At 40.6% G+C, this 115,343-nt stretch carries 105 protein-coding genes, 3 tRNA genes, 1 other RNA gene, 1 pseudogene, 4 riboswitches and 1 other annotated feature; of the genes and pseudogenes, 16 read left to right on the plus strand and 94 right to left on the minus strand.

What is annotated here, in order from left to right; genetic code table 11:
- Positions 1-523: 523 nt before the first annotated feature.
- From lysS to spoIIE, 19 genes are all read right to left on the minus strand, one after another.
- Complete coding sequence (gene lysS, locus GHD25_RS06425; RefSeq protein ID WP_164215564.1) at positions 524-2,005, minus strand: lysine--tRNA ligase; 1,482 nt, start codon at positions 2,003-2,005, stop codon at positions 524-526.
- Positions 2,006-2,168: 163 nt separating this feature from the next.
- Positions 2,169-2,321, minus strand: a complete 153-nt coding sequence (locus GHD25_RS06430) for a hypothetical protein (RefSeq protein WP_164215565.1) — start codon at positions 2,319-2,321, stop codon at positions 2,169-2,171.
- Positions 2,322-2,548: 227 nt separating this feature from the next.
- Complete coding sequence (locus tag GHD25_RS06435) at positions 2,549-2,818, minus strand: helix-turn-helix domain-containing protein (RefSeq protein WP_164215566.1); 270 nt, start codon at positions 2,816-2,818, stop codon at positions 2,549-2,551.
- Complete coding sequence (folK, locus tag GHD25_RS06440) at positions 2,788-3,297, minus strand: 2-amino-4-hydroxy-6-hydroxymethyldihydropteridine diphosphokinase (protein WP_164215567.1); 510 nt, start codon at positions 3,295-3,297, stop codon at positions 2,788-2,790. The genes GHD25_RS06435 and folK overlap by 31 nt, the downstream gene beginning before the upstream one ends.
- Complete coding sequence (folB, locus tag GHD25_RS06445) at positions 3,294-3,659, minus strand: dihydroneopterin aldolase (RefSeq protein WP_164215568.1); 366 nt, start codon at positions 3,657-3,659, stop codon at positions 3,294-3,296. Before folB ends, folK begins: the two co-directional genes overlap by 4 nt.
- A 3-nt stretch (positions 3,660-3,662) precedes the next feature.
- A complete protein-coding gene (gene folP, locus GHD25_RS06450) occupies positions 3,663-4,487 on the minus strand; it encodes a dihydropteroate synthase (protein ID WP_164215569.1) in 825 nt (274 codons plus the stop codon).
- Between the two features lie 278 nt (positions 4,488-4,765).
- Complete coding sequence (locus GHD25_RS06455) at positions 4,766-5,809, minus strand: ribonucleotide-diphosphate reductase subunit beta (RefSeq protein ID WP_164215570.1); 1,044 nt, start codon at positions 5,807-5,809, stop codon at positions 4,766-4,768.
- Positions 5,790-6,167, minus strand: coding sequence for a flavodoxin (locus tag GHD25_RS06460; protein WP_240452268.1), 378 nt, complete (start codon positions 6,165-6,167; stop codon positions 5,790-5,792). Before GHD25_RS06460 ends, GHD25_RS06455 begins: the two co-directional genes overlap by 20 nt.
- Positions 6,168-6,220: 53 nt before the next feature.
- Entirely contained in the window at positions 6,221-8,425 is a 2,205-nt protein-coding gene (locus GHD25_RS06465) for a ribonucleoside-diphosphate reductase subunit alpha (RefSeq protein ID WP_462943520.1), read from the minus strand.
- Between the two features lie 130 nt (positions 8,426-8,555).
- Positions 8,556-8,748, minus strand: a riboswitch (cobalamin riboswitch).
- Between the two features lie 352 nt (positions 8,749-9,100).
- Entirely contained in the window at positions 9,101-10,027 is a 927-nt protein-coding gene (gene cysK, locus GHD25_RS06470) for a cysteine synthase A (protein WP_164215573.1), read from the minus strand.
- A gap of 87 nt (positions 10,028-10,114) precedes the next feature.
- On the minus strand, positions 10,115-11,014 hold the full coding sequence (locus GHD25_RS06475; RefSeq protein WP_164215574.1) for a peptidylprolyl isomerase: 900 nt from the start codon (positions 11,012-11,014) through the stop codon (positions 10,115-10,117).
- A 39-nt stretch (positions 11,015-11,053) separates the two neighbouring features.
- Positions 11,054-11,923, minus strand: coding sequence for an Hsp33 family molecular chaperone HslO (hslO, locus tag GHD25_RS06480; protein ID WP_164215575.1), 870 nt, complete (start codon positions 11,921-11,923; stop codon positions 11,054-11,056).
- Between the two features lie 57 nt (positions 11,924-11,980).
- Positions 11,981-12,757 carry a type III pantothenate kinase gene (locus GHD25_RS06485; RefSeq protein ID WP_164215576.1) on the minus strand — a complete coding sequence of 259 codons (777 nt, stop codon included), beginning with the start codon at positions 12,755-12,757 and terminating at the stop codon, positions 11,981-11,983.
- A gap of 360 nt (positions 12,758-13,117) precedes the next feature.
- Positions 13,118-15,163: an ATP-dependent zinc metalloprotease FtsH gene (gene ftsH / locus GHD25_RS06490; RefSeq protein ID WP_164215577.1), complete on the minus strand. Its 2,046-nt coding sequence runs from the start codon at positions 15,161-15,163 to the stop codon at positions 13,118-13,120.
- Between the two features lie 241 nt (positions 15,164-15,404).
- Positions 15,405-15,947 (minus strand): hypoxanthine phosphoribosyltransferase, encoded by a 543-nt coding sequence (hpt, locus tag GHD25_RS06495; RefSeq protein WP_164215578.1) that lies wholly within the window; start codon positions 15,945-15,947, stop codon positions 15,405-15,407.
- A gap of 1 nt (position 15,948) precedes the next feature.
- Positions 15,949-17,352 carry a tRNA lysidine(34) synthetase TilS gene (gene tilS, locus GHD25_RS06500; protein ID WP_164215579.1) on the minus strand — a complete coding sequence of 468 codons (1,404 nt, stop codon included), beginning with the start codon at positions 17,350-17,352 and terminating at the stop codon, positions 15,949-15,951.
- A 49-nt stretch (positions 17,353-17,401) separates the two neighbouring features.
- On the minus strand, positions 17,402-18,337 hold the full coding sequence (locus GHD25_RS06505) for a protein kinase domain-containing protein (RefSeq protein ID WP_164215580.1): 936 nt from the start codon (positions 18,335-18,337) through the stop codon (positions 17,402-17,404).
- Positions 18,303-19,046 carry a vWA domain-containing protein gene (locus tag GHD25_RS06510; RefSeq protein ID WP_276207805.1) on the minus strand — a complete coding sequence of 248 codons (744 nt, stop codon included), beginning with the start codon at positions 19,044-19,046 and terminating at the stop codon, positions 18,303-18,305. The genes GHD25_RS06505 and GHD25_RS06510 overlap by 35 nt, the downstream gene beginning before the upstream one ends.
- A gap of 421 nt (positions 19,047-19,467) precedes the next feature.
- The gene (gene spoIIE, locus GHD25_RS06515) at positions 19,468-21,921 is read right to left on the minus strand and encodes a stage II sporulation protein E (protein WP_164215582.1); all 2,454 of its coding nucleotides are present in this window, start codon (positions 21,919-21,921) and stop codon (positions 19,468-19,470) included.
- A 419-nt stretch (positions 21,922-22,340) separates the two neighbouring features.
- On the opposite strand from spoIIE, the gene GHD25_RS06520 reads away from it, so the two are divergent.
- The 3 genes from GHD25_RS06520 (at position 22,341) to GHD25_RS06530 (ending at position 24,569) form a co-directional block, all read left to right on the plus strand.
- Positions 22,341-22,793, plus strand: coding sequence for a MarR family winged helix-turn-helix transcriptional regulator (locus tag GHD25_RS06520; RefSeq protein WP_164215583.1), 453 nt, complete (start codon positions 22,341-22,343; stop codon positions 22,791-22,793).
- Positions 22,774-24,318 (plus strand): DHA2 family efflux MFS transporter permease subunit, encoded by a 1,545-nt coding sequence (locus tag GHD25_RS06525; RefSeq protein WP_164215584.1) that lies wholly within the window; start codon positions 22,774-22,776, stop codon positions 24,316-24,318. Before GHD25_RS06520 ends, GHD25_RS06525 begins: the two co-directional genes overlap by 20 nt.
- 177 nt (positions 24,319-24,495) lie before the next feature.
- Positions 24,496-24,569: transfer RNA gene (locus GHD25_RS06530), tRNA-Met, on the plus strand.
- 98 nt (positions 24,570-24,667) lie between these two features.
- On the opposite strand, the gene GHD25_RS06535 is transcribed toward GHD25_RS06530, so the two are convergent.
- The 5 genes from GHD25_RS06535 to GHD25_RS06555 all read right to left on the minus strand — a co-directional run bounded on the left by GHD25_RS06535 (position 24,668) and on the right by GHD25_RS06555 (position 26,965).
- Positions 24,668-25,051, minus strand: a complete 384-nt coding sequence (locus GHD25_RS06535; RefSeq protein WP_164215585.1) for a S1 domain-containing RNA-binding protein — start codon at positions 25,049-25,051, stop codon at positions 24,668-24,670.
- A gap of 70 nt (positions 25,052-25,121) precedes the next feature.
- Positions 25,122-25,502: an FtsB family cell division protein gene (locus GHD25_RS06540; protein ID WP_164215586.1), complete on the minus strand. Its 381-nt coding sequence runs from the start codon at positions 25,500-25,502 to the stop codon at positions 25,122-25,124.
- Between the two features lie 5 nt (positions 25,503-25,507).
- Positions 25,508-26,107: a spore cortex biosynthesis protein YabQ gene (gene yabQ, locus GHD25_RS06545; RefSeq protein WP_164215587.1), complete on the minus strand. Its 600-nt coding sequence runs from the start codon at positions 26,105-26,107 to the stop codon at positions 25,508-25,510.
- Complete coding sequence (yabP, locus tag GHD25_RS06550; protein ID WP_164215588.1) at positions 26,104-26,406, minus strand: sporulation protein YabP; 303 nt, start codon at positions 26,404-26,406, stop codon at positions 26,104-26,106. The genes yabQ and yabP overlap by 4 nt, the downstream gene beginning before the upstream one ends.
- A 268-nt stretch (positions 26,407-26,674) precedes the next feature.
- Positions 26,675-26,965, minus strand: coding sequence for a hypothetical protein (locus GHD25_RS06555; RefSeq protein ID WP_164215589.1), 291 nt, complete (start codon positions 26,963-26,965; stop codon positions 26,675-26,677).
- Between the two features lie 185 nt (positions 26,966-27,150).
- On the opposite strand from GHD25_RS06555, the gene GHD25_RS06560 reads away from it, so the two are divergent.
- Positions 27,151-28,557 carry a sodium/glutamate symporter gene (locus GHD25_RS06560; protein ID WP_164215590.1) on the plus strand — a complete coding sequence of 469 codons (1,407 nt, stop codon included), beginning with the start codon at positions 27,151-27,153 and terminating at the stop codon, positions 28,555-28,557.
- A gap of 167 nt (positions 28,558-28,724) precedes the next feature.
- On the opposite strand, the gene GHD25_RS06565 is transcribed toward GHD25_RS06560, so the two are convergent.
- The 24 genes from GHD25_RS06565 to metG form a co-directional block, all read right to left on the minus strand.
- The gene (locus GHD25_RS06565; protein WP_164215591.1) at positions 28,725-28,982 is read right to left on the minus strand and encodes an RNA-binding S4 domain-containing protein; all 258 of its coding nucleotides are present in this window, start codon (positions 28,980-28,982) and stop codon (positions 28,725-28,727) included.
- Positions 28,983-28,987: 5 nt separating this feature from the next.
- The gene (gene yabN / locus GHD25_RS06570; RefSeq protein ID WP_164215592.1) at positions 28,988-30,433 is read right to left on the minus strand and encodes a bifunctional methyltransferase/pyrophosphohydrolase YabN; all 1,446 of its coding nucleotides are present in this window, start codon (positions 30,431-30,433) and stop codon (positions 28,988-28,990) included.
- Entirely contained in the window at positions 30,420-32,036 is a 1,617-nt protein-coding gene (locus GHD25_RS06575; protein WP_164215593.1) for a putative polysaccharide biosynthesis protein, read from the minus strand. Before GHD25_RS06575 ends, yabN begins: the two co-directional genes overlap by 14 nt.
- A gap of 640 nt (positions 32,037-32,676) precedes the next feature.
- Positions 32,677-33,213 carry a stage V sporulation protein T gene (spoVT, locus tag GHD25_RS06580; protein ID WP_164215594.1) on the minus strand — a complete coding sequence of 179 codons (537 nt, stop codon included), beginning with the start codon at positions 33,211-33,213 and terminating at the stop codon, positions 32,677-32,679.
- Positions 33,214-33,446: 233 nt separating this feature from the next.
- Positions 33,447-36,968: a transcription-repair coupling factor gene (gene mfd, locus GHD25_RS06585; protein WP_164215595.1), complete on the minus strand. Its 3,522-nt coding sequence runs from the start codon at positions 36,966-36,968 to the stop codon at positions 33,447-33,449.
- 80 nt (positions 36,969-37,048) lie between these two features.
- Positions 37,049-37,279 (minus strand): anti-sigma-F factor Fin family protein, encoded by a 231-nt coding sequence (locus GHD25_RS06590; RefSeq protein WP_164215596.1) that lies wholly within the window; start codon positions 37,277-37,279, stop codon positions 37,049-37,051.
- 291 nt (positions 37,280-37,570) lie between these two features.
- A complete protein-coding gene (gene pth, locus GHD25_RS06595) occupies positions 37,571-38,131 on the minus strand; it encodes an aminoacyl-tRNA hydrolase (RefSeq protein ID WP_164215597.1) in 561 nt (186 codons plus the stop codon).
- Positions 38,132-38,212: 81 nt separating this feature from the next.
- Positions 38,213-38,851: a 50S ribosomal protein L25/general stress protein Ctc gene (locus GHD25_RS06600; protein WP_164215598.1), complete on the minus strand. Its 639-nt coding sequence runs from the start codon at positions 38,849-38,851 to the stop codon at positions 38,213-38,215.
- 112 nt (positions 38,852-38,963) lie between these two features.
- Positions 38,964-39,917, minus strand: coding sequence for a ribose-phosphate diphosphokinase (locus tag GHD25_RS06605; RefSeq protein WP_164215599.1), 954 nt, complete (start codon positions 39,915-39,917; stop codon positions 38,964-38,966).
- Between the two features lie 15 nt (positions 39,918-39,932).
- Positions 39,933-41,312 (minus strand): bifunctional UDP-N-acetylglucosamine diphosphorylase/glucosamine-1-phosphate N-acetyltransferase GlmU, encoded by a 1,380-nt coding sequence (glmU, locus tag GHD25_RS06610; protein ID WP_164215600.1) that lies wholly within the window; start codon positions 41,310-41,312, stop codon positions 39,933-39,935.
- Positions 41,313-41,844: 532 nt separating this feature from the next.
- Positions 41,845-42,132, minus strand: coding sequence for a septation regulator SpoVG (gene spoVG / locus GHD25_RS06615; protein WP_164215601.1), 288 nt, complete (start codon positions 42,130-42,132; stop codon positions 41,845-41,847).
- A gap of 170 nt (positions 42,133-42,302) precedes the next feature.
- Positions 42,303-43,127 (minus strand): pur operon repressor, encoded by an 825-nt coding sequence (purR, locus tag GHD25_RS06620; protein ID WP_164215602.1) that lies wholly within the window; start codon positions 43,125-43,127, stop codon positions 42,303-42,305.
- A gap of 65 nt (positions 43,128-43,192) precedes the next feature.
- Positions 43,193-44,044, minus strand: a complete 852-nt coding sequence (gene ispE / locus GHD25_RS06625) for a 4-(cytidine 5'-diphospho)-2-C-methyl-D-erythritol kinase (RefSeq protein ID WP_164215751.1) — start codon at positions 44,042-44,044, stop codon at positions 43,193-43,195.
- 227 nt (positions 44,045-44,271) lie between these two features.
- The gene (locus tag GHD25_RS06630) at positions 44,272-44,454 is read right to left on the minus strand and encodes a small, acid-soluble spore protein, alpha/beta type (RefSeq protein WP_164215603.1); all 183 of its coding nucleotides are present in this window, start codon (positions 44,452-44,454) and stop codon (positions 44,272-44,274) included.
- 95 nt (positions 44,455-44,549) lie between these two features.
- A complete protein-coding gene (locus GHD25_RS06635; RefSeq protein ID WP_164215604.1) occupies positions 44,550-44,897 on the minus strand; it encodes an SCP2 sterol-binding domain-containing protein in 348 nt (115 codons plus the stop codon).
- A 100-nt stretch (positions 44,898-44,997) separates the two neighbouring features.
- Positions 44,998-45,264 carry a biofilm formation stimulator Veg gene (gene veg, locus GHD25_RS06640; RefSeq protein WP_164215605.1) on the minus strand — a complete coding sequence of 89 codons (267 nt, stop codon included), beginning with the start codon at positions 45,262-45,264 and terminating at the stop codon, positions 44,998-45,000.
- A gap of 234 nt (positions 45,265-45,498) precedes the next feature.
- Complete coding sequence (gene yabG, locus GHD25_RS06645; protein ID WP_164215606.1) at positions 45,499-46,374, minus strand: sporulation peptidase YabG; 876 nt, start codon at positions 46,372-46,374, stop codon at positions 45,499-45,501.
- A gap of 213 nt (positions 46,375-46,587) precedes the next feature.
- A complete protein-coding gene (locus GHD25_RS06650; protein WP_164215607.1) occupies positions 46,588-47,907 on the minus strand; it encodes a hemolysin family protein in 1,320 nt (439 codons plus the stop codon).
- A 102-nt stretch (positions 47,908-48,009) separates the two neighbouring features.
- Complete coding sequence (locus GHD25_RS06655) at positions 48,010-50,652, minus strand: cation-translocating P-type ATPase (protein ID WP_164215608.1); 2,643 nt, start codon at positions 50,650-50,652, stop codon at positions 48,010-48,012.
- A gap of 233 nt (positions 50,653-50,885) precedes the next feature.
- Positions 50,886-50,992, minus strand: a riboswitch (yybP-ykoY riboswitch).
- 183 nt (positions 50,993-51,175) lie between these two features.
- Complete coding sequence (gene rsmA, locus GHD25_RS06660; protein ID WP_164215609.1) at positions 51,176-52,057, minus strand: 16S rRNA (adenine(1518)-N(6)/adenine(1519)-N(6))-dimethyltransferase RsmA; 882 nt, start codon at positions 52,055-52,057, stop codon at positions 51,176-51,178.
- Entirely contained in the window at positions 52,047-52,616 is a 570-nt protein-coding gene (gene rnmV / locus GHD25_RS06665; RefSeq protein WP_164215752.1) for a ribonuclease M5, read from the minus strand. Before rnmV ends, rsmA begins: the two co-directional genes overlap by 11 nt.
- A gap of 262 nt (positions 52,617-52,878) precedes the next feature.
- Positions 52,879-54,147 (minus strand): G5 and 3D domain-containing protein, encoded by a 1,269-nt coding sequence (locus GHD25_RS06670; protein WP_164215610.1) that lies wholly within the window; start codon positions 54,145-54,147, stop codon positions 52,879-52,881.
- A gap of 297 nt (positions 54,148-54,444) precedes the next feature.
- Positions 54,445-55,209: a TatD family hydrolase gene (locus tag GHD25_RS06675; RefSeq protein WP_164215611.1), complete on the minus strand. Its 765-nt coding sequence runs from the start codon at positions 55,207-55,209 to the stop codon at positions 54,445-54,447.
- A gap of 99 nt (positions 55,210-55,308) precedes the next feature.
- On the minus strand, positions 55,309-57,261 hold the full coding sequence (gene metG / locus GHD25_RS06680; protein WP_164215612.1) for a methionine--tRNA ligase: 1,953 nt from the start codon (positions 57,259-57,261) through the stop codon (positions 55,309-55,311).
- Positions 57,262-57,722: 461 nt separating this feature from the next.
- Between metG and GHD25_RS06685 the strand changes: the two genes are divergently transcribed.
- On the plus strand, positions 57,723-58,001 hold the full coding sequence (locus tag GHD25_RS06685) for an AbrB/MazE/SpoVT family DNA-binding domain-containing protein (protein WP_164215613.1): 279 nt from the start codon (positions 57,723-57,725) through the stop codon (positions 57,999-58,001).
- Positions 58,002-58,456: 455 nt separating this feature from the next.
- A complete protein-coding gene (locus tag GHD25_RS06690; RefSeq protein WP_164215614.1) occupies positions 58,457-59,752 on the plus strand; it encodes an aminotransferase class V-fold PLP-dependent enzyme in 1,296 nt (431 codons plus the stop codon).
- A 203-nt stretch (positions 59,753-59,955) separates the two neighbouring features.
- On the opposite strand, the gene GHD25_RS06695 is transcribed toward GHD25_RS06690, so the two are convergent.
- Positions 59,956-60,912 carry a LysR family transcriptional regulator gene (locus tag GHD25_RS06695; RefSeq protein WP_164215615.1) on the minus strand — a complete coding sequence of 319 codons (957 nt, stop codon included), beginning with the start codon at positions 60,910-60,912 and terminating at the stop codon, positions 59,956-59,958.
- Between the two features lie 221 nt (positions 60,913-61,133).
- On the opposite strand from GHD25_RS06695, the gene GHD25_RS06700 reads away from it, so the two are divergent.
- Positions 61,134-62,348 carry a pyridoxal phosphate-dependent aminotransferase gene (locus GHD25_RS06700; protein ID WP_164215616.1) on the plus strand — a complete coding sequence of 405 codons (1,215 nt, stop codon included), beginning with the start codon at positions 61,134-61,136 and terminating at the stop codon, positions 62,346-62,348.
- Positions 62,345-62,782, plus strand: coding sequence for a RidA family protein (locus GHD25_RS06705; protein WP_164215617.1), 438 nt, complete (start codon positions 62,345-62,347; stop codon positions 62,780-62,782). Before GHD25_RS06700 ends, GHD25_RS06705 begins: the two co-directional genes overlap by 4 nt.
- 182 nt (positions 62,783-62,964) lie before the next feature.
- On the opposite strand, the gene rsmI is transcribed toward GHD25_RS06705, so the two are convergent.
- The 13 genes from rsmI to GHD25_RS06770 all read right to left on the minus strand — a co-directional run bounded on the left by rsmI (position 62,965) and on the right by GHD25_RS06770 (position 71,981).
- Positions 62,965-63,846 (minus strand): 16S rRNA (cytidine(1402)-2'-O)-methyltransferase, encoded by an 882-nt coding sequence (gene rsmI, locus GHD25_RS06710; RefSeq protein ID WP_164215618.1) that lies wholly within the window; start codon positions 63,844-63,846, stop codon positions 62,965-62,967.
- A complete protein-coding gene (locus GHD25_RS06715; protein ID WP_164215619.1) occupies positions 63,824-64,117 on the minus strand; it encodes a GIY-YIG nuclease family protein in 294 nt (97 codons plus the stop codon). Before GHD25_RS06715 ends, rsmI begins: the two co-directional genes overlap by 23 nt.
- Positions 64,104-64,850, minus strand: coding sequence for a tRNA1(Val) (adenine(37)-N6)-methyltransferase (locus GHD25_RS06720; RefSeq protein ID WP_164215620.1), 747 nt, complete (start codon positions 64,848-64,850; stop codon positions 64,104-64,106). Before GHD25_RS06720 ends, GHD25_RS06715 begins: the two co-directional genes overlap by 14 nt.
- Before the next feature lie 72 nt (positions 64,851-64,922).
- Positions 64,923-65,231, minus strand: coding sequence for a DNA replication initiation control protein YabA (locus GHD25_RS06725; protein WP_164215753.1), 309 nt, complete (start codon positions 65,229-65,231; stop codon positions 64,923-64,925).
- Positions 65,232-65,287: 56 nt separating this feature from the next.
- Positions 65,288-66,115 (minus strand): PSP1 domain-containing protein, encoded by an 828-nt coding sequence (locus tag GHD25_RS06730; protein WP_164215621.1) that lies wholly within the window; start codon positions 66,113-66,115, stop codon positions 65,288-65,290.
- A gap of 7 nt (positions 66,116-66,122) precedes the next feature.
- On the minus strand, positions 66,123-67,112 hold the full coding sequence (holB, locus tag GHD25_RS06735) for a DNA polymerase III subunit delta' (RefSeq protein WP_164215622.1): 990 nt from the start codon (positions 67,110-67,112) through the stop codon (positions 66,123-66,125).
- 35 nt (positions 67,113-67,147) lie between these two features.
- A complete protein-coding gene (locus GHD25_RS06740) occupies positions 67,148-67,582 on the minus strand; it encodes a YaaR family protein (RefSeq protein ID WP_164215623.1) in 435 nt (144 codons plus the stop codon).
- 108 nt (positions 67,583-67,690) lie between these two features.
- Complete coding sequence (locus GHD25_RS06745; protein ID WP_164215624.1) at positions 67,691-68,020, minus strand: cyclic-di-AMP receptor; 330 nt, start codon at positions 68,018-68,020, stop codon at positions 67,691-67,693.
- A gap of 13 nt (positions 68,021-68,033) precedes the next feature.
- The gene (gene tmk, locus GHD25_RS06750) at positions 68,034-68,663 is read right to left on the minus strand and encodes a dTMP kinase (RefSeq protein WP_164215625.1); all 630 of its coding nucleotides are present in this window, start codon (positions 68,661-68,663) and stop codon (positions 68,034-68,036) included.
- An 18-nt stretch (positions 68,664-68,681) separates the two neighbouring features.
- Entirely contained in the window at positions 68,682-70,088 is a 1,407-nt protein-coding gene (locus tag GHD25_RS06755) for an aminotransferase class I/II-fold pyridoxal phosphate-dependent enzyme (RefSeq protein ID WP_164215626.1), read from the minus strand.
- Between the two features lie 138 nt (positions 70,089-70,226).
- Complete coding sequence (locus tag GHD25_RS06760; protein WP_164215627.1) at positions 70,227-70,907, minus strand: hypothetical protein; 681 nt, start codon at positions 70,905-70,907, stop codon at positions 70,227-70,229.
- 536 nt (positions 70,908-71,443) lie between these two features.
- Entirely contained in the window at positions 71,444-71,629 is a 186-nt protein-coding gene (locus tag GHD25_RS06765; RefSeq protein WP_164215628.1) for a sigma factor G inhibitor Gin, read from the minus strand.
- Between the two features lie 85 nt (positions 71,630-71,714).
- Positions 71,715-71,981 carry a pro-sigmaK processing inhibitor BofA family protein gene (locus tag GHD25_RS06770; protein WP_164215629.1) on the minus strand — a complete coding sequence of 89 codons (267 nt, stop codon included), beginning with the start codon at positions 71,979-71,981 and terminating at the stop codon, positions 71,715-71,717.
- Between the two features lie 253 nt (positions 71,982-72,234).
- Here GHD25_RS06770 and GHD25_RS06775 point away from each other — a divergent pair, with 253 nt between their 5' ends.
- A complete protein-coding gene (locus GHD25_RS06775) occupies positions 72,235-72,723 on the plus strand; it encodes an ArsR/SmtB family transcription factor (protein WP_164215630.1) in 489 nt (162 codons plus the stop codon).
- A 255-nt stretch (positions 72,724-72,978) separates the two neighbouring features.
- On the opposite strand, the gene GHD25_RS06780 is transcribed toward GHD25_RS06775, so the two are convergent.
- The 7 genes from GHD25_RS06780 to tadA form a co-directional block, all read right to left on the minus strand.
- The gene (locus GHD25_RS06780) at positions 72,979-73,197 is read right to left on the minus strand and encodes a YaaL family protein (RefSeq protein WP_164215631.1); all 219 of its coding nucleotides are present in this window, start codon (positions 73,195-73,197) and stop codon (positions 72,979-72,981) included.
- A 15-nt stretch (positions 73,198-73,212) separates the two neighbouring features.
- On the minus strand, positions 73,213-73,809 hold the full coding sequence (gene recR / locus GHD25_RS06785) for a recombination mediator RecR (RefSeq protein WP_164215632.1): 597 nt from the start codon (positions 73,807-73,809) through the stop codon (positions 73,213-73,215).
- 143 nt (positions 73,810-73,952) lie between these two features.
- Positions 73,953-74,276, minus strand: coding sequence for a YbaB/EbfC family nucleoid-associated protein (locus tag GHD25_RS06790; RefSeq protein ID WP_164215633.1), 324 nt, complete (start codon positions 74,274-74,276; stop codon positions 73,953-73,955).
- Positions 74,277-74,362: 86 nt separating this feature from the next.
- Complete coding sequence (dnaX, locus tag GHD25_RS06795; RefSeq protein WP_164215634.1) at positions 74,363-76,054, minus strand: DNA polymerase III subunit gamma/tau; 1,692 nt, start codon at positions 76,052-76,054, stop codon at positions 74,363-74,365.
- 192 nt (positions 76,055-76,246) lie between these two features.
- Positions 76,247-76,435: an aspartyl-phosphate phosphatase Spo0E family protein gene (locus tag GHD25_RS06800; RefSeq protein WP_164215635.1), complete on the minus strand. Its 189-nt coding sequence runs from the start codon at positions 76,433-76,435 to the stop codon at positions 76,247-76,249.
- A 265-nt stretch (positions 76,436-76,700) separates the two neighbouring features.
- Positions 76,701-76,966, minus strand: an RNA gene (ffs, locus tag GHD25_RS06805) — signal recognition particle sRNA large type.
- A 192-nt stretch (positions 76,967-77,158) separates the two neighbouring features.
- Positions 77,159-77,626, minus strand: coding sequence for a tRNA adenosine(34) deaminase TadA (gene tadA, locus GHD25_RS06810; protein ID WP_164215636.1), 468 nt, complete (start codon positions 77,624-77,626; stop codon positions 77,159-77,161).
- Between the two features lie 117 nt (positions 77,627-77,743).
- Between tadA and GHD25_RS06815 the strand changes: the two genes are divergently transcribed.
- Together GHD25_RS06815 and GHD25_RS06820 are read left to right on the plus strand one after the other, a co-directional pair.
- Positions 77,744-78,277 (plus strand): cysteine hydrolase family protein, encoded by a 534-nt coding sequence (locus GHD25_RS06815; RefSeq protein ID WP_164215637.1) that lies wholly within the window; start codon positions 77,744-77,746, stop codon positions 78,275-78,277.
- A gap of 67 nt (positions 78,278-78,344) precedes the next feature.
- Entirely contained in the window at positions 78,345-79,634 is a 1,290-nt protein-coding gene (locus GHD25_RS06820) for a glycoside hydrolase family 18 protein (RefSeq protein WP_164215638.1), read from the plus strand.
- Positions 79,635-79,835: 201 nt separating this feature from the next.
- Here the strand turns inward: GHD25_RS06820 and GHD25_RS06825 are convergent, their stop codons facing one another.
- From GHD25_RS06825 to acsA, 5 genes are all read right to left on the minus strand, one after another.
- Positions 79,836-81,695 (minus strand): OmpA family protein, encoded by a 1,860-nt coding sequence (locus tag GHD25_RS06825; RefSeq protein WP_164215639.1) that lies wholly within the window; start codon positions 81,693-81,695, stop codon positions 79,836-79,838.
- Between the two features lie 291 nt (positions 81,696-81,986).
- Positions 81,987-82,502, minus strand: a complete 516-nt coding sequence (locus GHD25_RS06830) for a type 1 glutamine amidotransferase domain-containing protein (protein WP_164215640.1) — start codon at positions 82,500-82,502, stop codon at positions 81,987-81,989.
- 84 nt (positions 82,503-82,586) lie between these two features.
- A complete protein-coding gene (locus tag GHD25_RS06835; RefSeq protein WP_164215641.1) occupies positions 82,587-83,354 on the minus strand; it encodes a MerR family transcriptional regulator in 768 nt (255 codons plus the stop codon).
- 149 nt (positions 83,355-83,503) lie between these two features.
- Positions 83,504-84,013: a YfiT family bacillithiol transferase gene (locus GHD25_RS06840; protein ID WP_164215642.1), complete on the minus strand. Its 510-nt coding sequence runs from the start codon at positions 84,011-84,013 to the stop codon at positions 83,504-83,506.
- A 152-nt stretch (positions 84,014-84,165) separates the two neighbouring features.
- The gene (acsA, locus tag GHD25_RS06845) at positions 84,166-85,881 is read right to left on the minus strand and encodes an acetate--CoA ligase (RefSeq protein WP_164215643.1); all 1,716 of its coding nucleotides are present in this window, start codon (positions 85,879-85,881) and stop codon (positions 84,166-84,168) included.
- Positions 85,882-86,302: 421 nt separating this feature from the next.
- On the opposite strand from acsA, the gene GHD25_RS06850 reads away from it, so the two are divergent.
- Positions 86,303-86,737, plus strand: coding sequence for a PH domain-containing protein (locus tag GHD25_RS06850; RefSeq protein WP_164215644.1), 435 nt, complete (start codon positions 86,303-86,305; stop codon positions 86,735-86,737).
- 724 nt (positions 86,738-87,461) lie between these two features.
- On the opposite strand, the gene GHD25_RS06855 is transcribed toward GHD25_RS06850, so the two are convergent.
- A complete protein-coding gene (locus GHD25_RS06855; RefSeq protein WP_164215645.1) occupies positions 87,462-87,605 on the minus strand; it encodes a hypothetical protein in 144 nt (47 codons plus the stop codon).
- Positions 87,606-87,703: 98 nt separating this feature from the next.
- Here GHD25_RS06855 and GHD25_RS06860 point away from each other — a divergent pair, with 98 nt between their 5' ends.
- Entirely contained in the window at positions 87,704-88,945 is a 1,242-nt protein-coding gene (locus GHD25_RS06860; RefSeq protein ID WP_164215646.1) for a helix-turn-helix domain-containing protein, read from the plus strand.
- A 160-nt stretch (positions 88,946-89,105) separates the two neighbouring features.
- Here GHD25_RS06860 and GHD25_RS06865 read toward each other — a convergent pair whose 3' ends face one another.
- The 7 genes from GHD25_RS06865 to GHD25_RS06895 all read right to left on the minus strand — a co-directional run bounded on the left by GHD25_RS06865 (position 89,106) and on the right by GHD25_RS06895 (position 99,451).
- Positions 89,106-89,837, minus strand: coding sequence for an ABC transporter permease (locus GHD25_RS06865; RefSeq protein ID WP_346426775.1), 732 nt, complete (start codon positions 89,835-89,837; stop codon positions 89,106-89,108).
- On the minus strand, positions 89,830-90,750 hold the full coding sequence (locus GHD25_RS06870) for an ABC transporter ATP-binding protein (RefSeq protein ID WP_164215648.1): 921 nt from the start codon (positions 90,748-90,750) through the stop codon (positions 89,830-89,832). The genes GHD25_RS06865 and GHD25_RS06870 overlap by 8 nt, the downstream gene beginning before the upstream one ends.
- Positions 90,751-90,964: 214 nt before the next feature.
- Entirely contained in the window at positions 90,965-91,702 is a 738-nt protein-coding gene (locus tag GHD25_RS06875) for a sensor histidine kinase (protein WP_164215649.1), read from the minus strand.
- Positions 91,703-91,884: 182 nt separating this feature from the next.
- Positions 91,885-92,589 (minus strand): response regulator transcription factor, encoded by a 705-nt coding sequence (locus GHD25_RS06880; RefSeq protein WP_164215650.1) that lies wholly within the window; start codon positions 92,587-92,589, stop codon positions 91,885-91,887.
- A gap of 1,135 nt (positions 92,590-93,724) precedes the next feature.
- Positions 93,725-95,890 carry a peptidase domain-containing ABC transporter gene (locus GHD25_RS06885; RefSeq protein ID WP_164215651.1) on the minus strand — a complete coding sequence of 722 codons (2,166 nt, stop codon included), beginning with the start codon at positions 95,888-95,890 and terminating at the stop codon, positions 93,725-93,727.
- A 51-nt stretch (positions 95,891-95,941) separates the two neighbouring features.
- Positions 95,942-99,118: a type 2 lanthipeptide synthetase LanM family protein gene (locus GHD25_RS06890; protein WP_164215652.1), complete on the minus strand. Its 3,177-nt coding sequence runs from the start codon at positions 99,116-99,118 to the stop codon at positions 95,942-95,944.
- A gap of 72 nt (positions 99,119-99,190) precedes the next feature.
- The gene (locus GHD25_RS06895; RefSeq protein WP_164215653.1) at positions 99,191-99,451 is read right to left on the minus strand and encodes a plantaricin C family lantibiotic; all 261 of its coding nucleotides are present in this window, start codon (positions 99,449-99,451) and stop codon (positions 99,191-99,193) included.
- Positions 99,452-100,108: 657 nt separating this feature from the next.
- Between GHD25_RS06895 and GHD25_RS06900 the strand changes: the two genes are divergently transcribed.
- From GHD25_RS06900 to GHD25_RS06910, 3 genes are all read left to right on the plus strand, one after another.
- A complete protein-coding gene (locus GHD25_RS06900) occupies positions 100,109-100,309 on the plus strand; it encodes a class II lanthipeptide, LchA2/BrtA2 family (RefSeq protein WP_164215654.1) in 201 nt (66 codons plus the stop codon).
- A gap of 57 nt (positions 100,310-100,366) precedes the next feature.
- The gene (locus tag GHD25_RS06905; RefSeq protein WP_164215655.1) at positions 100,367-103,417 is read left to right on the plus strand and encodes a type 2 lanthipeptide synthetase LanM family protein; all 3,051 of its coding nucleotides are present in this window, start codon (positions 100,367-100,369) and stop codon (positions 103,415-103,417) included.
- 140 nt (positions 103,418-103,557) lie between these two features.
- Positions 103,558-104,328, plus strand: coding sequence for a DUF2599 domain-containing protein (locus tag GHD25_RS06910; RefSeq protein WP_164215656.1), 771 nt, complete (start codon positions 103,558-103,560; stop codon positions 104,326-104,328).
- Between the two features lie 79 nt (positions 104,329-104,407).
- Here GHD25_RS06910 and GHD25_RS06915 read toward each other — a convergent pair whose 3' ends face one another.
- The 12 genes and pseudogenes from GHD25_RS06915 to GHD25_RS06965 form a co-directional block, all read right to left on the minus strand.
- On the minus strand, positions 104,408-105,076 hold the full coding sequence (locus GHD25_RS06915; RefSeq protein WP_164215657.1) for a hypothetical protein: 669 nt from the start codon (positions 105,074-105,076) through the stop codon (positions 104,408-104,410).
- A 108-nt stretch (positions 105,077-105,184) separates the two neighbouring features.
- On the minus strand, positions 105,185-105,850 hold the full coding sequence (locus GHD25_RS06920) for a hypothetical protein (RefSeq protein ID WP_164215658.1): 666 nt from the start codon (positions 105,848-105,850) through the stop codon (positions 105,185-105,187).
- A 56-nt stretch (positions 105,851-105,906) separates the two neighbouring features.
- Positions 105,907-107,145: a diaminopropionate ammonia-lyase gene (gene dpaL, locus GHD25_RS06925; RefSeq protein ID WP_205601339.1), complete on the minus strand. Its 1,239-nt coding sequence runs from the start codon at positions 107,143-107,145 to the stop codon at positions 105,907-105,909.
- Between the two features lie 223 nt (positions 107,146-107,368).
- The gene (locus GHD25_RS19795) at positions 107,369-107,563 is read right to left on the minus strand and encodes a hypothetical protein (RefSeq protein ID WP_240452261.1); all 195 of its coding nucleotides are present in this window, start codon (positions 107,561-107,563) and stop codon (positions 107,369-107,371) included.
- Positions 107,564-107,611: 48 nt separating this feature from the next.
- A pseudogene (locus GHD25_RS19800) lies at positions 107,612-108,069 on the minus strand (Fic family protein); the annotation flags it as partial.
- A 378-nt stretch (positions 108,070-108,447) separates the two neighbouring features.
- Positions 108,448-108,519: transfer RNA gene (locus GHD25_RS06935), tRNA-Arg, on the minus strand.
- 162 nt (positions 108,520-108,681) lie between these two features.
- Positions 108,682-109,503 (minus strand): pyrroline-5-carboxylate reductase, encoded by an 822-nt coding sequence (gene proC, locus GHD25_RS06940; RefSeq protein WP_164215659.1) that lies wholly within the window; start codon positions 109,501-109,503, stop codon positions 108,682-108,684.
- Positions 109,504-109,554: 51 nt separating this feature from the next.
- Positions 109,555-109,765: a binding site (T-box leader), on the minus strand.
- Between the two features lie 198 nt (positions 109,766-109,963).
- A tRNA-Ser gene (locus tag GHD25_RS06945) sits at positions 109,964-110,056 on the minus strand.
- 589 nt (positions 110,057-110,645) lie between these two features.
- A complete protein-coding gene (locus tag GHD25_RS06950) occupies positions 110,646-111,848 on the minus strand; it encodes a M20 family metallopeptidase (protein ID WP_164215660.1) in 1,203 nt (400 codons plus the stop codon).
- A gap of 153 nt (positions 111,849-112,001) precedes the next feature.
- Positions 112,002-112,820 (minus strand): MetQ/NlpA family ABC transporter substrate-binding protein, encoded by an 819-nt coding sequence (locus tag GHD25_RS06955; protein ID WP_164215661.1) that lies wholly within the window; start codon positions 112,818-112,820, stop codon positions 112,002-112,004.
- A 26-nt stretch (positions 112,821-112,846) separates the two neighbouring features.
- Positions 112,847-113,497, minus strand: a complete 651-nt coding sequence (locus tag GHD25_RS06960) for a methionine ABC transporter permease (protein WP_164215662.1) — start codon at positions 113,495-113,497, stop codon at positions 112,847-112,849.
- Positions 113,487-114,518: a methionine ABC transporter ATP-binding protein gene (locus GHD25_RS06965; RefSeq protein WP_164215663.1), complete on the minus strand. Its 1,032-nt coding sequence runs from the start codon at positions 114,516-114,518 to the stop codon at positions 113,487-113,489. Before GHD25_RS06965 ends, GHD25_RS06960 begins: the two co-directional genes overlap by 11 nt.
- A gap of 75 nt (positions 114,519-114,593) precedes the next feature.
- A riboswitch (SAM riboswitch) is annotated at positions 114,594-114,696 on the minus strand.
- Positions 114,697-114,782: 86 nt separating this feature from the next.
- Positions 114,783-114,887, minus strand: a riboswitch (SAM riboswitch).
- Positions 114,888-115,343 lie beyond the last annotated feature (456 nt).

Below are 115,343 nucleotides of genomic sequence, written 5' to 3' on the forward strand. Positions count from 1 at the left end.
GCTTCCAACTTCTCACCTTGACATCTGTTTACATACTGGTTGTTTTGTTCAGTTTTCAAAGAGCAAATGTATCATGCCGCTTTGTTTTGCGACAAGATTATATTATATCACCTTAAGCAGATTATGTCAACGTGTTTTTTGCCTTTATTTTCTCCTGCTCAAATTGGCGACTTTTTTAATATAACACATTAAGAAAACAAAGTCAATTGTTTAATGTTATTTTTTGCAGCCAAATTTATCCTTCCATTGCCTCGAGCCAAAAATTGCAGACAATGTGTCATTGCTTATTCACTTGGCTTTTTTGAAGCAACGATATTTAATTTACCATGTTTACTTTATAAAATCAAGCTAAATTTGAAAGAAAGAAATGGGATTCTTTAACTTTCCTCATAAAAACTTATTTCATTTAAATTTTCCGGGCAACTGATAATTGTAGTAACATCACTTTACCCGAAATCCACTATGATGAAACTAAAAATACCAGCCTGCTGAAAATTAGTCAGCGGGCTGGTATTTGCAATGGTTATCGGCTTCTCATTTGCGGAAATAACAATACATCACGGATCGATGGTGAATTTGTTAACAGCATTACAAGGCGGTCGATGCCTATTCCCAGTCCGCCGGTTGGCGGCATTCCGTATTCCAGTGCTTCCAGGAAATCTTCATCCATAAGGTGTGCTTCGTCATTCCCTTCAGCGCGTTCTTTCACCTGTGCTTCGAAACGCTCACGCTGATCTATCGGATCATTTAACTCACTGAAAGCATTGGCATGCTCACGGCCGACTATAAACAGCTCGAAACGATCTGTAAAACGTTCATCTTCTTTATTCTTTTTTGCAAGAGGAGAAATCTCTACAGGGTGACCATATATAAATGTCGGCTGAATAAGCGTTTCTTCCACTTTTTGTTCAAAGAATTCATTTACGATATGGCCAAATGTCATGCTATCCTGTACAGCAACGTCGTGTTCTTTGGCAAAGCTGTGTGCTTCCTCGTCACTCATATGCTTCCAAAAATCCACGCCGGTTTCTTTTTTAATGGCGTCTACTATATGAAGCCTGGTCCATTTTGGCTCAAGATCAATTTCCTGATTGTCATACGTGATTTTTGTAGTGCCATGTACTTCTTTGGCAATATGAGCAATAAGATTTTCCGTTAATGCCATAATGTCTTCGTAATCTGCGTAAGCTTCATACAACTCGATCATGGTAAATTCAGGGTTATGTCTTGTGGACACTCCTTCATTTCGGAATACACGTCCAATTTCATATACTTTTTCAAGGCCACCGACGATAAGCCGTTTTAAATGAAGTTCAATCGCAATCCGCATATACAACTGAATATCCAGTGCGTTATGATGGGTTTCAAATGGACGGGCAGCAGCACCTCCCGGAATGCTGTGCATCATTGGTGTTTCCACTTCCAAAAAGCCTTGTCCATCCAGATAACGGCGCATCGACTGCAGAATTTTGCTTCGTAATACGAAGGTATCCTTGCTGTCCATATTTGTTATCAAGTCCAAATACCGCTGGCGGTAACGCTGTTCAATGTCTTTCAAGCCATGGTATTTTTCCGGAAGCGGGCGGAGTGCTTTTGTCAACAGCTGAATATCTGTTGCCTTTACGGATAATTCCCCGACATTTGTTTTAAACATCACACCAGTAACGCCAACAATATCACCCAGGTCCATGGATTGGAAAATCTCATACTTGTCCTCCCCGACAGTATCTTTCCGCACGTAAAGCTGAATTTGTCCGCTTAGATCCTGGATATGGGCAAAACCCGCCTTTCCTTTTCCGCGTTTGGTCATCATTCTGCCTGCAATGGTTACCTGCTCCTGCTTTTCCTCCAGTTCTTCTTTGGAAAATTGGTTATAAGCATCCTTTAAGTCCTCCGCCAAATTGGTTCGCTCAAATTTGCCGCCAAATGGATCCATCCCCTGTTCGCGGAGCATTTGCATTTTTTCCCGCCGCACCTGCATATGTTCATTTAACTCTTCTGACACGTTTGATCACTCCAGTCAATAATAGGTATAGAAGCCTTTGATTTAATACGAAAGACTTACGAACCTTCTTCTATTAGTAAGTATATCGGAAAACAGTAATATCTTCATGTGTATTAACTTAAGTAAACCTGTGGTGGAACTTCCATACATTATAGAGATATTTTCACCTTCCCGTCAATGCTTGCAAAAATGACTCTTCCTGCATGAAAAAATCTGCCGGGATTGGACGGCAGATTTTTTCATGCAAGGCTATACTGCCAGATCCCAATTCATCGGCATAAGCAGATAACATATACAGCAGTTTTTGCCGCTTCATTAATATGGTGCTTATTTCTCTTCTGCCAAAAAGCCTTTAAGATACCAGCGGATGTCTGCACAGTAATAATGAAAAGTTCCATATACATGTAATATCTCTTTTTATTGCGCAGGTTTATCAAAATGTTTATCTGTTTACATATACCTCTGTCCGCTGGGTTAAAATCCTGTTACATCCAGCAGAAAGCCAGGTCGGCAGGATACAATTTGACGCCATGTTGTTATATATCACGAATTGAAAACATCGGGTTTTTCCGCTTGAACATTTTCTTCTATTACAGGATGGTCTTGACCTTCTTCCAACAATAATTCTTCTTTGGATATAGATAATAGAGACGAAATTTGATTCAGTAATTTTTCCGAAGCCTCTTTTGTACCGCGTTCAACTGCACCGATGAAAGAAAGAGAGACGTCCAGTTCTTTTGCGAAATTCGCCTGTGTATAACCCTTTAATTTTCGAAACGCCTTTATTCTTCTGCCGATTCGTTTAGTTTCCATATAATTACATCCTTTATGTCCGATCTTGGTAGCTCACTCATCAGCTCCTCTACACTTTTTCCCTGTTCCGGTATAATATAATCCGGAGAAATTTCGTGTAATGGAACAAGTACAAAAGCTCGTTCATGCATTCTTGGATGCGGGATTACCAATCTCTCCCCGTGTATATTTTCATTATTATAGAGTAAAATGTCAAGATCGATTGTACGCGGGCCAAAACGGATCACGCGTTTTCTTCCCAGTTTCCTTTCCAAATTTTGACAGAAGTCCAGCAGCTGAACAGGAGAAAATTCTGTTTGTATTTTAACTGCCATATTTAAAAAATCTGACTGATCTGTATAGCCTACGGGGGCAGTTTCATAAATGGAAGATTGCTGAAGGATAGTTATATGTTCGTTTTGCAAATAACCCAGTGCCTGATTTAAATGATCCTCTCTCGGTTCAATATTGGTTCCCAGAGCAAGGTATACAGTGTTCATACACTTTTCTCCCTATATATTTCCACGGCAACAGATTGGTAATTTCCTGCTATGGGGGGATCTGGTTTGGTCACTTTTACTTTACAGGCAGTCAGCAGGGAAAAATGGCTTAAAAGCCTTTCTGCAATGGTCTCAGCGACAGCTTCTATCAGGTTTTTTGCCTCCCCTGTCACTACTTCTTCAATAATATCGTAAGCCGCGCCGTAATGAATCGAATCATTCATGTCATCTGTTCTGCCTGCTTTTCTCAGCTCGGCATAAAGTTCGGCATCTACATAAAAACGCTGGCCCAGCTTCTTTTCTTCAGGAAGTAATCCGTGGTATCCATAGAACTCTAGTTTATTCAGTAGTATCTTGTCCATCTGCTACCCTCTTTCCGCCCGCAGCATAGTATCCATCATTTTTGTAAGCTGTACAGTCATTTCTACATTATGCACCCGTACAATTTGAACTCCTTTGGTTATGCCCAGACAAGTTGTTGCTCCCGTGCCAACATCCCTATCCTTTGGTATGCTAATATCCAGGGTACTTCCAATAAACCTTTTGCGGGACGTACCGAGCAGCAGCGGAAGTTCAAATGCATGAAAAAGTTCCAGATGATTCATTGCAGCGAGGTTATGTTCTTTCGTTTTTGCAAAACCAATCCCCGGATCCAATATAATATTTTCCCGGGGGACACCGGCAGAAACGGCAATATCTATACTTTCCTGCAGATCATCTTTCATATCTACTACTAAATCGGTATAATCCATGTTTGTCCGATTATGCATTAAAATAATTGGTGCGTCATATGCTGCGGCAACTTGGGCTATTTCCGGTTCGCGCTTTGCTCCCCAGACGTCATTAATCATATCAGCACCCGCTTCCAGCGCCTGTTTTGCTGTTTCTGCTTTGTACGTATCAATCGAAATTGGTATGTTTACCTCTTTCTTAACCGCTTCAATTATCGGAACCACCCGATTGATTTCTTCCTGTTCAGAAACAGGGGCATGGTCCGGCCGGGTTGATTCCCCGCCAATATCAATGAAATCAGCACCTTGTTCTTCCAGCTTTTTTGCATGAGCAACAGCCTTTTTGAGAGAATCATAGCTTCCCCCATCTGAGAATGAGTCGGGGGTTACATTCAGGATGCCCATTATATGTGTACGATCCGTTAAATCATAGTTCTTTTTCTTCGTAGTTAATTTCATTTTCGGTTACCTTCCCTCTAACAAACGGTAATGTCTTTAGCTTAACACAGCATATTCAAAAGTGGCAATTGCCGGGGATACCTGCAGAAAGCTAGTAAAACGTGGAAATAAAATCACCGGTGCAACCATTGGAGACTGCGCACCGGTTTTATGTTATATTCAGGCTAAATCGCACATCAATAAACAAATTTCAGTGCATGTTCTGCTGAAATCACTCCTTATAGTCTGACTGGGAAATCTGACCACAATGTTAAGCGATCTGCCAAATGCCGGCCTTCCTACAAATCATCAAAGCCATTCAGATCACTGGTTTTTGTATACTGCCTTGATTTTTGCTCGAAAAAATCTGTCTTTGTTCCATCAAAATTATCGGCATACGCCCGAATCCACTTCATCTGGTTGTCTGTATGTTCGGGATACGTCTCGCTTAACCCCATCATACGGAGCATCTTATTGGCGCGATATTTGATATACCCGGCCATTTCTTCAAGATCAATACCTTGAATTCCGGACAGGACATATCTTGACCATTCGATTTCCAGATCAGCCGATTCTCTGAACCGGCTGTAGACCCAATCAGTAAAGCTTGCCGTGTTCTGTTCCGGATTTTCATGTAATACAGCCCGGAATAATTCAGATATAAACCTGCCATGCTCCAGCTCATCCCGGTTGATATAGCTGATCATCGTGGAAGTGCCTACCATCTTATTTTGTCTGGCAAGGTGATAAAAGAAGGCAAATCCCGAATAGAAGAACATTCCTTCCAGAAGTGCGGTATATACACAGGTTTTAAGAATGTTTTCGACAGTCGGTTCCTCAACAAACTGATTGTACTGGTTCATGATTGTTTCATTTCGTTTTAATAATACCGGATCGGTCCGTCCGAGCTGAAATGCTTCGTTTTGTTCATCCAGGGATACTACAGATGACAATACATAGGAATAGCTTTCATTGTGCACAGCCTCCTGCTGGGCAATCACTGCCATGATCGACTGGACAGACGGATCGGTTGCATAAAGCGACAGCAAAAGTGCGGTTCTCGTTTGCGGTGCGTCCAATGTTGATAACAGACCGATAATCTTTAAATAGGTATCCCGCTCTTCTTTGGTCAGTGTGGCAAACTGGCGTAAATCATCGGACATATTGATTTCATCCGCCTGCCAATAGTTTCCGATGAGCCGCTTGTACATTTTATACCAGTGCGGGTAGGCGATATCATTCCAATTCAGTATGCCGCTGGATTTCCCGCCAAAAAGTGCGGTTGATTTGTTGGGATTCATCGGTTCCAGTGTTTTTGCCTTTTCAAGTAATACTTTTGACATCATGCAGCACTCCTTCCAGCCAGTTTTTCACTTTGGGCTCCTGGGATCCCCGTGGTGACTGTTCTATTTTCAGGCCGTTCCATTTGCTTCTGTAAAAGGCTTCCAGCTTATTTACAGCGCAGCAATAAAGATCATCCCCGCCAAATTGGGTATCACCGGTGCCGAATACAGCTACATTTTCCGGTTTATAGCCTATTTCCAGCACAAAATCTTTTACCTCTTCAGGAGTGGCACCCATCTCCCATGTAAATGTCCCGATAAAAATGAGGCCGTAGCGGGAAGCATCCACCGGAGGATCAATCCCTATCCGGTGCATCTCAACAGCCGACCCGTCCGCTATTAATCCTTTTTCAATCATCTCCGCTGTTTCCTTTGTATTTCCGCTGTATGATAAATAAGCGATTAAACTCCTCAACTTTCACACCACTCACATTCTTCGACATCATTGGCTGTGGAACGGACATAATACGTTGTTTTCAATCCATCCCTCCATGCCTGGAGATGCAAAGCCAGAAGCACTGATGCTTTAATCGTGTTCGGCACATATATATTAAATGAAATGCTTTGATCCACATGCTTTTGCCTGGCTGCGTTCTGTTTCACTGACCAGCGCTGATCCAGAATATAAGCGGATCTGCGGTAAACATCATACGTGTTATAGTCCAGTTCCGGTGCAGTTACGGCAATCTTAAAATCCTTCTTTTCTTCAAAATAGAATGGTTTGAAGACCGGATCAATACTGGCAGTGGATCCGGCGATCATGGATGTGGATGAATTTGGCGCCACAGCCATCAGATAGCCATTGCGGATACCGTGAACTGCCACATCCTCTTTTAATTTATGCCATTTCTCATCACGGTAGCCTTTGTCAGTAAAATAACGGCCAGTCTGCCATTTACTTCCCGCAAATGCCGGATAGCTTCCTTTTTCTCTGCTAAGCTCCATGCTCGCCTTAATCGTCAAGTAAGCAACTTTTTCATACAGTTGATCCGCATAGTCGACAGCTTCGTTCGATTCCCAGCGGATGTTTTTCTTTGCCAGCAAATGATGCCAGCCGAATGTCCCCAATCCAATCGCACGGTATTTTCGGTTTGTCAGTTGTGTCTGCTTCAGCGGCAATGTATTAATATCAATGACATTATCCAGCATTCGCACCTGAATGGGGATCAGCCTTTCCAGGACATTCTCCGGTTCTGCACGGCCCAGATTAATAGAGCTGAGGTTGCATACAACATAATCTCCCGGCTTATATTTTTTCACGATGGTTCCGTCGGCTTCGGAAAATTCCTCCAAAAACTCGGTAGGTGACTGGTTCTGCGTAATTTCCGTACATAAATTGGAACAGTAAATCATGCCCTGATGTGAGTTATTATTCTGCCGGTTTACCTCATCCCGGTAAAACATAAAAGGCGTGCCTGATTCAAGCTGCGACTTCATGATCCGTTTCATAATATCAATCGCCGGCACAACACGTTTCGTCAGCGCATCAGATGCCACACACTCCAGATACCGCTTTCGCCAAGAGCCTGCCCCTCTTTCTTCATCGAAATAGTCTTCCAGAGAATAGCCCATAACTTGCCGAACTTCATGGGGGTCAAATAAATACCAGTCACCACGCTTTTCCACCTGCTCCATAAAATAATCCGGCAAGCTGACACCGGTAAAAATATCATGAGCCCGCTGTCGTTCATCTCCATTGTTGAGCTTCAAATCAAGAAAAGCCTCGATATCGCTGTGCCATACATCCAAATAAACGGCAATGGCCCCTTTTCTTGTGCCAAGCTGATCTACACTGACTGCTGTATTGTTCAGCTGCTTGATCCAGGGCACAACCCCGCTGGACATATTTTTATAGCCTTTGATGGAGCTGCCCCGGCCGCGGATTTTTCCCATGTATACGCCAATTCCTCCGCCGTTTTTGGAAAGCTTTGCAATATCGGTGTTGCTGTCATAGATCGATTGCAGGCTGTCATCCACCGTGTCTATGAAACAGCTGGAAAGCTGGCCATGAGTTTTTCCGGCATTTGTCAGGGTAGGTGTTGCCACTGTCATGTATAAATTGCTTAACGCCCAATAAGCTTCCGCCACATAATCACGCCGCCGGTTAACGTCTTCATCCTGCATGAGGTGCATGGCAATAATCATCCAGCGTTCCTGTGGCAGTTCATACATATTTTTCTCATGGTCGGTGGCAAGATACCTGGTAGCCAGCGTGTACAGACCAAGATAATTAAATAGCAGATCCCGTTCAGGTTCAATGATGGACCCAAAATAGTCTATTTCCTGCAGGGTATATTTTTCCAGCAGCTGATCGGTATAAATTCCTTTTTCCGTAAGTATTTTCATTAATTGATAGAAATCCCCGTAACGGCAGCCGGGTTCATAGCCCCTGTTTGCCGCAGCCCGTTCATATAAGGTATTTAAATATAGACGGCTTGCGACAAATGTCCAATCGGGGCTTGCCTCATCAATATTTTCCAGTGCCCTTTTGATTAATTGATCGCTGTTATATGTTGCTCCATAGGACTTTTCCAAAAAGCTTCTTTTGTCTACATTCAGTCCCGCTGCAGCCTCATCAATTACTTGTTTCAGATTGTCTTCCGCTGTTACGTTCATCATTCCGCCTCCTTATAATACTGTTCTTTGTCCAAACAAAAAACCGCTCACCCCGGAGGTAAACGGCTGTAAAACGACAGAAAATAAAAAACATGTTCCATCGTTTCATCATCGCTTGCCCCGAGGATACGAAACTACTAGAGCTTAGGCAGGTCTCCTGACTTGTGCTTTAAACCTACTGGGGCCCTTCCCGTAACGCTGCCGTGAAGCCAGCTGATACAGTGGATTACCCGTTCGTCACACTTACAGTTGCGGGGACAGTTCCGGATTTTCACCGGATTCCCTTTTAAGACTAAGATGTCACCTTAGCTCCCGAACACTATATATAGTGTTTTATTAAATTTTTATTAATATATATTGTATTTACAGACTATCATAGTAGATTTCTTTATGCAATGAATTTGGGGCGTTTTTATGTTTAAAATACGTGAAAATTTGTTTTTTGGGGAGAAATTTCCATTAAAGTATTTTCAGTTAGCGTAAATATCCGAAGCCTTTACACATCCTAATTTATATTCCTCAATAAATGCAGACAGCTCACTCTCCACGCGTATGGCCGTAACTCATAACACTGGTTGGATGCCTGTTGTTTGAGTAACAAAAAAGGTATACGAACGCAAGGCAAACAAGCATCCGTATACCAATATATATTTGAAATTTATATTCGACTAAATTCTATTCTTCCTCAAATTGATAAAGCGGTGTAGATAAATATCTTTCCCCATTATCAGGAATAATGGCAAGCACTTTTTTGCCTTTTCCAAGATCCCTGGCAACTCTTTGGGCTGCAGCGACTGCTGCTCCTGCGGAAATTCCGCCCAGAATACCATTCGTTGTGGCTACTTTACGAGATGCCTCAAATGCTTCCTCGTTTTTAATTTGAATAACACCATCGTATAGATCTGTATCTAGTACATCCGGTACAAACCCTGCACCGATTCCCTGGATTTTATGCGGTCCCGGTGAGCCGCCTGACAAAACCGGTGAGTCTACCGGCTCCACAGCATAAAGCTTCACATCATCGAAATGATCCTTAAGTACTCTTCCTGCACCTGTAATAGTTCCGCCGGTTCCAATACCGGAAATAAAGGCATCCACACCCTCACTCATTTGTTTGACAATCTCGTTTCCTGTCGTCCGGGCATGTACTTCAGGATTTGCTTCATTGCTGAATTGCTGCGGCATAAAATAACCATGTTCTTTTTTTAGTTCTTCCGCTTTTTTAATAGCGCCCTTCATTGCCTCTGCTCCCGGTGTTAAGACAAGCTTCGCACCATATGCACGCAATAAATTACGGCGCTCCTGGCTCATTGTATCCGGCATGACCAATACTGTTTTATATCCTTTGGCAGCAGCTACCATTGCCAGTCCGATTCCAGTGTTTCCGCTCGTCGGCTCGATGATAGTATCTCCCGGTTTTAAAGCTCCTTCTTTTTCGGCAGCTTCCACCATGGCAAGTGCAATACGATCCTTCACAGAACTGGCGGGGTTCATAAATTCCAGTTTTAAATAAATATCCGCGCTATCTTCATCTGTCATTCTGTTCAGCTTTACAATGGGTGTTTCCCCAATAAGGCCGGTAATATTATCAGCAACTCTCATGTACGTTCCTCCTAATTCCTATAAACTTTGTAGGATTTAGTATTACTGTATGCTTTTCAAGCTAAAATGTCAATAAATTAATTTCCATTACTTTTCATATACCCAGTCTATCTCCATTTCATTCCATAAAGGATCTGCAGAGAGAGATTGATCCAATTCATGCAATCCCAATTCGCTTTCTACATAAGGCTCTATCTCCTCATATGTAAATTCAATAGATGGAAGGGCGCGATGAAGATAAATGATTGCCACACCTTGTCCGGCAGCAAAAGGTTCACTATAAGTGTTTTCTTCCATTTCCGCCGCGGCCTCCACATACCCATCCGGCATAAATTGGCTTGTTGTATAAATAAAACCAAGATAGCCGCCATCTGTATTTGTCTCCTCATCAATAGAATATTCCCGGGCAAGCAAATCAAAGGACGCCCCATACTCGAGTTCTTCAATTATTTTCTCAGCTGTGTCCGTATCCTCTACCACAATATGGGAAAGCTGCAGGGATGAAGTAAAATCATACTGATCCTGGTAAATAGTATAATGCTGTTCTATATCCTCCTCAGGTATATCTGTATCTTCTGTCAACAGGAACTCCAATTGATACCGGTGTATAATATCATCCCGCCAGCTCTCTCTTTCGGCTTCATATTCCTCTTCTGTCATAATACCCTGCATTGCGGCAATCATCGATATTTCCCGTTCAACTACTTTTTCATTTATTTCAATACCTTTCTCGTCTGCCAGCTGCCTGACTACTTCCCGGTCAATCATCGTTTTTAATTCTTTTTCTCCATGTTTGTTTCTAAGCTTAGCCATCCAGTCCTGATAGGAAATCTCTTCCCCATTTACGGAAGCCATTGCCTCTTTGGTATTGATTGTCTGTTCATCAGACAGCACCGTTTCATTATCTCCACTGTTCCAAAAAAACAGTGAAGCAATATTTGTTATTAACAATACGATGATGATACCCAGCAGCAGTTTTTTGGACATTGTTCATGCTCCCCCTGTTTTTGTTCATGTCTCCTTTTGCTATTGTTTTAAAGCTTCCAGCTCTTTTTCACTGAAGTGATATATTTGATTACAAAAATGACAGGTAGCTTCTGCACCGTGATCTTCATCGATCATCTGCTGGATCTCCTCATTTCCCAGTCCGGCAATTGCCCGCTCAAGGCGTTCTCTGGAGCATTTGCAGCGAAATTCCACAGGTAAGGTTTCCAGTACCTTCACTTCTTCCTCTCCAAATAAAGTCTCCAGTATTTGCTGTGGTGTTTTCCCTTCCCGAATCAATGAGGAAATAGCGGGAAATGACTGAATCTGTTCCTCCAGCCGTGTAATCATATCTTCCTCTGCCCCCGGCATTACTTGAACAATAAATCCTCCTGCTGCAAGGATCGAGTGATCAGGATTAACTAAAACACCTGCTGCTACTGCAGAAGGAATCTGCTCAGAGTTTGCAAAGTAATACGTAAAATCTTCGCTAATTTCCCCGGAAATAATCGGAACTTCTCCAGTGAAAAAATCCTTTAATCCGACATCCTTCGTAATACTTAAGGTTCCTTCATTCCCGACAGCGCGAGCCACATCCAGCTTGCCATTTTTGTTTAACTCAAAATCAACATGAGGGTTCTTTACATACCCGCGGGTTTCCCCACTTGCATTTCCATCCACTATAATGGCGCCTATGGGGCCACCGCCTTCTATTTTTACAGTTAGGGTATCGTCACCTTTCATCATAGCGCCCATCATTGTTGTAATGGTCATCGTTCTTCCCAATGCTGCAGAAGCAGTTGCCCATGTATCATGCCTTTCTTGTGCTTCTTTCACCATTCCAGTAGAAGAAATAGCATATGCCCGTACCTTTCCATGATAAGCTGTTGCTTTAACCAGATAATCCTTCAATCAAATCGCTCCTTTGTCTTGTTTGTCTCAACTTTAATCACTAATATAAGCAGCCTTTTAATTTCCTTTTTTGTTTTTTTGGTAGATCAAATGTAATCCCTTTAGTGTTAAATCAGGATCCACATGTTGAATAGTTTCTGATTCATCTGCAATTAATGGCGCAAGTCCCCCTGTTGCGATAACTGTTGCTTCTTTACTGACTGCACGCTGGATACGCCTTACAATACCGTCTACTTGGGCCACATACCCATAAAAAACGCCTGACTCCATCGCCCCCACAGTAGATGTGCCGATGACATGATCAGGTGCTTGGATTTCTATTTTTGGCAGTTTGGATGCCTTACTGTACAAAGCCTCCATGGAAATATTAATTCCCGGGGAAATAACCCCGCCCACATATTCTTTTTCATCATTAATATAACAAAAAGTAGTAGCCGTACCAAAATCAATAATAATAAGCGGTGTATCGTATTCATTAATTGCCCCGACGGCATTTACAATTCGGTCTGCCCCAATTTCCTTCGGGTTGGGATACCGCATCTTTAGTGCTGAACGAACCGAGTCATTACCAATGACCATGGGCTCTACATTAAAGTAGTCTCTGCTCATTTTTTCCATTGAATACATAATAGGAGGCACCACGGAAGAAATAATGACTCCATCAATATCCGATAATGAAATGCCTTTATGTTCAAACAATGACTTGATTAATATGCCAAATTCATCTTCCGTTTTATGACGGTCAGTTTTAATACGCCAGTCATGCTTTAATTCATCGTTCTCAAAAACCCCTAAAACAGTATTCGTATTCCCCACATCCAAAACAAATAACATATATTAACGCACCTTTCCATGCCTGGTATAACTTGTACTTTCTCTTTCAGCTTCATGTATGTGGCCATTCAACCGCTCCTTGAAGCAAGCTTTTATTTTTTAAATATACCACACTTTCATAGAGATGAGAAAGAATAGAAATCCCCTGTGTTAGTATCACCAGAACTAACCTTCCAATTAAAAAATTGCGTCACAATCCATGTTCTTTTGTTCCTTCATAGAAAAACTCCGGCCTGGGAAATAAGTTTCCCCAAATCCACTTTCCGGCCGAAATGTTATACCCTAATTAACACGCAAAAAAAAATCAGTACCCCGTTAAAACGAAGGGGTACTGATCCATCATCTCTCTGAAAACAACGTTTAATCCTTTTTGTTTTCATCGTCTTCTGAAGGTTTATTGTCTGTCATAATCGCATCTTCTTCCGATTTCTTTATGTCCTCGGAAATATCTTCAGAATCCGTTTTATCTGTTCTTTTTTCTTCTTCTTTTTCTTTTGCCTCTTCATATGATTCAGGCTCTGTTTCCTCTTTTGATTGGATGTTTACTTTCACATCCTCTTTATCTGTATCGTCCTCTTCAGGTTCAGGAAGAATGCCATCTTCAAACAATCCTTTAATTTGTTTCGCATCCAGGGTTTCTACTTCAAGGAGCGTTTTAGCTACAAGCTCAAGCTTGTCTTTATTCTCTGTAAGGATCGTTTTGGCACGGTCATAACAATAGTTAATAAAGTTTTGCATCTCCTGGTCAATTTCATGGGCAATGGCATCACTGTAGCTTTGCTCATTGCCTATATCCCGGCCAAGGAATACTTCACCGCCGCCGCTTGTAAATTGCAGCGGGCCGATTTTATCACTCATTCCATATTCAGTAATCATTTTACGTGCAATGCTTGTGGCACGCTGGAAGTCGTTATGTGCCCCTGTACTTACTTCTCCGAAGATAATTTCTTCTGCAACACGGCCGCCCAGCAGCCCGGTAATTTTATCAAACAACTCCGGTTTTGTCATAAAGTAACGGTCTTCTCTTGGCAGCATGACAGCATAGCCTCCTGCCTGCCCCCTTGGAACAATAGTTACCTTATGCACCATATCAGCATCATCCAGCACCATACCAATAATCGTGTGTCCACTTTCATGATATGCGACAATGTTGCGCTCTTTCTCGGATATTACCCTGCTCTTCTTCGCCGGTCCCGCAATTACCCTGTCAATGGCTTCATCCACATCCACCATTGATATGGAACTCCGGTCAGACCTGGCGGCAACAAGTGCTGCTTCGTTCAGGAGATTTTCCAAATCAGCGCCGGAAAAGCCCGGTGTCCGCATGGCAATCACTTTTAAATCCACATTTTCATCAAGCGGCTTGTTTCTCGCATGCACCTTCAGTACTTCCTGACGTCCTTTTACATCCGGACGGTCGACCATAATTTGACGGTCAAAACGTCCAGGACGGAGAAGTGCAGGGTCGAGGATATCCGCACGGTTTGTCGCAGCGATAATAATAATACCTTCATTTGCTCCAAAACCATCCATTTCAACAAGCAGCTGGTTCAATGTCTGTTCACGTTCATCGTGGCCGCCTCCAAGTCCGGCACCACGCTGTCTTCCTACAGCATCAATTTCATCTATGAATATAATACACGGTGCATTTTTCTTCGCATTTTCAAATAAGTCTCTCACCCGTGAAGCACCAACCCCGACGAACATTTCCACAAAGTCAGAACCACTGATGGAGAAAAATGGTGTGCCTGCTTCACCTGCAACGGCACGGGCAAGCAACGTTTTACCTGTTCCCGGAGGCCCTACAAGAAGAACCCCTTTTGGAATTCGCGCACCAACTGCGGAGAATTTGCGCGGGTCTTTCAAAAAGTCAACAACTTCTACAAGCTCCTGCTTCTCTTCATCTGCCCCCGCTACATCCTTGAAGCGTACTTTCTTCTTATCTTCGGTATACATTTTTGCTTTACTTTTACCAAAGTTCATGACACGGCCGCCGCCGCCCCCGCCTTGAGCCTGGCTGAGAATAAACAAGAAGAATAGCGCGATGATCAGAAATGGAATCATCGTAGTTAAAAAGGTAACCCAAGCACTTGGCTGTTCCTCTTCTTCTACAAATAGCACGCTTTGTTCATTTGCTTGTTCTGTAATGTCATGAATAATATCAGTATTATCCGGAACCTGGGCTACAAATTGTGTACCGTCTGCCAAGTTACCGGTATAACGCATAATACCATTTGCCGGCTGCATCGTCATTTCATCGATATTGCCTGCATTTAATTCAGTCATAAATTCCTGTACATTTAATTGTTCCTGTTGTTCATTCTGTCCGGTAAATACTCCCATAACGCCAATTATGACAAAAAATATGAGTACCCAGAATAACACGTTCCGAAATATCCGGCTCATTACTTACCTCCTCCCAAACTGGGGAAAAACTACATAATATCGTATCATATGAAAAAGTTAGAATACAACTATTTACACCTTATAAACAGGACATATTTTCCAGCTGTAAAAAGCAAAAAAATCGAACTGGAAATTTCCCCGAATACGGGGAGTTTTTGCAGCAGATGCAGGAAAGTGTAGCAGCTGTTTATCTGCATTTCAGCACTGCTTTCTGTCAGGGCATTGTCACAGCAAGGAAATTTTATTCCCCGCTGTAAATTTCCGGTTTCAGTACCCCAATAAATGGAAGGTTACGGTATTTTTCCTGGTAATCCAGCCCATAACCGACAACAAATTCATTCGGCACTTCAAATCCGATCATATCCGCCTTGATGGCAGCAGATCTGCCAGAAGGCTTATCCAGCAATGTCACAATCTTAATCGACTTGGCTTTTCGATATTTAAACAAATCAACAAGATAACTTAATGTCAGCCCGCTGTCGATAATATCTTCAATAATCAGAAGATCCCGGCCCTCTACTTTTGTGTCAAGGTCCTTTACTATTTTAACTTCCCCTGAAGAACGGGTACTATCCCCATAGCTTGAGACATCCATAAAATCCATTTCGAGGGGAATCTCGGTATAACGCAAAACATCTGACATGAAAGGCATGGCGCCTTTTAACACCCCGATAGCAAGCGGAAATCTCCCATCATACTCCTGTGTCAGCTGGCGGCCCAGCTCTTTGCATTTGTTTGCAATTTCCTCTTCTGATATTAATATTTCTTTAATATCGTTTTGCATATTAAACCTCCTGTGCATTTCCGTTTTCATAATGTATTTTAATATAAGGAGCGCTAGCTGTTCCGCCGGGGGGTTGTCCTTTTTTTAAGCCGATCACCCATAAAATTTTTCCATCATCATCCGTGATCAGCGGCCAAGTATCCCGTTCCCCAACCGGAATTTTTGCATCAATAAAAATATCCTTCAGCTTTTTACTACCATTTAATCCTTTCCATGTCATCCTGTCCCCGGCCTTTCGTGTACGAATATGTAATGGCAGTTTAATCCGGGCAGCAGAACAAATAAAGATATTTTTCTTTATATCCTTATGTTGATCAACCAGTTCGGTACGGATTACTGTGCCATCCGGCAAGGAAACACTCCCGGGAATCTCCAATTTGCGGTGATATGACCTATCTTGAGGAAAGGCAAGCGGAAAATAAAACATAAGCTTGTCATACGATTTTTCCAGCTTCAGCTGTGAAGGAAAATCAATCCGGATATTGCTTTTTTCGCTGTGCAGCAGCATAAAAAAATACTCCTCATGTATGTAAGACAAATCTTTGGGTAATTGTACATACAGATAGTTCAATATTAGATGATAGGCTCTTCTTTGTAAAGCATATGGATGTGTTTTAAACTCATTTACGGAAATCGAAATTTTTTTCCCTTCCTTATCATAGTTTACGACGTTTTTTGCCATCTCAGCCGCTTGTTTTTGCAAATACCTTTCGTCTGCCTGAAGCGTATTGCTCAAATGCTGTACTGTAGTATGTATATTAGGGTTTTTTTCTTTTATTAACGGCATTATGTATTTTCTTAAGTAATTTCTCGTATAAACTGCTTCTTCATTGGATGGATCAAATCTTGGATCAATATTTTCCTCTTTACAGTAGGCGAGGATTTCTTCCCTGTTTACAGCAAGAAGCGGGCGAATAATCAAACCTCCGGCAAATTTTCTCTTAACTGGAATACCCTTTAAAGCAGCAGAGTCTGCAGCACGCATCATTTCCATCAGCATCGTTTCTACCTGGTCATCGCCATGATGGCCAAGCGCAAGAAAATCTGCTTCATATGCTTTCATCTGTTCCCGGAAAAATTCGTAGCGCATTTCCCTCGCTGCGAGTTGGGTACCAAGCTGATTCTTTTCTTTATAAGCCGGAACATTTAAGGAAGTGCTCACAGATGGGATTCCCCATTCTTTACACTTTTTCTCCACGTAAAGTACATCTTCTTGCGATTCTCCCTGCCGAAGCCGATGATCAATAGTGACAGCAATCACCTCGAGCTTCCATTCCTCCCTGATGGATGCCAAAAAGTGGAGCAGCGCAAGCGAATCGGGTCCGCCGGAAACACCCGCTAAAACAGTGCTTTGCTCTCTTAATAATTGGTTTTTTTCTATAAATGCCAAAAGCTTCCTTTTCATCCGGCTGCCATCCCCAATACCATATGATTATCTTCCATTTTACCAAATGTCATAAAAGAAGGGAAAATAAGTAGTACCCGATAGCGATTACCGTAATTCCAATAACTTCTGTAAAAAAGTGAGGCATTGACTCTTTTCTCCGGTTTTTCCTTAGATTGGTACGTTTTTGGGCTTGATAAAAAATGAGCATTAATTCCTTCTTCATCTCTGCACTTGAAGCATATTTTCCCTGCAATGCTTTTTTTAGCGGCACAATGTATGGCCGCAAAGGTTTCACGTCATGCAATCTTTTTAACAAGGTTTTTTCCGGCTCTAACCCTTTGTCAAACCGCTTTGGGTAATAAATGTTTAAAAAAATCATCACAAACGCAAACAGATCGTAGCTTGGCTCCGCTTTTCTCGAACCCATTTTCCAATAGCCGCGATCATAAAATTCCGTGTATTCTTTGATTGCCCTTCCGATTTGAGTCGTTCCGCCGACATCTATCCACCTTACTCTTGGCGGTGCATGCAGTACGAGCAGGTTTTCCGTTTTTAAATCCCCAAACACCCAGCCCGAAGCATGCAAACGTTCCAGGTCATCCAAGAGCTGAAGCATAAAAACGCCGAGCCATTCACTGCCATTCCGCTGGATAAATGAAGACAATGGCTCTCCTTTCAGATATTCCATGACATAAAAAGTATAAGCCGTGCCAAACGGGGAAATCCAATCATCCACATCCAATAAAGAAGGTCCAAGACGATTCCCCTGGACCTTACCGAGTGACTTTAATACATTTACCTCCACTGTCATCGAGGTGCGGTTATCACTGATCTTTAATGCTTTTTCTCTGCCATTCACCTCACATAAGTAGACACTGCCTATAGCTCCTTCCCCCAGCTTCTTCTTAATAACATAGCGTTTGCCATGCCACTTCCCTGTGATGGTTGTCCCCGGCCTTATTTCTGCATTATGCTTCTTCTTCCATGCCTCGTTCATTCTCATGCCTCAAGCTCCTCATTAAGCTCTTCCTGCCAAATTGATAGATTGCTTCCCTGATGGCCGGCCCTGTAGGCGTGATACCACCACTCGTCAGTCCCGGGAAAATAGTAGAAATATCATCCAGTCTGGGTGACCAGTCAAACACTTTTTCCATATCCTGCTGTTTCCCCGGGAAACGAAAAATGGAAAAACGGTTTCTTCCTATCCTTGCATTTAAACTGATGGATAAATCGATTAATGCCTCTTTCACTGTTGGAAGTTTATCTGTCATGCTGGCACTTGTATCAATCAGTACAAGCACCTCCAAATCACATGTTTCTCCCATATCTTCCACTACTTCCATAATCTCGCCGCGCTTTTCAGGTTCCATTTCTTCCAATGACTTTTCCGGTCCCAGAATCTGCTTCAGCTCTTTATTTACAAAACCCTGCAGCGTCTGAGTCATCGCCTGTTTTGTAACCATTTGGACGGTTTGGGACAGGGCTTTTTTATATACGAGCTGGCTGACTCCCCCGCCGGATAATGCAATGTCTTCTACTTCCTGCAGGCCATCCGGCTGTTGTGAAGCATCATCCTCCAAAATTCCAATCACATTGACTGTAATTCCCTGTTCATATGCCAAACCTGCTGTGGCAGAAGGATCTTCCCCTTTATTGGAGCATCCGTCTGTAATCAGCAGAATCTGTTTTAATGTGCCTTTCTTCAACCCGATCTGCCTCCTCCTGAGAATTTTATTAACAGCATCGCCGAAAATAATTGGATGTATACATGAAGGCAGTTTGGGTACTTTTATTTTTAGTTGAATTTATTTTTAATGCGCATTTTTTATAAAGTAATGCAGCAATATTTTTATATTCTTATACAGATGGTTGACCTTTGACTTGGCGGATTCTCTCTAATACATGCACGGGAACTTTGACGACTGCCCTTGTACTTAAGACGTTCCCTCTGATACACAATCGAGGCTTTTGACGCCCATCCGTGCACTTGAGACGCCTCCCCTAATACATGCCACGCATCTTTCACGTGCATTCATATACCTGAGATATTCCCTGGGGGATTTAATAGGCTCTATACTTCTTTCAGCAACCATGCTTGTCCATTCACTTCAAAATATACTCCTGCCCAATCATCTACTGTGCCTGCTCCTGCTGCATGGGAATAGGTGCCCACTCTGGTGTGTTTTTCTTTATTTTGGTAACTACCACGGTCATGTCGTCTTCGATTTCTCCGGAACGTGTCCGGATTACCTCCTCAAGCAACAGATCTGCTATTTCCTGCGGGTCGTCTGTTTCCATTTCCCGTATTTTCCGCTTCAGCCATATATCCGTATTTTCCACATGCTTTGGTCCTTCAAAAATGCCGTCACTCATCATAATTAATACGTCTTCTGACATGAGCTGTTCACTGACAATTTCCACATCGAACTCCTGAATAATCCCCATCGGCAGATTGCTTGCTTCAATCGGCAGCAGCTGATTCCCCCTTTTTATAAAGCTCGGGGTGGATCCGATCTTCAAAAACCGTACAAATGCATTGTTTAAGTCAATTACAGCAAGATCAAGCGTGGCAAACATTTCATCTGTCGTCCGTAATGCAAGGATGGAATTAATTGACTTGATAGCCACCTTTTCAGGGATTCCCGTCTGCAAAATCTGCTGCAGGAGCCGCAATGTTTCCATACTCTCCTCTTTTGCCCTTTTTCCATTTCCCATGCCATCACTGATGGCCATGGCAAACTTGCCTGCCCCAAGTTCAATTGTCGTATAACTGTCCCCGGAAATTAACCCCCCGCCTTTGGCTGCATTGGCAGCTCCCGTTTCCACAATAAACTCTTTCGCTGATCCAAATGCCAAATAACTGAATCCGTTCGGAAACGGTGATACTTCCTCATGCTTAACCACCACCATTTCCTGTAAAATATCCGACAGGACCGGAGCGATCAGCTTTGGCCCCTCCCCATGATAAGCATAGACAGAGATCGTCATTTCGATGTCGACATTGCCTTTTTCCAAGCTGAAAATATCGAGCTTTTCCAAGTCCAGCCCAAGGTTTTTTAATGCATGCATGATTTCCATCTCTTGCTTTTCATGATGCTGCCGCTCCTTTAATATCTCCCTCGCAAAATCATCCATCACCTCTGAAATGCCGCTCAGCTGTTCCGCAACCAGCCGCTTGCTTTCCGCCACCTGCTTTTTCAGCTTGCGGTTTGCTTCAAATATTGTCATTTCCTCTTTCATTGCTTCCATGACTTTTTTCGGTTTTACACAATAGTTTTCAAACTCCCTGATTGTTTTCCTATTTACCTTTTTTCCATCGTTTAAATCCGTCTTCATTTCTTCCATTAGATGATACGTTTTATCAAATTCTTTCTGCCAGCATCTTTCTTTCATAAAGCAGCTCTGGCATGTCCTTTCTGTCACCTGGCTTAAAAAATAGTCCGTCTCCCTTCTTTCTTCCTGTTCGTCAACAGAGGGACCATCCTCTGCGGAAAAGCTTTTTGACAGGGCAGCAAATACATCCGAAAATTGCTCCACCCGTTTTGCAGTTACATTCCTTACCTTCTGCAAATATTGATTCTGTTCATTTGTATATTCTTCTGTTCCCGGTATATAACGAGAAAGCCTTTTAAACCAGCCTGCCGGCGTCATGATAAATAAAGCAATGGCGATTAGCGATTCCAGCATTGAAGGAAAAAGTGCCTCCGCATTTCCATATATGCCGATTAAAAATGTACCTGCCAATAAACCTATCGCCACCCCGGGCTTTTTACCCTCTTTTAATAATCCCCCCAACAAACCTGAAAATGCCAAAAGGCTCATCTGATACAGGTTCGCAACATTTGCTAAGGAAAGGATTAAGCCTGCAACCACCCCAACGGTTGATCCAATGGCCGCTCCACCAACAAATGCCAATACAAGTACAAAGTAGCGTGAAAAAACCTGTTCTATGGATGCATTATAGATTTCCCAGCCGATCATTCCTGTTAAAATAGAGGCAATAAGAATAATCATGCAAACAATTTCTTCATTTTTTAATGAAGGTTTATATCTTTTTGGTGCTATTAGCGGAACGCTTTGCATAAAGATTAGTAAAAGCACGGTTCCCAGCACCCCTTCCACAACGAGGAGCATCCATTCATAGGAGGATAATTGACCATAGATGGAATATAAAAATATACGCGGTACTGCAGTCGATAGAAAGACAAATACAGGGATAAGAATCTCCTGATTTTTGACCTGTTTAAAAATGCCTGCCAGGAAAATAAATAAAAGCATCGCAATGAATATAAAAATACTATGTGTGATGGAAAAAGTCAGTGCCCCAGCTAACACAGCGAGCATTGACCCTGCTGCTTTTTCCCTATGCAAGAACCACATGGTAGCCAAAAAAGCAACAGCAAATGGGGAAACCTCCTCCAGAATAACCGCCCTGCCCAATAAAAAACCTACAGCGTAAAATAAGACCCCTTTCTTCAGTAATATCGCTTTCATTTTAGCGGTAAATTTAGATTGAAACCTCCTTATATGGCTTGTCCCTTCCTTTCCAAGTGTATTTGGTTCTGCCCTTGTGATTGAATTTATCATACTTTTTGCCCTCCTCCTGTGGGTAACATTAAAACATAGGTTGTATTGTTTTTTTGTCAAAACAAGAGAGCTGATCCAATAAATCGTTCGACGGCATTCTATACGAACGGCACAATTCAACACGAACAGGCGTATGGAAAATAATAGAATTTGCACTGCCATCCTGTATGGCTTTTTTTTATTTAAAAAGAAAGTTTGCCGAATAACATGTTGTTCTGCCGAAACACGGTGACAATAAAATGATTTATAAGAAAATCAGCAGGAAAGGAATAAACCCTGTATCTGCCAAAACAGGGTAAAACCGCCAGCAGCAGACTTTTCGAATCAGACACTTGCCAATTACTTCATCATCCTTTATAATATATTTCTGTTGTCGAATTGTTCGTGTGCGAACTATTTTTTGAATAAGGAGAATAATAGTGGATCAAAGTGAAAAAATCAGTAACATTCTTAGTTCCTTTCGAAAAGTAAATAAATACTTTTATAGACAAATGTGGCACCATGCCGATGAACTGGGTATTACCGTCGTGCAGCTGAGATTTCTTAAAACTATATCGGAATTCCCGGATATCAGCCTGCTTGAACTTACTGATAAAATGGAAATGAGTAAAAGCACTGCCAGCAGCGTAGTGGAACGGCTGGTGAAAGCAAGACTCGTAAAAAGGGAAAAATCAAAAACCGACAGAAGGGCTGTGGTGCTTCAACTGACAGCGCTGGGTGAGGAAAAAGAAAAGGAAGGTCATGCTATGTTTCATAAACGCATGGAACCCCTCCTTGAATTAAGTGAAGAGGATGTTCAAAACTTGCTTCATCTTCATGATCAGATAGCCGAAAAGATTACACTGGATGGAGATGACGAAATTGAAGGATAGAAGTGCAGTTATTGATACTAGCAAAATACCAAGAGTACCTATCATCTTTGTGATGGTTATGGGGGCTTTTGTTGCTATATTAAACCAGACATTATTAAATATAGCTTTGCCGGTAATGATTGTAGACTTGGGTATGTCAGCCAATGCAGCACAATCGTTAACAACTATTTTTATGCTGGTTAATGGAATTTTAATCCCAATAACCGCTTTTTTAATGGAAAAGTTTACAACAAGACAGCTATTTTTGACAGCCATGTCCCTGTTTGCATTAGGAACACTCATTTGCGGGATTTCTTTTTCTTTTCCTTTGCTTCTTACCGGAAGGATTGTGCAGGCAGCAGGTGCAGGAATAATGATGCCATTATTAATGAACGTCATATTAAGTTTATTCCCGATTGAAAAACGGGGAACTGCCATGGGATGGATCGGGCTGGCAATGATGTTTGCTCCTGCCATTGGTCCAACCCTTTCAGGGATTATTGTCCAATCTTTTTCATGGCGGGTACTGTTTTTTATCGTACTTCCCATCGCGATTATAGATATTATACTTGCCTATTTTCTGCTGCGCAATGTGACAAGACTGTCCAAGCCGAAAGTAGATTATCTATCTATCGTACTTTCTTCTTTGGCTTTTGGAGGATTGCTTTATGGTTTCAGCAGTGCCGGGGAAATGGGATGGAGTTCTCCATTAGTCCTTATTCCATTAGGTATTGGCGGCATTGTGATGGTTTTCTTTGTCAGACGTCAGCTTCGCTTGAAAACACCAATGCTGGAGTTTCGGGTTTTCAAGTATAACATGTTTACATTAACAACGATCATCAGTGTAATAGTGACAATGGCCATGTTTGCAGCGATGATTTTAATTCCTATCTATCTGCAAAATGTGCGAGGATTCTCCCCGCTGGAATCTGGTTTGCTGTTACTGCCGGGTGCCATTTTATCTGCGCTGATGTCACCCATAACCGGAAGACTGTTTGACCATATTGGCGCCCGTCCGCTTGCACTGGTCGGTTTAGGCATTACAGCTGTAACGACGTATATGTTTGCTGGGTTGACAGATGACACCGGCTATTACTATATGATGATTGCTTATAGCTTGCGAATGGTCGGAATTTCCATGATCATGATGCCTATTATGACAGCAGGATTAAATCAGCTGCCTAAACGGTTATATTCCCATGGTACAGCCATGGCCAACACGTTAAGACAAATGTCCGGCTCCATCGGCACAGCCTTTTTAGTAACCGTAATGAGTGCCCAGGCAGCAAAGTATACCGCGGAGTTAATGCCATCAGGCGGGAACGTATCCAATGAGCAGCTGACCATTATTGAGAACCTGGCAACCATTGAAGGAATTAATGACGCATTTTTGGTATCCACTTTACTCGCTGTCCTGGCCTTTGTGCTGTCCTTCTTTATCAAGCAGGTCAGACCGCCTGAAAAAGAGGAAGAAGATATGGTAAGAGGGCATTATCCTACTCCCCGCGGCAAGTTAAGGGGACAGAAAAGTGCACCGGATTATTAAACAATGAGCTTGGCTTCTCTCCCTTAAGAAATTTGATGCAGAAGCCAAGCTTTTCATATTGACAAAAAAGCAACCTCTGTTGTATGATATCTCTTGTGCGTAACATGGGACGGTTTCCCGAAAACGTGCTAAATGCTCGTCCCAACGTCATGAAAATGGCAAAAAAATTATCCATATGGCGGTGTAGCTCAGCTGGCGAGAGCGTACGGTTCATACCCGTAAGGTCGGGGGTTCGATCCCCTCCGCCGCTATTCCATGTTTTTTATACAAACACAAAAAAGCAGGTGTCTCCAACGCGGGGACACCTGCTTTTTATATGAATAGAGCATTATCTATAGACAGCAAACTGCTATCCTCTTTTAGCACCTCGACCTCCGCGCTTGGATTCCGTATGCTTTTTCAAAGAGGCTAGACGTTCATCAGAATCTTTCAGAAAACGGTTCATTTTCGCTTCAAATGATTCTGTACGCTCACGATGATCTCTTTGTCGCTTCGGTCTATCCTTTGCTTTTTTAATGGACAATCCGATTTTACCATCTTTTTCAACATTAATGACCTTCACTGTCACTTCATCACCAACAGTCAGATGATCATTAATGTCTTTTACATAGTTGTCGGCAACTTCACTAATATGCACGAGGCCGGTCTTTCCTTCCTCAAGCTCCACAAAAGCTCCAAAATTAGTGATACCCGTTACCTTTCCCTGCAGCTTGCTGCCTACTTCGATTGACATAAAAAAAATGCTCCTCCTTAAAGTTTTAAATACATTTCTATTATATTATAGCTAAGCAATCAAAAGTGTGTCAATAAGACGGGTCTTCTTCAGGTAGCTTAAATATTAATTCACCCTCTTTGGAGAAAAAATAATTTGTTCTTGCAATCTCCAATACATAGTCTTCATTTTTCAGCAAATTAATCTCTTCCTTCATATTGTCCTCTTCTTTTTGCAAAACTGCAAGCTCTTCCTGAAGCTGTTCATACTGTTCTTCTTTCTCCGTATGTAACGCACGCTGTTTCATATGGTAGGAAGCCATACTCCCGATGGTAATGACTGCAATAATAGAAAATAAAACAAGCCGGCGAACCAGCCGCTGCTTTTTCCGTTTTTGTCTTTCTACGTGTGCATCATACTGTTTCATGTAGTTTGAGTCCAGTTTCGTTACTGTTTTTTTTCTCTCAGACACAGCTTCTACCTCCTCCAGGACTTCACATATTTCCATACCTTAATACATATATTCTTCATTGTACTATAAAATCCTGCAATTTTGTGTAAAAATATTTTAAAACGCGTTGGAAGCAGATGATAGAAGCCCTGGAAAACCCATTTTATCGGAGCAGCAATAATGCGAAAAAGAAATAGAAGAACCGAAATAATGACCTTAAAAAAACCTGTAATAATAGAAATGATAAGCAGAAGGAGCCATTTTACCGGATTGATGACAATGAAGTGAACAACCCGCTTCATAAATCGATATACCGCTTTTATTATTAAAATCATTCTATCCAGCAAACTTTTATACAGTCTGGCAGCAAAGACCTGATAGATAGAAAATCCAAGCAGACAGGCCAAGAAAATATATAACCTCAGTTCTCCCCCATTCACCCGGAAAAGAACGTAAAATAAAATGGTAACCTGTGTCAGCCAAAAGCTTGTCTCCATGACATAGGAAAGGATGATCCTATTCTTCCAGCTTGAGGCAAACCGCCGGAAGGTATCAAGCACCATGCCCAAATAAAAACCGCCTGATGTCATAGCAATCATCGTAATAAACTGCGTACTCAATGTCATCTGAATAGCTTGCTAAAGAATCCTTTAGCTTTCTCCTGCTGATGTTCATCCACATAGGAAAGCTCGTAAATTTTTCCTTTAATGACTACATTTCCTTCACCGACATCCAGATTTTTAAGCTGCAGATTTTGACCTCTGACAATTAAATAACCCATCACCGTTTCCAGTAGGAATTCCTCATTATCAAAGCTGTCTACTTCTTTGACCCCGCTGATTTCAAGATTTTTCCGATTATTGATTTTCACGTAATGATCTGTTTGCACACGATTTATACTTTCACGATTTTCATAATAATTCATGGAAAAGCCCTCCTTATCATTATTACTTTATGAAAGGAGGGACAAGGTTAGAACTTTTTTGATAGGAAAATGAGGAAAACCGGAAGAGGAAAAATAGAGTAGTTCCAGCACCGGGAAAAGAATAAGAAAATGAAGTTTACTCAGCAATTCCCTCCCTGTTGTTCACGCTATTCCTGCCGGGGTACATGAGTATTCAGCACTTGGAGCAGATCATTACGTTGGGAGGGCACTCAGGTGCAGTCCGTGGACAGCCTTCCCTCTGTTTCAGTTAAAGCAGGACAAAGACAATCCAGAACAGCGTCATGCCGCCGAGGATGAAAGTAGCTACAAAGAAAAAGGCAAACTGTTTTTCGCTGATCTTTTGCTGGTTGACATAATAGAGACTTAATCCCAAAGCAACTACAAAGAACGAGACACATATAACAGCCATGATGTTTACAAAGAAAATAAATCCACCGTCAAATAAACCATGCAATAATCTGGATAGCGGTTCGCCGGCTATTCCTGCTATTGCGGCTGATACCACTAACAGCCAAATAATTTTCAACTGTTTTGACAATGTTTATTTCCTCCTTTAAATTCAAAACTTACAGTCATTCTAGCACAGAATTAGGCAAAGTCCAGAAAAATATAAAAATATAGTTATACATTTCATTTAAGTTAAATTGCCTGGTTTGGAATAAAAGGAACAAGGGAACAATTCATCTGAGTATTTACTGTAATAAAGGAGGGGGCTTTCACATCATGACGCCAGATCAGATTGGTTTTGCATTATTATACTTAGGTCTGTTTTTATTTATCAGTAAATGGATTCGTATCCGTGTAAAATGGCTCCAATCCTTATTTATTCCTTCGTCTGTTATCGCCGGATTTTTAGCCTTGCTCCTTGGCCCGCAAGTATTAGGAAATATCCTGGGGCAGTTTGTCAGCGAGGAATCCTTTTGGACAAATGGGCTCTTGCCGGAGGCGACCGTTAATGTATGGGCAGAACTGCCCGGATTGATGATTAATGTTGTTTTTGCCACTTTATTTTTAGGGGTTGCCGTTCCGGGACTCAAACGTTTATGGAATATTGGCGGCCCGCAATTTGCGTTTGGCTGGACAATTGGCTGGGGGCAATATGTTATTGGTATCATTCTAGCTATTCTGGTCCTGGGTCCAGTATTTGGCATGCCGCCGGTTGCCGGGACATTAATTGAAATTGCCTTTGAAGGCGGGCATGGTACTGCTGCAGGACTTCAGGGCTCTTTTGAGGAAATTGGCTTCCCCGAAGGCTATGACCTTTCCATCGGCCTGGCAACAATCGGAATTCTTACCGGGGTTATTACTGGTATTATTTTAATTAACTGGGCCGTTAGAAGGGGTAAAACGAAAGTAATCAAGGACACAAAAGGTTTCAGCTCCCTGCGCAGACAGGGGATTGTCGAATTTGAAAATCGGGAGCCTGCAGCAAAAATGACTGTTCGGCCTGAATCGATCGAACCGCTATCATTTCATTTTGCCATCGTCGGCATTGCCATTCTCATCGGTTTTGTTATTTTGGAAACGTTGATTTGGCTTGAAAGCGTACTGATTGCCGGTTCTGATTTTATGACATATATACCGCTCTTTCCACTTGCCATGATTGGCGGGATTATTTTGCAATTGTTCTTCAGCAAGGTAGATAAACAGGAGATTGTTGACCGAAACATGATGAACCGGATTCAGGGCTTTGCACTCGATATTTTAATACTCAGTGCGATCGGGACGGTTTCTGTCGATGTAATCGGTGAAAACCTTGTCCCGTTCTTATTGCTGGCGGCTGCCGGCATTACCTGGAATATCCTGGGCTTTCTCATCTTTGCCCCCCGTTTCATTCCGTCTTACTGGTTTGAACGCGGCATCGGAGATTTCGGACAGTCTATGGGTGTGACGGCAACCGGGCTGTTATTAATGCGTGCTGCCGATCCGGATAATACATCGCCTGCTTTTGAAGCATTTGGCTATAAGCAATTGGCGTATGAGCCATTTCTCGGCGGGGGACTCGTCACTGCGCTGTCGATCCCGCTCATTTTCCAATTTGGAGCCATACCATTTCTAATTTTCTCGGTCATTATGTGTTTAATTGGTTTGTTCACCGGGCTGTTTTACTTTGGCAGGAAAAAAGTGTGAGTGGCATAGTGGGAGGAATTGACCGGCCTTATTAAATGAAACAGTAAAACACCTCTAATTGGCATACTCAAAAAAATAGCATTCATTCAGAGGCGTTTTTACTGGCAGCGTGAAAACTGCAGCAGCTGATAATACTATACAAAACACTTTTGCAACGGGAGAACGTCCTATGTTGCCTTTTCCTCTTTTAACACGGTATACAGTGATTGTGCCTCGTCCTTTTTTACATTTTCTCTGAGATCATTCACCCGGAGTGTAACGAGTTTTTGACCAAACTTAATGACGAGCTCATCGCCAGGGGTAACAGCAGATGACGCCTTTGCCTTATTGCCGTTTATCGTAATTCTTCCCTGATCGGCTACTTCTTTGGCCAAAGTCCGCCGTTTAATTAACCGGGATATTTTTAAAAATTTATCCAGACGCATAGTTATTACTCCTTTCCCTTTGCCTGATCCCACAAATTATCCATTTCTTCCAGTGATGTCTGATTTATATCTTTTTGCTGTTTTTTCAGCTGTTCCTCAATATAGGTAAACCTTGACAGGAATTTCCTGTTTGACCGGTTCAGTGCCATTTCCGGATTGACTTTATAATACCTTGCCAGGTTCGCAATCACAAATAGGACATCCCCCAGTTCCTTCTCGATTTCCTGAGAATCTTCTGTTTCAATTGCTTCCTTTACTTCAAGCAGTTCTTCATCCAGCTTGTCCCAGACACCGCTGACATCCTCCCATTGAAAACCGACTTTGGCCGCTTTATGCTGCAGCTTATATGCTTTGGCGAGGGATGGAAGTTCTCCTGGAATGCCATCCAGCACAGAAGCCGGCTGCTTTCCCTTTTCCTCTTTCTTTAACTCATCCCAGTTTTTATATACTTCCTCAACAGTTTCCGCCTCTTGATTGCCAAAAACATGGGGGTGGCGATGGATCATTTTGTCTGTAATGGAACGGATAACATCATCCACCTGAAAATACCCATTGTCTTCGCCAATTTGACTGTGCAGCATAACCTGCAGAAGGACATCTCCCAGCTCTTCAATGATATTCTCATCGTCCTGCTGATCGATGGCATCAATCAGCTCATATACCTCTTCAATCGCGTAAGGTCTCAGTGATTCATGGGTTTGTTTCCGATCCCATGGACAGCCATTTGGCCCCCTTAATACGGCGATAATTTCCCTTAGCCTGTGAAAGGTATGGTTTAGCATGGATGCAGGTGCAGGTGGAACATATACACTGGTTAAATTACTCATTTCCAAACTGCGGTCCAATTCCTCCAATGGCACTTGTCTAAGGGACTCTCCATGGCCTCCTGCCGATTCCACTACTGTTACTGCATAATCCGGAGGCAAATCCTCCAAAAGCGCCAGTTTCACCTCAGATGCGATAAACCGGTCGTATACCTGGCAGAAAATAAGGTGCTGTCTGTAGTTCAGCTGGCTGCGGTCAAAAGAGGTACCATCCACAAACTGAAAGCCGTCAATCGGATCTATTTTTAATGCTGCAAATAAATCATCCAGATAGCTTCGCCCGCCGGCAATCTCTACTTTTGCTTCCTTTTGCTCCAGTAATAATTGGACTGTTTTTTCGGCGAGCATCGGATGTCCCGGGACTGTGTAAATAATGGATTCCTTTTCCGCTTTTTCAAGCAAAGCTTTTACAATACGTTTATAGACTTGATCAAATTCTTTTTCTTCTTCATAAAAACTGTCAAATGCCTCAAACGCGACCGATTCTTCCTGCAGAGATTGTATGACAGGATGCTCCATAGTCCTTGTATAAATGTTGTTTTCGGATTTTGTTAACTTTTTATATAACCCAAGCGGCAATTGATCCAGATCCCCTGCCCCAAGGCCGATAACTTCAATTTTTCCCATTCGGCCACCTCCTGTGGTAAATTTTTAAAAATAAAGAGCTCATCGGCAGCATGCGAAGCTCTTCTTCTTGAAAAGCCTGCCATCTTACTAACAAATAGATATAAAGGATTCCGCCTATACCGGAAACAAACACACAATAGAATAATAGATATACGCGTGAAGCAGCAGCCTGCTCCGGGAATATCAGATCCATTGCCAGAACAAATAGCACCAATACAGCTCCAGCTTTAACAAAAGCACGCCAGTTCATTCTTTTGAAAAAACGCAGCTCCGGCAGTTTCCTTTTTAATTCCGCCAGAACAAGCACGCAAAGTACAAACAGACTCAAAACAGTAGCAATTGCACTTCCGGTAACACCCCACAAGGGAACGAGGATCTGATTAGCACTCCATTTTGTAAAAAAAGCAATGAGGATAAAGCCCGCAGTCCGTTTCCTGTACTCCAATCCTTGAAGAATTGCAGCTCCCGTCATCGCAAGAGAACTGAGGAATATCGATAAAACAAGAATTTGCAGATCTGCGGTTCCTTTATCGTTCTGGAATAATAGCGTGTTTGCTTCCGGAAACAGTAAAATTAACCCGATCGTCGCACCGGCAGCCAAATAAAAACTGAATAATAATGCAGCCTGTATGTTGGAATAAAAGGTTCGCGGGTGCTCTCTCCATTTTTGTTTTGTCACAGAAGGAAGCAGCGCCAACGCAAAAGAAGAACCCAGAACGGTGCCAAGCTGAATCATTGGCTGTCCCCTGTCAAACACTCCTTTTGCTTCCATGGCTTCACGTGCCGTTAAACCGTGGTCCATTAACCCGGGGATGAGTGTAAATGTATCTGCAAACTGAATAATAATCAGCACCATATGGTTTAATGATGCGACAAGCCCCAGTATAAGCAATGTCGTTACATAATAATTCCATGGAATGGCGTCTGCCTTTGTTGTTACGCGCCTGGAAAGACTTTTCCTGTGATAACGGAGTAAAAATAAACCCAAAATCAAAATAGCGGCTAATGCTCCAAATATAGAAGCGATTGCAGCCGCCCGGCCAACATGATATATATCCGACCCTGTTCTGAAAACCCATACAGCTGCAGCAATAATAATCGAGACCCGGATGATCTGTTCACCTATCTGCGAGCAGGCAGTTGGTGTCATTACAATATTTCCCTGGAAAAACCCTCTTAGTAAGGCTGTAAAGGGGACCAGTAAAAAAATAAATGCACTTAATTGATATATTCCAGCCAAGTTTTCATCGCCAACAAACAAAGCTAAAGGTTCTGCATTCAACAGCAGAAAAATAAACATGGGGGTGCATATTCCGGCGATAACCATAAAAACGGGGCCATAAAAACTTTTAATAGTAAGCGATTGGCCCGTGGCTTTTATCTCCATTGCCATGTTGGATATCGCTGATGGAAAACTGTAAAGTGCCAGGGTCATTGCAATAGCCAGAATCGGATAAGCCTGCTGATAAATATAAAACCCGATATCGCCTGTCAGGTTTTGCAGCGGGATCCGGTATCCTGCACTTAATATTTTACTGATCACCCCTGCCAATGTCAGGAGCAGGGCACCTTTGACTAATTTTTTTGATTCATTCCGGGGCATGTGTACCGTCCTTAAAGTAACTGCATTTTTTTCGTACGACAAATGTCCCCTTATTATAGCATACGGAGAAAGAGCTTTGTTTATTGTAATGCTCTCGACTCCACATCTTATTAAACATCCCGGATTTTGCACCAATAATTGTGCCCGCATATGTGCACATTGGGAGCAAAGTCAGATACTGATCTGTTTAACATTACATATATCAACTTATATAAGAAATTTACTTAAAACGAGACTTAATACAAAGAGCAAAAACCAACAATTGTAGGTTTTTGCTCTTTTGGAAGTGGCTGGGACAAAACAATTATAGTAAACAGAAATCCGAACATCCTTATATTCTGTGCATAAAACCCGCTCCGTAAATATACTTCGCTTTCACCATTGGCACAAGTGCGACATCCGTTCAAACTCCCTTTGGTCGTTTTCTCGGTGTCTTCTTTGCCGCGGGCGGCTGGTAAGCCTCCTCGTGCTGACTCGTCTTTAGGGGTCTTACCGATGCCTTTGCTCCCGCTGGAGTCTACGTATATTTCCGGAGCTATTATGGTAGATTGTTCGTCTTTTCAATGCTTACATAGAGTTCTGTCTCAGTCTCCTGTATAAATGAGAATTTCACAATTAAGGGTTTACAGAAGTTAACCATTTATTCCATCTGTTTAGCCAGAAATCCTGCTGCGGTTTCCACTGATTTTTGTTCTACTTCGCCTATTTTCCCATCCTCCTTGGAAAAAATCATGACACACCCTATCGCATCTCCATTAGCGATGATCGGGCTGATGCAGTATGATTTAATCTCTGCATTATTTCCAACGGTGATTTCCAGTGTTTCCGATTCTTTTTCAAAAATTTGCATGCGGTTTTCCATTGTTTTTGCCAGTTGTGACCCAATTGGCTTTTTTAAGTAATCCTTTTTCGATTCTCCGCTGATGGCAATGATTTCATCCCTGTCACAGATTGCAACAGGCGATTGCAGGGAATCAAACAAGGCCTCTGCATATTCCTGCGCAAAATGTCCCAATTCATTTATCGGAGAATATTTTTTTAAAATAACCTCGCCTTCTCTGTCTACAAAAATCTCCAACGGATCTCCTTCACGTATTCTTAATGTTCTTCTGATTTCTTTAGGAACAACTACTCTGCCTAAATCATCAATGCGGCGTACTATTCCTGTTGCTTTCATTCGTTAGCAGTTCCCCTTTCCTGAGATGAATATCTTTAGTGATTTCATTTTGAATTTCTTTTTGCAACGAGGTCTTCCTGTATAAAAGGCTACAGGAAGCCGGGTTTTCCAAGAAAAAAATCACCTGCTGTGGTTTTAGTATGAATCATCTTGGAAGAACTATACATTCCTGCCTGATTTTTAATAAGTTAAGGGGAACTTTTCTCCAAATATTATATTTGGATGAGGAAGATTCACGCGCCTCTATCCACATTTGCCAATTGATCGATAAGTTGTTCCGTAATTTCGTATCTCTTTGGTTTTGTTTTTATGGACGATTTAAAAACAATTTTTAATTTATTATTTTGCGTACCAAGCTGCACTTCCCGGCCAAAGTTATTTGCCAGTTCAAATAACTTGGAGCCGTCCACCTGCTGGCTGCGGTTTTCCTCAATGAACATTTCAATCTTATTGCTTTTTTCCAAAATAGCTTCGACTTTCTCCCGTTTGGCGTACATTTTTAACGAGCTTACGGTAAATAAATTCTCCACTTCTTTTGGAAAGTCACCGAAACGATCAATCAATTCATCCTTTAATTCAGTAATATCTTCAGGAGAACTAATCGCTTGAAACTGTTTATAAATATCAATTTTTTGCTTGCCATCTTTAATGTAAGTATCCGGTATATAGGCATCCACTTTCAGGTTAAGCTCCGGTTCAAATGGCGTGGTATCTTCTATTTCCTTTCCTTTTTTACGTGATTCAATGGCTTCCTTGAGCATCTGGGAATACATATCAAATCCGACGGAATCGATAAAACCGTGCTGCTGGGAACCGAGAATATTCCCTGTCCCCCGGATGGATAAGTCACGCATGGCAATTTTAAAGCCGGAACCAAGCTCCGTAAATTCCTTAATTGCCTGCAGCCGTTTTTCAGCCACTTCTGTAAGCACTTTATCCTTCTGATAGGTGAAATAGGCATAAGCCACCCGGTTGGAGCGTCCGACACGGCCCCTGAGCTGATAAAGCTGACTTAATCCCATCCGGTCCGCATCATTGACGATCAATGTATTTACATTCGGGATATCCACCCCGGTTTCAATTATCGTTGTGCTGACAAGTACGTCATATTCCCCTTCCAAAAAGGAAAAAATCACGTTTTCCAGTTCTGTTTCATTCATTTGACCGTGCGCCACGGCAATTCTTGCGTCAACAAGTGTACTGAGATCCCGGGCAATTTTATCTATATTTTCCACCCGGTTATACAGGAAAAATACCTGACCGCCCCGGGACATTTCCCGTTCGATAGCCTCTCTGATAAACACCGGATTCTGTTCCATTACATACGTTTGGATAGGAAAGCGGTTTTCCGGCGGGGTTTCAATGACAGAAAGATCGCGTACACCAAGCATGGACATATGCAATGTTCTCGGTATCGGCGTAGCCGTCAGTGTCAAAACATCTACATTTGTTTTCATCTGTTTGATTTTTTCCTTATGCTTTACCCCGAAACGCTGCTCTTCGTCCACAACCAAAAGACCCAGGTCCTTGTACTCTATATCCTTTGATAAAATACGATGTGTGCCGACGACAACATCTATAGTTCCTTTTTTCAGCCCATTAATCGTTTCTTTCTGCTGTTTTCTCGTGCGGAATCGACTTAACATACCGATATTTATGGCATGATCCTGAAATCGTTCGCGGATTGTCTCAAAATGCTGCTGTGCCAGAATGGTAGTCGGGACCAAAAAGGCAACCTGTTTTCCATCAGCAATCGCTTTAAATGCTGCCCGGATAGCCACCTCTGTCTTTCCATAGCCGACATCTCCGCAAAGCAGGCGATCCATCGGCCGTGGTTTTTCCATATCTCTTTTAATTTCTTCAATACAGCGCAGTTGATCTTCCGTTTCCTGATAAGGAAACGACGCTTCAAATTCGCGCTGCATCTCGGTATCCTCGGAAAAAGCATACCCCTCCCTTGCTTCCCTTTCCGCGTACAGCTTGATTAAATCATCTGCAATATCCTCCACGGAAGATTGTACCTTGCGTTTCACCTTCGTCCATTCTGTTCCGCCCAATTTATGCAGCCTTGGTTCTTTTCCCTCGGAAGCAACAAACTTCTGCACCTGGTCAATCTGATCAATGGGAACGTAAAGCTTGTCATCACCCGAATATTTAATCAGCATATAGTCTTTATGCAGATCATTGACTTCCAATGTTTCTATTCCGATATATTTACCCACACCATGACTTGCATGGACAACATAATCCCCGATTTTCAATTCCTGATAGCTTTTAATCCGCTCTGCATTTGAAATTTTTTGCTGCTTTCTCGGGCGTTTCGTGCGCTTTTTAAATAATTCATTTTCCGTAATAATTACGAGCTTATGCATGGGAAATTCCAGCCCGCTTGAAATGTTTCCAACCGTAATTGTTGGTATTCTCACAGGCAATTCCGGATTTTCCGCTACGACAGCTTCTATATCATAATCCGCAAAAATGGACTGGACTTTTTCTGCCCGCTTGGCATTTGGCACAAGCACAATAACAGAAAAATCTCCTTTATCCCATCTGGTGATTTCATTTTTCAGTAAATTCATTTGTCCATGGAATTCCTGCATGGCGCGTGTAGATAAATTAACAATATTTTGCGGCTGTGTATTTGGTATATGGCGCAGGAAAACTGACAAATAAATGCGTTGGGCATCAATGTTATCCCACACCGTCTCCCAGTCAAAAGAAAATCTGCTGTTACGCACCATTTGATTGGATTCCAACAGACTGCTGTACCATTCCCCTTCTTCCACATCCAGATTGGCCGCTGTTTCCTGAATCCGGCTCATTTCATCAAAAATCATTAAACCGTTTGCAGGCAAGTAATCTAATAAACTAGCAGGCTTTTCATAGAGATAGCCGATATACTTATACATTTCCTGAAAATGTTCGAGGTTTTTTAAACGCTCAATGTCATGCTCTATGACTTCAATGAGCTGCTCCTTTGCCTCGTCCGATTTCATTTTCTTTAATGACTTGCCCAAAGCTTCCTCCAGGCGTTCCCCGCCTGATAATATATCTTCTTTTGTCAACAGCAGTTCAGTTGCAGGTCCTACGGTTATTTCATTTAACTTTTGTAAAGAACGCTGATTTTCTGCATCAAAATAGCGTATAGAGTCAATCTCTTCATCAAAGAGCTCTATACGTATCGGGTGTTTTTCTGTAATTGGATAAATATCGATAATACCGCCGCGCAAACTAAACTCCCCGGGTTTCGTGACCATCGGGGCCCTTTCATATCCCATATCTACCAAATCGGCCAAATAACCATCTACATTGATTTCCTCTCCAAGTTTGAAAAATAGCTGATATTTGCTCCAATAGCCGGGCGGAGGGAGCATTCGTTTTAAAGCAGCCGCAGGAGCAATAAGCACACCTGACTTTTTATGCGCCCAGGAGCTTAATGATTCGATGCGCTGACTTCTCAGCTCAGGGCTGGCAAAGGCTATTTCTGAGGCGATCAATTCATTGACGGGATATAGGTGAACGGATCCCTCATCCATAAATTCACTCAAGTCGTCATAAAGCTGCTGCGCCTGAACCAATTGGTGGGTGACTAACAGTATCGGCCTTTCCGCAGATTCATGGATTAAAGATACAAGCAGACCTCTTGCAGATCCGGAAAGACCTGCAACCAATTGTTCTTCCATGCCGCTGGTAACACCATTAATAATAGCCTGGATGTCTTCTTTCGATTGTAAATACTGATGAATACCTTTCAATTTCTTTAACCTCCGCTTGCTGCGCTCTGAAAAGCGCAAAATGCTTTGGTGATTGCCAAAGCTTCTCTGTCCAAGTTATTTTATTGAATGAAATAATCAAGTTCATGATAGTGCGGGTGCTGGCTTAACGATTCTTCACAGCTTTCGCAGATCGCCTGAATAAGCATATCGCCATTTTCCGCATAATGTATCATATCTTCTTTTTCTTCTTTCGTTAATTGCTGTAAACCAAGTACAGAGGAGTCAATGAATTTTTCCTCCAGCTTTCCAATTTCCTGACTGCAATGCCTGCATGTATAGACGATGGACATGCTTATTACCCCCCTCGGATAAACGAATAAGCTTCGTTAAAAGTGTATCCGAAAAGGCGCTAACTTATACAGAAAAGAAGTGTGGCAGGATACTGTCCTCCTGCCGGCGCAGCATGAATATACGCCTGACCGTCCGGCGGGGATATATCCTATATTATTCCGGTATCATGGCAAAGCTGCAGCTCCGGTCAGTCAGTAAGCAAAGCTATTGCACTTTTCTACTTTCATTGGAACTAGTTTATTTATATTGGGGTTAAAACATGCAGGGAAAATCAACTTTATACAGCTTGATCAGCGATTATACTCATTCATTACTTCGGAATATGGCTTTGTTATCCATGCCTCACAGGCATCGGCCGCCAAGTTGATACTGGAGGATACACTGTCCTGCTCTTCCTTGGGGAATTTCCCCAGGACATAATTGATAACCGGCATTTGGTCAACCGGTCTTCCTACACCAATCCGAATCCGTTTAAATTCCTTTGTCCCCAAATGGTCTATCGTGGAACGTATGCCGTTATGTCCGCCATGACCGCCCTTTTGCCGCAGCCGTATTTTTCCGACAGGCAGATCCAGGTCATCATAAATAACAATCAGATCATCCAAATCAATGTCAAAATAATTCATTAATGGCCTGATTGCTTCTCCGGATAAGTTCATATAGGTTTGAGGCTGCAGTAAAATCACTTTTTGCCCGTCAAGTATTTCCATAGTATATTTCCCATTAAATTTTGATTGATTCAGCTTCCATTTATGGCGTTTTCGCAATTCCTCAATCACCATAAACCCGACATTGTGCCGGGTGTCCTTATATTTTCTGCCGGGATTCCCCAGCCCAACGATACATTTCATATTTTTCTTCCTTTTTTATGATAATGAAGGAATACACTGCCTTTTCAATGTGTATAAAGAAAAGGCAGTTTATGGGTTGCATTATTTATTTTCTTCGTCCGTATCTTCTTCTGCGCCGACCAGCTCCGGCTCCTGATTCTCATCCGCTGATTCTTCTATATCTTCCACTGTATCCGGGGCTAAAATAGTAGCAATGGTTGTTTCAGGGTCATCAAGAACTTCGTAGGTGTCTGAAGTTTTAAGATCAGCAACTGTAATACTGTCCCCTACTTTCAATTCGGATATGTCTACAGCAATTTCTTCAGGGATTTCACGTGGTTTAGCACGTACCTGCAATACATACAATGGCTGCTGCAGTACACCGCCGTCACGAACGCCCTCAGCTTCGCCATCCAGTCTCAGGGAAACTTCCACATCCATTTCTTCGGACATGTCAACAATATAAAAGTCTGCATGAATCAATTCTTCTTTAATCGGATCCATCTGGTACTCATGCAGCATCACATCTACCGGACTTTCTCCCTCGATATCAAGGGAAATAATAGCGTTTCTGCCCTCGTCACGGACAGTTTTAACCAGTTCAATGCTGTCCAGGGAAATCGTTTTAGGTTCTTTGCCCTTCCCATAAAGAACTGCAGGCAAACGCCCTTTATTTCGTGCTTCCTTTGTCGCTGATTTCGTTAAATCTTCTCTTCTATCGGCTTTTAGCTTGACTGCCATACTTATCATCCTCCAAAAGTTATATCTTTATTTAGCACTGTGTTTTAAAATTTATTCGGTCACAAAACATATACGTTGGATATTTCCCGTTTCTGCCTGTTTTTAAACTATACTAATCAAACAGAATACTGACAGATTGAAGTTCATGCACACGTATAATGGCTTCTCCGATCAATGGCGCTACAGATAGCGGGGTGATCTTTTCAATATGTTTATCCTCCGGAAGCGGAATGGAGTTTGTAATTACCAGTTCCTTAATTTCTGATTCATTTATACGGTCAATTGCCGGCCCGGACAAAACAGGGTGTGTACAGCAAGCATACACCTCTTTCGCCCCATTTTCCACTAACGCATTTGCCGCGAGCGAAATGGTACCAGCCGTATCGATGATATCATCCACGAGAATGGCTGTTTTTCCTTCGATGTTTCCTACGATATTCATGACTTCCGCCACATTTGGTTCCGGGCGGCGCTTATCTATAATACCAATCGGTGCATTCAGGCGGTCCGCCATTTTTCTGGCTCTGGTCACCCCGCCGTGATCCGGGGAGACAACTATAATGTCTTCCAGCGCTTTTGCTTCAAAATAATCGGACAGTATTGGTACCCCCTGAAGATGATCAATTGGTACATTAAAGAAACCCTGGATTTGCGGTGCATGCAGATCCAGTGTGATTACTCTGCTGGCGCCTGCTGTCTCAAGCAGATCCGCAACCAGCTTGGCAGTAATCGGTTCCCGTGATCGTGCTTTTCTATCCTGTCTGGCGTAACCGTAGTACGGCATAACAATGTTGATGGACCTGGCGGATGCGCGTTTTAATGCATCAATCATAATCACCAGTTCCATAATATGTTCATTTACCGGAGAGCAGGTTGATTGAACCACATATACATCACAGCCCCGTACACTTTCTTCAATGTTGATTTGAATTTCTCCGTCACTGAACCGATTCACGGAACATTTCCCGAGATTCGTGCCAATATGGTTTGCAATGTCCTCTGCCAGCTCCCGATTTGAATTTAATGTAAATACTTTTAATGATGAATCCTTGTACGTGGATGCCATGAAAAGAACCCTCCGTTAACTTTTTTGTCTGTTTTTGAGTCTTGCTGCATATCCTTCTTTATTTGATTGCCTTGCTCTTGCTACGGCCAGGGCGTCCCCCGGTACATCTTTTGTAATCGTTGACCCTGCTGCTACATAGGAACCCTGTCCCACGGTGACGGGTGCAATAAGGTTTGAATTGCAGCCGATAAACGCATCGTCTTCAATCGTAGTTAAATGTTTTTTTGTTCCGTCATAGTTCACTGTTATTGTACCACAACCTATGTTCACATTGCTCCCCACATCGGCATCACCCATATAACTTAAATGGGATACCTTGCTGCCTTCTCCCAGCTTTGTTTTCTTTACCTCCACAAAATTACCGACCTTCGCCTCATTGCTGATAATGGATTCCGGGCGAATATGTGCGTATGGACCAATATTCACTCTTTTTCCGATTTTACTGTCGGCGGCCACACTTTGTCTGATAATCGTTTCTTCCCCGATATGGCAATTGGTAATTTCGCTATGCGGGCCAATTTCTGCATCTGCTTCGATAAACGATTCGCCTTTGATGATCGTACCCGGGTGAATCACGGCATCAGGCTCTATTTTAACATCCGGATGAATATACGTGTTTTCAGGGTCGATAATGCTTACCCCATTCCGCATATGCTGCTCATTGATTCTCCGTTTTAGAATCTGCGTTGCCTCGGCCAATGCTGCACGATCATTGATGCCTATTGTTTCATTAAAATCATCTGTCAGAAAAGCACTTGCCTTTTCCCCCTGTCTGCGCATGATTCCGATGATATCAGGCAAATAATACTCCCCTTGTGCATTATCATTGGATACATGCTGGAGGGCCTGAAATAGCGCCCTATTATCAAAGCAATATGTACCTGTATTAATTTCATCAATGGAGCGTTCCTCTTCATTGGCATCTTTATGTTCTACAATACGCTCGACTTCATTGTCTTTATTGCGGATAATCCTTCCATAACCGGCCGGATCCGGAGCGCTTGCTGTCAGCACTGTCGCTTTGGCATTTGTTTTTTCATGGTGCTCAAATAATTTCTGATAGGTTTCACCTGTTATTAACGGTGTATCACCGCAAACGACGATGGTTGTTCCTTCTTTATCTTTTAACAGCTCCCCCGCCTGCATGACGGCATGGCCCGTGCCCAGCTGTTCTTCCTGTATAACAAATTTACTTTCATTGCCAATATGTTCCTCTACCTTTTCCGCACCAAAACCGACAATTGTAACCAATTCATCCAATTGTACCGTTTTCACTTGGTCAATAACGTGCTGTACCATTGGTCGATCCATGACCGGATGAAGCACTTTATACAGCTTTGACTTCATTCTGGTCCCTTTTCCCGCTGCTAAAATGACAGCATATCGTTTTGCCATATGGAAACCTCCATTATTTCTTTTTCCCATTACTAATTTATCCTAAAAAGCAGCTTATTTCAAGGTGAAACACCGGGACGGTACTTCTGTTTCATCCCGCCTTATGAAATATGGGAACAGTTTTTTGGCTTTATCAGGTATACCACCTTAAAGGTAGTTAAAAAGCAGCAGAATCGAGGTAGAGCAAGTAAGAAAATACAATCCAACTAAAATTATCCGTATTCATTTTCAATGGGGAAACAAAAATAAACTGCCACCACGTTATTTTTCCCAAAAAAAAGAAGGCTAACCTGTCGCAGATTAGACCTCTAGTTGTTTTCTTCAGAAAAACGCTTATTCACTCGCCACCCATGGAAGCACATTCATATTTTTCGTGAATTTATGCTGCTTTCCCAAAGGCGGGAGAGCTGCAAAGCAGTTCCTTGCTGCATCAATGTATAAGTTTGCATCAGGGAACGTAACTTTGCGCTTGTACTGCTTATCTTAGGACCTGAATTTTCAGCTGAAACTTTTCTTTCCCAACGTGTAAGTATTATGAAGCACCCGCTTCCTCGTATTCCATTTCCTCACCTACACGACGAAACTCTCCCAGCACGGCTTCCTGTATTTTAGCACGTGTACCGGAATTGATCGGGTGTGCAATATCCCTAAACTCTCCATCCGGAGTCCTTTTGGAAGGCATTGCAACAAAAAGTCCGTTATTCCCATCAATCACGCGGATATCATGGACTACAAATTCTTCATCTAACGTGATTGAAGCTATAGCACGCATTCTCCCATCTGTATTTACGCGGCGTAATCGAACGTCAGTCACTTCCATGATGTTTCACCACCTTTTCCCTTTTGCTTACTAAACTAGTTCAACAAAAGTTGAAAAAATCCTGCTAAAAAATCAAAAAAAATAAAAATTTATGAATCTGCAAGCAATAGCACAGTTTGAAACATATGGAAAACTTGTAAAATGTCTGTCCCGGATACAGGCAAAAATCCTTATTTTACTTGATCGGTCTGCATATTGCCGGGCTGTACATGAATGTTTCTCTTCTTAATGTCCACATCGGTGATTTTTACAAGGGAAGTATAATCGTCCACTACCCGTTCTTCTTCTTCATCGTCTGCTTCGGCAAGCACCCCGATTGCTTTTACATTAGCTTCGAACTCACCCAGAAGATTAATCATTCCCGTGATGGTTCCCCCCGCCTTCATAAAGTCATCTATAATACAGACATTGGCTCCTTCTTGTAAACTCCGCTTCGGCAAAACCATGGTCTGGATCTTGCGTGAAGAGCCGGAAACATAATTAATGCTGACAGAAGAACCTTCCGTTACTTTTGGATCCCTTCGTACGATAACAACGGGAACATCCAAAAATGATGCCGTTGCGTGGGCTAGCGGAATTCCTTTTGTTGCTACTGTGACAACCACATCAATATCCTTATCGGAAAAGGCAGATGCAAAAACACGGCCTATTTCCCTTACCGTTTTCGGATCACCAAGCAAGTCGCTCATATATAAATACCCGCCGGGAAGGATCCGCTCGGCGTCCTCCAGTTTACTGCAAAGCTTTTCAATAAAGGATGTACTCAGTGTTTCGGAATTTTCCGGGATAAATCTCACACCGCCTGCAGCCCCGGTTGTCCTTTTTAAGTAACCGAGACCTTCGCTTTGAAAAACATGATGGATGATATCCAAATCCTCACTTACCGAGGCTTTCGTTGTATTTAAACGGTCTACGAAATAAGGCAATTGCGTATGTTTTCTTGGGTTATCAAGAAAATAGTTTGTCAATACGACCAATCGATTGCTTCTTTTCATTTTTGCACCTCAAAACCGAATGATTTTATATAAATATATCATTAATATATGTTTTTAGGCAACAATTAACCAATTAACCGTACATAATATACTTCTTTGCAAAAGCCTTTCATGCTGTTATAAATCCGCTGTGCTTTACTCTCATGCTTTACCAGGCCATACACCGTCGGGCCGCTCCCGCTCATTAACACACCTTCAGCCCCGGACTGTGCCATTTTATTTTTAATCCGCTTTACCTCCGGATAGGCGCTGCACGTCACCTCTTCCAAAGCGTTTCCAATAGAATGGCAAAGCTTGGGGTAGTCATTTTCATGCAAAGCATCGATGACTCTCCCTGTTTCCGGATGAATCAGCTTTTCAAGGTTGATTTGTTCAAATATCGTACCGGAAGAGACCCCTATATCCGGTTTTGCCAATACAACCCAGCAAGACGGAGGTGCAGGAAGTCTGTTGACAATTTCCCCCCGTCCGGTTGCTACGCCTGTATGGCCAAAAACGCAAAAGGGCACATCAGAACCAATACGCGCGCCAACCTCCGCCAATTCCTGCACTGGAATATGTAAAGACCATAATCTGTTTAAACCGCGCAGCACAGCAGCGGCATCTGCACTTCCTCCGCCAAGCCCTGCAGAAACGGGAATACTTTTCTCTATATCAATATGGACACCTTTTGCTATGTTGTAAACTTCCTTAAAAAGCCTTGCTGCTTTATATGCCAAATTCCGTTCATCGCTCGGCACATATCTGCTCTCCAAAGAAATTTCTATTCTGTTCTCGTCCAGTTCATGAATAGCAACCCTGTCTGACAGATCAATGGTTGTCATTACCATTTCCACATTATGATAGCCATCCTCCCGTTTGCTGATGACATCCAGGGATAAATTCAATTTGGCAGGTGCTTTTTCATAAATAATCATTCTCTTCACCTTCTTTTATCAGGAGTGAACTTCTTCTGGCAGAAATTCATAAGATGTGAGAGCTAACGTCAAAAGATAAACAAATTGTAACACAAATAAAAATAAGTCGCGACTGGTTGTCCGCCCTGAAAATATGCTGCTGCCAACCAGTAATAAGTCTTAACCCCACTCATCATAGGACAGATCCGCCTAAGAAAACCGTATGGAAAGGGGAAAAGGCAAACCCGTTAGGATTTGCCTTTTTGCCCTGCACTTTGTTCTGCCATTTCGATGGCCCGTTTGACCATGTTCCCGGCATCACGTGCTTTAATGCCTCCCCAGCCTTCCTGCTGCACTGTGTCGTAAAATCCTAACTCCTTGGCAATTTCTTCTTTCAAATGGTCTGACATAATTCCTTTTCGTCTAGCCATGAAGAACTACCCCTTTCCGTATGGAATTGTTACGACATTTTTAGAATATGCAGCTGCGTTTATTTCACACCAGTTATATGTATACAAAAAAGGATTTATTTTGCAAAATCATATTGCGTCAGCATGCTTTCCAGCTTCAGTGCCAGACCGATATTGCCGTTCACTTTCAGCTTCCCTGACATAAAAGCGGCAGTACTGTTTAAATCCCCTTGCAGAAACTTCCTGAAGTACTTTTCCTTCATTTTCAACGTGCAATCCGCCTTTTTATTTGCATCGTAATATACAGCAGCTGAACCATCCGATAATTCAAGCTGATAAATGCCATCTTCTGCATCGGTTAACTCAAATTGGAATACAGCATTTACTTTTTCATAAGGTGTGCTTTTTTCCAGTAATTTCGCTTCAATTTCTCCCCAAATCTCTTCCACATTTTTATTCTCCATCATAAACCCCCTGGTCATCCCAATATTCTGTTATTTCAAAGCAGAAAAACTGCATAAATAAGGTCCATAAAAAAACGAAAACAGTAAACAAAAGGAATGTTTACTGTTTTAAGATGGTTGCTATTGTTCCTTCGTCCGTAAAGCTCAGTTCGACCGTTTCTGTCAGTATGTCCGCATAGCTGTAAGAGACCCGCTCAAAAGCATTTTCTTCCTGATCGAGTTCCACAATGAATACGGAAGGATATGTTTCCGCAAGTACACCTGAACGCTCGATCGTTTTCCTTCTGCCGCCATTGGCCTTCAGCCTCAAACGCTGTCCAACGTGCCCTTCAAGACCTTGCTTAATTTCGCTTAACGTCTTAGCCACTACACTCCACCTCACTTCATTCAGTGTATCACACGCTTGTATTAAAGTCAAATAAAACAATATATTATAACAGGGTTATAAATTTCATGTCAACCGTTTTTTTTTTGTCTATTTACCGTATTATTTGTAAATGTTAACATTTTATGTACTAATTTTAATAAAAAATAAGGAAATTGTTATAAAAGTTGATGTATTGGAGACTTGCAGATAAGAAAGCGTGAGGAGCTTTCTTATCTACTGATTATCATTTGAGCCGCTCTCAAGATATGGCATGCCGGTCCGGAGCAGTCCTCTTGTCTCCACTCCACCCATCCCTTTATCACCGGTAAGTGTATTTCTCAGTGCATCTCTGACGCCTACTTTATCCATGAAAGACGTATACGCGATCTTTGCAGCTATATAAACCGGATCCAATGCATGTATATTAATTCTCAAAGGGGAGCTTGCAAAGTTGGCTCCGGCTCTTATTAGGGATTCAAAATGCGACTGGCATGCCCCCGCAAAAATAATGAGCTGATCAAGATCAGGCGTAATATTCCTCGCTTCCCTGACAGTTTCCGCAAAATAACGGGAGTGTCTGTATGCCCGAAGATCGTTTTTTTGCCCTTTATTTTTTGAAAAAGCGTCATGGCCTGTAATGACAATAATATCCGGCTGGATTTTTCTGACCAGCTCACCGATCTTTACAGGCATCTCTTTTTCATTTACATGTACGCCATGCACTTGAAGCCCCACCCGCCGGTAAAGTTCGATGCATTTCCTCAAATACATCTGATCTCCATCGAGGTGCAGCACCTTTGCGGGAAGCTGAAAATACTGAGCTTCATAGTAATAGCCTTCAGTGGACTGGTATTCCCGTTTCTCTTTCATCAACTGATAATCCTGACGAAATAAACGGTAGGAGAAATCCTCCTGTTCCTTGCCCTTTTTCCTCCTTTTTTCCAGATCCCGTGATTTAACCATAACAATATCATCTATTGGCGCGTCAGCTTCCAGCCGCAAATCCTCGCCAAATAATTGAACCGTTTTCTCCCTGATGGAGGCAATCCGAAAAAGCAGATCATGATTGTAAGATATCCGTGTAACTAAATCACCTTTATTAAACCGCATAAATTCACCCCACACCTCACCGCTTTCCACTTAGAATGGAAGCTTTCCTAGTATAGACTATGAGGATAAACGCCCGCCCGTGCGGGGAAACAAAAAGCAATTAAATTTTGAGCAAAAAAATATCCAGTCCGACTTGTGAAGCTTTTTTCTTCGCGGTACAAATAATTAGAAATTGCTTGATGTGCTTAAAAAGATGACCAGAGGACCACCTGTTTAATCTCCTGCTTCCTCAATCTCTTTCCTCGAAATTAATACTTTATCTACCCGGACACGGTCCATGTCAATTACTTCAAGTTGTATATCTCCTACTTCAACCGTATCTCTGACTTTCGGAATGTCCCCAATTCTATTGGTAATAAACCCTCCTAAAGTATGAAAGTTTCTACTGTCATTAAGAATGATTATATCTTCCAACTCAAAATATCTTGTAAAACTTTCCATGGAAACAAGACCATCTGCTAACCAGGAATGCTCATTTCTTTTTATAATTTGCGGATCTTCTTCATCATCTTTCTCCGGCATTTCCCCAACGATATTTTCCATAATATCATGAACGGTCACAAGTCCTTCAATTCCTCCGTATTCATCAATCACCATAGCCTCATGCCGTTCAAACTTTTTTAATGTTTCCAAAGCATTAAACACATGCATTGGTTCCGGCAGTATAAGGGTGTCTTCAATGTAATCGCCTAAAGTAATTTTCTCTCCTGCTGCAAGTTTTGATATAAGATTTTTTGTGCGAATGATTCCTTTAAAGTTATCCAGACTCCCTTCACCAACCGGATATTTAGAGTAAGGACTTTCATTTATTAATTTCATATTATCTTCATAGGTGTCTTCCATATCGATCCAAACAAGCTGGGTGCGGGGGGTTAGGATATCACTGAGACGTTTATCTCCGAGATAAAAAATTTGTTCCACTATATCCTGTTCAATTTCTTCCACAGCCCCGCTGTGAACCCCTTGTGCAATTAATTGGGAAATTTCTTCTTCCGTTACCTCCGGTTCTTCTGTTGGCTTTACCCCTAATATTTTTAATACAAATTCAGTAGATTTGCTTAAGATCCAAATAACAGGACGTCCGATCTTTGAAAAAAAGTACATCGGTTTTGCTACTTTACAAGCCATTTTTTCCGGATTGTCCATACCGATCCGTTTAGGTACCAGCTCACCTATAATTAAAGATAAATAAGTAGTAAGTCCAACAACAAGGATAAGACTCAGCTCATAACTGAATGGAGCAAGCAATTCAACCTGCCCTACATAAACAGCCAGCTGGCCGGCTATTGCTGCACCCCCAAATGCTCCTGTAACTACTCCAATCAGCGTAATTCCGATCTGGATGGTTGATAATAACTGGTTCGGATTCTCCGCTAAGTTTAATGCATATGCTGCATTAGTGTTTCCTTCATTCCGCAATTTCTCCAGTCTGCCCTTTTTCGATGTCACAATAGCAATTTCTGTCATGGCAAAAATACCATTAGCTACAATGAGTATTAATACAATTACAATAGAAGCCCATATACTGTCCAAAAGAATTTTCACCTTACCTTTATTAAGTTCAAAGTATTATTGGCACCAATTATATGAAACTCACCGCAGCAGGAAAGGTCTGCTTCCCCGCTGCAAACAAAACTACTTGCGCACGCGGTACTGAATCACTTTCACGATCTCCATCAGCACCACAGCTGCAAGTGCAATCCCGGTCGCAATGAACCAGTCAGTGAAACCAAACTCCTGCGGGATATGGAAAATATCACGGGCAAATGGAAGAATTGTAATACCGTAAAGCACGAAACCAAGGATCACAGCCCCGATTACATATTTATTGCCAAAGAATCCTGCTTTAATTGATGTTTGCGTGTTGGAACGGGCTGCAAAGGTTTGCAGTGTACGTGAAAGGATTAATGTCGTAAAGGCCATAGCCACACCCATTTCAGTGGACGCTGCCAGACCTGTGTGAAAAGACACAATAACCGCAATCCCGATCAGAATGCCTCGTGTCAGCACTGCCTGCATGGTGCCGCCGGCAAATATCCCCTCATCCATCTTACGAGGCTTCCGGTTCATGACGTCCGGTTCTGATTTTTCCATCCCGAGTGCGATAGCAGGAAGGGAATCATTCACCAGATTAATAAACAGGAGCTGCAATGCAGTAAATGGGTTCGGCAAGTTAAGTGTTACAGCATATAGAATGGCAATAATCGCGCCAAGATTACCTCCAAACAAGTAGCCGATTGCTTTTTTAATGTTATCAAATACAGTGCGGCCAACTCCCACTGCATTGACAATGGATACGAAGTTGTCATCGGTTAAAATCATGGCAGAGGAGTCTTTCGCCACATCTGTTCCGCTTCCCATCGCAATCCCGATATCCGCCTGTTTCAGTGCCGGTGCATCATTGACGCCGTCTCCCGTCATGGCTGTTATCGTATCTTTCCGCTGCCATGCACGTACAATTCGTATTTTATTTTCCGGGGATACCCGGGCATATACAGAAATCGCCTCCAGTTTTTCTTCCAATTCTTCCTCGGACATGGCATCAAGCTCCTGCCCTGTCACAGCAATATCATTTTCCTCCATCAAGCCAATATCCCTGCCAATTGCCTCAGCAGTCGTTTTATGGTCACCTGTTATCATGACAGTTCGGATGCCGGCTTTTTTGGATTCTTCAATGGATCCATAAACCGCTTCACGCGGAGGATCCATCATGGCAGTTAGTCCAACAAGCACATAATCTCTTTCTTCTTCATGCGTAACGTTCGTATGCCCATCCGGCAATTTCTTATAGCCGTATGCCAGTCCTCTTAGTGCTTGATTGGAAAATTCCTCATTCGCTTCCTGGAAGCGTTCAAGCATATCCTCATTTACAGGCTGTTCTTCCCCATTTACAAGCACATAAGCAGCCCGGCTGAACATGACGTCAGGAGCTCCTTTTGTCAGCATCAGCTGTCTGCCATCTATCATATGTACCGTTGACATTAATTTACGGTCAGAATCAAATGGCAGCTCAGCAAGGCGAGGGTATGTTTCCCGCATTTCCTCATAGTCTATCTGATTGGAATGGGCAAAGTTTATTAATGCAATTTCGGTTGGATCGCCGATTTCCTTGCGATCTTTGTTAATATAGGAATCATTGCAGAGAACGGCAATGCCTGTAAGCATTTTCTCTGCTATACTCCACTCATCCCGATTTTCGGGAAATCTTTTATTTGCATTTCCCGGCAAGAAATAATCGGTAACGGTCATCTTGTTTTGTGTCAGTGTACCTGTTTTGTCCGTACATATGATACTGGTGGATCCCAATGTTTCCACAGCCGGAAGTTTTCGAATGATGGCATGCTGTTTTGCCATTTTATTCGTGCCTACAGAAAGAACAATCGTCACAATGGACTGGAGGGCTTCCGGTATTGCCGCAACAGCTATCGCTACAGAGAACATCAATGCATTCAACATAGCCGTGGTTGTATCAACATCACTGTCGCCAAACCAGATTCGTGCGGCCTGTACAGCAAATATCAGAATACAGAGCAGCAGAATGCCAATTCCCAGCTTTTTACTGAAGGAATTCAACTTCCGCTGTAATGGTGTCTGTTTCTGTTCTGCCGTCTGCAGCATATCGGCAATTTTTCCGATTTCGGTTTTTTCGGCAGTACCTGTTACCGCAAAAGTCCCGCGTCCGTAAACAACCAGCGAGCTGGAGAATACCATATTTCGCCGGTCGCCCAGCGCAGCTTCCTCGGTAATTTCTTCGGTTTGTTTTTCCACTGCTTCCGATTCCCCTGTAAGCATCCCTTCATTTACCTTCAGAGATCCGCTTTTCAGTATACGTCCATCGGCCGGAACATAATCCCCTGCTTCCAGCTGGACAATATCCCCCGGCACAAGCTTCCTCGCCGGTATCGTCTCTTTAGTGCCATTCCGAATGACTTTTGCCTCGGGAGCAGACATATCCTGCAGGGCTTCCAGAGAGCTTTCCGCCTTCTTCGTCTGTACGACACTGATCACAGCATTAATAATTAATACAAGGAAGATAATCAGTGACTCCGCAATTTCACCAAGCAGTATCTGGACACCAGCTGCTGCAAGCAGAACAACCACCATCGCATCCTTGAAAGTCTCCAGGAACAGCTTCCAGATTGATGCCTTTTCTTTATCTTCAATTTCGTTATAGCCATGTTTTTCAATCCGTTTGTTTACTTCTGCTTCCGATAAGCCATTTTCTGAAGCGTTGATATCCTGTAAGACATCTTCAGCACTTTTACGGTAATATTCCATTTTATACCCCTTTCCTTCTCAATTATTCTTTGATATAAATGCTTATAAAATACGGGAAATTATGGCTTTCCTGCAAGCCTCCATAGTAGGCCTTAGTTTACTAAAAAATACTTTTTTGTTGCGGTGCATATCTCCTCCGGCCAACCTTGTACCATTTATTATTTCCTGCACATTGGAAAAACTGCGTGCAAAAAAAAGCGAGACCCCTGCCATAATCAGGCAAAGGTCTCGCTGAGCAATTGACTGCCAATAAAGCCGATGGACGCTGTCCATGTCTTGACGACTTTATTTTGAAAAAGAACCAATATCTAATTCAACGCTACTCCCCTTTGACAAAAAGCCAAAGAAATACAATTGTCGGTTAATTATACCATGCAGCGCATGAATTAGTAAAATCAGGAAATTTTTTATGCGGGAAATCATGCCAGCATATTTCTCTTCTTATTAATTCCCCTGCAATTTTATCTTCAAACTTCAATTGCAAACTTTTTATAGCAATTTTCAAACTAAAGACCATTTTATGCTATTCAATAAATGAATAAAGGGTATTTGCCAATTGGGCAAATTCTTCCATATTCAATGATTCCCCTCTTCTTGTTCCATCGATGCCGCTGTCCTCAATCATGCGGGAAATCTGAGGTTTTTCATAATGGGACTTAAAATAGCTGGATAAGTTATTTCTGAGTGTTTTCCTCCGCTGGGAAAAGCTTGCCTGCACCATTGTAAAAAAGAAATCTTCATTCTCCACATGTACCGGCGGTGTTTTTCTCCTTGTTAATTTTAATACACTGGAATCCACATTGGGCTCCGGCATAAATACGCTTTTTGGGACATTCATCACAATGTTGGCTTCGGTATAATATTGGACAGCAATTGTTAATGAACCATAACTTTTGCTGTTTGGCGCAGCTGCCATCCGTTCCGCCACTTCTTTTTGAATCATGACCGTAAAGCTGTCTACAGGCAGGTTTTCCCGCAGCAGTTTCATTAAAATCGGTGTAGTAATATAATACGGCAGATTTGCTGCAACATGAAGCCGCTGTCCCTCTCGAAAGTATTCGTTTATTACTTTCCCGACATCCGCCTTTAAAATATCCTGATGAATGATCGAAATATTGCTGTATGGCTTCAGTGTATCCTCCAACACGGGCAACAGCCGCTGATCAATCTCAAAGGCCACTACCCGATCCGCATGAATTGCCAGCTGTTCAGTCAGTGCACCAATCCCGGGGCCTACTTCAATGACCCCGGCGGACTGATCAATGCCGGCGTGCTTTATTATATTTTCCAAAATGTTTGCGTCAATCAGGAAATTTTGACCCAGGCTTTTCTTAAAGGAAAATCGGTACTTCTTTAAAATTTCCTTCGTATAGCTTGGTGTTGCTATAAATTTTTCAGCTGTCATTTTTTTCCTCCTGTAATACCTGCGTCATCGCTTCCTCAAACTCGCTTTTCGTAATCTGAAACATGGTTAAACGCTTTAAGAGCTGTTTTCCATTCGTGTGGCCAATTTGCAGGATATTTCCCAGTTTTTCCCTGCGTTTGCCTGCTCCGGAGCCACCAATAAGACCATGGGCAATCAGATCCTCTTTTTGAATCTCACTGTTATCTCCTTCAGTTAATTCATATACAGAAGCAAGCGCATTTCTAATATCCACCAATGCGGCGTGTTCAATGCCAAGACTTTTGGTTTTCGAATGCTTGTCCATCGCCTTTTCCCTTGGCAAAAAGGCATGTTTGCACCCCGGAACAGCCTTGTCCACGATATGCCGGATTCTTTCTCCCGGATAGTCCGGGTCTGTAAAAATGATAACACCACGCTTATCTTTCGCATGTTTAATTCTTTTTAATATTTCCTTGTTCACTGCAGACCCATTGGTTTCTATCGTATCGGCATCCAGTGCCTGGTTTATTTTTGCCGTATCATCTTTTCCTTCCACGACAATGATTTCTTTGATCTTCACTGTGTTACCTCTTTTCGTCATAACATTAGCAGACTTTCTCTTTAGCGGATCAGGTATGCCGGAAAATACCCAACGCTGATAACCCGTAAGCCTTCCAGCTACCCGTTGTATTACAGCTGTTAAGTAATGCAGCACTCCCTGCAAGTAAAGATTGCTGCCGCACTGCGTTTCATTTTGGCCATTATTAAAAAGCAGCATCTTTTACAATACAGCCTCCATAAATAAATGCTCTTATCATTTTACCATGATAAGAGCATTTTCATTAATCAAGCACTTTTACTTTTACTGTGCGTCTTCCCCAGCTGCTTGCAGCGGACTTGGAAGGAACATGCACATCAATTTTATTGCCGACAATGCTGCCTCCAGTGTCTCCGGCAATCGCTTCACCATATCCTTCTACCCAAACCCGTGAACCGAGCGGAATCACACTTGGATCTACTGCTACGACTTTCTTATTCGGATCAGCCTTCAGATTAATGCCTGTAGCTGTATATCCGGAGCATCCACTGCAATTTGCTGTATAAGCAGTAGAGGACATCGTAAATTCTTTGGAAGACGATGGTTCACTTGATGCTGTTTTGCCTGAAGAACCCGAGGAACCCTTATTACCGGATTTCGGTTTTTCACTGGCAAGAGTAACCACCTTTTGTTCCGGTTCCGGCTGCGGCTCTTTTGTGCCTATTGCCACCACCCTGTTTGTGCTTTCCTTTGTTACTTGTTCATCAACCAGCTTTTTGTCAACTTCTTCTCCATTTTCCAGCGTAATCTCGTAAATCTTGGTTACTTCTCCATCCTCACCCTGGGATACAACTTCCTCTTCTCCCTCTAATAAGGAATTGTCATTTCTTTCTTCCGTGGTAAAGGCAACGGTTTCAGTAACTTCCTCTGTTACTTTTTCCACCCGTACGATATCGATAGTCATACCCTCTGCAAGTTTGGAATCTACTGCAAAATTAATCTTGTCATCACTGTCCGGATCATATGCAATATTTTCCTCTTCCAGCAGTTCTTGAATGGATCCGCCGGTGGTCCAAACCTGCTTCTCATTCCCGCCATCGTTTACGCTAACTTTGAATGCCTGTGATATTTCAATATGTAGTCCGTCTTCGATTATGTCGCTTTTTTTATGGGAAACATGATCCCGATCTTTAAAGCTGAGATCATACTCGGTAAAAAATTCCCCAATGTTAGCGGATGTTGTATAATAGCTATCTTCTTCACCATTAAGTGTGACGATAACTTCTTTAGCTGTTTTATAATCAATTTCCATGTTGTTTTCTATGGTGTCGTCAAGGTCATGGGATAATGCATCATGCTGGCCAACAGTGATTCCGACTTCATCCAGAACCTCTTTCACCGTACTTTTATGCGTTTGTACGGTTTGCTCTTTATCATTATCTATGATGACTACTTCTGCTTTAGTTGCTTCAAATAGTATGAAACCTGAAAATACGACAAGTGCCAGAATTCCCGCACCCGACATCACCAGCTTTAATGCAGACGCCGGCATTAGCTTTGAAATAATTCGCATGCTACTGCCTCCTTTGAATTGCACAATTGATTATAGTAACAGATATATGTTAAGTCAAAGGAATTCCGTTTACGGTTGGTTTACAATTTCGTTACAGCCTGATCGGTCTTTTCCACTTTTTTCTGTAAAAAATGCGAAAACCTTTGCCGCTGCTGAATTACCGCATGTAACATGATTGAAAAATAAAGCAGGATTGGCCAACAGCAAGTCCAAAATATGAAGTAATTAATTCTATTTTATTGCACACTTTTTCTTTTTCTTTACAATTTTACATTCTCTGGTGACTGGAAAAAATATTTATATCCCAAAAAACTTGCGTGCATTATTTGTCGTGATTTCACTGATTTCCTCCGGTGTTGACCCTCTTAATTCGGCAATTTTCTCTGCCACAAGTTTTACATAGGCAGGTTCATTTCGTTTTCCGCGGTATGGGTGCGGAGCGAGAAAAGGGGCGTCCGTTTCCACCAGCAGCTTGTCTAAAGGCACTTCTTTCGCCACTTCCTTTGGCAATGTTGCATTTTTAAAGGTGACGGGACCACCGAGGGAAATATAAAAATTCATATCCAGGCAGGCCTTTACGTAATCCACAGAATCATTATAGCAATGCATAATGCCTCCTATTGTTTTGGCATCCTCTTCCTGCAATATTTCTATAATATCTGTTGTTGCGTTCCTGTTATGAATAATGATCGGCATATTCACCTTTTTGGCAAGCCTAATTTGCTTACGGAATACTTCTTTTTGCACATCCTTTGGCGATTTATCCCAGTGATAGTCAAGACCCATTTCACCAATTGCCACTACCTTGGGGTGGACGGATAATTCCTCTATCCAGTCCAGATCTTTATCTGTCATGTCAATGGCATCAACGGGATGCCAGCCGACTGCTGCATAAATGGTTTCATACTGCTCTGCAATTTCAATCGCCAATGGAATCGTTTCAGCATCAAAGCCGACCACGGTCATATATTTCACACCAGCATCAAATGCCCGCTGTATAGTTTCATCACGGTCTTCGAAAAATTGTCTTGCGTTTAAATGGACATGTGTGTCAAATAGCATATGAATTTGCTCCTTCATGAAAGTCTTTTATATATAAATAACTTCATTTTATAGAAAAAGGTCAACCTCCCGGGAGTTTGACCTTTTCATTGTATTGCCCTATTTTACAACGGAACCGTTAGGAAGATCTCCTGCCACGGATGCGAGCGCCAGGTTTCCTTTCTCATCCTCTCCGGAAAGGACCATACCTTCTGAAAGCTCTCCGCGCAGTTTCACCGGTTTTAAGTTGGTTACACAGATTACTTTTTTACCGATTAAATCCTCAGGCTGATAGTACTCCGCAATCCCGGAAATGACCTGGCGTTTATCTTTGCCCACATCAAGCTGAAGCCGCAGCAGTTTATCGGCGTTTTTCATTTTTTCCGCGTGCACCACTTCAGCTACCCGGAGATCGAGCTTCATAAAATCATCAAAAGCAATTTCGTCTTTTTTGCTGTCACTTTTCTTTTTCTTTGGTTCCTCCGCAGGTTTCTTCATCATATTTTTAATGGTTTCCACTTCTTTTTCCACATCGAGACGCGGGAATAGTGGTTTTCCTTTTTGCACTTTGGTGCCGGCCTGAATCCTTCCATCCTGATAAACACTGTCCCATTGCTGCAATGCCTCATCTGTAATGTTCAGCTGACGGAAAATTTCCGCCGGCGTTTCAGTCAGAAATGGCTGCAGCATGACAGCAGCTTTTCGCAGTGATTCCGCAAGATGCGCCATTACATTGCCCAGCCGTTCTTTATTTGCTTCATCCTTGGCAAGGATCCACGGCTCTGTTTCGTCAATATATTTATTGGTCCGGCTGATCATTTGCCATAACGATGATAAGGCAACAGAGAACTGCATATTCTCCATCGCTTCTTCCACTTTGTCTATCGTTGCTTTGCCGAATGCCTCGAGTGATTCATCTATTTCTGTTTCAGATGCTTGATATGCCGGAATTTCTCCGCCAAAGTACTTATTAATCATGGCAACGGTTCGATTCAGCAAATTCCCTAAATCATTGGCCAGATCATAATTGGTGCGCTCGACAAATCCTTCCGGTGTAAATACCCCGTCCGATCCAAATGGCACTTCCCGAAGCAAATAGTAGCGAAGTGCGTCTAGACCGTATCGGTCCGTCAGACTGATCGGGTCAACAACGTTTCCTTTTGATTTGGACATTTTGCCGTCCTTCATTAAAATCCACCCATGGGCAAATACCTTTTTCGGCAATGGCAAATCAAGCGCCATCAGCATAATCGGCCAATATATCGTATGGAAACGGACAATTTCCTTACTCATTAAATGAACATCTGCCGGCCAGAACTTCTTAAATTTCTCGTCATCATCCGAACCGTACCCCAGGGCTGTAATATAATTAGTCAATGCATCGATCCAGACGTAGATCACATGCTTCGGATTGCCCGGCACTTTAATCCCCCAGTCAAACGTGGTACGGGAAACAGCGAGATCCTCCAGCCCGGGTTTAATAAAGTTGTTCAGCATTTCATTTTTTCTGCTCTCCGGCTGGATAAATTCAGGGTTATCTTCATAATACTGGACAAGACGGTCTACATATTTACTCATTTTAAAGAAATAGGACTCCTCTTTCACCTGATCGACAGGCCCGCCGCAATCCGGGCAGCGTCCATTATCTAACTGCCGCTCGGTAAAAAAGGATTCACAAGAGGTACAATACGACCCTTCATATTCATCCAAATAGATGTCGCCCTGTTTTACGAGCTGCTCAAATATTTTTTCCACTACTCTTTTATGGCGATCTTCCGTTGTCCTGATAAAGTCATCATTGGATATTTTCAGTTTTTTCCACAGCTTTTGTATATCACTGACAATCTCATCTACATAATCCTGTGGCGCCATTCCTTTTTCCTTAGCCTTTTTCTGGATTTTCTGGCCATGTTCATCCGTCCCTGTCAAATACATGACCTCATATCCGCGCATCCGCTTATACCGTGCAATGGCATCACCTGCTACCGTTGAATAAGCGTGTCCAATATGCAAATTACCGCTCGGATAATATATTGGAGTTGTTATATAAAAAGTCTTTTTTTCTTCCGCCATGGATATTACCTCCCAAATTACAGCAACGTCAATTTAAATGAAACTATTTCTATTGTAGCTTTTCTCAGGGAATTTGCCAAATACGACACAGGCTGCCCGGGACTATGTTAAATGCAGCTAAATACGCTTCCACCATAAAGATTCGTCACTTGTCGAACTTTGTTGAAAAATTTCCTGATAATAAATTGCTGTTTTTTTTATAAAACCAATTTCATTTTTCTGCATATCAGTTATTAAACCTCTCTATGGCAGGCATGAGAGTGGGAAACATTTTTGGATTAATATTTAATTTTTTCTAAAAATTTTATTGACAATAAAAGGCACGGTTGGTATTCTATACTCAAGAAGTGTCGAAATATGACGATTATTATCATAAAATAATTGGAACAGTCCATCAAATTTAAATAAATTTGACTTCCAGGATAGGATTGTTTATCAAAATCTAAGAGGGGGAAAAAAGAATGAAGTCTACAGGAATTGTAAGAAAAGTTGATGAGCTGGGGAGAGTTGTTATTCCAATCGAATTACGCCGTACATTGGATATCCATGAGAAAGATGCTATGGAAATCTATGTGGATACCGACAAAATTATCCTGAAAAAATACAAGCCAAACATGACTTGTGACCTTACAGGCGAAGTTTCTGAAGATAACTTTTCTTTGGCAAATGGAAAAATTGTACTCAGCCGGGAAGGGGCCAGGCAATTGGTAGAAGAAATAGAATCACGTTTTAATAAATAAATTCATAGCTGTTTTTAACTAAAACTGCATACATGCAGCCCTATAGCCAAATGATTTTCAGATGACATCAAAGCATGATTTATTAACAATAAAACATCCTGGGACCGAAAAATCCTGATTGGCAAAAGGTTCATATATGTATTTCTTAGCAGGCAGGACAGTTTACTTCCGGCAAAAAAAATGACTACAGTTTTTGTAGTCATTTTTTTTGATGACAGGGGGAGTTTCTAATATCTTATATAGAGAAAAATGTATATCATTATAAACTTTTTCGTATTTGAGGTAAAGAATAAGAAGAATTACTATTATATCAGGGGATAAGTTTTATATCAGGCGTATTTCCCATGGAACGGACAGATTTAATACGGAAAATACGGCAGCGTTTTAAATGATCCTGGTGACATGGGTGAAAGATTAATAAAGCATGGTCTAGACATAATTGGGGGTTTTTTTAAATGGTAAAACTGCATAATGAAATGTTATTTACGGCGGAATTACTGGAAGAAATCAGAGAACAATTTGCCTTTGTTAATATGGATCCCCTCAAGCAAAAAAAGAGACTGTATTTTGACAATGCAGGCGGATCCTTAAGATTAAAGCGTACTATTGAAAAGTTTGCTCAATTCGATCTGATTCCCGATCACCCGCAGCGCAACCATGAAGCAGCAAAGTACCTGGCGGAAGTGGAAAGAAAGGGTATAGAAGATACGCGAATCATATTTAATGCGGAAAATGGCAGCATTGCAACTTACCTTACTGCCTCACAGGCCATTTTTGAAATCACGGGGAAAATTGCCGAAAATATTGAAGGAACCAACATTGTAACCACTGCATTAGAGCATCCATCCGCTTATGACTCTGCAAAGTATTATGCAGAGAAGACAGGGAAGGAATTCCGCGTGGCGAAAACAAACCCTGTTACAGGGGGAGTGGATGCAGAAGAAATTACAAAACTCATTGACAGTAATACTTGCTTTTTAAGCGTGATTTACGCATCTAATATATCTGGTGCCATTTTGGACATCGAAACAATTGTAAAAGAGGCAAGAAAGATTAAACCGGACCTGTTCATTATTGTAGATTCTGTACAGCACGCTCCTCATGGTATTATCGATGTAGAAAAGACACCGGTGGATGTCATGAACTTTGCTCCATATAAATTTTTTGGCGTAAGGGGATGCGGCGTTGCCTATCTTTCTGAGAGAGCTGCGAGCCTGCCGCATCATCGTTTATTCGGCAAGGAAAATAGTGATTTGCAGCTTGGCAGCCCGGTACCGGCCCATTTTGCAGCCATTAGTGAGATTGTTGATTATGTGTGCTGGATCGGAAGCAAATTTTCCAATGATCAGAACAAAAGAAATTTATATGTCAAAGGGATGAAAAAAATTGCTTTACATGAAAAGGCACTTTTGGAAATCATGCTCAATGGAACGGATAAGGTAAGGGGGTTAAGAAGTATTCCCGGAGTCACCGTCCATCTTGACTATGAAGATTTGTCCAAAAGAGACTTTATCGTGGCGATAACTATAAAACATTTGGATTTCCCGGAAGCTGTCAGGGCATATGAAGCTGAAAATGTGATTGTATATGACCGTACGGCCTCCAGTATTTATTCAAAGAGAATGCTGGAGTCATTTGGAATGGAAGGTGCGGTACGGATTTCGCCTTTACACTGTAATAGTGTGGAAGAGATCGAAGAATTCCTGGAGGTTACGGAAAGAATTGCAGAAAGAAATGAATCAGGCTTATAGTTTACCGATATGGTGAGCAGGTTTTAAAACCTTAAAAAACATAACGCTGCTCATATTTTTGGGACGGGGTTAAGAACAATTGATTAAATGAAAATTACTTCGATCAAGTAGTTTATTAAAAGATTTGTATTATATACATGCCAGATTGCTGAAAATGCCTGGAGGCAGTCCCTGTTGCAAAGACTGCCTCTTTTTTGCATATTTTAAAAAAGAGGTTTATCTCCGCTTTTCAAAAATTCTATGAAGTCCGTCCCGGCTTTGGAAAGCGGCTCAGTGTTTTTATAATACAGCATCATATTTTGATAGGCATGTGCATCATCAATTTTGTAGAAGAACAATTTTTCCGTTCTTTCCAGATGACGGGTAATTCCGGCCCGTACGAAAGCAATTCCTTTTCCGTTGCGGGCAATATGATAAGAGGTGAGCATCTGGTCAAGGTCCATGGATACGTTAGGTGTAAAGCCTGCCTTTTTACACATTTTTAAACTCCTCTGGTGCATATCATTTCCCTTTTTCAATAATAGAAAGTTTTCTTTCACAAATGCTTTCAGATTCACTTTAGGAAATTTTTCATTTAAATACCTGCCACTGGCCACATCATCGAATGTGAGGCGGTATTCCTCCAGCTTATTATTTACTTTGTAAGAAGCCGGAACAGCCAGCAAAACAGGTTCCTCGGCCCAAACATAAGCATCAAAGGCTTTAGGAACACCCTTTTTTTCTACATCTATCACAATATCAACAATCCCCGAACGAAGACATTTCATTAAGTCATCCGCATTGGCTTCCAGGAGGCTCACCGTGTAATCCGGATATTCCTCTTTAAACTCCTGTACAATCCCCGGCAGAATATAAGTGCAGAAAAAAGAAGCGCCTCCCACATGAATCGTTCCGGCTGTCTGATCCCGCAGGTTATTAAAATAGGATCTCATTTCTTTTTCTATGTTCATGATATTTTCAATAGATTCAATATAATATTCCCCTGCTTGCGTTAATTGTATCGGATTGCTGCTTCTGTCAAATAGAGGAAGACCAATCTCTTCCTCCACCTTTTTAATCGTTGCACTCAGTGCCGGCTGTGAAATATAAAGTTCCTCAGCCGCTTTGGAAAAGCTTTTATTTACATATACTGCATAAACATAATCCATATTTTTCAGCATTAAAACAGCCCCTCTTTTTCAATGGCGTATTCATGACTCGCATTGGCTCGTATTTTAGTAGATGGGGAACCCGCCTGCAATTATAGTATATAGAAAAATATATATCGTTATAAACTTTTTCGTATTTGAGTTAGGGTCTGATAAGAACTAACATGATTATTAGAAGGGATAGTGCAGCTTGATACAAAACGAAAAAGTGAAAAAGAAAAGAGTGATTGACTATGGAACCTATAGAAAAGAAGTTTTTAAGACTAGGTGCTGAATATGCACCAGGGCAGGAAGTAAGGCAGAATACAGATGAAGTTACACTCAAACAGGAAAAAATCCCCGGAACACCGGTTGATTTTTCCCACGGTGATGTCGATGCTTTTGAACCGATTCCAGGGTCCCTGGATGCCTTTGTTGAAGGGGTTCATATTGGCGGCAGGCAAGCCTACACCGAATATCGAGGAAGTAAAGATATCCGGGAAAATGCAGCCAAGAAGCTTTCTCAATTTACAGGAACGGCAATTGATGCAGAGCGAAACTTTATTATTACGCCCGGGACACAGGGAGCACTTTTTCTTGCCATGGGGTCCACTGTTTCCAGAGGAGACAAGGTGGCGATCGTGGAACCGGATTACTTTGCCAACCGTAAACTGGTTGAATTCTTTGATGGTGAAATTGTCCCTGTACAGATGGACTATTACGCTTCGGAAACCTCAGCTGGATTGGATTTAACACAGCTGGAGGATGCCTTTAAATCCGGTGTGAAACTCTTTATATTTTCGAATCCAAACAATCCGACAGGCGTTATTTACGGACAGGATGAAATACGCACCATCGCAGAGCTCGCGCAGCAATACGGGGCAAATGTGATTGTGGATCAGCTATATTCAAGGCTGATCTTTGAGGGACGTACCTACACCCATTTATGTGCGCAAAATATAGTAGACCCGGAAAATGTCATCACGATTATGGGACCGTCAAAAACAGAGTCACTCAGCGGCTACAGGCTGGGCGCAGCATTCGGCTCAGCAAAGATTATTGACCGTATGGAAAAACTGCAGGCCATTGTGTCTCTGCGTGCAGGCGGTTACAGCCAAGCCGTTTTGAAAACCTGGTTTTCCGAGCCGGACGGCTGGATGAAGGAAAGGATTGCCGATCATCAGGCCATCCGCGATGATTTGGTTGCAAAATTGCACGCTGCGGAAGGGTTTAAAGTAAGAGCTGCAGAGGCTGGCAGCTATCTGTTCCCGAGCATTCCCGAATTAGGTGTTTCCATACATGAATTCGTTAAGGTGCTTCGTCTGCAAGCCGGTGTTACAGTAACTCCCGGTACAGAATTTGGACCGCAGTTTAATCATAGCTTCCGCATCAATTTTTCACAGGATCATCAAGCAGCAGTTGACGCCATTGACCGGGTCATTCAGGTCGTGGAGGCGAATCGCAAATGAGCAAATCCAGGGAAAAAAATAACCCTGTTCCGCAGGGTAACTATGTTCCGGCTTCACGGTTTGGAAATATTGTTTATACAGCCGGAATGACACCTAGAAAGAATGGCATACTGCTGCAGAGCGGAAAAGTAAAAACAACGGAGCCGCTTTCAGCCTATAAAGAAGCAGTCAGGCAGGCAGCAGCCAATGCACTGGCTGCCGCGGAAAATACATTTGTGGACCAGGAGCGGCTGGAGCAGGTACTCCTATTAAATGTTTATGTGAATGCGGAAGAAAGTTTTCAGGAACATACCAGCCTGGCAGACTTTGCATCTGAATATCTATTGGAAACATTGGGCGATGCAGGTGTTGGGAGCCGCGCCGCGATCGGTACGGCATCCTTGCCGGACAACGCGCCGGTGGAGATTCAACTGGTTGCTGGAATTACTTCATGAAAAAATGCATGATATTTTCTTTTACAAGATAGATTACGTAGTCATTTACATGAGAAATAAGACCGGGAAAAGGAAAAATTAGTGGAACCTTCTCTGTCTGACATCACCTGTCTAACCGCGGCACAGATATGGCAGAGAAGGTTTTTTGTTATACGAAAAGGTGATTTGCATTATATGGAAATTTAATCCGTTTTCCCCACATGATATGCCTGATAAATCTCCCGCTTCGGCACATTCCTGTCCAATGCGACCTGTTTAATCGCCGCTTTACTCGAATAAATTTCTTTTTCCATATAACGATCAACATGTTCTTCTATCGATAAATACTGCCACCATTCAGTACCCTCATTTTTTTCCGCTTCCTTACTGCCTTCAACGATAATGCAAAATTCCCCTCTAAGCTCATTCTTTTCCGACCAGGCAATCAATTCATCCATCGTTCCCCGGACATACTCTTCAAATCGTTTGGTCAGCTCTCTGGCGATGGCCGCCTTACGCATTCCAAATATATCTTTTATTGCGTGTAATGTATCCTTCAGCCTGTAAGGAGATTCATAAAATAAAAGGGTTGCCTGTAGGTTTTTCAGCTGTGCCAGCGCTGCTTCTTTATCTTTTTTCTTTCTCGGCAGAAATCCATAAAAATAAAATTCATCAGTCGGAAGTCCCGAGCCGATCAGCGCACATAATGCAGCGTTCGCACCAGGCAGCACTATCACCGGCAAATTCGACTCCGTTGCTGCCTGTACGATTTCAAACCCCGGATCGGATATTCCGGGCATTCCGGCATCACTGACGATAGCAATGGATTCTCCCTGTTTTAACTTTTCCAGAAGGTGTTCTTCCCTGGTCCTTTTATTATGTTCATGATAGCTGATTAAAGGAGTGGAAATATCAAAGTGATTCAATAGCTTTTTCGTATTCCGGGTGTCCTCGGCTGCGATGACATCAACGGACTCCAATATTTTCAGTGCCCTGTATGTAATGTCCTCCAAGTTTCCAATAGGCGTGGGAACGACATACAGTGTCCCCTTATCCGTTTCTTCAAAGCTCTTTTGAATGTTCACTGCTACTCACTTCCTTCAGCATCGTGCGGATCAGCTGTAATTTTCCTTTTCTGCCCAGCTGCTTAATCTCATATTCCTTTTTCATTGCGGCTTCCTTCGTTGGAAAACGTTCCACATACACCACTTGAAACGGTCCTCTGCCCCTTGTATATTTCGCGCCTTTTCCTTCAGTATGCATTTTAAGACGATGTTCCAGATCATTGGTATAGCCTGTGTAGAATGTATTATCCTTGCATTTTAATATATAAACAATATGTTCATGTGCGGTCATAAATAATTTCCTCTGCTTCTTTTGTATAGTTTCCATCTTCTTCATAAATATATAAAGGCGGCAAAATTTTCAAATCCGGTTTCCCGTCGCGGACACCTTCCACAAGCAGCATGTTTGCATCCCTTCCTTTTTTCGGGTAAACAAGCTGAATACGTTTTGGCTCCAATTTACAGGAGCGGAATAATGCGATGATATCCGCCAGCCTGCCCGGACGGTGCACCATCGCTACCTTTCCCCCGGGCCGTACATGCAGTTTGCACGCCTTCACTACGTCCTCAAGTGTACAGTAAACTTCATGGCGGGCGATCGTCAAAAATTCATTCTGATTATGCTCATTTTTAGAGGGAGTGCGAAAATATGGCGGGTTGCATGTTACTACATCAAAATTGCTTTGCCCCAATACCGGCTGCATTTCTTTTAAATCCCCGTGTATGGCACTTAGTTGATCCGTAAGCTCATTTAAATCAAAATTCCTTACCGCCATCTGATAGATGCGTTCCTGGATTTCCACGCCGGTGATTTTTGCATTGGTCCGTTTAGAGAGCAGCAGGGGGATAACGCCATTACCCGTACATAAATCCAAAATCCTGCCCTTTTTAATTGGTACATAGGCAAAATGGGCAAGCAATACAGCATCAAGCGAAAAAGAAAACGCCGTCGGACTCTGGATAATCTTCATGCTTTCATCCGCCAGCAAATAATCCAATCTTTCATCATCATATAATTGTACCATGATTGATCCTCTCTTTTGCAGCACAGGGACGGTTCTCCTGTCGCAGCTGCAGCAGGAGAACCGTCCCCGTGTTTACGATGTTTTATTGAAAAAATCCAGGCAGAAGATACAATCTTCCTGTCTTGGACTGCCGAATTCAAAGTTGCAAATATGGAAGCCTTCTTCATATAATCTGGCTAAGTTATCATAGCCCTCTTTTGGAGAACTGTCGGATCGTTTCTTTTTATGTGTATTGTCTTCCTCTTTTTCTTCCGCTTCCCCGAAATGTTCGCGTAAATGATGGTTTTCCATGGCCAGCCGGTGATTTTCTTCCAGTAATTCCCCTAACTTATTCTTCAGGTCGCCAAGCTGTTCATATAGTTCCCCAATCTGTTTCTCCATATCAGAGACTTGGTCAAATATTTTTCTCCGATTGTTATTCACGCCTACTCACTCCATTATTTTGCGGCTTGCGCAACCATACCTTCATTGATGAGTTCATCCAATGTATACTCAATCACCCGTTCATTTTCACCGTTAATTTCTATTTGGATCAGCCGCTCCAGCATGTTTAATCCAATCACTTTTCCTTTGCCATATGGTGTTTTTAAGGTCTCGCCAATATCAGGAAGTTCACGCTTAGCTTGTTCGTACTCATCATTTTCATACTTTAGGCAGCACATCAGCCGGCCGCATAGTCCGGAGATTTTTGCCGGGTTTAATGATAAGTTTTGATCCTTTGCCATTTTAATAGATACTGGTTCAAAATCTCCCAAAAACGTGGAACAGCAAAGCATTCTGCCGCACGGGCCAATGCCTCCCAGCATTTTTGCTTCATCCCGTACACCGATTTGTCTCAGTTCAATACGGGTCTTAAACATGGAAGCAAGATCCTTTACTAAATTACGAAAATCAACGCGTCCATCTGCCGTAAAATAAAATATGATTTTATTCCGGTCAAATGTGAACTCTACGTCTACTAGATTCATATCCAGCTCATGCTCTTTAATCTTTTTCGTGCAAGCCTCCAAGGCTTCCTCAGCCTGTTCCTGATTTTCCACTACGGTTATTTTATCCTTCTCTCCGGCCAGGCGGATAATCTTTTTCAGCGGCAGTACCACATCCTCTTCATCCACCTTCTTATCAACAAGCACGACCTTCCCGAACTCAATGCCCCGAACCGTTTCCACAATAACATAACTGTCCAGTTCAACAGGGACATCACCCGGATCGAAATAATATATTTTACCCGCTTTTTTAAAGCGGACACCTGTAACTGTAATCAATCCTATTTCACCTCTTTAGTTGAAGTGTAAGCTGTTCCATCACTAATGTCGGATGGACATTTTGCTTCAATTTTCTTTTTGCCTGTAAAATAGCCTGCAGGTTGTCTATGATGCTTTCCTGCGAAAAAGACAATGCAGCTCTTTGCAATAAATCACTATTTGCCCGGAAAAATACAAGCTGTTCTTCATTGCCGATATGATAATAAAGAATATCCTTCCATGCCAGTAGCATGACGTCCAGACCTTGTTCCTGCTCGCTTCTTTCTTTAAAGTGCGGCATCCAGGAGGAGTGGATAAAAAGATAAGCATCCTCAGGATAATTTACAAGCTTTTCAATCAATTGTACCACTAGTTTTAAGGCTGAGGCAAACCAGTCATCAGACTTCCAGGCTACCGCCTCATCTATACTGTTCGTCAGCGCGCTCATCAGTACCGCATGCTGCTCGGGCATTCCTTCATCCATTAACTTTTTTTGAAATTTTTTCGGGTTAAGCGGCTGCAGGTCAATTACCTGACATCTGGAGCGGATCGTTGGTATGATGGCGCTGCTGTTTTCCGTAAGCATGATGGCTGTCGTTTGTCTGGACGGCTCCTCCAGAAATTTTAAAATCCGGTTGGCAGCATTTAATGTTAATGTATCTGCGGCTTTAATAATATAAACCTTTTTATTGGACTCCAGTCCGGAGTATGTAAATTCCTTTTGCAGGTTTTTGATCTGTTCTATTTTTATAGATTGACCGTCAGGCACTATCCAATGCACGTCAGGATGGTTTCCGGAATCGATTCTTTTGCACATTTGGCAGGTATGACACGGTTCCAGCCCGTCTTTATCTGTACAAAATAAGCCCTTTGCAATTAATGATGCAATGGCTTCCTTTCCTGTCCCCCGTTCACCTTGAATGAGGTAGGCATGAGAAACACGGCCTTTTTTTATGCTGTTTGTAATAATCCTGCCTGCCAATGGCTGAACTTCTGCCACTTCAGACCATGTTTTCATTGCTGCTCCTCCTCTCCCATACTCCTTAACAATTATTACGTATATATATTAATCAGCAGCCCTTTGATTTCACCGATCAGGCCCAATATATCCACTGATTTCTTTTCCTGATTCATGACTTCTTCCGTTAATTCCATCAGTTTTTCATCAATATATTTTACAACCGTCAATTGACGGGTTTGCCCATCAATTCCAAAGCTGTGGGACTGTTCCAGATCCATTCCTTCTTTGACCGCTTTTTGCAGGAAGCCTTTCACCATTCGCTTGAACTTGGCCAGATCGCGGAAAGAACGAAAACGTGCAAGCTTATTCCCCTGTGCGGTAATATCCTTCATTAATTGCTGGAATTCCTGTTCATTCACCTGATGCATCCGGGACTGAAACGTCTTATAAAATTCATTCGCGGTACTTTTAGATGGCCGTGTATACGCCGTATCCGATTGTGTTTTCAACTCATGGCCGATTTTCATCCATCCAGCCCTCCTCCTGCAACATGGGTGCAACATAGGGACGGTTCTCTCGTTTTATTAGACTGAATTTTTCATCAAATGCAGCAACAGGAGTACCGTCCCTATGTTTCAAAATTGGTAAAATGACTCGATTGGCAGTATGAAGCAGGTTGCTCCGCCGACTTCTACTTTAACCGGTTTTGGGATATAGGAGTCTGCATTCCCGCCCATTGGGGAAATAGGTGCTACCATTTGTTCGCGGTGGGAGCAGTTTTCCTTGATAATTTCTAATGCTTCATCCACATATTGATCCTCACAGCCAATCATTAATGTTGTATTTCCTTCTTTTAAAAATCCGCCTGTTGTTGCAAGTTTTGTTGTTTTAAAGTTCTCATCACTTAACGCTTCTGTCAGGCGGTTTGAATCTTTGTCCTGAATAACCGCAATAATCAGCTTCAACCCTTCTACCTCCTTACTTTTCCAGATGGAAAACAATTTGTTTCAGTGCTTCATCTTTCACTGCTTCTATTGACTGGTCCGCATTGATGGAATGTATGCGGTCCGGGAATCTTTTTAACAAAATATGATAAGCCTCATAAACCTGTTCATGAAAACGGATAGTTTTTAGATCAAGACGGTTTCTTTCTCTGTTCTTATTCGCCGCAATCCGTGCCAGTCCTATTTTTGGGTCAATATCAAAAAATAATGTTAAATGCGGCATGCAGTCCTGGATGGCAAATTGATTCACTGAAAAAACTTCTTCCATCCCGAGACCCTGGGCATATCCCTGGTAGGCGAGGCTGCTGTCAATAAACCGGTCGCATAAAACAATTTTTCCCGCATCCATGGCCGGTAATACCTTCTCTGTCAAATGCTGGTGACGGGCTGCGGCAAACAATAATGCTTCCGTTCTTTTCTGCATCTTTGTATTTGCAGGATCAAGGATGACATTTCTAATTTGTTCTGCAATTTCAATGCCGCCCGGCTCCCTGGTTGTCATGACATCATAGCCCTGTTCTTCCAGTGCTTTTCCTGCCGCATGCAGTACTGTTGTTTTTCCCGCACCTTCCCCGCCTTCAAATGTGATAAAATATCCACTCACGTCATTTCTTCCCCTTTTTTACTGCCGAAATATCATCATGCCGTGCTTATTCCACTTCTGGATGGACACGCCCTGCGCTTGCAAATGCTTGATCATGTCCATATGTGCTTCCGTCACTATTTCTCCTTTGAGAATAAGCGGTATGCCTGGTGGATAGGGAATGATGGCTTCTGCTGCTATATATCCTATTGCCTTATGAAAAGGCACCAATTCCTGTTTTATTTGATGCATTTCCGAATAAGATAACTCCAATTCCTGCATCGGATTTAAAAATAGATCGTTCCTTACTATTGTACCATGATTGGCCTGTTTTTTTAATTGCCCATTGACTGTTTTTATCGTTTTTTCCAGCCTTTTAATGTGTGCAAAGGGGGCTAGTCCATGAATAAATAATATCTGATTATGTGTAATGAGCTCCGGATAAACTTTTTCCTGTTCAAAAAGTGCTGCCGTTTCTTTTGCGGAAATGCCCTTTTTTACCTGCAGTGTCAGCTTTAAAGGATCATCAGAAGGAACAAGCTGCCAATGGTCAGCAGCCTGCAGCCTCTTTTTTACCTGTACAGCGCTCTCCAAGACTTCTTGTATTTTTTGAAAATGCATGGATGCTAAAAAATACCGTGATATATCCAATGAAGCCATTATCGGATAGGAAGGACTGCTTGACTGCACCATTTGCAAATAATAACCAAGCTTCTCTTTGGAAATACGCGATGACTTCACATGCAAAAAAGCCCCCATCGTCATGGCCGGCGCCATTTTGTGGGCAGACTGGACTACTGCATCCGCGCCCAGGAAAAGAGCAGAGAGAGGAAATGGCTCCCCGAGGGAGAAATGCACGCCATGCGCTTCATCCACGAGCACGGGAATATCGCGTTCATGTGCTGCCTCGATCATCTCCTGAATAGGAAAGGTTTTTCCAAAATAATCAGGGTAGGTAAGCATCACGGCTCTGGCCTCCGGATGCTCCTGAAGTGCCGTTTCCAGCGTATGTATTTCCGGATTGGTATAACGGCCAACTGTCTCATCATATCCAGGAGAAATAAACACCGGATGTGCCCCGGCCAATTCCAGTCCATTCAAAATCGATTTATGGCAATTGCGCTGCACGATCACTTTATCTCCGCTGGAGCAAGCCGCCAGAAGCATCGCTAAATTCCCGGCAGTGCTTCCGCCTGTAAGAAAGAAAGTATGGTCTGCTTTAAAAAAATCCGCCGCCAGCTGCTGTGCTTCAGCAATAGCCCCTGTTGGGGAATGCAGATCATCCAGACCCGGCAGCTCAGTCAGATCCAGTTTTAAAATCCGGTCATAGAAATCCTTGGCGGGATAGATCTCCCCATTTTTATGTCCGGGGACATGAAAAGATATCGGCTCTTGTTGTGCGAAATGGATTAATGTCTCGTACAAAGGCATTTGCTTCTGGTTCATTCATAATCTCTCCGTGTTCATTTTCGATTAAAATAAAAGTGACCGGTGAAATATAATAAATCACGAACGAGATCACTGCGTGTTTTTGTATAAATATTAATATCTGTTAAAGGAATAAGCTAATCTCTAAACAAGGCTCTACTCATTAGCATGATCAATTGGAATAAAATGATATTCCCAATGCGTCCTGCATTCATATAATTTGTAAAATCCCTGGAATTCGTCTTTTTCCATATATCCACATTGCTGACGGGCATTGTTAAAAACATCTTGCACTTCATCTTCTGAAGCTCTATAGTAGCTTAAGTCCGGAAAGACATCAATCCATGCCTGATCAGCATTTTCGTCATACCTTGATTTCAATTCATAAATACGTACACCTTTTTCCCCTTCATCCTTCACTACTTTTATTTCACTCTCATTATTTTCACCATTTTCCCCGGCGATTTCCATGAAATCTTCCAGTATATCTTTATTTTTCAGTTCAGTATTACTTACGACAACATCATCTTCACCTGGAACATATTCTTCCAGAGGTTCTTCCTTGCTTTGTTCCTCATATTGGGAATCCTGGTTTTCCTCTTCCTGTTCGGAGTATGTATCTCTGGAAGCATTGGATTCTGTTGCTTGATCTTCGCTGGATGAATCCTGTGTATCTCCTTGTTCAGAGGAGTTATCATTTGTATTTTGTTTTGCGCTGCTGTTTGCTGAATTGCTGTCTGAATCAGCACTTGGCTCCTCAGGTGAGTTTCCGCAAGCAGTCAATGTAACTATGAGTAGTGTGAACACTACGGTTAAAAACTTGTGATTGTTATTCATTAAAACACTGCCTTTCCTCTTTAATCTGCAATAGGGAACAGCTGCTCTTATACGTGATAATAGCATTAATCCAACTTTGATTCTACTACAATAAGGACATAGATTCTTTAGCATTAAATTGAATTACCCCAAGGCATCGATCCTTCCCATATACCGTTACTGCTGCTTCATGTTTACCGAGTGAACTGCAACAATTGATTCCTGAGATGTTTTCCCATCATTACCTGCACTTCGAACCATGTCTTTGCCATTATACTTTAATAGTGGTATCTGTTTCTAAATAAAATTTTCCCTGGATTTTCTAATCGATTTTAAATAACTGTCCATTTGCGTATAAATAATGCAAAATTGGACCGGCATTGCGTTTAATGAGCTCACCGTCATTCAATGGTATCCCTCAATCCCTCTTTATCATTATAGACGGAAAAGTGATAAAAAAGATACGGAAGTTTTTAAAAATAATATTATGGGATTAATGAATATGCAAGATAGTTTTACACCAACAAAAAAAGTCTTTGCGAACAAAGACTTTTTTTCTATGAATATAATTTTGGTTTCGTAACATTTTTTAGTTTATGCAAATAATATTTATATTTTTCTTCTCTTGGTTCCGTATGAATCATATTGTATTCACAATCCGTACAGATAAACATGGTATACAAATGAATTCCCTTTGCCTTTTCTTCTTCACAAATGCCGCAGCGCTGAATCATTTTTTTCATGTCCCCACCTCCGTTAGAAACTAGTATCTCCGAATCTAACGTATCTTATGCAGGGAAACTCAAAAACTTTAATTTTATTACTCCATTACGGGATGATAAATAAATGAATGGCTGCCAGTGAGGCTACACCAAACAAACCTAAAAATCCGGAAATTATGACCGTAAACAGATTTATCGGAATGTGTAAACCAATGGCACCCCCGAAAACATTCACAAAAAATAAAAATAATATGCCTATACCAATTTTGATCGTCGTTTGTCCAATAAAGCGCATTGGTTTGACCGGGGCTCCCACGATTAATAATAAAACAATTAATGCAACCATGATTGTAATAACTACTGTAGAACTCACGATACACCATCCTTTCTTGTCTCCTTTATAGTACATATGCGTCCATATATGGAAAAAGAACAAAAAAAGATAGCCATAAATCACAGTTTTTATTTCTCCGGGAAGAGAGCAAATTTCAGCCAATCAGAGGATTATATATTTTCAGCATCTGATAAACTTATTGACATTTGGGTTTACAAACCGTATAATACCTGCAAATAATGCATTTAGATTTGCAAAATGATTTACAAATATAAACCCGCAGGTGATAATAATGGACGGAAAAAAGACGAATAAACATGAAGCGATGGAAATAAACTGGGAGCAGCAAAAAGTAATATCCAATCCTTTGCGTTCAAGAATAATTGCTTTGCTTTACGAACAGCCCATGACACCTAAACAAACAGCTGATCAATTGGGGAAAAACCCCGGGACTGTATACTATCATATTCAACAGCTTGTGAAGCATAATATTTTAGAAGTGGACGATGTCCGTACAGATAAAGGAATTGTAGAAAAATATTATAGAGCCAAAGCCGGATCTTTTAAAAACCCGGAAGCTGCATCCCCGGCAGGACATGTTGATGGCAGATCGGCAAATGTGTATTTGTCCAAAGAACTTTTAGCAAAATTAAGCAAAGATATCGAGGAACTTTTCTTTAATTATGGCCATTTATCCTATAAAGAAAAGGATAGTGAAGAACAATCACCGTACTCTATAGAATTTCTTATAAAAGAATTTAAAGAGAATGATAAGGATTAATGGAGAAATTTAAAACCATTTATGACAGAAAGAAACTTTTAAATTTTAATGTCAGAATACTAAATAAGAAAAACCTGCACTTACGCAGTTAATGCCATATTTTTATGCAGCATGCAGGAAAGTCATTTCAAAAAACGCTCAATTTGAGCGTTTTTTTGCTTGCTGCAATTTTTTAGGGTGTTTGTTCATTTAAATTAATTGCAGCTTTTCTCTTCCTGCATTTCTATCATTATACTAATCTATATATCCGGTAAATTACTTCCGCATCTTCCATGCATTCACACCGCGATGGCGGGCCTCACGCAGCAGGAATAAATACTGCGCCCGCAGTGCTTTTGCCTGATAATATCCATTTACTGTCGGTTCCATGCTTTGGTCTATAATAGACTGAACCTGCTTCCATTCTGATTGCAACGAAAAAATAGTATTTAATAATTGCTTGTCTATATCTTTTTTCCTGACTTTTCTAGCCATGCATGTCACCCGACCCTACAAATCTCTTCTTCCTTCAAGTGCTTTTGATAATGTTACTTCATCGGCATACTCCAAATCCCCGCCAACCGGCAGACCATGGGCAATTCTCGTCGTCCGGATTCCGGATGGTTTCACAAGGCGGGAGATATACATAGCCGTAGCTTCTCCTTCAATATTTGGATTGGTGGCAAGGATCAGCTCCTCTACTTCCTCGTCTTTCAGCCGATTGATCAGTGCCGGGACGTTAATATCCTCCGGCCCTATTCCATCCATTGGGGAAATCGCTCCATGCAGCACATGGTACTTTCCCTGATAATCTTTCATTTTTTCCATGGCAATCACATCTTTTGGGTCCTGCACGACACAAATAATCGAGGCATCGCGTGAGGTATCCTTGCATATCGGACAGGGATCCTCATCTGTTATATTTCCGCAGACGGAACAGTGTGTCAGTTCCCGTTTTGCACTTACCAATGCCTTTGCAAAATTTAACACATCATCTTCTTTCATATTCAAAACAAAAAATGCCAGACGGACTGCTGTTTTCGGCCCGATCCCCGGCAATTTCGTAAAACTGTCAATGAGTTTGGATATAGGTTCTGGGTAATACATATGATGTTCCTCCTAGAACGAAGACGCGCCCTGCCTGCAGGCAAGTGCATATAAAAGACCATGGACTTATCACCGGGCATAGCCGGTGAAAGCCCGTTTATTATTGATATTTGGAAAATATGCATTTGTAAACAGTTCACAAATTACATCATACCCGGAGGCATATTCAGTCCTTTTGTAAATTGGCCCATTGTCTCATTTGTTTTATCGTCTACTTGTTTAATGACGTCATTGGTTGCTGCAAGAACAAGATCCTGAAGCATTTCCACATCATCCGGATCTACAACCTCTTCTTTAATTTGTACATCGGTTATTTCCTTTTTTCCATTGGCAGTTACTGTAACCATTCCACCCCCGGCGGAGGCTTCAAACGTCATCTCATAAAGTTCATCCTGTGCCTTCATCATTTTCTTCTGCATTTTCTGCATCTGTTTCATCATATTATTCATATTTCCCATACCCTTCATGGAAAACAACTCCTTTTTATGCTGTATTTTAATCTATAGTAAACTGCTGCCCATCATCCGGCAGCCTGAACATTTCATTCGTCTTTCTAATCATGGACTTCCAGCAGATCTTCTCCCACAAGTTCTTTGGCCTGCTCTACGATGGGGTCCGGTTTTTGTTCTTCTTCCCTGGTGGCGGCTTGCTCCTGATGATTTATAAATTCTGTCCTGACTTCCTGCCAGGCTTGTTCCGGTATTGGAATAATAGTCAGTGATTTGCCCATCACACTGCCTAAAACTGTTTCAACCGTTTGCCTGTGATCAAGAAACAGGGAACAATGAATTTCATATTTAAAGGCGACAACCACAGCGTCTTCCGATACTGCAACAGGCTTACTGTCCTGAATCGTCGCATGTGCAGGGGCATTGGCTGTTTTTAACTGGGATAAAAAGGAACCCCATTGGCCCTGTACCTGTTTTCTCAAATTCTTTTCCGCCTGCTGGACAACATTCCGAATCCTTTCGTAAGGCACTTTAAAACTGGTCTTAGAGGATCTGGCCTGCGTTCTTTGCACTTCTCTTCTTGGTGCAGGCTGTGTGTTCCCTGCTGATTGCTGTTTTAAGCCGGCTATTTCTTTTTCCAGCTGATCCAATTTTGAAGTCAGCTTCATAACGGCAGCTGCGTCCTGGGTATCAGCAGCTGATTCCTGTTTTTGATAGCGGTTTGTAATGGTAATAATGGCTATTTCTATAAAAACTTTCGGGCTGGTCGTCCATTTGATTTCCTGCTGGCACTGGTTTAATTCCATGATCGCTTCCTGAATCCATTCGTTGGATACCTGCTCGGTAATTGCTTTAAAGCTTTCATCCACTCTGGCACGCTCCAGAAGCCCCCCTAATTCCGGGGCACTTTTGAAGAGCAAAAGATCCCGCATAAAATAGATGAGATCATAAACAAAGCGGGCCGGATCTTTTCCGCCGGCAATCAGTTTATCGAGCATGGTTAGGGCACTTTGTACATCCTTTTCATGCATCACTTTTACAATGTCAGTCAGGATTTGCTGGGAGACGCCTCCTGTTACAGCAAGCACATCTTCCAGTTCAACCGTATCATTACTGTAGGAGATTGCCTGATCCAAAATACTTAATGCATCCCGCATCCCGCCTTCTGCCGCTAAAGCAACGGTCTCCAGTGCTTCCGGAGAAACCTCTATATTTTCCATTTCAAGGATTGTATTCATACGGTCTACAATAGTCTGATTGGAAATCGGTTTAAAATCAAATCGCTGACATCTGGAAAGAATCGTTAGCGGGATTTTATGCGGTTCCGTTGTGGCTAAAATAAACACCACGTGCTTTGGCGGCTCCTCCAAAGTTTTTAACAATGCGTTAAAGGCATTCACGGAGATCATGTGCACTTCATCAATAATATACACTTTATATGGCACAGAGCTGGAGGCGTACTTTACTTTATCGCGGATTTCCCGAATATCCTCCACACTGGTATTTGATGCAGCATCAATTTCAATGACATCCGAAATGGAACCATCCTGAATACCGAGGCAGGCTGCACATTCATTGCATGGTTCTTTCACCGGCGCATGCTCGCAATTAATCGTTTTGGCAAAAATCTTGGCAGCACTTGTTTTTCCTGTTCCCCTTGGACCGGAAAATACATAGGCATGAGAAAATTTTTCCTGAACAATCGCATTTTGCAGCGTTCTCGTTATATGGGTTTGTCCAACTACATCCTGAAATTGTTTTGGTCGCCATACGCGGTATAACGCCTGATAGCTCATAATTAAAATCCCCTCTTTTATCTCCTTCTAATTATACTCTATTTTGGGGGTGATTGTGAACCTTGGAGACAAATTTTAAAAGGAGATATACACAGGACGACTTTAAAAAGAGAAATCAGCATAAAGCCGATTTCCCTTTTTCTCAGATGGAAAGTCTTCAGCGAAAATTATTTTTTTGAACGTATTCGCTTGTTAAATACAGCTTAAATTGTTTATGTAATACTTATTCATAAGCTGATCCAGCTGCTGACTGCATTTAATGGTTCGTTCATCCTTTAATCCATATTTTTTGCCGAGTTCAATCATCTCTTTTTTCTTTATTACAATATTATCCGGCACGTGAAAGTCACTCGGCACTCCTCGTATTACCCCTTGTTCCATATTACTTTTTCCTTTCCATATATAGTAGCGTTTAAAAAAATACAACCATGAGTAATTATGCCCACTTAAAATAAAAAATCAAGGCATTCGACAATCAAAGTCAAAAGAACATATAATTAGACAAAAATATATAGGAAAAATGGAAGATATTGGGGTAATGACCAGATTCTATCATGTTCCCGGTTAATTTAGCTTTTTAGCATTTTCATCAGAAAAAAATCCCTCTGACTGGACAATCAGCAGAGGGATTTTTTATATATGTAAGCCGTGCACCCATCATCGATGTGACAGCCCTATGCGCTACTTAATTTCATGGCTCGGCCCAGGTGACCCTGCGGCACACAGGAATGACCACTTACTGCTGCTTCCTTCCGGACCTGACAGGATTCATGGGTTCCTGTTGCGCAGGACCTGAACGTCAGCACCACTCCATTAAGGCAGACCATAAAGCTGTCCCACCTCAGATGGGAATTCGGCCTCGCTATAGCGGATTGCGAGTACAGGGCACCGCTACCTCCCCGCTTAGCACGGCACTCTTCATTATAACATGTCTGAGTAAAAATGCAATATGGGGTTTTATGGCAGTGACCGGAGAAATAAGCAGCGGAACACCATACGAACGTATTGAAATTTTTGGCCAATAAAGTTTTTGAACTCGAAAAAGAATATATAAACTGGATAACAATTAAAATACTTACAATACAAAATAAGGGATGAGGTTACTTAGTCTTTCCTGTTTTTCCTCTCCCGGAGGCCCTTAAAAAAGTCCTTCAGCAGCTGTCCGCATTCTTTTTCCAGCACACCGGAAGTTACTCCCGCCTGGTGATTGAAACGTTCATCATTCAGCAGATTCACCAACGAATGGACACTTCCTGCTTTTGGATCTGGAGCACCATATACCACCCGCTTTATGCGTGATTGTAAAATAGCCCCCGCGCACATGGGACAGGGCTCCAGCGTTACGTAGAGCGTGCAGTCCTCCAGCCGCCAGCTTCCCATTTTTTCATTTGCTTTTTGAATAGCGATCAGTTCAGCATGGGACAATGTCGTTTGGGAAGTTTCCCTGATATTATAGCCCGTTCCAATAATTTCATTATCATGAACCACCACAGCTCCAATCGGCACTTCGTTATATGTTAATGCCTCTTTTGCCTGTTTTATTGCCAATTGCATATATTGTTCGTCTGTCATGACCGTCACATCACTTTATTCAAAATTATTTTATACTCTTCCATAAGTTTTAAAACAGGACAAAAAGGAAAACGTGAATAATAATGTTTTTCCTTTTGACCCACCAAGGAGGTAATTATGGAAAATTCACTGGATAATACAGTTGTGCTGTTCGTTGATGTCATTAATGATTTTGATTTTATCGGTGGAGAGCGCCTGCAGAAACATACAGAAGAAATGCTGCCCAATATGATCAATCTAAGAAAGTTTGCCAAGGAAAATGATATACCCACCATATATATTAATGATCATTATGGCATGTGGCAAGCAGACTTTAATAAAATCATCGATTACTGCAAAAATGAACGGAGTGAAGAAATTATAGATGCACTTAAACCGGATCATCATGATTACTTTTTAATCAAGCCGCAGCATTCCGCTTTTTTTCAGACACCACTTCAATCTCTCCTGATTGAGCTGGACCGCACACACCTTATCATTAGCGGCATTGCCGGGGATATCTGCATATTATTTACAGCAAAGGATGCCTATATGTACCAATACAACATGCATATTCCGCAAAATTGCATGGCTTCAGAAGAAAAAGAGAATAACGAGTATGCACTGTATTTAATGCATTCGGTGATGAAGGCGGATATTCGGCCGTTTTAAGCAGACATATCCAACACTCCCTCCTCATAAAATGTAAGTAGCATTTCTTGAAAAGGAGGGAGTTTTCTTGCAAATCCATGTAGTACAGCAAGGAGAGACGATATTTCAGATCGCCAATACATATGATATTTCCGGACAAATCATCATAGATGCGAATGAGCTGGAGACACCGGATCAATTAGTTGTCGGTCAGGCGTTGGTTATTCCAATTACCGGTCAATATTATTTTGTGCAGCCGGGTGACAGCCTGTTCTCCATTGGTCAAACATTTGGCATATCTTACGAAGAGCTGGCCCAAATTAACGCGATACCCGTGAATAATATACTTCCCATCGGCCTGCGTTTATATATTCCGCCCCGGGAGAAGCGTGCCATTCAGTCGAATGCCTATATTGAGCCAATAGGAGAATCTGTTTCGGAAACCCTGGAAAATGCAGCTGCAAAAGCTGCACCGTACCTCACATTTCTAGCCATTTTCAGCTATCGGGTAAATCGGGATGGAACATTAACCCCGCCTCCCCTCAATGGACTGGTGGAGACAGCAAATGCAAACGATACGGCATTAATGCTTGTCGTCACCAATCTGGAGGAGGGGGCATTCAGTGAAGAACTCGGCCACATTATACTGACCGTGCAGGCTGTGCAGAATACTTTGCTTGATCAGATTGTCAACATCGCACAGGAAACAGGTTATCGGGATGTGCATTTTGATTTTGAATTTCTGCCTGCAGAGGACAGGGAAGCCTACAATGAATTCCTAAGAAAGGCGAAAGACCGGTTATCACAGGCTGGTTTACTCATGTCCACAGCAGTAGCGCCAAAAACAAGTGCTGAACAAACCGGACAGTGGTATGAAGCACATGATTATGCTGCACATGGGGAGATTGCGGATTTTGTTGTATTGATGACTTATGAATGGGGATATACATTTGGCCCGCCGATGGCTGTTTCTCCAATCAATGAAGTAAGACGTGTAGTGGAATATGCGTTAACAGAAATGCCTGCTGAAAAAATTATTCTGGGGCAGAACTTATATGGCTATGACTGGACCCTTCCATTTGTAGAAGGAGGACCGGGTGCCCAGGCAGTCAGTCCGCAGCAGGCCATTGCTATTGCCAGGGATAATAATGCGCAGATCCAATATGATGAGACAGCGCAGGCTCCGTTTTTTACTTATACGGATGCAGAAGGAAATGAGCATGAGGTATGGTTTGAAGATGCAAGATCCATTCAGGCAAAATTTGATTTAATAAAAGAATTGAATCTGCGGGGGATTGCCTATTGGAAATTGGGTCTCGCATTTCCGCAAAATTGGCTGTTGCTTCAGGATAACTTTGATATAACAAAACTGGAATAAGGAATCCTCGAGAGATGCTAACTCCATTTTGATTTAGTATCTCTTTTTTACATTCCAAATGGTTTAATGCCGTAATTATTTTTTTACACTAATTTAAATGAAAACGAGCGTACAGCTACTTTATAATTACAGTATGGGAGAAAAAGCTTGCCCGGAAAATTTCCGGGCAAGCGGTTATGCTGTTACCAGCGCTTCTTCCAATTAATTTTCTGTCTCTACCGGTATGTCTGTAATTCTCCAAGGCTGGGACCGCTCCATCTGGTTTTCGGAAATTTCATCTATCATGTTCCCTGGAACGGAAAGATCAACGGTAACACTTTCATCGCTCACCGCCGGCCAAATAACAGTGGAAGTAAAATAGCCATTTTCCCCCGGAGAACGCATGTAGCGTTCAGCAAGCGGGATAATATACTCCTCATCCTCTTCTGCTTGATCCATCCATCCTTCTGCATAACTTCCTTCTAAAGGGTCCAGGTAATAATCCAATGGATAATATCGTTGATTATTGTGTATAAGTGTTGGTGCATAAGCTGTATATTGACTAAAGCCAACAGTTTCATTGTCATGCCATCCCCGTGCGCCTATTCGATTCCCAAAACCGTAAGTCAGGGCCGTATACTCCCCTTCTGCATTCTCTGTACTTTTCACTCTTATTCTTCCCACCAGCAAATCATCAATTTTGCGAATGGATTCGATCTCAATTTCTCCATCGTCCGTTTGAACCGACTCCGGATATGCTGCCACTTCACCCAAGGCTTCCGGTAATTCTGCTCCCGTTTCCATTTCCACTTCCACTTCTTCTGCCGGCGGGGTAAAATGTAATTCCACCCGCCTGTTTTGTGCTCTTCCTTCCTCCGTGTCATTCTCTGTTATAGGATCATGAAAAGACGCTCCGCTTACAGCAACATCGAAATCTGACAGTCCCATTAATTCTTCCAGCTTCTCTCTTACTGCTGCCGCTCTGTCTTCTGAAAGCTTCTGGTTATAATCTTCTGTTCCTTCATTGTCTGTATGCCCGACAATTTCCAGTTTTCCGCCTTCTGCACCTGCAAGTTCTGCAGCCGCAGCTTCCAGCTCTTTATCTGCTTCGTCCATTAAATCAGAGGAGTCAAATTCAAACAGGACATCCGTAGAGAGCATTAAAGTAGCGTGTTCAATTTCATCAATCCGGCTGACGGATGTCTCTACACTTTCCCGATAACTTTCTATCGGGAACACCCGAGCCTGAATTCTCTCGAAGTTTCCATCAAACGCTTCCGGTCCCCTGCTGTATTGGTTTAATTCACGTTCTATAATTTCTTCAATATCTGGAATCACTTGACTGTATACATCTTCTCTATCTTGATCTGATTCCATTTCTTCCAATGCCTTCTCCATTTCTTCCATAGTAAGCATACGAAGTTCATCCCGGTCTATAACCGGAATATTTTCCATAACGCCCAGTCTTCTGAACATCACATGCACGGACTCCGTTTCCGGCGCCGCAAATACACCAAAATATCGGGCAGGGCCGTGATTGCCTCCAAAAGTATATTGGCCCATGCGATTAAATTCGTCACCTACAAACGTATACAAAGCCTGGGATTGATGGTCGTCCAATAATAGCACAGCCGGGTGGGATACTGTCATCTCCTGTGCATCAATCATGCGAATATCCAAGCCTTGCTGCGTACTGATTCCTTCCCCTGTTGACAATGCATGATTAAATAAGCTCGGAAATCCTACGGTCAAATCACTGTCCGTGTCCAACGTAACGGGCAGAATGGCTAAATCGCCATCACGTACGATCGGACCCAATTTACCATGTACCTCATAACTTTCTCCCTTATCGGAGTGCCACAATTCCTGCTGGATTGGTATGGACATATCCACCAATCCTTCCCCGTCATTTCCCGCTGTTTCTGCCTCTTCAGCTTCGGGCTCTTCATTGTATGTATTTTCGGCAGTCTCTGTTTCTTCCCGGTCTGTTTTTTCCGCTTGTGCTTCTTCGTCAGCATTATTTTCATTGCAAGCGGCTAACAACAGCACCAAGCCAAATAATGCTATTAATCTTTTTTTCATCATCACTCGTCTCCTCATCTGGTAGTAAAAAAAGAGAATGAATGAGTTCCCGGTTTTTCTCTCAGTAACCAAGCCGTTAACTCATCAGTTCAATTGGGTTGGGGATGTTATTTTTTAAAAATTAATAAAATGAAATCCTTATTTAGTATACCCTGCCTGCGTGAAATTGTAAAAAGCTATTACAACAAAAAAGCACAGAATTAAATCTGTGCTTTTAAGGTTTATTGTATATTTAATAGTTTAATCGTATACCAAAAGATACCCTCCCCAAATGGAGAGATTTCCTTTTCATTAATTTAATACATTTAACGCTTCCTTCTTAAATGCCGGAAGGTCGTCCGGTCTGCGGCTTGTTACCAATTGATCCTGACAAACGACAACTTCTTCATCTTTGACATCCGCACCGGCATATTCCATATCGACACGAATGGACTTAAACCCTGTAGCTGTTCTGCCTTCCAGTGCTTTTGCAGTAATTAACAGCTGCGGTCCATGACATAAGGTAACGACCGGCTTTTTCTCATCCATAAAATGCTTGGCAAACTCCACGAAACGATCATCTGCACGCAGCATATCCGGGGAAAATCCTCCCGGAATAAACAATGCATCGAAGTCCTGTGGATCGACATTGTCAATGCCTTCATCAATGTTTACTTCTGCTTCATTATTTTTACCGGTCACTTTTGTGCCTTTTTCCTTTTCAATCGTAATGACTTCATGCCCGGCATCCTGAAATGCCTTCGCAGGATCTGTATATTCCACGTCTTCAAACATATCTGTAATTACTGTTGCTATTTTTTTACCCATTTCATATCGGCTCCTTTCTTCTGGGTGTACATTACTTGTTTTACCTTTTTTATCATGTGTAAAACGTGAAAGGAGCATCTCACATCAATTATTTTTGGAGCCGGTATAAATTAAAATAGCATCGCGCAAAAATGTTGCCGCGCCATTTGCAGCTTTGTCATAATAAGCGGAAAAACGCTCATCAGCCACATACATTTCCGCAAGTCCTGCATGGGCTTCTTTGGAATAGCTGCTCCAGGAGTACATGAGCCAATTTTTATGCTTGGCAGCTAATTCCTGTGCTTCATCCGAGGCCGGGTCTTCTGTTTTTACCAGATGTGCCAGCGTGGACAGAATTTCTTTTTCCAGCTCTTTCATCTTGTTAAAGTCCGCTTCTGTCATGTTCCGAAGTTTAGCATTACTGGCATCAATCATATCATCCCCGTATTTTTTGCGAATTTCCTTTCCGTAGTTTTCCTCATTTTCTTCCACTAATTTTTCCTTAAATCCTTCAAATTTTTCTTTATCCTGCATGGGAACTCCTCCTTTTTTGCTTGCAATGGTTTTTTCTACCGTGTGGATCAATCTGTCCAATCGGGCACGCTTTTTTGCCAGTTTTTTGTAATGCTGCTGCAGTGCTTCTGTCTGGTCATACTCCGGGTCATGGATGATTTTACCGATCTCGTCCAGACTGACATCCAGTTCACGGAAAAATAATATTTGCTGCAGCTGATCTACTTCCTTTTGCCCGTAAATTCGATAACCGGAAGAATTAATCTTTGCCGGTTTTAACAGGCCAATCTGGTCATAATAACGCAAGGTGCGGCCGCTGATCCCTGATAAATGGGCTAATTTCTGAACAGTATATTCCATATGGCATCCTCCTGACATCATTATCATAAACCTTTACGCAACGTAAAGGTCAATAAGAAATTTTCTTCTTTATAACGTGATCCTGCAATTATTTTTTGCACAAAAAAATTGGTTTATCAAGTTTTGATAAACCAATTTCTTAGAAAATGCTATTTTGACAATGCTATTTTTATATGTTCCAGGTGATGCTCCTCATGCCAAGCTAATTTTGCCACCTTTGTTGCAACGGTTATTTTACCGTTAATCTCATGGGTAAAACTCCGGTCTAATTGATCTTCCGTTAAGCTGTTTCCCAATGATACGATGCGCTCATTGATACCTTCCAGCATTTTGATGGAACTTTCCACCGGAAGCCCGGTATCCGGTTGAACAGCCCACTTGTCCTGGATAAAGTTTGGTACTGTCGGATTATCATCTGTTAAAGCCATTTTTAAACGCTGAAACATGTTCATCTGGGAATCAGCTATATGGTGGACAAGCTGACGGACGTTCCAGCTGCCCTCACGGTAAGTTTTGCTTAATTCCTCCTCACTTAAACCGTCAACAGTTTCTCTTAACCGGGACGTATAGGTTTCGATTTGCTTTAACCATTCCTGAACATGATCAAGCGTTACCTTGTCAGGGACTTCCAGTTCACCTATCGGGAATTTTGTATCCATTTCCAGCCCTCTTTTCTATGCTTTATTCATTATATTGTGGTATTACCTTATAATATATCCAATTGGCTTCGTGCTTGTAAACCAATTGGTATTACTAAAAAAACTTCCACCTTCTTATCCTGCAGGTGGAAGTTTTATAACCATTTAATATTTTATTCTTCCAGCGTGGAAGTATCTCCTGTCGGAAGGCCAAGCTCCCACGATTTTAACAGGCGCCGCATAATCTTGCCGCTCCGTGTTTTTGGAATGGAATCTTTTACTTCCATTTCCCTTGGCGCAGCATGGGCACTGAGGCCGGTTTTTACAAACTGCCTGACTTTTTCAAGCAATTCTTCTGATTCTTCATAGCCCTCATTCAAAGTGATGAAAGCTTTGACAATTTCTCCGCGTTCCGGATGCGGTTTTCCAATCACACCTGCTTCCGCTACCGCAGGATGTTCAATTAATTTACTTTCCACTTCAAACGGTCCAACCCGCTCCCCGGATGTATTGATTACATCATCCAGACGGCCCTGGAACCAGAAATAGCCATCTTCATCCTTATAAGCACTGTCGCCGGACACATACCAGCCATTAATAAAATAGCTCTCATATTTGCTTGGATTATTCCAGACAGCACGCATCATTGCCGGCCAGCCTTCTTTGATGGCCAGATTTCCCATTTGATTTGGCCCCAGTTCATTTCCTTCCTGGTCGACAATGGACGCTTCCACACCTGGGATTGGTTTTCCCATCGATCCGGAGCGAATTTCCATGGATGGGAAGTTTACAACCAGATGCGCTCCGGTTTCTGTCATCCACCAAGTATCGTGAATGCGGAGGCCGAATGCATCTAGTCCCCAAGTAATTACCTCCGGATTTAAAGGCTCTCCCACACTCAAAATATGACGGAGGGAAGATAGATCGTGTTTTTTCACTGTTTCTTCCCCGGCACTTACCAATTTTCTGAGTGCTGTTGGCGCTGTATACCAAACGGTCACATTATATTTATCCAGCGTTCCATACCAGTCATCTGGTGTAAAACGGCCGCCGCGAACGACATTCGTTACACCATGCAGCCATGGGGCAAAGATGCCGTAGCTTGTGCCTGTCACCCAGCCGGGGTCTGCAGTACACCAGTAAACATCATCTTCTTTTAAGTCAAGCACCCATTCTCCGGTGGCATATTGCTGAATCATCGCATTATGCACATGATAAATACCTTTTGGCTTTCCAGTGGAACCGGAAGTGTAGTGAATCAGCATGCCATCCTCCAAATCCACCCATTCAATGGAAAAATTGGTGGACGCTGCTTCCATTTCCTTATAAAAATCAATATATTTTTCACCGTTTTCATCGTGATTTCCGACTAGTACTATCTTTTCCAGGTCAGGCAGTTCATCCTGCGGAACCCGGTATAGTAAATCAGGCGTAGTGATCAGCATTTTGGCTTCGCTGTCTTCCAGGCGATCACGCACTGCCTGCTCCATAAATGCTTCAAATAATGGTCCTGCAACAGCACCGGTTTTCATTATGCCAAAGAATGCAGCGTAAAACTCCGGACTTCTCGGCATGAATAAAAATACCCGGTCACCTTTTTGAATGTCGTATTTTTTGAGTACATTGGCAAACTGATTACTTTGATTCCGCAGTTCGCCGAATGTTACTTTTTCCTCCCTGTCCGGAGAGGAGTATAATAATGCCGCTTTATCTTTCTTATTGGGATCTTCTGCATGCCTGTCCACTGCTTCATGGGCCATATTTACTTTTCCTGTTTCATTCCATGAGAAATGCTTCTTCATATCCTCCCATGAAAAATTTTCCCGCAATTTTTCATAGTCTTTGAGATTATGATCCCCTTCTCTTGCCGGAATTTTTTGTGTCTCCATCCAATCACCTCATTTTAAAGTTTGAAATCGATTACAAAGATGCAAATCTTCCCCCGAAGCCTCCCCATGATGTCTGTTAAGGAAAGAAAGGCGATTGATCTGCCATGATGTAATTAAATTATTCATATAATTTGTGAATTAGTTCCATTTTAGAACATTTTATGACATTTTTAAAGGAATAACTATAAAAAATATACATGTGGGACATGGGGACAGGTTTACTGTCCCAGTTATTTATTTTTTCAAAATTTGGGACGTGGAACCTGTCCCTGTGTCCCTTAGTTTGTTAATATAAATGTACGGATAATGGATTGGCCGCAGTTCTTCAAGCTCAGCCAAAAATTAAAGTCCTTTTTTTAGGAGACAGCAATCAGTTGCGGTAACAATATTTTACTTTCAAACTATGGGGGGTGTGGGGCTTATGAAGTTTCATGCAAACAAAGATATAACGTACCGAGTCCTGATTTGGACGTCAGCATTGCTATTTTTTGGACTTTCTGCGGGTCTCTTCATACCTGTTTATAATGAAGCCGGGTTGGCTGCAAGCTTAATTATCTCCCTTATATTGGGTATCAGCGGCTTGTTTATTTTGTGGTTTTGGTTCTGTACTTTTTATATAGTGACAAACCATGTTTTAATCATTTATTTTGGTCCCTTTAAACGTAAAATCCAACTAGATTCTATTAAAAAAATCGAAAAAACTTATGCACAAATAGCATCCATCGCCCTCTCAAAAGAACGTTACTTTATATATTACAATACCTATGATTATACGATCATCGCACCTGAGGATATTGAAAAGTTTGTACAGTTTATTAATGAGAGAAGATCAAATCCAGTTGAATTTTTAAAATAGAATGATACCAAGACTTTGCGTTTCTCCAGAAAAAACGCGAAGAATCACGAATTAAGCAGATGGCGGTTATTTATTCATCCTGTATGGGAAGACATACTGCACTCATAGCGTCATTCTTTAATTATCCGCCCTTCTGCAACAGGATCCCCTTTTGCCGTTTTGTTTTCGAGCATTTTCACGAAGAGAACAAATTATTAATAAATAATCTGTTGGGAATTTGAAGAACCAGCCTTCCTTTATACCCTGCTTCACTTGAACATTTTCTTAACCTTGGATCTGCTGCGAATTCCCTATTTTTAAATAAAAAAGAATCCATTTCTGACAGGGTTAATGTACATCCACTAACCAACAGAAAGGATTCTCTTAATAGCTGCTTTACCGAAAATAACACGCTTCGTAAATGTGAATGGCCAATGATGAGTTTCCTCCATCGTTTGATACCGTAATGCTTAATGTTTTAAGAACTTTATGATATTTAAGGGCTTGCATAAAAGTTGTTAAACACCCGAATCTTAAAGACGATAGAATAATCTGCTTTTCCTAACCAACTTTGTTTACACTATTTTTTTAATCATACTACCAGTCAAGAAAATTAACAGACTTACAGGGAAGCTTAAAGCTTCACAAAAACTATGGATTAAATATTTTAAATAAAACTTTCAAATTGAGATATTTTCTTGTACAATCTTTTTAGAAGTTAAATTAGTTTTAACTTAGGATACAGCTATGCTTCAGTAACTACTTCCATTGGCTCCTGAAGACTGGCTTCGTGGATTTTCATTGGACCCGGTTCATCGGGGTCTCCTGCTAATTCGACTGGTGAAAGTAAAAAAGTTAACACCATTAATGACAAAATACTTTTTTTCATTTTAACACTCCTCATTTAAAATTTTAAGATTGTATTATAATAATACCAAACTTTTTAGTAAATTTCAGTTTTAATTAAAAAATTTTGGAGGTTTTTTTATGATCACTGGATCACTTATAAGAAATATGCGCAAAAAGAAGAAATTAACCCAACAAGAAGTGGCTTCTCAGTGTAATATATCAGTTGCAACACTCTCTAATATAGAAACCGGAAAAAATGTCAAAATAAAAGACCATGTCTTAAATTCACTTATCAATATTCTTGACATTGACAAAACAAATTTACAAAATCAAAAAGCTGATTGTCTGGATATGAAAAGAACACTTAAAAATCATTTAATCAGATCTTCAATAAATATTGAACAGTTAAATGAGTACCATGACGATCCCCACTTGGATATAGAGCAAAAGCTTGAACTTCTTCAAAAATACAACGATTTAAAGGAGTTTAAAATTGCAAAAGAATTAATTAAATCTATTAAAAAACACGCTCAAGACAAGGAAAACTTAATCAAATGCCACATTGAAGAAAGTAAGATGCACATACACAATAAAAAATATCTGACAGGTTACAACGTCTTGAAAAAAATTGAAGATATTGCTGAGTCTATAGAAGAAGATATTGAATTAAAGATCCGGTTCAAATATAACATGATCCTCTGTGAAGAAAAAATAGGAATACTTGCAAATCACTTAAATGACATAGATTCTCTTATAAGTTTAGCCCAATCAATTAACCATTATAGATATTTAACTATGTTATTAATAAAAAAGGCTATCTATTTACTAAATTCCCAAGAATACAAGTTGAGCATTAACACTTTTTTTGATGCCTTAAACAAAGCTTATAATATAGACGATAAACAGCTTATTTCAAAAATATGGCATAATCTTGGTTATATTTTGTACGAAAACTCGGAAAAACATGATGCACTCAAATGTTTTAAAGTGGCAAAAGAAATTAAACAAATGATAAATGACAGAGCTGAATTATTGAGAACCGAAATATTTATTATTGAACTTGACGAAAACGTTATCAACAAGAAACAAAACTACCTTGATTTAAAAAATGAATGCATGAGATTAAATCTCATTGAAGATTATTTCACTATAGTTGATAAACTCATTTCATTTGAAAGTAATGATCAAAATAAACTATCATTTTATATTAAAGCAATAAAAGAACTGGATGAGAAAATATGTGATGAGAGATCTATCCCTATATATATAGAAATTTCTAAAAGAACCAGGGTGTTGGATCCCAGGACATCGTATGAATACTTCATAAAAGCTCTGGAACTGAGGGATAAATATGAAATAAAAATTCCTATTCAACTATGACTGCTGCGTTTATCGGGATCATTGCCAACAGTCCGTCGCCCCAGTTATGTCCCTTAAGCCCTCTATCCAATATATCCCAAGGATGTGAGGGCTTTTTTTACTTGGCCTTTCTTCATGCGGTTTTAAATTTAATCGTCTTTTAAATTTTAAACTGAAAAATTTAACTATGCACATCGCTTCGGTCATACACTAAGACGGAAAGTACAATAAAAGCTATACTGCTGATGACAAGCGCCATAATTGGCGTGAGATATGGAGGAGGCTGCCCTCCTCCAAAAATGCCTGGAGCTATATTCCACAGAATAAAATGAATAGAGTTATATGGAAAATAAAGGGCATATTCTGTTCCCATTATAATTAATCCTGAAATAGTAACAGAAATACCGAGAACGACTGAAGGAATATAACTTTTAGCTAAGATACTAACAAATATAGCAATAGGAACAAGCATCCAATGGGCTATAATCGTGATCGCGCTCATTAAAAAAAATGAAGATAACTGACTCATTGAAATAGGATCGGGAATAATGAAATAACCAACAATCAGCATCCCTAACATCAAAAGAAGAAAAGTAAAAGTAATTAAAACAAGACAAACAATAAATTTCCCAATAAAATATTTAACTCTCGAGTAAGGATACATAAATAACTGGTTTATAGTTTTTTCATGATATTCCCTGACAAAGAGATAACCAGCAAGAACAGAAAATATAACTGGACTCATCAAAAATGACAGATTCCAGTTCATAAAGTAATACTGCTCCCATGTCATCTCAGACTGGGTCATTCCAAGCGAATTTATCAGTAAAGGCACACCTGCACCAACTAAGCATAAATAAAGAATCTTTGTTCTTTTCAATTTATAAATCTCCGTCATTGTAACTCTAAACATCAAATTCACTTCCAGTCTGTTCAATAAAGTAATCTTCTAATGAACTTTCATGAATGGAGGAATGGATAATATTAATATTTTTATCCATTAACTTTCTATTAATAAAAGCAATTTCATCAAGCTTTTCATAAATTCTTATTGTTCCCTGCTCTACAACATGATAATTGTAGATATTTAATTCTTCCTCCAAAAGTTTACAGCACCGTTCTTCTTGATCAACTTTTAATTCTATAAACTGGCGGCTTCGCTGATTAATTTCCCAAGTGCTTAATTCTTCTAGAAGTTTACCATTTGAAATAATCCCAATAGTTGTTGCTAATTTATGAATCTCGCTCAGAATATGACTGGAAATAACAATTGTTATGCCATATTCACTTGATAAAGATTTGATGAGTTTCCTTATCTCTTTTATTCCAAGAGGATCAAGACCATTAAATGGTTCATCTAATATAAGCAATTCAGGTTTATGGATGAGTGTCCTGGCTATGCCCAGCCGTTGTTTGGTACCGAGAGAAATTTCGCTGACTTTTCGGTCTTTCATTGAATCTATTCCTACTTGCTTAATCACATCCTGGACTGAATTCTTATCATTATAGCCCATTAAATAATTATGCATCTCTAAAACCTCTTTAACTGTTAAATTACCGTAAAAACCCGGAAATTCAATAATTGCGCCAACTCTCTCATACAATTCTACATTTTTATTATTTAATTCTTCTCCAAACAGCTTGATGCTGCCGGAAGTTGGCTTGATAAGTCCAGAGAGCATGCGAAGCGTTGTTGTTTTTCCTGCTCCATTTTTCCCTAAAAAGCCATAAATCTCACCTTTTGATATCTTCATACTCACTTTATCGACAGCTTTAACCTTTTTATAATTTTTTGTAATTTCTTCTGTTTTAATTATATAATCCATAAATTTCACTCCACACTGTTGTTTAATGGAATTTTCATAAGGCTATTAATGTCCCGGTTTTCCTTCAAATTATCTATCCGCTTACTGTCCATGCCTTAAAATCGTTCATACCAATGCAGCCTGACTATTGTAATAGGTTATTCTATTATTAGTTTTTTTCAGACAGGAACTGCCTCCTAGATATATATTTTTAAGTATGAAAAGTCCCGGTGCTTTAATCTTTTAATGGGAGACTAAAAGAAAACTTGGTTTTTTTATAAGGCTGACTCTCAACAGTAATTTTACCTTTATGCATATCCACCAATTTCTTTACTATTGTCAATCCTATTCCATTGCCTTTTATTGTATTGTTGCGTGCATGATCTCCTGTATATAAACTATCAAAAATAAATGGGAGGTCCTTTTTAGGAATTCCCGGTCCTTCATCCCATACTGAAACCCATACTGCAGTATCTATTTTATTTACAGAAACACCAATTGTTTTTGATTCTCGTCCATAAGTTAAAGAATTAGAAATAAGATTACTCAAAATTCGTTTCAATGATATTTTATCTCCCTCAACATAAACGGGTTCTTCAGGCAAGCAAATAGTTGGTTCCAGCTCCAGCTTTTGAAATTCATGATAAAACGAAAGAATTTCTTCTTCGACTACTTCACCAATATTTATCTTTTTAAATTGTCTTTCGATCCCTCTATATTCAAGTTTACTTAACTCAAAAAAACGTTGGAGCAGCTGCGACAGATGTATAGTTTTATTTAAAATTATATCTACATATTTCTTTTTCTTCCCCTGACTAATTTCAGGATCTTTTAAGGCTTCTGTATAACCGGTCATTGAAGCAAGGGGGGTGCGGAGATCATGGGAAATATTAACGATAAACTCTTTTCTTTCCAGCTCAAATTTTGCTTTATTTCTTCTAGTCTCCGCGATAACACTGACTAATTTATTCAAATTTACATATAGTGATGTCACAGTTGGATCTATTGACTGATAATGAAATTTTCTGAGGGAATTTCCATTAATCACTTGTATTATATTGCTATTTAATTTTTGCAGATAACGGAATTGTATCAGGAAATATATATTTAACAACATGCTGGATAACAATAAAAAAATAATGATAGAGTACGGGATCATTCGCTATTTCCCCCTAATTTATAACCTATACCCCAAACTGTCTGAATATAATTTGGTGTAGAGGGGTCTTCCTCCAATTTCTTTCTAATTCTGCGAATATGTACTTGAATGGTGCTAATATCGTTTATATATTCCTCTCCCCAGGCATACTCAAAAATCTGACTCTTAGAAAATACTTTCCCCGGATTTGAAAATAACAATTTTAACAATTTATATTCCTTAGCTGTTAGTTCAATTTCTTTATCACCTGAATATAGTTTATAGGTCCGCAAACTCAGGGTCAGATCGCCGTAAACCAACTCCTCTTCCTGAAACGGTTCTGTGCCCAAATTATAGTCATTTCTTCTTAATAAAGCTTTTACCCTTGCAACCAGCACTTTGATATTAAAAGGTTTCGGCAAATAATCATCCGCACCTAAACCCAGTCCGATAATACTATCTGTATCTTCATTTTTTGCAGAAATAACTATAATAGGCGTCTGTTTCTCCCTTCGGATCTCCTGTAACAGATCCAGACCATTTTTTTCAGGTATCATAATGTCTAAAACGATCAGATCGTACGTTTGTTTTTCTATCATTAACGATGCTTCTTTTCCATCATAAGCAGAATCTACCTGAAGCAATTCTTTTTCCAGGACATCCTTCACTAACTGATTCAGTTCCAAATCATCTTCTACAACTAATATACGTTTATAATTCATTCTCTACTCCCTCTGAATATTAAAGTTGTCTTCAACATGCGCTTGTTTTCTTAGTATTTCAGAAGTTCATAAACACCCATGTTAGTGGTGGAGATATTTTTTCACAACCCAGCATACAGTTTATTTTAATAGGGGTGTTTTCATGCTGGCAATCAGGTTTAAACTTTTGAACTTGAATGGTACGCCGAGTAAATAGCTCTTACCCTGAAGTAATGGTGTTTATTGACTCCAGCCATTCAAGTGCATTTATTCATGATGTGTAAACTTCCTGTAATGTTTCAATTTGAGGAAATGTTTGAATTCCATTATTTGCTTATTTATAGTACTTCTTCTAAACCTCGGTTAATTCCTTCATTAAAAAAATATGCAGAATATTATGTTAACCTGTTCTGCAAAATAACATCTCCGGCTGGTTTGTTAAACTTTTAAGAATGCTCATAAATGCGTATATCTCATTGAGTCTTCAGACCGCCGGAAATAAAAATCCAATATATAACTTATTTCCATTGTGACTAGCTTTTAAGGCGGTTTAATATGAGTCAATACATGGTTCCTTTATGTGAAATTGGTAACAACAAAAAATAATAGAAAACTTATAAGGTATACCCCAAAGAATATCAATGATGCTTTCCCCAAACCGTGTTTAAAAGAAAACATTTCTGAGAAACCATGGTTAAAAAGGTTAAATATAAATAAAAATATAGAAATACCCAAAGAAAAAACTGTTACGACGAATAGCAACCGTTCCAATATAATTCCCTCCAGTCAATCTTAATTTACTATGTATTATATTCTCTTTTTGAGTGACTGAAAACTTGTCAAGTAAAATTTAAGATATTTATTTTACTTAATTAAGGAAAAAGTAAGGATTTTTATTTTACAGTTATTTTTTTAATAGACTTGCTATGTTTTTGCTTATAGGAGATAGATATCTGTCATTCTTAATACTTCAGATTTTGTATCGTTCCGGACACCCTGGTCTTAGCTGCCAGCGCTTTTCCTTCATCTTTCGGCACTTCAACCCTGAAGAATACCGCATGCTCTGTAAGCGATATTCTTCAGGACTATAAGAGAATGCTGTCATTTTGGAAGCTGTATGAAGCAAAAGACGGGCAAAACACTGCTTTGCTATGAACTATTGGACTGCTCTATGCTCTATAGTTTCCGTTTGTTTATTAAAGAGTTCATAATACATTCCTTTTCTGGCCATTAACTCTTCATGCGTACCAGATTCACGAATAGCCCCATTATCCATAACGATAATTTTATGGGAATCCATAACAGTAGCTAGGCGATGAGCAATGACAATCCTGGTAATACGTAAATCATCAAGATTTTCATGAAGTTTAAATTCTGTCAATGTATCCAGTTGACTCGTAGCTTCATCTAAAATTAATAAAGATGGTTCCCGAACCAATGCTCTGGCAATAGCTAATCGCTGCCGCTGACCTCCCGATAAACTTTGGCCATTTTCTCCTATAATTGTTTTATACCCTAGAGGCATTTGTTCAATTTCAAAGTCAAACATTGCAATTTTTGCTGCTTTTTTAATTTGATCTGCGGTTAAATCCTCAAAATAAGAAATATTTTTCTCGATTGTATCATTAAATAACATTGTGTCCTGAAGCACTATCCCCATATTTTTTCTTAATTCTTTAATGTTTAGTGATTCAATTTCCTTATTTCCATATTTTAAAGTTCCAGCAGTAGGATTGTATAAGCCAAGAATTAAACGGGATAGGGTTGTCTTTCCACTTCCTGTTGCTCCAACGATGGAAACCTTTTCTCCGGGACTAATAGTTAAATTGACATTTTTAATAACAGGCGGCATATTCGGTTCAAAAGAAAAACAGAGGTTCTTAAGTGTAATTGGCTTGGATAAATAATTCCCATTATAATCCGAATCTCCGCCAATTTTCTCAGGAGTACTTTCCATTACATCCAGCAACCTTTCAAAAACACCCTTAGTATACTGGAAAGATTGAATACTGCCTACAACCGAACCAATTGGACCCAAGAATGTATTAGAAAGAGTAATAAAGGCTGTCAAGGCACCTATTGTAAGGTTTCCGCCCACTACTTGATAAGCACCTGTTACCAAGATTATGAGCGGAGCAATGATAGAGATGCTGCCTAATAAATTCCCTATTAATCCACTGAATTGAGCTTTATTATTATAAACTTGCATTTGTTCACTAAATACATTAGACCATCTATTGACCACGCTTTCCTCGGATCCACTCGTTTTTATAAACATCATTGCACGTATAGATTCGTTTAAATGACTTTGTGATTCAGATAACTTTTCCAGCTCCAGTCTGGTTAATTTTTGAATTCTGGACATTGAAATAAACATAAGTATAAGCTGGATCGCCCCTATAACATACATTACAAGAGCCAATGACGGAGCATAAAAATACATAACTGCTCCACAGCCTATAATCATAAAAATATCCAATATTAAAGAGGATCCGCTTCTTGCAAGAATTTCCCGTATAGTGTTAATGTTATTCATTCTAGTGGTTAAATCACCAGTTGTTCTTTGTTCAAAAAAGTTTATAGGTAATTTAAAGAGATGATTAATAAAATCATGAGATAATTTCCTGCTTATTAAGACCTGCAGCTTCACTCCCAAAAACGTCCGCAAAGATGCAATTATTAAGAAACTTATAAAAAGAATACCCATCCCGATAATAAATATATTTAGTAAGTGCAGTTGTTCAGCCCCTATAACTTCATCAATAACAATTTGAATTAAAATTGGAGGAGCTAAACTTATTAATTGGGTAACCACAGACAGTAGTAATATGGTTATTGTTATTTTGGGATTAATAAAAATATATTTTATATAATAAAGCAGTTGATTATTTTTGCTGTTACCTACCCTATTATTTTTTTCGGGAGGTGAAAATGTAAATATTAAACCACTGAAGCTTTTATAAAATTCTTCAAATGAAAGTTTTTTTCTTCCCTTTGCGGGATCCAGGATAGTAAATGTCTTGCCAGTTACCTTTTCCAACACAACATAATGGAAATCATCCCAATGAAGGATAGCGGGACATAAGCTGTCACTTAAATCCTCCATTTTTGTTTGATACACATTGCATGTAAAATTATAATCTTCTGCAATCTTTTTGAGTGTAAGTGCAGTTAATCCATCCCGTCCTGTGGAGTTATTTTCCAGGATCTCTTTAAAAGACACCTTATTTCTGTAATATCGAAATATCATTGCTAAACTGGCTGCGCCGCAATTGCTCTGTGAAGTTTGTCCAATAAAAGGAACCCTCTTCCTTATCCGCATAATATACTCCTTTTAAAATTTATTTCATAAATAAAGCCCGTTCAACCAAAATCATTTCTTAGGTGGTTCAAGCCACAGTACTGAAGGAGTGGTTGGTCTGAAAGTTTTTAGTAATGCTAAACCAATACCTGATAAACCAGTCATAAGACCAGGTGTTTCACAGTCTCCGGATATCCCGCATTTCCATCCTCTTTTTTTAATATCTGACAGAACATAATTGAAAGCGTTATCCGAAGTTGCTTTCCATTGATCGTTTCCAAGTAGTTCTGCTGCATATCTAATAATTTGCGCATTTCCTAAGTCGCCATGACATAAACTATGATTTCTCCCGAAGCCATATTGTATAGTTGAATTAATTCCTTTTTCAATTTCACTTTTAACGACAGAGTCATAAATATCAGATTCACTTAACAGCAGCCTGTTTAACAAAATACCAGGTGCACCATGACACCATGCTGCTGCACTTTCCTGGTTTTCAAACCTTAGATCCAGCCATTGTTCGTTTATGAAAAGTTCTCTTTCGTAAGTAAGACCTTTTTGCACAAACTGTAAATATTTTTTCTTTTTTGTTACTTGATATAGCTTGGCTAATGGCCATATAATACCGGAGACACCATGCGAGAAACCGGACAAAGGACTTTTGGCAGCACCTATCCACCCAACACCTTTTCCTGAACCTTGAGGGGAGGCTTTATCAATTAAGTGCTCAGCACAACTTTCAGCAGCTTCCAAAGCAATTGGATGTTTAGTATCTTCATAAATATTCAGGAATATAATTGCTGCCCCCGCAGCACCGCCAATTACATCTAAATTCCGGTCTTCCTTTATAAATGACTTTATAATTAAGGTCGATTCTATAATAAGTTCCTTTAAAGTTTCATCTTTCCATATAGAGGACAAGTGATGTAATAAGTACAATGAAGACGTAACACCACTGAACGCTCCAATATCACTTATAGTTTTCACAGAAGAAAGAGATTCCAAATAACGGACTATAGGAATGGTTGACTGTTCTGCTAATAATTTGAAATCTTCGCGTCCGGTAGCTTCACTTAAATAAGCAAAAAATAAAGCAATCCCGCTTAGACCATCATATAGATCAGCTCCTACCGGTGAAAGCGACCATTTTGTTTCATTAGTGCCTACCAGGTTCACCCCAACCCAGCAAACATCAGTTTTTTCCTTATTTATTCCGTGAACTGCCCTATCTTTCAAATATTCTCCTATGTTAATAGCTTCTTCCAATATTTTTCTTTTGTCCAGATTGTTTCCAATATCTTCAGACGGCACATAATGATTGTATTTAGTGTTAGGAAGTTCAGAAGTAATCCCTAACATAGACATACGAATAACTTGAATTTGTTCTTTACAATCTTTTTCAGACATATTTTTTACTTTTTCTATAGATACCGATAGACTATCATTTGGGAAAAAATCATTTATAATATCTTTTTCACTTCCATAAAGATGTTTTTCTCCCGGGCGTGTAGTGAAATAGGGAATATCTCCATTTAATAAATCTCTTTTCTCATAATAGGCTAATCTTTTTAAATAGGGATTAATTTTTGTTTCAAGCCATAAACGGTGAAAAAGAATGTCCCTTTCAATTCCATTTCTCATATAATCAGGATGGAAACTGATCCGCAGTAAATCTCCATAACGAGGAGTAGAGCGGGCTATGTATCTTACCTCCACTTGAGAGAATAGAGCCAATTGAGAAATGAACTCATGTTTATTTCTCATTAAGATGTAATAGGTTCTTTCAAACCCTTCAACAATATCTTCAATATAATCAATAACATTAATAGACCGGTTTTGGAACTGGGGCTTATTCTCCGAACTGGAAGACTTTATATACTTGGCTTCTATTCGCATATCATCCCGTTTTATGTTTTCTATTGCCGGCAGCTTTTTCGGTATGGTCTGGCCTTCTGTGGAACCAAGTGCACTAATATCCAGCCCTTCTCCTTCTTTATTCCTGTACATTAAAAAAGGCAGCACACCGGTAGCTGTTACAGATTTATTAAGGACATTCATGGTATTGATGTAAGCAGTATTTTCTTTGTTTGAGTACTTATATTCTTGATGAAACAAAGATTCAAGGTCAATTAAAACAGGGTATTCACCATGAGCAATGATATTTTCAGCGTGAAAATCCACTGCGTTCATTAAGTATAAAAGAGCAAGTTGCGTTCCGATTCTACTATAAAAGCGTTTAACCTGCTCTAAAGAATTGCATGCCTTATAATCGATAAACTCTACCCATCCGTACTCCTTTTTATTAATAATGGATGGTACAAATAGATGTTGGCTGCCTTCCAACTTATTAAACCATTGAATTAATTGCTGATATTGGTCATCAATATCCAGATTTCTTGGTTTATAAATAAAAGTCACATTATTATTAACTGTAATTTTGGCAACGGATGCCCCTTTTCTGTGAGAATCTCCCATCCCCATTTCAACTGCATCAACAGATTTAATTGTATGCTTAGGAACAAATTTATTTTCTAGTTGAACACGGTCTTTAAACAATCTTTCAATCAAGGTGCATAAATAATCCACCCAGTAGTCTGAACGGGTCATGATCAGTCTGATTAAGACCGGATACTCTTCATAAAGGTATTCCGAATACGCCTGGTTTGTCAGAACGTTATTTGTATAATAAGAAAAACGTGATTCAGAGTCATCTCCTTCCAACTCTCCTGAAATTCTGGAAATATTTAATTCTAAAATCAATACTTTGTTTGCAAGCATATAAAGATGCTCAATTAATTGCCTTATACAATCTGAAATAGTCTTTTCAGTTATCCAGCCTTCATTCATTTGATATTTCGAGGTTAATTTATTAATTTTAAGTCGAAGTTTATTCTCGGCATTAGATGCAAAAGGGTAAAAAAATGAGAAAAAAGGTACCGATGATCCTAATGAATGGAAACTTTTACTTGCTGGATTATAAAGACTTTCTTTTCTTTCCAATAATTTTAGATAATCCCGTTTAAAATTACTATTTGTATTATCATTGTGCTTGTTTGTAAGAATTCCTTTTAATTCTTTTATACCTATGTTGGAAATCGTTTGGATACAGTCCTCAAAAGAATTTACATCATCCATCCCAAAACTATTTTTCCAGTCATTTATTTTGTTATCAGCATAGTCACTATATTCACTGGACACACTAAATGGCATCACCTGTTGTTCTTCAATAAACAGATGTTTATAGCTCATTTAACCACCTCTTCTAAATTAATAAAGTAATTATAGAGAAGCAGTCGTTAACCTGACTGCTTCTCTGCTTTCTTAGCAAGTTAAACATGTAGTGTGTGTAGGACAAATCATACATTCCCAAGTTACCGTGCAAATATTTCCATCATTAGCATCTGATGGAGTCCACGCCGGCTCTACTTCACCAGCTCCAACGTAGCGGTTTAAATTTGCATCATCCAGTTCAGCAAAAGAATCTCCTACTGGAACGCTGGGAAGCCTTTCTTTTTGATCAGCAGACAATGATGAGCGATAACTAGCATCTTTCCAATACATAATAATTTCTTCCACATTCATAGTTTCTACACCTCCCTTAAAATGGAATAACTTCTTGGCATTCACCAAGTCAGGCAGGACAGATATTTTATTGCCCCGCGCAATTTGTTTCCCTCCTATATTTAATAGGAGTTTTTATAACATTCCGAAACCAATAAGTCCCGAAATATTATTACAAAAATTATAACCACCTGACATCACGAGGAATTTCCTGATTAAAACTACTTACATACTGACAAAATTCCAGATTATTAAACATATACCATTTGGAAGTAAGCATTTCACTATAAATTTTTAAGGTGGTATCGTAAAGTTTTTGAAATTATAAATAGTATCGGATGTATAATTATTAAAAAAGTGGGTTATCTAGTTATAGTTTGGATTTCATTAAATTTGGACTATTGTAACTATTCCCAGTCTACTGCTAACTCTGTGTGTACATATATTCTAGCAATTATATTGAAAAATTCAATAGTTTTTTTAAATTTTTATTAAAATTTTAGTATTAAATGTAATATACCTTAAAAAATTATGTATTAACTGAATAGAAAATAAAATTTATTAAAATTTCATTAAAATTTTATTGACTTTATACTAATTGCTGTATTATATTATTTTTAGATAACAAATTGCGTAAAAATTGTAATTTGTTTAAAATATTTTAAGGAGGTGCTATCTATGTCTAAAAATGAAATTAGAAGAAACCTTGTGGAAAATTCCTTAACTAATGCTGGATCAGTTAATGAAGATGAACTGAAACAATTAGCAGGCGGAGAGGATGCGACTCCAGATACACATCCAACAACAATTATACCAGTCAGCTTAGCTGTTTGTCCGACTACCACCTGTCGCTCTTTTTCTTCTCCATGTCCAAATTAATTTGGAAAAGCAGGCAGTATACTGTCTGCTTTTACTACTTTTTAGGAGTTGAAAGCAATGATTACAAAAGAAGAATACATCAAACAACAGTTGGATAAGGCAAAATACAACTTAGAAACAGAGTCTCTGAATAACATAATATATAACAAAGACGATGAACCAGTACTATCTTTTAATGGAGAACAAAATGATCTTGAATGGATCAATTCCTATTACGATATAATTTTATATAATAGTCATACTATTTCGGATGATGAGGTGCAAAAAATCTGCAAAAATGATTTTGAAAAACAGGTCTCCCCCTTTTTTATCCCTTTTTTAACATACGCTTATAAATTGTACTCCAGGGGAAAAACTGCAATTCGCAGATCAGAAAAGTTTCTTGATGAGGAAAACCTCCCTTATTCAATACTGAGTAATATTTACCAAAAGTTACTGAACTTATCGATAAAAACATTGGTTCAAGAATTGCAGGTATCAAAGATAGCCGGGGAATTAAAAGGGGAAACAAAAGAGGATAGATATTCCTACTATTTTACTCGCTTTTTATCACATCCTGAACATAGAATAGAAATACTAAATAATTACCCTGTATTAACCCGTATTTTAGTTGAAGAAACAAAAAAAGGAGTACAAGAACACTTTAAGGTCATCCGAAGATTAGATAGTGACTTTGAAGAAATAGAACAACTTTTTAAAAAAGACTTTTCCCGGCTTAAATCTGTAGAGTCTGACATGGGAGATACCCATCAACAAGGCCAGAGTGTAATGATTTTAAATTTCAGCTCAGGAGAAAAACTTGTATACAAACCCCGATCACTGGCAACTGACTTGCATTTCAACCAATTATTGAATTGGGTAAATGAAAAAAATTATCCGTTTCAGATAAAAACTATTAAAGTATTAAATAAACAAAAATATGGCTGGCAGGAATTTGTAAATCATCAGGAATGCTCTACATATGCGGAAATCAAACAGTTCTATACTAGGTTAGGCGGATTAATTGCCATCCTTTATATTTTGGAAGCAACAGATTTCCATTTAGAAAACATTATTGCTTCCGGAGCTGACCCATTTTTAGTGGACATGGAATCCATTTTTCAAAATAGCTTTGATACGGAGACCAGCAAAAGTGCAATAGCTAAAACAGTAGAAGAGCTCAATAATTCAGTTTTTAGAACAGGCGTACTCCCTATTAAATTTTCTGCTAATTCTTTAGACCCGGAATACAGTGGGGTGGGAGGGGAAGAACAGGAATTACAATTAGAAAATTATGTTCTCGATTCAATCGGTACCGATAATATGAGAATGGTATTAAAAAAAGTGCCTTTTGGAGGAAAAGAAAACCGCCCATTTATTGATAAAAATTACGCAGAGCCGGAAAATTATTCTGATGAAATTATTTCAGGGTTCCAAAATATGTATTCCCTTTTTATTTTAAATAAGGATGAGCTAATATCTGAAAGTGGTCCTATTTATTGGTTTAAAAATGATTCAGTAAGGTTTATTCCAAGAGCCACCCAAACTTACGCGACATTTCAATATTCGAGCTATCATCCTAAGTATTTAATGAAAGGTGAAGACAGAGTACGCTTATTTAATATTTTAGCAGACTCATCAAAAAGAGCTTCCAATTATAAACAAATAGTTAGATTTGAAATACGGGACTTATTAGAAAATGATATTCCTTATTTTACAAGTAAAGTTAATTCCCAAAACTTATATGACAGCAGAGGACATGAGATATCAAACTTTTTCAAAACAACCAGCTTGGAAAAGGTATTAAAAAAAATACGTCAATTAAATGAAAATGACTGTAAAAAACAGTCGTTATTTTTAAAGAAATCCTTAGCTACATTAGATAAAGAATCCATACAATCTGATGGGGCTATCTTACCTGCTGCCAAATATACAAACAGCATTGGTAAGGACGACTATCTGGAAGAGGCAGTAAAAATAGGGGAAAGTCTTATTCAATCCGCTATATATGGAACCACAAATACTAATAATGATGTTTCCTGGATAGGGATAGGAGCCAATCAAAACGAAAAGCTTTATTTATCTCCTTTAGGAACAGGATTGTATGACGGTGTATTGGGAGTTGGGTTATTTTTAGCTTTTCTGGCCGAGGAATCTGGTAACCCTGATTTTAAAGATGTTTCTAAGGCTTGTATAGAAACTTCCAGAACAATTCTCAAGAGTGGAAGTGAGGAGAAAAGTTTATCCGCTTTCTATGGATATAGTTCTGTGGCATATGTGCTCGCTCATCTATCCAAACTGTGGAATGACAATTCTTTGATGGATGAAGCAGCGGATGTACTGAAGCAAATTAAACCATTCATACATAGGGATACAGTTTATGACTTAATGGGAGGAAGTGCCGGAGCATTAATAGTTTGTTTGAAATTGTATGAGAAACTCAATGATCCTGAACTTCTTAACTTGGCTATTTTATGTGGTGACCACTTATTGAAGCATGCTAAAGAAATACATGGGGGATTAGGATGGCATTCCAATTTCAATGAATCCCCATTGGCGGGTTTATCACATGGATGCACCGGAATAGCTTGGGCACTAATAGCCTTATCATACCAAACTGGTATAAATAAATATCAAAAAGCAGGTTTTGCAGCTCTTAAATATGAGGATAGTCTGTTTAATAATAAAGAGAATAACTGGAAGGATCTGCGCAGCACATCAGATATTAATTCTGTTAACTGGTGTCATGGCGCTGCAGGAATTGGTATTGGAAGATTACAAATCTACAATTTATTAAAGAGCAATCACATTAAATCGGCCATTCATATATCTCTGAAAACAACTTTGCAAAGGGGGTTTGGACATAATAATTGCTTATGCCATGGAGATTTAGGTAATTTAGAGCTTATATCCCTATGTAATCGCTATCAAGAATTTAACTATGTTAACCCGGAATTTAATAGATTATCCAGATCTATTCTAAAACAAATTCAAGTAAAAGGGTACCTTACCGGTATTCCTAAAAAGATTGAAACACCTGGTTTTATGTTGGGGAATGCTGGAATTGGATATGGCCTATTAAGGATTTATAATCCTTCATTACCATCTATTTTATCTTTGGAACTGTAAATGGTTATCTTTGTAATAGTTTATTCTTGGCATAACGTTTATCAATAATTCAAAGGAATTCAGCTATCCTTGGAATTTAAATTCCATTGATTAATGCAAGGAATTTTTTCAGTAATATACTTAAATTGGAGGAATAACTGATGAAATTACTAAAAAAATCTTTATATTTATTTTTCGCAATTTTACTAGTAACCGCCCTCAATTCTCACAGTAATATTGCGTTTGCCGAATCTTATTCCGTAGTCAATGATCTTGAAGAACCAACATCGCCAAACCTGGTTCATACTGAGAGTATATATAAAGGTAATGAAATGAAAGAAACAGTAACTCTTACTAAATTAACCATGGACAAAAATGAGATATTAACTCTAACATTACCTTTTAATTTTAAAAATGGCGAATACATTGAGATAAATAAAGACGAGAACAATAACTTTGTGAACTCTGCTAATATATATAATAAAGAAGGTACTTCCATCGGGATTATTTCTTTTGAAAAGAATGATGATATCCAACTGCAAAGTCATGGTGATGATGCAATAGAATTGAAGATTAATTCTGACGAACAGGTGTTGGATATTACTTATTTAGTTGCATCTTATAATTATGAAGATTATTTTCATTCCAGCAGCTGGATTGAGAGAGATAGTTTAATATCTTTAAGCATTAATCCCAAACCTTTACTATGGGAATCCGGAATGTTAGAGCGGACCTCTATTAGAAATGATAGTTGGCAAAAAGTTCTGGATAAACATCAAGAAGATAGTCAATTCTATAACGAAAATGGTATGAAGGATCAGTATTATTGTCATTTTGACTTTGCAAAAGGCAATAAAGTTCCCTGGAACATTGAACCTAGCAGACCTGATGTCGGCTACATCTTGACTGTTTTAAATGCATGCAATCCATAAATGCCATGGGACATGGGGACAGGTTTACTGTCCCATTTATTCTTTAATGGGACGCGGGACCTGTCCCTGTGTCCCATACTTAATTTCTTGCTTCCTCATCCGGAATCGTCCAAATTACTTCGTTGGTTGTCCCGGCAGCAACAGCTCCTGGCCGTTGTCTAAAGTAATATTCCTCACCTGTAATGATATCGGCAATGAATTGTGCAGTTCTTTCTTCACCAGGCTGAATTTCTCCTGTAAATTCCTCCACGCTGTCATATGCTCCTGCGGCATTGGAATAGCCACTGCCATCATAGTTATCGCCAATTCGCAATATAGACATGATATCTTCTGCAATGATGACGTCATCCCCTATATTGTGAAACGTCAGCTCTAATAGAATTAGTTCATCTAGCGGCGTTTCCTGGCCATCCAGCTCGGAACCAAGGATTTCAGCTGATTCAACTGTCAATTCATACGTACCAATTGAGGTTTCGACTAAGCCTGTATCGCCTACCCTTAAATCCAATTGGTCTTCTTCGGTCACTTCGAATGGTCCACTGCCAGAGGAGTCATTTTCGTTTGAATCCTCTGTTTCTCCCGACTCCTCGTTTTCTTCTACTTCACTATCTAGCTCAGTATCTTCTACTGCTTCTTGTGATTCATTTCCTTCTGCTTCCGTATTGTCTTCTTCATTCTCACTGTTGCAAGCTGCCAGGGCGATACCCAGCAACAAAAAAGCTGCAATTAAAATTAATCGTTTCTTCAAGCTTATACTCCTCTCGTTAACGGGACATGGGGACATGGGACATGGGGACAGGTTTACTGTCCCATTTATTCTCAATTGGGACGCGGGACCTGTCCCTGTGTCCCGTCCTTAATTTCTTGCTTCCTCATCTGAAATTGTCCAAATCACCTGATTACTGACTCCTGCAGCTACTCTACCTGGTAATTGTCTAAAATAGTATTCATCACCCACCATCATATCAGCAATGAATTGTGTTTTTCTTTCCTCTCCAGGCTGAATTTCTCCTGTAAACTCCTCGATGCCGTCATATACTTCTGCAGCGTTGGAATAGCCACTGCCATCATAAAGAGGACTAATTTCCAACATAGACATGATATCTTCTGCAATGATGATGTCATCCCCTATATTTTCAAACGTCAGCTCTAATAGAATTATTTCTTCTAGCGGCGTTTCCTGGCCGCCTAGCTCGGCACCAAGAATTTCAGCTGATTCAACTGTCAATTCATACGTACCAATTGAGGTTTCGACTAAGCCTGTATCGCCTACCCTTAAATCCAATTGGTCTTCTTCGGTCACTTCGAATGGTCCACTGCCAGAGGAGTCATTTTCGTTTGAATCCTCTGTTTCTCCCGACTCCTCGTTTTCTTCTACTTCACTATCTAGCTCAGTATCTTCTACTGCTTCTTGTGATTCATTTCCTTCTGCTTCCGTATTCTCTTCTTCATTCTCACTGTTGCAAGCTGCCAGGGCGATACATGCCAATAAAACAGCTGCAAAAATTAATCGTTTCTTCAAGATGGCACTCCTCTCGTTATTGGGACATGGGGACAGGTTTACTGTCCCATTTATTCTCAATTGGGACGCGGGACCTGTCCCTGTGTCCCGTGCCAAACTACATCCAGATAATGTTCCGCATCTGTATCTCCTTCTGTATTGATGATCAGCACGCTTGCTTTTTCATCTAATTGAAGTGCTTCAGCGGCTTCCGGTTCTGCAAATTTTTGCAGGTAAAATAACAGTCCCAACGGAATGGCGCCTGATTCACCTGAAATTATTTTCTCATCGGACCCCAGTGGATTTCCCAAAACACGCATACCCAGAGCGGCAAGCCGGTCTGTGCTGGAAAAAGAAGAATAAGCATATTGATTCAATATCCGAAAAGCCCTCACATTTGGTTCTCCGCAATTCAGCCCTGCCATAATGGAATTCATATGTCCTGTAACAGGAACTATTTCACCCGTACCCTTTGAAAATGACCGGTAGTACGTATCTGCTGCTTCCGGTTCTACGATAATAATTTTTGGTGCCAGTTCACGATAATGATTTTTAAAATAAGCCGCGATCCCGGCGGCAAATGACCCGACCCCTGCCTGCAGAATAATGTGGGTAGGGGCCTCTGCTTCCTCAGCTTCCAGCTCTTCTATGATTTCCTTTGCAATAGCAGCATATCCCTGCATAATCCATAGCGGGATTTTGTCATAGCCTTCCCACGCAGTATCCTGCACCATAACCCATCCCTTTTCCTCAGCCAATTCAGCACACATACGCACCGTATCATCATAATTCATATCGGTAATTTCCCCATATGCTCCTTCCTGCTGAACGGCTTCCAGGCGGGACCGGCTGGAACCTTTGGGCAAATATATAACTGATTTTTGTCCGAGCTCTCTCGCTGCCCAGGCAATGCCGCGTCCATGGTTTCCGTCTGTGGCAGAAATAAAAGTAATTTCCCCCAGTTTTTCTTTTGTTTCAGGAGAGCGCAATTCATCAAAGGACAGCGAATCAATATCCCTTTCAAGCTTTTCAGCCAAATATTTGCCTACAGCATAAATGCCGCCCATGACCTTAAAAGCATTTAGGCCGAACCGTTTTGATTCATCCTTTACTCTGATTTCCTTTACATTTAAATACCTGGATAGGTTTTTTAAGCTTAATAAAGGTGTTTTATTATATTTACTGTGTGATTTTTGGAATCTCAACACTTTATCTATGTATTTATTATTAAAAAACACCAACTCTTTTTCATTAAATACGCCGGAGTAATTATTGTTTAATGTCCATTTCATATTTTGGTCCTGTCCCTTTTCCATTATTATCCCTCCCTTGAACCATGCTGTTTTGTTTCTTGTATAACTCATATATAACATACTTTAGAAGAAAATGTAGATAAAATGACAGCTTAGATCTAATACGGAACCCATTTTATACCATCCTTTACATATTTATCTAAATAAGAAATAGACCTTTACCGCAGATGGTAAAAAGTCCTTATCGTTTCCATTCATTCTTTTTATTCGTTTCATGAACCTCATTTTATTCCATTTTATAATCATTTAAAAAATCTGCATAATTCTCTAAAGTATTCAACGCTCTTTCAGCTATAAACAATGTAAAAGGTTCATAATCTCCTTTTGCACCGGAAATATCCAGTACTTCGTAATACCTGAACCTATCCCCTATTTCAATTGTAATTGGAGGGAATTTAGCTTTCATCAATTCAAAATTCATTAATAATCTGGAGGTTCTTCCATTCCCATCAGAAAAAGGATGAATATTAACAAATTTTGAATGTAATAAACTGGATTTTCTACAGGGTGTAAATTTCTGGAGTTTTCATACCAATCCATCATGTTGTCCATACAATCTTGAATTTTTTCATGAGATGGAGGAGTATGGTTAGCACCTGTGATCAAGGCAGGAGTATTTCTGTATTTTCCAGCAATTGATCTGTCTATCCCTTGCAGCACAATGGCATGAATATCTTTAATGGTTCGTTGGTCCAATGGAGTATCATCATTAATTAATTCCTCAACATACTCAATCGCTTCTTTGTGGTTATTAGCTTCAGCATGTTCACGAAAAGTTTTTCCGTGAATGGTAATATCATATTCTAAAACAGCCTTTGTTTCATAAAGGGTTAATGTATTTCCTTCAATAGCATTGGAATGGTACGTATTTTTAATGTAAAAATCCTCTTTTAAATCTTTTACCACTTCATTTGGTAAAGGTCCCATTTTATTTAGCTGTTCTTTTAATAGGGTTGCTTTATCTAACAAATCATTTTTTGCATTCAAATTTATCAGCCGTAAACTTAAGTCAATACCAAGCTCTATAACTCCTGCTTAATTGAACTATACTGTTTCGTTAGTTTCGCTTCTTCACAAATTTCCATATAAAAATGAGGAACTATGCGCACATCATAAAAGAGCTGCGAAAGGAAGATGAAGAAAAGATGTTAGAAGCGCTTGTTTTTAAAATTTGTGTAAAATGGTTTCAATTTATTATCGTTTTCTATTGGAGTCTTAGAAAATAATAAAATACGCCTAAACATTGGTCTGTCAACGTTCAAGCGTAAATTTAAAATGTTTTATCATTACCCAAAAACCTGGATACGCCCCCGGCAGGAATCGAACCTGCGCACACGGCTTAGGAGGCCATTGCTCTATCCCCTGAGCTACGGGGGCAATGTAAACTCAGCAATATATATTATATTAGAAAACCTGGCTTTTTGACAAGACTTTACGTAAATAAAGTATTTTCTAAAAATCTTGCGCATATCAATGTAAAAAGTCTCCGTACTTAAATGGGAGCCTGGAAAAAAACATTGCAACTATGTTATTCCCGCTCTAATTACTTTTACTTTCCCCAAGCTCCATAGAACGGTTTTTCGCACTTCTTACACATTCCCGGATGATTTGCTGAAAATTATTTTTCTCCAGTGTGTTGATTCCCGCTTCCGTAGTTCCGGCAGGGCTCATAATCCTTCTGCGTAAATCTGCTGCAGGCTCCTCTGATTGTTTTAACATTTCCCCGGCTCCAATAATTGTTTGGGTGATCAACAGTCTGGCTGTCTCTTTACTTAAACCTGACTCTACTGCTTCATCTTCCATGGCTTCCACCATGTAATAAAAATAGGCAGGACCGCTGCCGCTGATGCCTGTAACGGCATGCATATCCTTTTCCTCAACAATGGCCGTGGCACCTATACCTGTAAACAATTCTTCAGCCACATGGAGGTGATGCTCAGAAGCATAAACTCCTGCTGATAAAGCAGTGGCAGAAAATCCGACCGAAGCAGAAGTATTTGGCATGGCTCTGATCACCGGATTATCTTTTCCCATTAACGCGGTAATCTCATCCGTGGAAATACCCGCAATAACAGATATAATTATTTGCTCAGGCCTTATATACGGTTTAACCGAATATATCGCTTCCTTCAGATCATATGGCTTGGTGGAAAGGACGATCATATCCGCAGCGTTCACTTCTGCTTCTTTGTTCTGCATGATCCGAATCCTGTAATTTTCCTCCAGCCGTTTCAGTCTTTCCCGGTTATTCTTGTTGGCTGCAGTTATTTGGTCACTGCGTAATAACCCTTTATAAATAATTCCGGAAATAATCGCTTCTGCCATGGACCCGGCTCCAATAAATGCAACATTTTTATCCACTTTTTAAACCTCCTCATAATAAAATGAAAAAAACCCATTCCACTCCTTCATAAAAAGGACGAAATAGGGTTTCCGCGGTACCACCTAATTTGGCATAATAATGCCCGACTCTTATTGATAACACAGCAATGCTGCGGTTAGCTTTTTGACTAACAACTCCCAGGTAGGTTTCATACTCGTTGGGCCGGTGGAACCTTTCAGCCGGTGAATTCCACTCTCTTTCGGTTAACTGCAGTATTACTGGCCTGCTCATCGTTTTCTTATGAATTCTTTAATTGTATGTAAATATATGCTTTATTTTGAATAATGTCAAGACATTTTTAACATTGGAAAACTTGATGGTCATCATGCATAACTTCTCAGTAAGAAAGTTTTTGTACTCCCTCGTTAACTGCTAATGAAAAAACCGCTACAAACGTAGCGGTTTTTATCTCCATATTTTATGCGCTATTTGAATAAATGGAGGAGGTAGAGGGATTCGAACCCCCGCGCGGTTTGACCCGCCTCTCGGTTTTCAAGACCGACCCCTTCAGCCAGACTTGGGTATACCTCCCTGACGACAAGATATAATATATCATGCTCAATTTTGCATGTCAAGAAGGAAACATGGACGTTTCTATACAAGATTTTTAATTAACACTTTTAGCAGTGAGAAATAATATCTGCATTATAACTATAATTACAATTGTCACTCACTCGCAAAATTTAGATTTTTGCTAATTTAGTTAAATCATGCAACGGAATCGGCTTCTCAAGGGAGGGCGGCTCACTTCTGTAACTCGCTGGCAGACTCATGTCATGTCACAACGAGGAAGGGGGTGAGGCGCAAAATGTCTACCTTTCAGGTGCTCACCTTATTGATTGCATTTGGAATGCTTGTGGCATTTATTATGTCGGACAGACATAATTGAGACCTCCCCACTGAGATGCACAGGCTCTTTTGGGAGGCCTCGCCAAACAATTAGAGCCGCCCCCTTTGACGGGGTTCGGTCTGTTGTTGACCGTCGATATAGCCGTATCGACGGTCTTTTAATATGATATGCTTTAGTTCTCTTTCTATACACATTATACCACGAAGTAACGGTTTTTACACGATCATTTCATTTTCCCCTACTCTTATTTAATTAGCAACTTTTGACCTATTAGGTTCGATTGCTAAATTCCTTCTGAATTTCCGCAAACACAGATTCATTTGTAAGGAGCTCCAACACAGTCAACGCTGCTGCCTTTGCACCCAGAATTAATGCCTGATCCCCTTTTTCTGATCGGGCAGCTTCTCTAAACCCCACTGTATGGCCGATGAGATCACTTGGCCCAATTTTAATATGTGGATGGATGGTCGGGACTACCTGGCTTATATTCCCTGCATCTGTAGACCCAAGCGCTTTTCTTTCATCCGTATTAACTGTTTCTCCCAGTTCTTCCATCACTTCTTTAAATATCTGGTCAAATCTCCGGTTTAAAATAAAATTATCTACCTCATTCTGAAAGGCAGAAACTTTTACCGTTGCACCTGTGGCTAAACCTGCACCTTCCGCAATTCCTTTTATTTTCTTCGTTACCTCATTCAAAACTTCTCTTGAAGATGCCCTGATGAAAAATCTGGCTTTTGCATATTCAGGTACAATGTTAGGTGCATCTCCTCCATCCGTAATCACACCGTGAATTCGCACATCTGAAGGTACATGCTCCCGTAATGCATTGATGCCATTGAATAACTGGATAACGCCATCGAGCGCATTTATTCCTTTATCCGGATGTGCCGAAGCATGTGCAGGCTTGCCAAAAAATTCAAAGTCCAACGGATCGACAGCAAGGGTTGGTCCTGTCAAGTTTGTTTCTGCACCCGGGTGAAGCATAATGGCTGCATCCAAATCCTCGACTAATCCAGCTTTTACAAAACTGCCTTTCGCACTGCCATTCGGTCCGCCTTCTTCTGCCGGTGTTCCAAGTACAACAAGCTCTCCGCCGATCTCATCGATCTCTTTACTTAATGCCACTGCAGCTGCGACACTTGTTGTCCCGATGATATTGTGACCGCATGCGTGGCCGATTTCAGGCAATGCATCATACTCGGCTAAGAATCCAATGGTGCGTCCCTCTTTCTTTCCTTTCTTTTTAGCCAAAAATGCAGTTTCATGACCCGCAACACCTTTTTCTACCTCAAAACCCTCTGCCTGTAAAATATCAGTAAGAAGCTTTGAAGCAAAAAATTCTTCATTTCCGATTTCAGGATGATCATGTATATCATGACTAGTTTTAATATATCGTGCTTTATTCCCTTCCACATGATTCAAAATGCTTTTTTTAATTTCTTCCAATCTATTGCTTGCTGTTACTGTCATTCTCATCACCTCATAAATTTTTACTATTACACGTTAGGAAAATATAAAATGTAGCTGGGAAGCGGCTCAACGCAGCTAAAGTTTTTATGTCCCAAGTATAGGAAAACTAACGCAGTCATTTAAAGACAAGCAAATACGAGTTTTTCTAAAAGATTAATAGCCGATTTCGCTTAACGGTACAAATGTTGGAATAGAATTCCCATCCCGTTCCTCGAAAATAAACTCAGCAACATCATCTGATTGGTAAATTTCCGCTAATTGATTCAATGTCTCATCATCTTTATCTTTTTCCTGTGTTGCAATAATATTAATGTATGGTGTAGCCGTCTCATCCTCATGGAAAATAGCATCATCCAATGGGCTGAAGCCTGCGTCCACGGCAATTCCATTATTAATGATAGAGGCATCCACATCAGGTAATACCCTTGGCGTTTGTCCTGCCACAATCAGTTCAAATTCCAGATTTTTTGGGTTTTCAACAATTTTATCGACGGAACCATTGCCATCAAAGCCTTCTTCCAATTCAATTAAGCCAGCATCCTGGAGCAATAAAAGGCCACGCCCCATATTTGTTGCTTCATTGGCAAGTGCAATGGTGCCGCCATCAGGGATATCATCTACGGAATCATGTTTTTCCGAATATAGTCCCATAGGGGCAATGACCGTGGTGGCAATGGGAACAAGATCTAAATTATGTTCTTCAATAAAAGCATCAAAATAGGATACAGTTTGAAATGCATTGGCATCAATTTCTCCCTCGGCAAGTGCCAGGTTTGGCTGGACATAATCCGAAAATCGTACAATCTCCACTTCAATGCCTTCCGCTTCTGCTTTTTCCGCAACATAATCCCAAATAGTTGTATCTGAACCGCTAATACCTATTTTCACCTGTGATGCTGCATTGCTGCTTGAACATGCACTGATGACAATCATTAATAATGTCAGTAAAATAAACAAACCAATTTTTTTCATATTTCTCTCTCCTCATATATGTCGACTTATCGTCTTCTGATTTTTTTTGATAAAATGTTTCCTGTTGATTGCAGACCTTGCACCATAATAACCAGGATCCCTACCGTGATGAGCATCACCATTGTGTCAAACCGCTGATATCCAAACGTAATTGCCAAGTCGCCAAGGCCGCCCCCGCCCACAGCGCCTGCCATGGCTGAAGCACCAATTAGACCAATGGTGGCAATCGTGATACCTAACATTAACGAACTTAATGCTTCAGGAATAAGAAAACGTGTAATGATTTGCCTTGGTGTGGCCCCCATCGCCTGTGCTGCTTCCATCACACCTGGATCCACCTCCAGTAATGAGTTTTCTATTAATCTTGCTATATATGGTCCGGAAAATAACACCATAGGCACTATTGCGGCAGCAGTTCCGATGGAAGTTCCAACAACCAGCCGGGTAAATGGAATGACTGCCACCATGAGTATGATAAACGGAATGGAGCGAAATATATTTACCACTGAGTTAAGCACAGTAAAGACATATTTGTTTTCCCATAAATGGCCTTTGCGTGTAACAACGAGTAGAATTCCCAAAGGCAATCCAATGACTACGGCAAATAGTAATGAGAAAGTAACCATGATGATTGTTTCCCATAAAGCTTCTGAAATTTGTGCCCAATCAACTAACATCTGCCAACACTTCCTTTATCGTCACTTTTTGTTGATGGATATGCATGATCACACGATTGATCTCCTTGTCTTCACCTTCAAATTTTACGACTAAATTTCCAAACGGTGTTCCTTGTAATTCGGTAATATTGCCAAATAATACATTTACCTCCACATTGTAATTCTTGGCTATTTGGGAGAGTAAAGGCGCCCCGGCTGATTCTCCGATAAAAACAATTCGGTATATCTGATGCCTGTCCTCCTGCTTTTGCAGCAGTTGATAAACCGAATCCGGGATTTCATCATGCATGACTGAACTGACAAAATTATGAGCAATTTTCGTTTCAGGCTGGGAGAATACATCAAATACAGAACCTGACTCCACTACTTTCCCACTGTCCAGTACGGTTACCTTGTCACAAATTTCACGAATAACGCCCATCTCATGCGTAATAATTAAAATTGTTATGTTATATTCCCGATTAATTTTCTTCAAAAGTTCCAAAATGGATTTTGTCGTTTCCGGATCAAGTGCGGAAGTTGCCTCATCACATAACAGAACAGAAGGTTGTGTTGCCAGGGACCTGGCAATGCCTACACGCTGCTTTTGCCCGCCTGATAATTGATCCGGATAATTATCGGCTTTATCACTTAACCCCACAAAATTCAATAACTCGTTAACCCGTTTCTTGACTTTATCTTTCGGCGTATTCGTCAGCAATAAAGGCATTGCTATATTTGTAAATACCGTCTTTGAATTTAATAAATTGAAATGCTGGAAAACCATTCCTATATCCCTTTTCGCTTCCCTTAATTCTTTCGGTGATAAGCGCAGTAAATCCTGATTATTCACCGTCACTTTTCCGGATGTCGGCCGCTCGAGCAGGTTGGCACAACGTATTAAAGAGCTCTTACCCGCACCACTGAAACCAATTACCCCATGTATTTCACCTTCTTCGATATGAAGATTCACATCATCAAGCGCTTTAACATCCTGGGATTTACCTTGATAAACCTTCGTAACATTTTTAAATGTAATCATCTTTTACCTCCTCCTGACATAGAAAATGCCTCTCCTTATATTCAGATAAGAAGAGGCACTTGGGTTATGTCCCTCTTCTTATCTTTCAAGCACAATGCTTGCTGGATGTGGCACAGTACTATTAAAGTCCGCTGCCGAGATTTCATTGGGCCAGTCCCTCCATCTCTCTTGATAAGAAGTGTAAAACGTATTCAATTTTTTTAAATTAAAAAATCCCTCCTTTTGGAAAACAAGGAGAGATTTGCATTATATATACCGCAACTCTTCTTATTTTCCAAGCCAATTGCTTGTTGGATGTGGCACAGTACTTTAAAAAGTCCGCTGCCGAGATTTCATTGGGCCAAGTCCCTCCATCTCTCTTGATAAGAAGCTAGTGATTATTTAATTTTTAATTGTTATCCACTTTACTACCTTAAATTAATTTTGTCAACTGGTTTTTGATTTTGAGTTTACCTTTTTTCCTCATATTAAAAAACCAGAAATACAAATACACGCATGTTTCCCCATAAACTGAAACATGGATCTCCGTTTCAAGTGGTTCCAAGGTCAATGCTAATCCAGTGCTGTATATATATATACAACGCTAGATTTGTCAATGTTGGTTAATTTGGTAAAGCAAAAGCCCGATAAAGTTCTTGCCCATGGATTTTTAAAAGAGTTTGGATTTTAACGCAGTTCTATTGCCCATTTTAAGCGGACATCCTAAGCGTTTTGTTCTTTAGAGCAGTTCTATTACCCAGTTCAAGTAATTTTCCAAGCAGTTTTGTTCTTTAGAGCAGTTCTATTACCCAGTTCAAGTAATTTTCCAAGCAGTTTTGTTCTTTA

It is taken from the genome of Virgibacillus aidingensis (assembly GCF_010994035.1).
Taxonomy (GTDB): Bacteria; Bacillota; Bacilli; order Bacillales; family Amphibacillaceae; genus Virgibacillus_N.

Bases quoted from the DNA above. Each gene is read 5' to 3' on its own strand.
- GHD25_RS06635 (WP_164215604.1), bottom strand. From the start codon at position 44,897: ATGGAGAATAAAAATGTGGAAGAGATTTGGGGAGAAATTGAAGCGAAA.
- GHD25_RS06705 (WP_164215617.1), top strand. From the start codon at position 62,345: ATGAGCAAATCCAGGGAAAAAAATAACCCTGTTCCGCAGGGTAACTAT.
- tilS (WP_164215579.1), bottom strand. From the start codon at position 17,352: ATGAAAAGGAAGCTTTTGGCATTTATAGAAAAAAACCAATTATTAAGA.
- GHD25_RS06535 (WP_164215585.1), bottom strand. From the start codon at position 25,051: ATGTCAATCGAAGTAGGCAGCAAGCTGCAGGGAAAGGTAACGGGTATC.
- GHD25_RS19795 (WP_240452261.1), bottom strand. From the start codon at position 107,563: ATGAATTTTGAATTGATGAAAGCTAAATTCCCTCCAATTACAATTGAA.
- GHD25_RS06590 (WP_164215596.1), bottom strand. From the start codon at position 37,279: ATGTCCATCGTCTATACATGCAGGCATTGCAGTCAGGAAATTGGAAAG.
- GHD25_RS06760 (WP_164215627.1), bottom strand. From the start codon at position 70,907: ATGAATAACAATCACAAGTTTTTAACCGTAGTGTTCACACTACTCATA.
- pth (WP_164215597.1), bottom strand. From the start codon at position 38,131: ATGAAATGTATCGTTGGGCTGGGGAATCCCGGCAGAAAATATAAGGAC.
- metG (WP_164215612.1), bottom strand. From the start codon at position 57,261: ATGGCGGAAGAAAAAAAGACTTTTTATATAACAACTCCAATATATTAT.
- spoVT (WP_164215594.1), bottom strand. From the start codon at position 33,213: ATGAAAGCAACAGGAATAGTACGCCGCATTGATGATTTAGGCAGAGTA.
- GHD25_RS06780 (WP_164215631.1), bottom strand. From the start codon at position 73,197: ATGGCTAGAAAAGTCAGGAAAAAAGATATAGACAAGCAATTATTAAAT.
- folP (WP_164215569.1), bottom strand. From the start codon at position 4,487: ATGAAATTAACTACGAAGAAAAAGAACTATGATTTAACGGATCGTACA.
- cysK (WP_164215573.1), bottom strand. From the start codon at position 10,027: ATGAGAGTTGCTGATAATATTACCGGCCTTATTGGGGAAACACCCATT.
- GHD25_RS06855 (WP_164215645.1), bottom strand. From the start codon at position 87,605: ATGAAAAAAAGTATTTTGTCATTAATGGTGTTAACTTTTTTACTTTCA.
- glmU (WP_164215600.1), bottom strand. From the start codon at position 41,312: ATGGCAAAACGATATGCTGTCATTTTAGCAGCGGGAAAAGGGACCAGA.
- GHD25_RS06840 (WP_164215642.1), bottom strand. From the start codon at position 84,013: ATGGATACAAAATTCCCGATAGGTGAACTGGAAGTCCCTGACAAGGTA.
- yabP (WP_164215588.1), bottom strand. From the start codon at position 26,406: ATGAATTATTATGAAAATCGTGAAAGTATAAATCGTGTGCAAACAGAT.
- GHD25_RS06740 (WP_164215623.1), bottom strand. From the start codon at position 67,582: ATGAAAATCGGCCATGAGTTGAAAACACAATCGGATACGGCGTATACA.
- folB (WP_164215568.1), bottom strand. From the start codon at position 3,659: ATGGACAAGATACTACTGAATAAACTAGAGTTCTATGGATACCACGGA.
- GHD25_RS06725 (WP_164215753.1), bottom strand. From the start codon at position 65,231: ATGGAGAAACAGATTGGGGAACTATATGAACAGCTTGGCGACCTGAAG.
- spoIIE (WP_164215582.1), bottom strand. From the start codon at position 21,921: ATGATAAATTCAATCACAAGGGCAGAACCAAATACACTTGGAAAGGAA.
- GHD25_RS06460 (WP_240452268.1), bottom strand. From the start codon at position 6,167: ATGATTGAAAAAGGATTAATAGCGGACGGGTCGGCTGTTGAGATGCAC.
- GHD25_RS06455 (WP_164215570.1), bottom strand. From the start codon at position 5,809: ATGTCAAAAGTATTACTTGAAAAGGCAAAAACACTGGAACCGATGAAT.
- GHD25_RS06850 (WP_164215644.1), top strand. From the start codon at position 86,303: ATGAAGTTTCATGCAAACAAAGATATAACGTACCGAGTCCTGATTTGG.
- dnaX (WP_164215634.1), bottom strand. From the start codon at position 76,054: ATGAGCTATCAGGCGTTATACCGCGTATGGCGACCAAAACAATTTCAG.
- GHD25_RS06685 (WP_164215613.1), top strand. From the start codon at position 57,723: ATGAAGTCTACAGGAATTGTAAGAAAAGTTGATGAGCTGGGGAGAGTT.
- GHD25_RS06670 (WP_164215610.1), bottom strand. From the start codon at position 54,147: ATGCGAATTATTTCAAAGCTAATGCCGGCGTCTGCATTAAAGCTGGTG.
- GHD25_RS06870 (WP_164215648.1), bottom strand. From the start codon at position 90,750: ATGGATTATATAATTAAAACAGAAGAAATTACAAAAAATTATAAAAAG.
- GHD25_RS06765 (WP_164215628.1), bottom strand. From the start codon at position 71,629: ATGAAAAAAATGATTCAGCGCTGCGGCATTTGTGAAGAAGAAAAGGCA.
- GHD25_RS06910 (WP_164215656.1), top strand. From the start codon at position 103,558: ATGAAATTACTAAAAAAATCTTTATATTTATTTTTCGCAATTTTACTA.
- GHD25_RS06430 (WP_164215565.1), bottom strand. From the start codon at position 2,321: ATGAAGCGGCAAAAACTGCTGTATATGTTATCTGCTTATGCCGATGAA.
- GHD25_RS06700 (WP_164215616.1), top strand. From the start codon at position 61,134: ATGGAACCTATAGAAAAGAAGTTTTTAAGACTAGGTGCTGAATATGCA.
- folK (WP_164215567.1), bottom strand. From the start codon at position 3,297: ATGAACACTGTATACCTTGCTCTGGGAACCAATATTGAACCGAGAGAG.
- GHD25_RS06880 (WP_164215650.1), bottom strand. From the start codon at position 92,589: ATGAATTATAAACGTATATTAGTTGTAGAAGATGATTTGGAACTGAAT.
- GHD25_RS06830 (WP_164215640.1), bottom strand. From the start codon at position 82,502: ATGGGTAAAAAAATAGCAACAGTAATTACAGATATGTTTGAAGACGTG.
- dpaL (WP_205601339.1), bottom strand. From the start codon at position 107,145: ATGGAAAAGGGACAGGACCAAAATATGAAATGGACATTAAACAATAAT.
- GHD25_RS06755 (WP_164215626.1), bottom strand. From the start codon at position 70,088: ATGAACCAGAAGCAAATGCCTTTGTACGAGACATTAATCCATTTCGCA.
- GHD25_RS06885 (WP_164215651.1), bottom strand. From the start codon at position 95,890: ATGCGGATAAGGAAGAGGGTTCCTTTTATTGGACAAACTTCACAGAGC.
- yabG (WP_164215606.1), bottom strand. From the start codon at position 46,374: ATGCGGTTTAATAAAGGTGATTTAGTTACACGGATATCTTACAATCAT.
- holB (WP_164215622.1), bottom strand. From the start codon at position 67,112: ATGAAAACATGGTCTGAAGTGGCAGAAGTTCAGCCATTGGCAGGCAGG.
- purR (WP_164215602.1), bottom strand. From the start codon at position 43,127: ATGAAAAGAAGCAATCGATTGGTCGTATTGACAAACTATTTTCTTGAT.
- GHD25_RS06605 (WP_164215599.1), bottom strand. From the start codon at position 39,917: ATGGCATCCACGTACAAGGATTCATCATTAAAAGTATTTACATTAAAT.
- GHD25_RS06865 (WP_346426775.1), bottom strand. From the start codon at position 89,837: ATGTTTAGAGTTACAATGACGGAGATTTATAAATTGAAAAGAACAAAG.
- GHD25_RS06675 (WP_164215611.1), bottom strand. From the start codon at position 55,209: ATGCTATTTGACACACATGTCCATTTAAACGCAAGACAATTTTTCGAA.
- GHD25_RS06895 (WP_164215653.1), bottom strand. From the start codon at position 99,451: ATGAATGTGGAAGAAATTATTATGTATTGGAAAGATGCTAGTTATCGC.
- GHD25_RS06715 (WP_164215619.1), bottom strand. From the start codon at position 64,117: ATGACCGCACATGAACATATTGTTTATATATTAAAATGCAAGGATAAT.
- spoVG (WP_164215601.1), bottom strand. From the start codon at position 42,132: ATGGAAGTGACTGACGTTCGATTACGCCGCGTAAATACAGATGGGAGA.
- GHD25_RS06630 (WP_164215603.1), bottom strand. From the start codon at position 44,454: ATGGCTAGACGAAAAGGAATTATGTCAGACCATTTGAAAGAAGAAATT.
- GHD25_RS06475 (WP_164215574.1), bottom strand. From the start codon at position 11,014: ATGTCCAAAAAACTGCTGCTGGGTATCATCATCGTATTGTTAATAACA.
- acsA (WP_164215643.1), bottom strand. From the start codon at position 85,881: ATGGAGACACAAAAAATTCCGGCAAGAGAAGGGGATCATAATCTCAAA.
- rsmA (WP_164215609.1), bottom strand. From the start codon at position 52,057: ATGACAGCTGAAAAATTTATAGCAACACCAAGCTATACGAAGGAAATT.
- GHD25_RS06435 (WP_164215566.1), bottom strand. From the start codon at position 2,818: ATGGAAACTAAACGAATCGGCAGAAGAATAAAGGCGTTTCGAAAATTA.
- GHD25_RS06815 (WP_164215637.1), top strand. From the start codon at position 77,744: ATGGAAAATTCACTGGATAATACAGTTGTGCTGTTCGTTGATGTCATT.
- GHD25_RS06565 (WP_164215591.1), bottom strand. From the start codon at position 28,982: ATGCGTCTGGATAAATTTTTAAAAATATCCCGGTTAATTAAACGGCGG.
- yabQ (WP_164215587.1), bottom strand. From the start codon at position 26,107: ATGACATTGAGTACGCAGTTTATTACGATGATTGCTATGACATCAGGC.
- GHD25_RS06600 (WP_164215598.1), bottom strand. From the start codon at position 38,851: ATGGCAGTCAAGCTAAAAGCCGATAGAAGAGAAGATTTAACGAAATCA.
- GHD25_RS06835 (WP_164215641.1), bottom strand. From the start codon at position 83,354: ATGGAATATACTGTTCAGAAATTAGCCCATTTATCAGGGATCAGCGGC.
- GHD25_RS06485 (WP_164215576.1), bottom strand. From the start codon at position 12,757: ATGTTATTTGTTTTGGATGTGGGGAATACGAATACTGTTTTAGGGGTT.
- GHD25_RS06960 (WP_164215662.1), bottom strand. From the start codon at position 113,497: ATGTTAGTTGATTGGGCACAAATTTCAGAAGCTTTATGGGAAACAATC.
- ftsH (WP_164215577.1), bottom strand. From the start codon at position 15,163: ATGAGCCGGATATTTCGGAACGTGTTATTCTGGGTACTCATATTTTTT.
- hpt (WP_164215578.1), bottom strand. From the start codon at position 15,947: ATGCAAAACGATATTAAAGAAATATTAATATCAGAAGAGGAAATTGCA.
- GHD25_RS06950 (WP_164215660.1), bottom strand. From the start codon at position 111,848: ATGACAGTAACAGCAAGCAATAGATTGGAAGAAATTAAAAAAAGCATT.
- GHD25_RS06905 (WP_164215655.1), top strand. From the start codon at position 100,367: ATGATTACAAAAGAAGAATACATCAAACAACAGTTGGATAAGGCAAAA.
- yabN (WP_164215592.1), bottom strand. From the start codon at position 30,433: ATGGGAAAAATTGAAGTTATCGGCCTTGGGGCAGGGGATCTGGATCAA.
- GHD25_RS06890 (WP_164215652.1), bottom strand. From the start codon at position 99,118: ATGAGCTATAAACATCTGTTTATTGAAGAACAACAGGTGATGCCATTT.
- GHD25_RS06955 (WP_164215661.1), bottom strand. From the start codon at position 112,820: ATGAAAAAAATTGGTTTGTTTATTTTACTGACATTATTAATGATTGTC.
- GHD25_RS06465 (WP_462943520.1), bottom strand. From the start codon at position 8,425: ATGAACGTAACAGCGGAAGACAATCTGAAACAAGTAATTGATGAGGCT.
- GHD25_RS06790 (WP_164215633.1), bottom strand. From the start codon at position 74,276: ATGAAGGGTATGGGAAATATGAATAATATGATGAAACAGATGCAGAAA.
- GHD25_RS06690 (WP_164215614.1), top strand. From the start codon at position 58,457: ATGGTAAAACTGCATAATGAAATGTTATTTACGGCGGAATTACTGGAA.
- tadA (WP_164215636.1), bottom strand. From the start codon at position 77,626: ATGACAGACGAACAATATATGCAATTGGCAATAAAACAGGCAAAAGAG.
- GHD25_RS06965 (WP_164215663.1), bottom strand. From the start codon at position 114,518: ATGATTACATTTAAAAATGTTACGAAGGTTTATCAAGGTAAATCCCAG.
- GHD25_RS06655 (WP_164215608.1), bottom strand. From the start codon at position 50,652: ATGGAATATTACCGTAAAAGTGCTGAAGATGTCTTACAGGATATCAAC.
- GHD25_RS06720 (WP_164215620.1), bottom strand. From the start codon at position 64,850: ATGGTACAATTATATGATGATGAAAGATTGGATTATTTGCTGGCGGAT.
- GHD25_RS06900 (WP_164215654.1), top strand. From the start codon at position 100,109: ATGTCTAAAAATGAAATTAGAAGAAACCTTGTGGAAAATTCCTTAACT.
- GHD25_RS06825 (WP_164215639.1), bottom strand. From the start codon at position 81,695: ATGAAAAAAAGATTAATAGCATTATTTGGCTTGGTGCTGTTGTTAGCC.
- GHD25_RS06525 (WP_164215584.1), top strand. From the start codon at position 22,774: ATGACGAAATTGAAGGATAGAAGTGCAGTTATTGATACTAGCAAAATA.
- GHD25_RS06505 (WP_164215580.1), bottom strand. From the start codon at position 18,337: ATGAGAATGAACGAGGCATGGAAGAAGAAGCATAATGCAGAAATAAGG.
- GHD25_RS06575 (WP_164215593.1), bottom strand. From the start codon at position 32,036: ATGCCCCGGAATGAATCAAAAAAATTAGTCAAAGGTGCCCTGCTCCTG.
- GHD25_RS06560 (WP_164215590.1), top strand. From the start codon at position 27,151: ATGACGCCAGATCAGATTGGTTTTGCATTATTATACTTAGGTCTGTTT.
- GHD25_RS06775 (WP_164215630.1), top strand. From the start codon at position 72,235: ATGGACGGAAAAAAGACGAATAAACATGAAGCGATGGAAATAAACTGG.
- ispE (WP_164215751.1), bottom strand. From the start codon at position 44,044: ATGATTATTTATGAAAAAGCACCTGCCAAATTGAATTTATCCCTGGAT.
- GHD25_RS06800 (WP_164215635.1), bottom strand. From the start codon at position 76,435: ATGGAACAAGGGGTAATACGAGGAGTGCCGAGTGACTTTCACGTGCCG.
- GHD25_RS06695 (WP_164215615.1), bottom strand. From the start codon at position 60,912: ATGCTGAAAAATATGGATTATGTTTATGCAGTATATGTAAATAAAAGC.
- recR (WP_164215632.1), bottom strand. From the start codon at position 73,809: ATGTATTACCCAGAACCTATATCCAAACTCATTGACAGTTTTACGAAA.
- GHD25_RS06860 (WP_164215646.1), top strand. From the start codon at position 87,704: ATGATCACTGGATCACTTATAAGAAATATGCGCAAAAAGAAGAAATTA.